The organism is Psychrobacter sp. APC 3426 (genome assembly GCF_030408035.1).
Taxonomy (GTDB): Bacteria; Pseudomonadota; Gammaproteobacteria; order Pseudomonadales; family Moraxellaceae; genus Psychrobacter.
In genome coordinates, this window is record NZ_JASDCF010000003.1 from 1 (window position 1) to 115,343 (window position 115,343).

The 115,343-nt window shown below is 43.4% G+C and carries 99 protein-coding genes and 1 tRNA gene (1 of these 100 running past the window's edge); 58 read left to right on the plus strand and 42 right to left on the minus strand.

All coding sequences use genetic code 11. From position 1 onward, the window contains the following. Nucleotides 1-222 precede the first annotated feature (222 nt). Both dapB and dnaJ read right to left on the minus strand, forming a co-directional pair. A complete protein-coding gene (gene dapB / locus QL919_RS03315) occupies nucleotides 223-1,065 on the minus strand; it encodes a 4-hydroxy-tetrahydrodipicolinate reductase (protein ID WP_290188175.1) in 843 nt (280 codons plus the stop codon). Between the two features lie 191 nt (nucleotides 1,066-1,256). Further along, nucleotides 1,257-2,393: a molecular chaperone DnaJ gene (gene dnaJ / locus QL919_RS03320; protein WP_290188176.1), complete on the minus strand. Its 1,137-nt coding sequence runs from the start codon at nucleotides 2,391-2,393 to the stop codon at nucleotides 1,257-1,259. Nucleotides 2,394-2,814: 421 nt separating this feature from the next. On the opposite strand from dnaJ, the gene QL919_RS03325 reads away from it, so the two are divergent. After that, nucleotides 2,815-3,468, plus strand: a complete 654-nt coding sequence (locus QL919_RS03325) for a DUF2939 domain-containing protein (RefSeq protein ID WP_290188177.1) — start codon at nucleotides 2,815-2,817, stop codon at nucleotides 3,466-3,468. A 119-nt stretch (nucleotides 3,469-3,587) separates the two neighbouring features. Here the strand turns inward: QL919_RS03325 and QL919_RS03330 are convergent, their stop codons facing one another. Further along, a complete protein-coding gene (locus tag QL919_RS03330; protein WP_290188178.1) occupies nucleotides 3,588-4,655 on the minus strand; it encodes a disulfide isomerase DsbC N-terminal domain-containing protein in 1,068 nt (355 codons plus the stop codon). A 408-nt stretch (nucleotides 4,656-5,063) separates the two neighbouring features. Continuing rightward, nucleotides 5,064-5,768 carry a 16S rRNA pseudouridine(516) synthase gene (locus QL919_RS03335; RefSeq protein ID WP_290188179.1) on the minus strand — a complete coding sequence of 235 codons (705 nt, stop codon included), beginning with the start codon at nucleotides 5,766-5,768 and terminating at the stop codon, nucleotides 5,064-5,066. A 197-nt stretch (nucleotides 5,769-5,965) separates the two neighbouring features. Between QL919_RS03335 and QL919_RS03340 the strand changes: the two genes are divergently transcribed. The 5 genes from QL919_RS03340 (at nucleotide 5,966) to QL919_RS03360 (ending at nucleotide 10,664) form a co-directional block, all read left to right on the plus strand. Then, the gene (locus QL919_RS03340) at nucleotides 5,966-6,562 is read left to right on the plus strand and encodes a YigZ family protein (protein ID WP_290188180.1); all 597 of its coding nucleotides are present in this window, start codon (nucleotides 5,966-5,968) and stop codon (nucleotides 6,560-6,562) included. A gap of 203 nt (nucleotides 6,563-6,765) precedes the next feature. Then, on the plus strand, nucleotides 6,766-7,881 hold the full coding sequence (locus tag QL919_RS03345) for an alpha/beta fold hydrolase (protein WP_290188181.1): 1,116 nt from the start codon (nucleotides 6,766-6,768) through the stop codon (nucleotides 7,879-7,881). 67 nt (nucleotides 7,882-7,948) lie between these two features. Then, entirely contained in the window at nucleotides 7,949-8,491 is a 543-nt protein-coding gene (locus tag QL919_RS03350) for an acyl-CoA thioesterase (protein WP_290188182.1), read from the plus strand. Nucleotides 8,492-8,716: 225 nt separating this feature from the next. Beyond that, nucleotides 8,717-9,094: a DsrE family protein gene (locus QL919_RS03355; RefSeq protein ID WP_290188183.1), complete on the plus strand. Its 378-nt coding sequence runs from the start codon at nucleotides 8,717-8,719 to the stop codon at nucleotides 9,092-9,094. Nucleotides 9,095-9,620: 526 nt separating this feature from the next. Continuing rightward, complete coding sequence (locus QL919_RS03360) at nucleotides 9,621-10,664, plus strand: nitronate monooxygenase (RefSeq protein ID WP_290188184.1); 1,044 nt, start codon at nucleotides 9,621-9,623, stop codon at nucleotides 10,662-10,664. Between the two features lie 100 nt (nucleotides 10,665-10,764). On the opposite strand, the gene QL919_RS03365 is transcribed toward QL919_RS03360, so the two are convergent. After that, nucleotides 10,765-11,712: an alpha/beta hydrolase gene (locus tag QL919_RS03365; protein ID WP_173239025.1), complete on the minus strand. Its 948-nt coding sequence runs from the start codon at nucleotides 11,710-11,712 to the stop codon at nucleotides 10,765-10,767. Between the two features lie 576 nt (nucleotides 11,713-12,288). Here QL919_RS03365 and QL919_RS03370 point away from each other — a divergent pair. Beyond that, nucleotides 12,289-13,821 carry an MATE family efflux transporter gene (locus QL919_RS03370; RefSeq protein WP_290188185.1) on the plus strand — a complete coding sequence of 511 codons (1,533 nt, stop codon included), beginning with the start codon at nucleotides 12,289-12,291 and terminating at the stop codon, nucleotides 13,819-13,821. A 43-nt stretch (nucleotides 13,822-13,864) separates the two neighbouring features. Here the strand turns inward: QL919_RS03370 and QL919_RS03375 are convergent, their stop codons facing one another. Further along, nucleotides 13,865-14,584 carry an aspartate/glutamate racemase family protein gene (locus QL919_RS03375; RefSeq protein ID WP_201578146.1) on the minus strand — a complete coding sequence of 240 codons (720 nt, stop codon included), beginning with the start codon at nucleotides 14,582-14,584 and terminating at the stop codon, nucleotides 13,865-13,867. A gap of 281 nt (nucleotides 14,585-14,865) precedes the next feature. Between QL919_RS03375 and QL919_RS03380 the strand changes: the two genes are divergently transcribed. The 9 genes from QL919_RS03380 (at nucleotide 14,866) to QL919_RS03420 (ending at nucleotide 23,751) form a co-directional block, all read left to right on the plus strand. Further along, the gene (locus tag QL919_RS03380; RefSeq protein WP_101211927.1) at nucleotides 14,866-15,120 is read left to right on the plus strand and encodes a DUF2798 domain-containing protein; all 255 of its coding nucleotides are present in this window, start codon (nucleotides 14,866-14,868) and stop codon (nucleotides 15,118-15,120) included. Between the two features lie 93 nt (nucleotides 15,121-15,213). After that, complete coding sequence (locus QL919_RS03385; RefSeq protein ID WP_290188186.1) at nucleotides 15,214-16,365, plus strand: DUF2157 domain-containing protein; 1,152 nt, start codon at nucleotides 15,214-15,216, stop codon at nucleotides 16,363-16,365. Beyond that, the gene (locus QL919_RS03390) at nucleotides 16,362-17,552 is read left to right on the plus strand and encodes a DUF4401 domain-containing protein (RefSeq protein WP_290188187.1); all 1,191 of its coding nucleotides are present in this window, start codon (nucleotides 16,362-16,364) and stop codon (nucleotides 17,550-17,552) included. The genes QL919_RS03385 and QL919_RS03390 overlap by 4 nt, the downstream gene beginning before the upstream one ends. Further along, nucleotides 17,549-18,226: a GDYXXLXY domain-containing protein gene (locus tag QL919_RS03395; RefSeq protein ID WP_290188188.1), complete on the plus strand. Its 678-nt coding sequence runs from the start codon at nucleotides 17,549-17,551 to the stop codon at nucleotides 18,224-18,226. The genes QL919_RS03390 and QL919_RS03395 overlap by 4 nt, the downstream gene beginning before the upstream one ends. Nucleotides 18,227-18,384: 158 nt before the next feature. After that, nucleotides 18,385-19,326, plus strand: coding sequence for an NADP-dependent oxidoreductase (locus QL919_RS03400; RefSeq protein ID WP_201608583.1), 942 nt, complete (start codon nucleotides 18,385-18,387; stop codon nucleotides 19,324-19,326). Nucleotides 19,327-19,383: 57 nt separating this feature from the next. Then, nucleotides 19,384-20,361 carry a zinc-binding dehydrogenase gene (locus QL919_RS03405; protein ID WP_290188189.1) on the plus strand — a complete coding sequence of 326 codons (978 nt, stop codon included), beginning with the start codon at nucleotides 19,384-19,386 and terminating at the stop codon, nucleotides 20,359-20,361. A 307-nt stretch (nucleotides 20,362-20,668) separates the two neighbouring features. Next, nucleotides 20,669-21,649 (plus strand): zinc-binding dehydrogenase, encoded by a 981-nt coding sequence (locus tag QL919_RS03410; protein WP_290188190.1) that lies wholly within the window; start codon nucleotides 20,669-20,671, stop codon nucleotides 21,647-21,649. Between the two features lie 55 nt (nucleotides 21,650-21,704). After that, nucleotides 21,705-22,709 (plus strand): YhdH/YhfP family quinone oxidoreductase, encoded by a 1,005-nt coding sequence (locus tag QL919_RS03415; RefSeq protein ID WP_290188191.1) that lies wholly within the window; start codon nucleotides 21,705-21,707, stop codon nucleotides 22,707-22,709. A 193-nt stretch (nucleotides 22,710-22,902) separates the two neighbouring features. Further along, complete coding sequence (locus tag QL919_RS03420; RefSeq protein WP_290188192.1) at nucleotides 22,903-23,751, plus strand: HNH endonuclease signature motif containing protein; 849 nt, start codon at nucleotides 22,903-22,905, stop codon at nucleotides 23,749-23,751. A gap of 75 nt (nucleotides 23,752-23,826) precedes the next feature. Here the strand turns inward: QL919_RS03420 and QL919_RS03425 are convergent, their stop codons facing one another. Then, entirely contained in the window at nucleotides 23,827-24,813 is a 987-nt protein-coding gene (locus QL919_RS03425; RefSeq protein ID WP_102076599.1) for a hypothetical protein, read from the minus strand. Nucleotides 24,814-24,861: 48 nt separating this feature from the next. Beyond that, entirely contained in the window at nucleotides 24,862-26,481 is a 1,620-nt protein-coding gene (gene guaA, locus QL919_RS03430; protein WP_290188193.1) for a glutamine-hydrolyzing GMP synthase, read from the minus strand. Nucleotides 26,482-27,069: 588 nt separating this feature from the next. Here guaA and QL919_RS03435 point away from each other — a divergent pair. From QL919_RS03435 to QL919_RS03445, 3 genes are all read left to right on the plus strand, one after another. Continuing rightward, a complete protein-coding gene (locus tag QL919_RS03435; protein WP_290188194.1) occupies nucleotides 27,070-28,833 on the plus strand; it encodes an FAD-binding oxidoreductase in 1,764 nt (587 codons plus the stop codon). Nucleotides 28,834-28,928: 95 nt separating this feature from the next. Next, the gene (locus tag QL919_RS03440; RefSeq protein WP_290188195.1) at nucleotides 28,929-30,608 is read left to right on the plus strand and encodes a glycerol-3-phosphate dehydrogenase/oxidase; all 1,680 of its coding nucleotides are present in this window, start codon (nucleotides 28,929-28,931) and stop codon (nucleotides 30,606-30,608) included. A gap of 165 nt (nucleotides 30,609-30,773) precedes the next feature. Then, nucleotides 30,774-32,342 (plus strand): FGGY-family carbohydrate kinase, encoded by a 1,569-nt coding sequence (locus QL919_RS03445; RefSeq protein WP_290188196.1) that lies wholly within the window; start codon nucleotides 30,774-30,776, stop codon nucleotides 32,340-32,342. Nucleotides 32,343-32,420: 78 nt separating this feature from the next. On the opposite strand, the gene QL919_RS03450 is transcribed toward QL919_RS03445, so the two are convergent. Together QL919_RS03450 and QL919_RS03455 are read right to left on the minus strand one after the other, a co-directional pair. Continuing rightward, on the minus strand, nucleotides 32,421-33,584 hold the full coding sequence (locus QL919_RS03450; RefSeq protein ID WP_290188197.1) for a MalY/PatB family protein: 1,164 nt from the start codon (nucleotides 33,582-33,584) through the stop codon (nucleotides 32,421-32,423). Between the two features lie 33 nt (nucleotides 33,585-33,617). Beyond that, nucleotides 33,618-34,424 carry a crotonase/enoyl-CoA hydratase family protein gene (locus tag QL919_RS03455; RefSeq protein WP_290188198.1) on the minus strand — a complete coding sequence of 269 codons (807 nt, stop codon included), beginning with the start codon at nucleotides 34,422-34,424 and terminating at the stop codon, nucleotides 33,618-33,620. 242 nt (nucleotides 34,425-34,666) lie between these two features. On the opposite strand from QL919_RS03455, the gene rlmF reads away from it, so the two are divergent. After that, nucleotides 34,667-35,719: a 23S rRNA (adenine(1618)-N(6))-methyltransferase RlmF gene (gene rlmF, locus QL919_RS03460; protein WP_290188199.1), complete on the plus strand. Its 1,053-nt coding sequence runs from the start codon at nucleotides 34,667-34,669 to the stop codon at nucleotides 35,717-35,719. A 107-nt stretch (nucleotides 35,720-35,826) separates the two neighbouring features. Here the strand turns inward: rlmF and QL919_RS03465 are convergent, their stop codons facing one another. The 6 genes from QL919_RS03465 to dnaA form a co-directional block, all read right to left on the minus strand. Continuing rightward, entirely contained in the window at nucleotides 35,827-36,456 is a 630-nt protein-coding gene (locus QL919_RS03465) for a manganese efflux pump (protein WP_290188200.1), read from the minus strand. 85 nt (nucleotides 36,457-36,541) lie between these two features. Then, nucleotides 36,542-38,023, minus strand: a complete 1,482-nt coding sequence (locus QL919_RS03470) for a DUF6880 family protein (RefSeq protein WP_290188201.1) — start codon at nucleotides 38,021-38,023, stop codon at nucleotides 36,542-36,544. Between the two features lie 118 nt (nucleotides 38,024-38,141). Next, complete coding sequence (gene gyrB, locus QL919_RS03475; protein WP_290188202.1) at nucleotides 38,142-40,757, minus strand: DNA topoisomerase (ATP-hydrolyzing) subunit B; 2,616 nt, start codon at nucleotides 40,755-40,757, stop codon at nucleotides 38,142-38,144. Nucleotides 40,758-41,274: 517 nt separating this feature from the next. After that, nucleotides 41,275-42,504, minus strand: a complete 1,230-nt coding sequence (gene recF, locus QL919_RS03480; RefSeq protein WP_290188203.1) for a DNA replication and repair protein RecF — start codon at nucleotides 42,502-42,504, stop codon at nucleotides 41,275-41,277. 125 nt (nucleotides 42,505-42,629) lie between these two features. Beyond that, a complete protein-coding gene (gene dnaN, locus QL919_RS03485; RefSeq protein ID WP_290188204.1) occupies nucleotides 42,630-43,805 on the minus strand; it encodes a DNA polymerase III subunit beta in 1,176 nt (391 codons plus the stop codon). Between the two features lie 264 nt (nucleotides 43,806-44,069). Further along, the gene (dnaA, locus tag QL919_RS03490) at nucleotides 44,070-45,515 is read right to left on the minus strand and encodes a chromosomal replication initiator protein DnaA (RefSeq protein ID WP_290188205.1); all 1,446 of its coding nucleotides are present in this window, start codon (nucleotides 45,513-45,515) and stop codon (nucleotides 44,070-44,072) included. A gap of 620 nt (nucleotides 45,516-46,135) precedes the next feature. Here dnaA and rpmH point away from each other — a divergent pair. From rpmH to QL919_RS03530, 8 genes are all read left to right on the plus strand, one after another. Next, nucleotides 46,136-46,270, plus strand: coding sequence for a 50S ribosomal protein L34 (gene rpmH, locus QL919_RS03495; protein ID WP_007394757.1), 135 nt, complete (start codon nucleotides 46,136-46,138; stop codon nucleotides 46,268-46,270). A 202-nt stretch (nucleotides 46,271-46,472) separates the two neighbouring features. After that, entirely contained in the window at nucleotides 46,473-46,844 is a 372-nt protein-coding gene (rnpA, locus tag QL919_RS03500) for a ribonuclease P protein component (protein ID WP_290188206.1), read from the plus strand. Between the two features lies 1 nt (nucleotide 46,845). Next, nucleotides 46,846-47,220, plus strand: a complete 375-nt coding sequence (gene yidD / locus QL919_RS03505; protein ID WP_290188207.1) for a membrane protein insertion efficiency factor YidD — start codon at nucleotides 46,846-46,848, stop codon at nucleotides 47,218-47,220. A gap of 216 nt (nucleotides 47,221-47,436) precedes the next feature. Further along, on the plus strand, nucleotides 47,437-49,119 hold the full coding sequence (gene yidC / locus QL919_RS03510; protein ID WP_290188208.1) for a membrane protein insertase YidC: 1,683 nt from the start codon (nucleotides 47,437-47,439) through the stop codon (nucleotides 49,117-49,119). A gap of 255 nt (nucleotides 49,120-49,374) precedes the next feature. Next, nucleotides 49,375-50,811 (plus strand): tRNA uridine-5-carboxymethylaminomethyl(34) synthesis GTPase MnmE, encoded by a 1,437-nt coding sequence (gene mnmE / locus QL919_RS03515; RefSeq protein WP_290188292.1) that lies wholly within the window; start codon nucleotides 49,375-49,377, stop codon nucleotides 50,809-50,811. A gap of 96 nt (nucleotides 50,812-50,907) precedes the next feature. Continuing rightward, nucleotides 50,908-51,366, plus strand: coding sequence for a transcriptional regulator NrdR (gene nrdR / locus QL919_RS03520; RefSeq protein WP_290188209.1), 459 nt, complete (start codon nucleotides 50,908-50,910; stop codon nucleotides 51,364-51,366). 187 nt (nucleotides 51,367-51,553) lie between these two features. Further along, on the plus strand, nucleotides 51,554-52,609 hold the full coding sequence (gene ribD / locus QL919_RS03525) for a bifunctional diaminohydroxyphosphoribosylaminopyrimidine deaminase/5-amino-6-(5-phosphoribosylamino)uracil reductase RibD (RefSeq protein WP_290188210.1): 1,056 nt from the start codon (nucleotides 51,554-51,556) through the stop codon (nucleotides 52,607-52,609). Between the two features lie 442 nt (nucleotides 52,610-53,051). After that, nucleotides 53,052-53,726 carry a riboflavin synthase gene (locus QL919_RS03530; RefSeq protein ID WP_290188211.1) on the plus strand — a complete coding sequence of 225 codons (675 nt, stop codon included), beginning with the start codon at nucleotides 53,052-53,054 and terminating at the stop codon, nucleotides 53,724-53,726. Nucleotides 53,727-53,905: 179 nt separating this feature from the next. On the opposite strand, the gene QL919_RS03535 is transcribed toward QL919_RS03530, so the two are convergent. After that, a complete protein-coding gene (locus QL919_RS03535; protein WP_290188212.1) occupies nucleotides 53,906-56,800 on the minus strand; it encodes a hybrid sensor histidine kinase/response regulator in 2,895 nt (964 codons plus the stop codon). 285 nt (nucleotides 56,801-57,085) lie between these two features. Between QL919_RS03535 and fmt the strand changes: the two genes are divergently transcribed. From fmt to QL919_RS03575, 8 genes are all read left to right on the plus strand, one after another. Continuing rightward, the gene (gene fmt / locus QL919_RS03540) at nucleotides 57,086-58,156 is read left to right on the plus strand and encodes a methionyl-tRNA formyltransferase (RefSeq protein WP_290188213.1); all 1,071 of its coding nucleotides are present in this window, start codon (nucleotides 57,086-57,088) and stop codon (nucleotides 58,154-58,156) included. 166 nt (nucleotides 58,157-58,322) lie between these two features. After that, nucleotides 58,323-59,912: a transcription antitermination factor NusB gene (locus tag QL919_RS03545; RefSeq protein WP_290188214.1), complete on the plus strand. Its 1,590-nt coding sequence runs from the start codon at nucleotides 58,323-58,325 to the stop codon at nucleotides 59,910-59,912. Nucleotides 59,913-59,970: 58 nt separating this feature from the next. Continuing rightward, entirely contained in the window at nucleotides 59,971-61,392 is a 1,422-nt protein-coding gene (gene thrC, locus QL919_RS03550; RefSeq protein ID WP_290188215.1) for a threonine synthase, read from the plus strand. A gap of 349 nt (nucleotides 61,393-61,741) precedes the next feature. Further along, nucleotides 61,742-62,839 carry a LysM peptidoglycan-binding domain-containing protein gene (locus tag QL919_RS03555; RefSeq protein ID WP_290188216.1) on the plus strand — a complete coding sequence of 366 codons (1,098 nt, stop codon included), beginning with the start codon at nucleotides 61,742-61,744 and terminating at the stop codon, nucleotides 62,837-62,839. A gap of 80 nt (nucleotides 62,840-62,919) precedes the next feature. Next, nucleotides 62,920-64,170 (plus strand): DNA-processing protein DprA, encoded by a 1,251-nt coding sequence (gene dprA / locus QL919_RS03560; RefSeq protein WP_290188217.1) that lies wholly within the window; start codon nucleotides 62,920-62,922, stop codon nucleotides 64,168-64,170. 157 nt (nucleotides 64,171-64,327) lie between these two features. Further along, entirely contained in the window at nucleotides 64,328-64,957 is a 630-nt protein-coding gene (locus QL919_RS03565) for a Sua5/YciO/YrdC/YwlC family protein (RefSeq protein ID WP_290188218.1), read from the plus strand. A gap of 323 nt (nucleotides 64,958-65,280) precedes the next feature. Next, nucleotides 65,281-66,246, plus strand: a complete 966-nt coding sequence (locus QL919_RS03570; protein WP_290188219.1) for a TIGR01777 family oxidoreductase — start codon at nucleotides 65,281-65,283, stop codon at nucleotides 66,244-66,246. Nucleotides 66,247-66,453: 207 nt separating this feature from the next. After that, nucleotides 66,454-67,527, plus strand: coding sequence for a metallophosphoesterase (locus QL919_RS03575; protein ID WP_290188220.1), 1,074 nt, complete (start codon nucleotides 66,454-66,456; stop codon nucleotides 67,525-67,527). Between the two features lie 173 nt (nucleotides 67,528-67,700). Here QL919_RS03575 and QL919_RS03580 read toward each other — a convergent pair whose 3' ends face one another. Further along, nucleotides 67,701-69,122, minus strand: coding sequence for an alpha/beta hydrolase (locus QL919_RS03580; RefSeq protein WP_290188221.1), 1,422 nt, complete (start codon nucleotides 69,120-69,122; stop codon nucleotides 67,701-67,703). 552 nt (nucleotides 69,123-69,674) lie between these two features. On the opposite strand from QL919_RS03580, the gene grpE reads away from it, so the two are divergent. From grpE to QL919_RS03615, 7 genes are all read left to right on the plus strand, one after another. Beyond that, nucleotides 69,675-70,274 (plus strand): nucleotide exchange factor GrpE, encoded by a 600-nt coding sequence (gene grpE, locus QL919_RS03585; protein ID WP_290188222.1) that lies wholly within the window; start codon nucleotides 69,675-69,677, stop codon nucleotides 70,272-70,274. 251 nt (nucleotides 70,275-70,525) lie between these two features. Further along, nucleotides 70,526-72,487, plus strand: coding sequence for a molecular chaperone DnaK (gene dnaK, locus QL919_RS03590; RefSeq protein WP_290188223.1), 1,962 nt, complete (start codon nucleotides 70,526-70,528; stop codon nucleotides 72,485-72,487). 336 nt (nucleotides 72,488-72,823) lie between these two features. Beyond that, nucleotides 72,824-73,369 (plus strand): porin family protein, encoded by a 546-nt coding sequence (locus QL919_RS03595; RefSeq protein ID WP_290188224.1) that lies wholly within the window; start codon nucleotides 72,824-72,826, stop codon nucleotides 73,367-73,369. A gap of 130 nt (nucleotides 73,370-73,499) precedes the next feature. After that, on the plus strand, nucleotides 73,500-74,054 hold the full coding sequence (locus tag QL919_RS03600) for a porin family protein (protein WP_290188225.1): 555 nt from the start codon (nucleotides 73,500-73,502) through the stop codon (nucleotides 74,052-74,054). Nucleotides 74,055-74,267: 213 nt separating this feature from the next. Beyond that, nucleotides 74,268-74,747, plus strand: coding sequence for an NfeD family protein (locus tag QL919_RS03605; RefSeq protein ID WP_290188226.1), 480 nt, complete (start codon nucleotides 74,268-74,270; stop codon nucleotides 74,745-74,747). 15 nt (nucleotides 74,748-74,762) lie between these two features. Continuing rightward, the gene (locus QL919_RS03610; RefSeq protein ID WP_290188227.1) at nucleotides 74,763-75,623 is read left to right on the plus strand and encodes an SPFH domain-containing protein; all 861 of its coding nucleotides are present in this window, start codon (nucleotides 74,763-74,765) and stop codon (nucleotides 75,621-75,623) included. Between the two features lie 162 nt (nucleotides 75,624-75,785). Further along, nucleotides 75,786-77,168 carry an esterase-like activity of phytase family protein gene (locus tag QL919_RS03615; protein WP_290188228.1) on the plus strand — a complete coding sequence of 461 codons (1,383 nt, stop codon included), beginning with the start codon at nucleotides 75,786-75,788 and terminating at the stop codon, nucleotides 77,166-77,168. A gap of 239 nt (nucleotides 77,169-77,407) precedes the next feature. Here QL919_RS03615 and hemN read toward each other — a convergent pair whose 3' ends face one another. After that, nucleotides 77,408-78,946, minus strand: coding sequence for an oxygen-independent coproporphyrinogen III oxidase (gene hemN / locus QL919_RS03620; RefSeq protein ID WP_290188229.1), 1,539 nt, complete (start codon nucleotides 78,944-78,946; stop codon nucleotides 77,408-77,410). 190 nt (nucleotides 78,947-79,136) lie between these two features. After that, the gene (locus QL919_RS03625) at nucleotides 79,137-80,087 is read right to left on the minus strand and encodes an arylamine N-acetyltransferase (RefSeq protein ID WP_290188230.1); all 951 of its coding nucleotides are present in this window, start codon (nucleotides 80,085-80,087) and stop codon (nucleotides 79,137-79,139) included. Nucleotides 80,088-80,298: 211 nt separating this feature from the next. On the opposite strand from QL919_RS03625, the gene QL919_RS03630 reads away from it, so the two are divergent. Next, on the plus strand, nucleotides 80,299-81,885 hold the full coding sequence (locus QL919_RS03630) for a YifB family Mg chelatase-like AAA ATPase (protein ID WP_290188231.1): 1,587 nt from the start codon (nucleotides 80,299-80,301) through the stop codon (nucleotides 81,883-81,885). A gap of 12 nt (nucleotides 81,886-81,897) precedes the next feature. Here QL919_RS03630 and QL919_RS03635 read toward each other — a convergent pair whose 3' ends face one another. From QL919_RS03635 to QL919_RS03645, 3 genes are all read right to left on the minus strand, one after another. Further along, nucleotides 81,898-83,607, minus strand: coding sequence for a formate--tetrahydrofolate ligase (locus QL919_RS03635; protein WP_290188232.1), 1,710 nt, complete (start codon nucleotides 83,605-83,607; stop codon nucleotides 81,898-81,900). 100 nt (nucleotides 83,608-83,707) lie between these two features. Next, nucleotides 83,708-84,385 (minus strand): phosphoglycolate phosphatase, encoded by a 678-nt coding sequence (locus tag QL919_RS03640; RefSeq protein WP_290188233.1) that lies wholly within the window; start codon nucleotides 84,383-84,385, stop codon nucleotides 83,708-83,710. A gap of 144 nt (nucleotides 84,386-84,529) precedes the next feature. Continuing rightward, nucleotides 84,530-85,030, minus strand: coding sequence for a DUF4385 domain-containing protein (locus QL919_RS03645; RefSeq protein WP_290188234.1), 501 nt, complete (start codon nucleotides 85,028-85,030; stop codon nucleotides 84,530-84,532). 205 nt (nucleotides 85,031-85,235) lie between these two features. Between QL919_RS03645 and QL919_RS03650 the strand changes: the two genes are divergently transcribed. Beyond that, nucleotides 85,236-85,604: a hypothetical protein gene (locus QL919_RS03650; RefSeq protein WP_290188235.1), complete on the plus strand. Its 369-nt coding sequence runs from the start codon at nucleotides 85,236-85,238 to the stop codon at nucleotides 85,602-85,604. A gap of 69 nt (nucleotides 85,605-85,673) precedes the next feature. Here QL919_RS03650 and QL919_RS03655 read toward each other — a convergent pair. Both QL919_RS03655 and QL919_RS03660 read right to left on the minus strand, forming a co-directional pair. Continuing rightward, nucleotides 85,674-85,749, minus strand: a tRNA-Phe gene (locus tag QL919_RS03655). Between the two features lie 122 nt (nucleotides 85,750-85,871). After that, on the minus strand, nucleotides 85,872-86,294 hold the full coding sequence (locus QL919_RS03660; protein WP_290188236.1) for a hypothetical protein: 423 nt from the start codon (nucleotides 86,292-86,294) through the stop codon (nucleotides 85,872-85,874). A gap of 328 nt (nucleotides 86,295-86,622) precedes the next feature. Between QL919_RS03660 and hisB the strand changes: the two genes are divergently transcribed. The 6 genes from hisB (at nucleotide 86,623) to QL919_RS03690 (ending at nucleotide 91,864) form a co-directional block, all read left to right on the plus strand. Continuing rightward, nucleotides 86,623-87,249 (plus strand): imidazoleglycerol-phosphate dehydratase HisB, encoded by a 627-nt coding sequence (gene hisB, locus QL919_RS03665; protein ID WP_290188237.1) that lies wholly within the window; start codon nucleotides 86,623-86,625, stop codon nucleotides 87,247-87,249. Further along, nucleotides 87,250-87,894, plus strand: a complete 645-nt coding sequence (hisH, locus tag QL919_RS03670; RefSeq protein WP_290188238.1) for an imidazole glycerol phosphate synthase subunit HisH — start codon at nucleotides 87,250-87,252, stop codon at nucleotides 87,892-87,894. A 356-nt stretch (nucleotides 87,895-88,250) separates the two neighbouring features. Then, the gene (locus QL919_RS03675; RefSeq protein WP_290188239.1) at nucleotides 88,251-88,625 is read left to right on the plus strand and encodes a hypothetical protein; all 375 of its coding nucleotides are present in this window, start codon (nucleotides 88,251-88,253) and stop codon (nucleotides 88,623-88,625) included. Nucleotides 88,626-88,742: 117 nt separating this feature from the next. After that, complete coding sequence (locus QL919_RS03680; RefSeq protein ID WP_290188240.1) at nucleotides 88,743-89,918, plus strand: hypothetical protein; 1,176 nt, start codon at nucleotides 88,743-88,745, stop codon at nucleotides 89,916-89,918. Between the two features lie 484 nt (nucleotides 89,919-90,402). Next, nucleotides 90,403-91,050, plus strand: coding sequence for a hypothetical protein (locus QL919_RS03685; RefSeq protein WP_290188241.1), 648 nt, complete (start codon nucleotides 90,403-90,405; stop codon nucleotides 91,048-91,050). Nucleotides 91,051-91,303: 253 nt separating this feature from the next. After that, the gene (locus QL919_RS03690; protein ID WP_290188242.1) at nucleotides 91,304-91,864 is read left to right on the plus strand and encodes a DUF4442 domain-containing protein; all 561 of its coding nucleotides are present in this window, start codon (nucleotides 91,304-91,306) and stop codon (nucleotides 91,862-91,864) included. A 258-nt stretch (nucleotides 91,865-92,122) separates the two neighbouring features. Here the strand turns inward: QL919_RS03690 and rplS are convergent, their stop codons facing one another. From rplS to rpsP, 4 genes are all read right to left on the minus strand, one after another. Next, on the minus strand, nucleotides 92,123-92,545 hold the full coding sequence (rplS, locus tag QL919_RS03695) for a 50S ribosomal protein L19 (protein ID WP_290188243.1): 423 nt from the start codon (nucleotides 92,543-92,545) through the stop codon (nucleotides 92,123-92,125). A gap of 216 nt (nucleotides 92,546-92,761) precedes the next feature. Continuing rightward, nucleotides 92,762-93,526 carry a tRNA (guanosine(37)-N1)-methyltransferase TrmD gene (gene trmD, locus QL919_RS03700; RefSeq protein WP_290188244.1) on the minus strand — a complete coding sequence of 255 codons (765 nt, stop codon included), beginning with the start codon at nucleotides 93,524-93,526 and terminating at the stop codon, nucleotides 92,762-92,764. 117 nt (nucleotides 93,527-93,643) lie between these two features. Further along, nucleotides 93,644-94,177, minus strand: a complete 534-nt coding sequence (gene rimM, locus QL919_RS03705; protein ID WP_290188245.1) for a ribosome maturation factor RimM — start codon at nucleotides 94,175-94,177, stop codon at nucleotides 93,644-93,646. Between the two features lie 198 nt (nucleotides 94,178-94,375). After that, nucleotides 94,376-94,645 (minus strand): 30S ribosomal protein S16, encoded by a 270-nt coding sequence (gene rpsP / locus QL919_RS03710; RefSeq protein ID WP_290188246.1) that lies wholly within the window; start codon nucleotides 94,643-94,645, stop codon nucleotides 94,376-94,378. 494 nt (nucleotides 94,646-95,139) lie between these two features. On the opposite strand from rpsP, the gene QL919_RS03715 reads away from it, so the two are divergent. Beyond that, nucleotides 95,140-96,615, plus strand: a complete 1,476-nt coding sequence (locus QL919_RS03715) for an ATP-binding protein (RefSeq protein ID WP_290188247.1) — start codon at nucleotides 95,140-95,142, stop codon at nucleotides 96,613-96,615. Nucleotides 96,616-96,701: 86 nt separating this feature from the next. Here the strand turns inward: QL919_RS03715 and QL919_RS03720 are convergent, their stop codons facing one another. The 13 genes from QL919_RS03720 to QL919_RS03780 form a co-directional block, all read right to left on the minus strand. Continuing rightward, nucleotides 96,702-96,881, minus strand: a complete 180-nt coding sequence (locus QL919_RS03720) for a hypothetical protein (protein ID WP_173240356.1) — start codon at nucleotides 96,879-96,881, stop codon at nucleotides 96,702-96,704. Between the two features lie 161 nt (nucleotides 96,882-97,042). Next, entirely contained in the window at nucleotides 97,043-98,731 is a 1,689-nt protein-coding gene (locus QL919_RS03725; RefSeq protein ID WP_290188293.1) for an ATP-binding protein, read from the minus strand. Between the two features lie 315 nt (nucleotides 98,732-99,046). Then, nucleotides 99,047-99,763, minus strand: a complete 717-nt coding sequence (locus tag QL919_RS03730; RefSeq protein ID WP_021812806.1) for a response regulator — start codon at nucleotides 99,761-99,763, stop codon at nucleotides 99,047-99,049. A 528-nt stretch (nucleotides 99,764-100,291) separates the two neighbouring features. Next, complete coding sequence (locus QL919_RS03735; protein WP_021812807.1) at nucleotides 100,292-100,708, minus strand: F0F1 ATP synthase subunit epsilon; 417 nt, start codon at nucleotides 100,706-100,708, stop codon at nucleotides 100,292-100,294. Nucleotides 100,709-100,801: 93 nt separating this feature from the next. Next, the gene (atpD, locus tag QL919_RS03740; RefSeq protein WP_201617077.1) at nucleotides 100,802-102,235 is read right to left on the minus strand and encodes a F0F1 ATP synthase subunit beta; all 1,434 of its coding nucleotides are present in this window, start codon (nucleotides 102,233-102,235) and stop codon (nucleotides 100,802-100,804) included. A gap of 38 nt (nucleotides 102,236-102,273) precedes the next feature. Continuing rightward, nucleotides 102,274-103,155, minus strand: a complete 882-nt coding sequence (gene atpG / locus QL919_RS03745) for a F0F1 ATP synthase subunit gamma (RefSeq protein WP_101211242.1) — start codon at nucleotides 103,153-103,155, stop codon at nucleotides 102,274-102,276. Between the two features lie 226 nt (nucleotides 103,156-103,381). Further along, on the minus strand, nucleotides 103,382-104,926 hold the full coding sequence (gene atpA / locus QL919_RS03750) for a F0F1 ATP synthase subunit alpha (protein WP_057762002.1): 1,545 nt from the start codon (nucleotides 104,924-104,926) through the stop codon (nucleotides 103,382-103,384). Between the two features lie 93 nt (nucleotides 104,927-105,019). After that, nucleotides 105,020-105,643 carry a F0F1 ATP synthase subunit delta gene (locus QL919_RS03755; RefSeq protein WP_290188248.1) on the minus strand — a complete coding sequence of 208 codons (624 nt, stop codon included), beginning with the start codon at nucleotides 105,641-105,643 and terminating at the stop codon, nucleotides 105,020-105,022. Nucleotides 105,644-105,656: 13 nt separating this feature from the next. After that, entirely contained in the window at nucleotides 105,657-106,127 is a 471-nt protein-coding gene (locus tag QL919_RS03760; protein WP_290188249.1) for a F0F1 ATP synthase subunit B, read from the minus strand. A gap of 117 nt (nucleotides 106,128-106,244) precedes the next feature. Beyond that, nucleotides 106,245-106,493: a F0F1 ATP synthase subunit C gene (gene atpE, locus QL919_RS03765; RefSeq protein WP_010197960.1), complete on the minus strand. Its 249-nt coding sequence runs from the start codon at nucleotides 106,491-106,493 to the stop codon at nucleotides 106,245-106,247. A gap of 33 nt (nucleotides 106,494-106,526) precedes the next feature. Further along, entirely contained in the window at nucleotides 106,527-107,393 is an 867-nt protein-coding gene (atpB, locus tag QL919_RS03770) for a F0F1 ATP synthase subunit A (protein WP_290188250.1), read from the minus strand. A gap of 727 nt (nucleotides 107,394-108,120) precedes the next feature. Beyond that, a complete protein-coding gene (locus QL919_RS03775) occupies nucleotides 108,121-108,519 on the minus strand; it encodes an ATP synthase subunit I (RefSeq protein WP_290188251.1) in 399 nt (132 codons plus the stop codon). A 387-nt stretch (nucleotides 108,520-108,906) separates the two neighbouring features. Next, nucleotides 108,907-109,803, minus strand: coding sequence for a zinc ABC transporter substrate-binding protein (locus tag QL919_RS03780; RefSeq protein WP_290188252.1), 897 nt, complete (start codon nucleotides 109,801-109,803; stop codon nucleotides 108,907-108,909). 222 nt (nucleotides 109,804-110,025) lie between these two features. On the opposite strand from QL919_RS03780, the gene QL919_RS03785 reads away from it, so the two are divergent. The 6 genes from QL919_RS03785 to gluQRS all read left to right on the plus strand — a co-directional run. Beyond that, nucleotides 110,026-110,562, plus strand: coding sequence for a transcriptional repressor (locus QL919_RS03785; RefSeq protein WP_290188253.1), 537 nt, complete (start codon nucleotides 110,026-110,028; stop codon nucleotides 110,560-110,562). Between the two features lie 103 nt (nucleotides 110,563-110,665). Then, a complete protein-coding gene (locus tag QL919_RS03790; protein ID WP_290188254.1) occupies nucleotides 110,666-111,463 on the plus strand; it encodes a metal ABC transporter ATP-binding protein in 798 nt (265 codons plus the stop codon). 79 nt (nucleotides 111,464-111,542) lie between these two features. Next, on the plus strand, nucleotides 111,543-112,361 hold the full coding sequence (locus tag QL919_RS03795; protein ID WP_290188255.1) for a metal ABC transporter permease: 819 nt from the start codon (nucleotides 111,543-111,545) through the stop codon (nucleotides 112,359-112,361). A gap of 241 nt (nucleotides 112,362-112,602) precedes the next feature. Beyond that, entirely contained in the window at nucleotides 112,603-113,442 is an 840-nt protein-coding gene (locus QL919_RS03800; RefSeq protein ID WP_290188256.1) for a metallophosphoesterase, read from the plus strand. Nucleotides 113,443-113,946: 504 nt separating this feature from the next. Further along, the gene (gene dksA / locus QL919_RS03805) at nucleotides 113,947-114,384 is read left to right on the plus strand and encodes an RNA polymerase-binding protein DksA (RefSeq protein ID WP_290188257.1); all 438 of its coding nucleotides are present in this window, start codon (nucleotides 113,947-113,949) and stop codon (nucleotides 114,382-114,384) included. Between the two features lie 363 nt (nucleotides 114,385-114,747). Then, nucleotides 114,748-115,343, plus strand: partial view of a tRNA glutamyl-Q(34) synthetase GluQRS gene (gluQRS, locus tag QL919_RS03810; protein ID WP_290188258.1) — the 5' portion only. It continues 355 nt past the right edge of the window; 596 of the gene's 951 nt are visible here — the first part of the coding sequence; it begins with the start codon at nucleotides 114,748-114,750; its stop codon lies off the right edge, out of view.

The following is a 115,343-nucleotide window of genomic DNA, read 5'->3' on the forward strand; positions in this document are numbered from 1 at the left end:
AAAAACTGGGACTGTGACAGTCGGGGCAATTGATCTGTATTTGTGTCTTCATAACCTCAAATATATCATCTTGCTTTGACTGTCACCCTCCCTTTATTACTCCAGCATACTTTTTGATACACCACCAACACTATAAAAAGCCATATCAAGCAGCCATCAGCTGACAAGCAAAAGCCCTTAATCATCTAACTCTCGCTTGTCTAAAACTTATGTACTCGAGCGTTAGTCATTCAAACCCAATACATCCTGCATGTTATATTGCCCATTCGACTGCTCAATCACCCAAGTAGCCGCACGTACTGCACCAGCGGCAAAGGTCATACGTGCACGCGCACGGTGAGTAATCTCAACCACCTCACCATCGGCGATAAACATCACAGTATGATCACCGATGATTTCACCGCCCCGTATCGCATGAATACCAATCGTACCAGCTGCACGCTCGCCTGTTTGCCCTTCGCGACCATAGACTGCAACGTCTTTTAAATTCTGTCCACGCGCTTCTGCGACGGCTTCTGCCATCATATAAGCGGTGCCCGATGGTGCGTCGATTTTATGCTTATGATGCGCTTCGATGACTTCTACATCGGCATCAGTGCCAAAGGCTTTTGCCGCCATGCCGAGTAATTTTAATGACAAATTGACGCCTGTTGAATAGTTACCAGCATAGACGATTGCGATTTGTTTACTGGCTTCTGTTAGCACCTGTTCTTGCTGCTCATTAAAGCCTGTGGTACCGATGACCATCGCAACACCATTCGCTGCGCAGACTTGCATGTTTTGTTCAGTGGCATCAGGCAGGCTAAAGTCAATCAGCACATCGATGTCATTAATAACCAATTTTAAATCATCGACAATCTGCACATCTAGATGACCAATCGCTGCGACTTCGCCGGCATCTGCGCCAACCAAGCTTGAGCCTTGACGCTCAATCGCGGCATTCAGTGTCGTTTGTGCATTGTCTTGTACTGCTTCGATGAGCATACGCCCCATGCGCCCACCAGCACCGATAACACCTATTTTGATAGCTTGGTCCTGCTCTTTCTTTTCTGCTTGTTGGCTCATATCTTTTTCCTAAATGTTTTATTTTTAATAAGGTAGTTTTGAATCCATTTATCGCAAGTTTAGCAAATATCAATGTATCAATGTATCAATTGTCTTTTACACACTCAATAAAAAAGCCCAAAGGTTTCACATGAAACCTTTGGGCTCGCTAATATGCTTGTATTGATAAAATCAGTCAATCATAAGTAATCTTAGTCAAATAAATCGCCAATCTTTTTAAAGAATGACTTCTTATGTGGTGACTGCTGATGCTTGCTGTCGCCATCAAGTGTATCTTGGAATTGACGCAACAGATCTTTTTGCTCGCGAGTCAAATTCACTGGCGTCTCAATGACCACACGGCAAATTAGATCGCCTTTCATGGTCGTGCGTACTGGCGTCACACCTTTGCCACGCACACGCAATAACTTACCACTTTGCGTGCCTTCTGCAACCTTGATTTTAACTTTGCCATCTAAGGTTGGGATTTCAACTTCTTTGCCCAATGCCGCATCAGTGATACTCACCGGCACATCCATATAAAGGTCTGCACCTTGACGGGTAAAGACATCATGTGGTTTCACACGTACTTCGACATATAAATCGCCGTTTTGCACGCCAGCACCACCTGCCTCGCCTTCGCCCGCAAGGCGAACACGATCACCATCATCGACGCCTGCTGGAATAGATACTTCAAGCGTACGCGATTTGTCTTTGACGCCATTACCATGACAGTCAGGGCAAGGATTCTTAATCTGTTTGCCAGAACCACCACACTGTGGACACGCTTGCTGCACGGCAAAGAAACCTTGCTGCATGCGTACTTGGCCTTGACCATGACACATCTGACAAGTCACAACGTCTGAAGCATCTTTTGCACCTTTACCATCACAGGTGCCACATGGTGCTGGAGCAGTAAAGCTGATTTCTTTTTTGCAGCCACGTACTGCCTCTTCTAACGTCAGCTCAATGACGTAACGCAAGTCCGAACCACGACGTGAACGCCCACCGCCGCCGCCACGTGACTGACCGAAAATATCACCAAAGTTGCCGAAAATATCACCAAAAATGTCTTGGAAGTTGCCACCGCCAGCGCCGCCGAAACCACCACCGCCCATGCCATTTTCAAAGGCAGAATGGCCCATACGGTCGTAAGCTGAGCGCTTATCTTCATCACTCAATACTTCATATGCCATTGATGCTTCTTTGAACTTGTCTTCGGCATCAGGGTCATCAGAGTTGCGATCTGGATGGTATTTCATGGCCAGCTTGCGGTAGGCTCGCTTAATTTCCTTGCTGTCAGCGGTCTTGCTGACACCTAATACTTCATAAAAATCGCGCTTACTCATGGGCTCTCCTATCGTCTTTACAGTGCCACCGGCCAATCGATTCATCAACCCTTATCATCGCTTGCGTTTTATACACAATGACACCAAAGGTTTCACATGAAACGTCTTAGGTTATGGATAGCAAGATGATGATATTTAAATCTTATGAGCGAATACGGTGGGATGCTGCTTAGCCAAATCAATTATTAAAAGTTTGCGCTATTTATGGAGATGCCATGGGCATTTATCAAGCGCTTGCATGCTGAAATTCTGACTTATGCGGTTTTAAGCCCTCTAAAAAAGACCTTATTAAGAATTGAGTAAAGGTTTTTATACCTTTCTAAAGGCTGCCCATGCTAATATTTAGCGCCATATCGATAGGGTTTTGCATCCTATTTTTGAGATTTACCGCCATTTCGTTTGCGCTAAGGTAGCAATTTTTATGAAAAAGCTGATTGTTTTATTGATTATCATTGCAGTCGTGGTCTATGGCGGCTCGCCTTATTACAGCGCCTATCAGCTGAAAAATGCCTATGATGCCAAAGATGGTGCGACTATCGCGGCGGCGATTGATTATGAACAGGTACGTCCAAGTATCCAAAATCAGCTAACCACCCAATTTGCCACGACCATGACTCAGTATCCACTGGTCGCAGAGCTCGGCGGTGCGCCACTCGCTGATGCAGCAAACGGCTTTATCACCCAAGCAGTTGATGGGGCTGTTACGCCACAAAACATCGAAAAAATCATCAATACTCAAGGGCAAGCCAACACTGCAACCAAAGAGCTTGCTGCTGCATGGGCCATCGCGAGCAATCAAGTCGATCTCAAAGACTTGATTCAGAGCTTAATCATCCACCGCGGCGACATCAATGTCGTGGTAAAAAATCAAATGCAGCAAATCATGGACAAGCAAGCGACTGAGCTAGAGCAGCAAGCGGCGCAAGGCTCTGACAGTGACAAACCCACATTGAGCTATTGCGGTATCAATTGCTTTACCATCAGTGGGCAGGTTAAAGGTTATCCACTTACTATCGAGATGCAGCGTGATGGTTTGATTGATTGGAAAATCGTTGATATCGTTTTGCCGCAATAGGTGTTGTCATAACAGACTTGCTAGTAGCGCCTGTTCAACGCAATAAAAAACCGCCGCATGAGCCAATCATGAGGCGGTTTTTTAATGGTTACCTATCATACTATATGGTTTTTAATGACCTACTCCACGCCCAAAAATTCTAAAAACTCAAGGCTCTCAAAGCTTGCTTGATACAGCACACCATCTTCACGATAAATAGCAGGCGTGGCCATGACTGCAAGCCCTGCTGCTTTTTCGCGGTTGGGGGTCACATGATCGACGTTACAACTTGCTGGTGCAGGTGTCATTTCTCCCTGCAACATTGCCTTATCAAAAGCGCTGCGGCGGCTGTCTTCACTGCCCTGACACCAGATACCGCGCATTTGCTCAGGAGACGCTTCGTATATCGGATAACCAATGGTTTTTACCGTCACACCCTTCGCATTCAGCATCGGCAACTGTTGATGCAAGCGGCGGCAGTAGGGGCAATTGACGTCATTGGCCACATAAATGACCGCTCTCTCAGGACTGGTCGTTGGATAATTAATCAGTTGGCTTTCATCTAGAGTCGCAAACACCGATTGATTTTTGCGCTTTTCAAACTCCTCATCGAGCCCGATAAACTGACCATTTTCAATCACTGATATCTCACCATCGGTAATATACTGCGCATCATCTGATGACAAGAAAGGCACACCTTCTAACGTTGCGCCCCAAATGACACCCGGTACTGCCGTATAAAAGAACGGTGTCTTGGCACTCATATTTTTCAGAGCGTCCATATTAGCGAGAATGGCAGACTTAACGCTGGCACTGACAGGCTTGCCTACTTGCGCACTAGTACTACGCGCTGGGGTTTTGGTCACAACACGCTTGCTTGGATTCTTTTGTAGCTCGCCTTGAATGACATATTTGCCATCTTCTGTCATATGCAGTGGTAGTTGCCCTGCTAGGTTAACCTGATACATATTAGGAAGCTTAGAGGGTTCAATAGAGATAATTTGCGTTTTAATACCAGCGGTAGTCAGCAGTTGACGCAATCGACTGTCAACAGACTGGCTAACGGTGCCATTGGCTTGCGTACTTTGGCTGGTTTGTTGGCTGGTGTTTTTCTTGACAGCATCAGTGGCGCTAGGCTGTGCGCAAGCCGTGGTTGCCAATAGCATGGCAGTAATTAGGCTGGCAGATTTCAATACAGGTAATTTCACAGAGACAGTCCTATCGGTTTTTCATAATGGTTGCGTAATAGTAGTTGTGTAATATTCTGAAAATAATAACGGCTATGTCCAATAGCCATTACATTTAATAAAGAGTTTTAGAATCTTCATTCCTAATTTCGTTATTAATAAAGACAACTATATTATGTAAAAACATAGATTAAAATAATACAGAGACTGTAGCACACGAGGTAACTTTGCAAAGCTTTAAACCGTTAATTTTGCAAAACTGCTACTTAGCTTTAAGAGATAGGCAACACAGATAGCTGGTAGAAATAAGCAAAGTGAATAAGATAAATGAGGCGAATAGCGGACGACGAAAAGCAGCACACTGTTGAGCGGCTGCTGATTGTATATATAGCTCTATTTGACTATTCTAACATTTGCTAAAGCGTGAACTTAGAATTTGGCGACTTCATCGGCTGTTAAGAAACGACTGTCACCTTTATCTAAACCGTCTAAAGTGATATGACCAATACTGGCGCGATGCAGCTCAGTGACTCTGTTGCCAAAGTAACCCATCATGCGTTTTACTTGATGGTATTTGCCCTGCTCTAGAGTCAGGCGTGCATGAGTCTCATCGATAAACTCAAGAATCGCAGGCTTTGTTTCTTCATGCTCGCCTTCTAGTAAGATACCTTCAGCCACTTTTTTAACCGCATTGGCTTGAGCGTCGCTGTCCATTGCTTCAGCCAATGTTAGCTCATAAATCTTGGCATGCGCATGTTTAGGGCTGGTAACACGGTGCAACCATTTGCCATCATCACTGATAAGCAACGCACCCGTGGTATCGACATCGAGGCGACCTGCAATACGCAAGCTGCCAAGCTCTGGTACCGCAATCAGCTCAGTAACGATAGGATGCTCTTTAGCCTTTAAGGTACATTCAAAGCCTTCAGGCTTATGCAAGAGGATATAACGATTGCCCGCCGCAACTGACAATGGCTCGCCTGCCCACAGCACTTCATCATTGACGATATCGACGTGCAACCCAGGGTCTTTGACCACAGTATCATTTACCGTCACTTCGCCGGCGTGCAGAATCTTTTTTGATTCTTTACGTGACAGCTCAGTGGCTTTACTAAGAAATTTATCTAGACGCATACTATTTACTACCATCCGTTTTATGTGACCCACCCTAAATCAGTCGCCAACGTCATTCGCATTCAGGCATGACCTGCTCGTTATCTTCACTGGTTAGAAATGGTACTATAATGAAAAAATTAATGAACACTGCGCCAAATACGGACGACAGTGAAAGTTAGACCAGTTTACCATATCCAACCTAAGCCTGATGAAATATGAGCTATCAAACGCTAAAACGTGCGGTCACCGCTCGTCTAGAAATTAAAAAATCCGACTTTATTGCTTACGCTTATCCTGTGACCTCGCGTGAGCAAGCTATGTTTCACGTGGAACAACTGCGCGAACAGTATGCAGATGCTCGACATCACTGCTGGGCATATATCATTGGTGACCCCAATAACACTACTAGCGCGGGGTTTGACGATGATGGCGAACCGAACGGTACTGCAGGACGACCGATATTGAATGTCTTGCAGCATAAATCTATCGGCAACGTCATTATCATCGTAGTGCGTTATTTTGGTGGTATCAAACTCGGCGCAGGTGGTCTCACCCGCGCTTATGCCGGCTCAGCGCAAGCGGCCGTTGATGAGATGGTCTTGCTGCCTTATGTGCCGATGACACAAGTACAAATATTGGCAGAATTTGCCACTGAAGCGCAGTGCCGTTATGTAGTAGAAAGTTTAAATGGCAGTATCGATGACGTAACGTATAGCAAGCAAGTGACATTGACCGTAACGCTCGCTGAGGCAGATATCGACAGCTTAAAAGAGCGGCTGGCGATGGATGGGCGCGTCTTAGAGTCGCCATAAATAACCAGTGTTTTTGAAAACTGTCTTAAATGACTGTTAAGTAGTGTTTTTAACTCCATACTTTCAGTCAATTTTTTGAGTGACGTTGTTTTGATTGATATTGTTTTGAGTAACCATGCGTTCACTGAAAATCATTGGTTTTAACCTTAGCAGTCGGTATGATAAGTCACTGTTTTTTATAACAACTCATATAAGACTTTCCTATGCCAACTTCAAAACCGAACAAACCTTTCTCACCCGCGCCGTTTAAACCACCCTTTTGGCTGACCAATCCACATTTGCAAAGCATTTTGCCCAAGTTTTTTGCGCCCAAGACACCAAGCTACCGCCGCGTGATTAAGCAAGATTCACTGTGTGAAACCGATATCGCTTATGATTTTTACGATGCTCATCCTATTCAAAATCCAGAATCTTCAGAAAATGGCAAACGTGAGCAAACGCCATTAATCGTGTTATTTCATGGCATGGAAGGCAGTAGCGACAGCCATTATGCGCGCGCCTTGGCGTATCAAATGCATGCACAAGGGTGGCATTTTGTTGTGGCGCACTTTCGTAGTTGTGGTGGTATTCCCGCTAACGGCAGCGTGTTTTATAACGCTGGTGACACGGGCGAGGTGCATCATATGTTAGAAAACTTGCGCGAAAATTATGCACATATTTACGCAGTGGGCGTGTCACTTGGTGGTAATGCCTTAGCAAAATATATGGGCGAATATGGCGATAACGCACTATGTGATGGCGCAGTCGTGATTTCTGCGCCAGTCGATATGTCGTCCGCTGCGATTACCATGCATAGCTTTTTGAGCCACCGGATTTATACGCCGTATTTGCTCAATCCTATCATCAAAAAAGCACTGGCTAATGATTTAAGCCAAGATGAGATTAACTCTATTAAGGCGGCTAATCGCATCAGTGATTTTGATGATATTTTCACCGCCCCGCGTCATGGCTATCGCTCAAAAAACGACTATTATCACTCATCTTCTGCCTTGCCATACTTAAGGAATGTCACGAGCCCGCTATTGCTCATTAGCGCCAAAGATGACCCCTTTATTGGCTTTACCGCCACGCCAAATGATGTCTCGGACAGTGTCACTATTTTAGATACCGAACACGGTGGTCATATTGGCTATTTGCGCTACCGCTCAAACAGTCATGGAGAAAATGAGCAGTCTGCTAATGGTAAAACCAAGCAACCTAGCGATAATGGTAAAAAAACAAAATCGTCGAAATTCGATATCAATTGGATACCCGAAACCGTCAGCGCTTACTTTAATCATATTGGTGTAGCGTCTAACGCTGATAACGATATTGATTAATCACTATAACAATCATTCGTCACCTGCTACCTCTATACTCTACTATCTAACCCTTTGAGATTGCGCTATGTATCCTTTTATCCGCTATACCAGCACTATCATAAAATCTGCCATAAGAGCTAAAAAAGGCAATACCCTCACCTTTAGAGATACTGGCGAAATTGAGTTTTACTGCCGCCTGACCGATATCGACAATTTCCTCGAGATGAATAACGGTCGTGTGCTCACGCTCTATGATATGGGACGCACAGACTTTGCAGTGCGTAGCGGACTGGGTCGCCAATTGCTGAAGCAGCGTTGGGGTATGGTCGTTGCTGGTAGTACTGTGCAGTATCGCAAACGCATTCGTGCCTTTGATAAGGTGACGATGAAGACGCATATCGCAGGCTTCGATGAGCGCTGGATATATATCGAACAGTCGATGTGGGTTAAAGGCAAGCCGTGTTCCTCTGCGCTATTGCGCACAGGCATCACCGAAAGTGGCAAAGTCATTGAAACTGCACGCGTGCTAGAAGCATTGGATCAAGCAGATTGGCAACTGCCACCAACAGGCTATGTGGCGGAGTGGATAGTCAGTGATGCTGACCGCCCGTGGCCACCACAAAGTTAGAACCGATTATGTAATGATATTTATAAGTCACAAGCAGCTCGTCACAACTAAGCAACCTTATAGCTACTATTTTCTAACAAGACATTATATGAATACATATAGTAAATGTTAGGATAGTAGTGAGTTCCCTACTCAACTGAATACCCTTTAATTAGAAAACAGTCTAATTAAAAAGAAGCTAATTAAAAAGAAGCTAATTAAAAACAGTCTAATAAGGAAAATAATATGATTAATAATACGGATTATGTCGGTACACTCTTTGATAATAGTGACTCAAACCCAAGTAAAATCACCTTAGCCTTTACCATGGCAGGTGTCGCGCTTAAAAAGGGTCACTCTGCCTCGGTGATATTGATGGTCGATGCCGTACATTTGGCCTTACCGAACGCTTTGGATAACGTCGATATCGGCGCACCGTTCGACCCTGCTAAGGATTTGCTAGAAAGCTTTATTGAAAAAGGTGGTCAAGTATTGGTCTGCGGCGCTTGTATGAAACACAACGGTGTAGAAGAATCAGCCATTGATAAGCGCTTCACCGTCATCAGTGGTGACGATGTGGTTGAGCTGCTGATGAATGCGAAAGGCTCTTTGCAGTTGAATTAAAGTGCAGTTAAATCAAACATTTAAGCTAAGAAAATAGCTTATAAAAATGGGTCATTATTCTTGACTGTCTTTTTGATGGTTTGGAGGCTAGCCTATTTTTTTGCGTTAAATTCTATAGCAAAAACATCCTAAAAACGCTACGGTATTGCTGATATCAATTTTTTGTAGCCTCTGTCTGCGCAGGCACATCAAGCAAGAAAAATTGATATCAGCAGCGTGTGATGTATCGATATTACTTTTCACTGACTATAGATTGCTGACCTTACTCCCACTTTTTATGATAGATATTGATAACAGCCTTTTAGTCATAACCCATCCTAATATTCAGCAACTAAATACACATTATCTAACACGCTCACGCCGCAGCTTTGCTAAAGTAAGTCATGCAAATCTTATAATAATACTATGCCAAAAAATCAGAGCAGCAAGCAAAGCGAGTGCAAGTACTACATTTAGTAGACTGAGGAAGTTTGACGCTGCTAATCGTATTTTTTGGGTTTGGTATAAAATAACAAGGACGCTCGTCATGACCTTACTTAATACCTTTGATTTAACCTATCCTATCGTACAAGCACCGATGGCAGGAGCAACCACACCTGAGCTGGCAGCAACGGTCAGTAACTTTGGTGGATTGGGGTCATTAGGGTCTGGCACGACGGCGCCAGATATTTTAAACGACCATATTAATACTCTTAAATCGCTCACCAACCGCCCTTTTATGATTAATCTGATGGTGTTATCCGAGCATGACTCTAATACCTTGGACAGTCCAATTCCTGCTTGGCTAACTAAGTACTATCAAGAACAAAATATCGAAATGGCGTTACCTAAACGTCCTGCGCTAAGCTTTGCAGAGCAACTACAAGTGCTCTATGACAATCCGGTTCCTGTCGCTAGCTTTACCTTTGGCATTATCAGCGCTGAGCAAGTGCAGCGTTTAAAGAATTTAGGCACGCGCGTCATCGGTACCGCTAATCATCCATTGGAAGCGAAAGCATGGGCAGAGATTGGCGTCGATGCGGTATGTGTGCAAGGGGTAGAAGCGGGTGGGCATCGTGGTGGGTGGTTAGCGCAAAGTGAAAATGATCCATTGGGATTATTGACGCTGATTAGTCAAACGCGTGCCTGTACCGATATTCCGTTAATCGCGGCTGGCGGGATTATGACAGGGCAAGCGATTAAAGCGATTCAAAGCGCTGGTGCTGAGCTGGCGCAAATCGGCACGGCGTTTTTGACCACTGATACCTGCGGTATTAATGACATTTATAAGCAAGCGCTACTGGATGCTAGTCAAGATAAACGCAGTAGCGAAACGCGCTTAACTCGGCTGTTTTCAGGGAAGCAAGCACGCGGTTTGTTAAACGATTATCTGCGCGATTTTGGTCAATTTGAAAGCGCGCATAAACTACCGCCCTACCCTCAATTAAATGCAATGACCAAAGTTTTACGTGCACATGCGAAACAAAACCTAGATGCAGAATATCAGTCTCTATGGGCAGGGCAAGGCGTGGCTTTGGTCAGACAAGAACGGACGATTGAATTATTAGAGCGGCTGGTAAAAGAGTGTTAGTTTTCTTGATGTAGAGACAATATTCTAACCAAAAAAAAGAAACACCAGTCTACCTGATGTTTCTTTTTTGGTTTAGAACAAGTATTTTCGACCTAAACAACTACTTCTTTAGTCCTTTTCGAAACGTTTTATAATCATCCGCTGTTTGGTCAAGCGCTTCGACCATCGGTACATGACCGACTTCTGGCATCATAATAATCTGTGATTGCGGGATGATTTCTTTTATCACCTTGACCGTTTCAGGCTTGATCACTTGATCTTTATCGCCCCAAACCACTAGCGTCGGAATATTATATTGCGCGATGACTTTGGCACGTTCCTCGACACTATCGGTGACGATTTGCTCAAGGATTTTGGCATGTAGCTCTTTATTAGCGATACGTTCTTGGGCAAATACTGCTTTGACAGACTTAGGCAAGTAAGGCGGCTTATACATCACAAAATCAAACATTTTGTAGAAGTCTTCTTTGTTATTGACCAGTAGCGGATTGTTCTCTAAAGTCGCGCCTTCTAGCGATTTAGAAATACCTGCTGACCAAAACCCTGCTGTGTCCACTAACCATAGACTTTTGACGTCTTTAGGGTACTTTGCCGCATAAGCGACACTGATCGCCCCGCCCATCGAATTGCCACCGACATGAATGTTTGACGCGACACCTTTGGCTTGCAGCAACTCATGCAAACGCGTGGCCTGCGCCTCCGAGCGATAATCTGCGGTCATAGGCTTGCTAGACTCACCAAAGCCCAGCAGATCAGGAATGATCAGATGATAGCCCTCTAGCTGACTGGCGATGCGCGTAAAGTTATCTTTATTACCGCCAAAGCCATGAATCAATAGTAACGGCTCGCCCGTCACATTCGCGTTTTCGGCATAAACCATTTTGTCGCCAGAAGCTAGGGTCAACGATTTGACTTCTAAATCTGACTTATTACGCTCATACTGGATAATTTTTTGCGTGGTATTGACCGCTAAAGAATTGGGGGCAGTCGTACAACCCACCACTGATAGACTGAATAGAGCGGCAAGGCCTAAGCGTTTTAATAGCATCGAAACATCCTTATTAAGAGGTAATATGAAAGTGTCTTGTAGACCATGATTCTAACGGCAAACTTATGCTTATATTTTTTAATTGATAACTTTGCAGTCAAAACATTATCCCTTTGCATTTGATAAACAAGAATACCGCTTCCCTGATTACCTTTCTAATCAAGATGCCACACACATTGTCATTTATAATGAGCGTTTTTATTACATTAACGTTTATTTCATTAGGGTCTGTTGAACATTCAAATATCAGGACTGCTGATTGCTAAAATAGTCCCAAACTAGGCGTAAACCGACGATAATATCGAGACCTTAGCTAGGTTTACAACAACGTTTGGGGTGATTTTAGTATCAGCCTTTCAGGGCAGGGCTATTTTTTGCCAATACATGGCGAAATTATCTAACCTAGAATGACTAGGCGTCAAAAATTTCACTGCGTATTGTCTAAAAAATAGCCACTGCAAGTGCCACATTTGAATGTTCAACAGACCCTACTATTAGATTAGCTACTTAATCTTCTGTTAGGACTCTTTTTTACCATCAACCGAAGCCCATTTGGATGGCGCAAAAGGATGCACATTGAGCGACACTATTACTTCCACTGACAAATCGCGTGACCTTACCGAGGGGTCGATTGCCAAAACCATGCTGCTGTTTGCCTTGCCAACCCTTGGCTCCTCGGCACTACAGTCATTAAACGGCTCGATCAATGCTGTTTGGGTCGGCCGGTTTTTGGGGGAAGAGGCGCTTGCCGCAACGGCGAACGGCAATATCTTAATGTTTATCATGATTTCATTCGTGTTTGGTTTCGGTATGGCGGCCACTATTTTTATTGGTCAAGCCATGGGTCAAAACGATGACGTTAAGGTTAAACGCACCATGGGAACAGCGCTAGGGAGCATTATTCCAATCAGTATATTGTTATCAGCAATAGGCTGGATATTTGCCCCAACGCTACTCGATCTGCTCGGTACGCCGCCAACTGCTTTTGAGCTTGCTTTGACTTATCTGCGGATGATCTTTATTGCGATGCCCGTCACCCTAACCTTTACGCTGATGATGATGGCACTGCGCGGTACGGGGGATTCCACCACGCCGCTTTGGTTTATCGCGATGTCGGTCGTGATTGATCTGATTTTGACGCCGACGCTTATTTTGGGTTTAGGCCCTTTTCCTGAATGGGGTATCTTTGGCTCAGCCGTTGCAACGGCAGTTGCTAATACGTTAGCGCTTATCGGTATGGTCGTCACTATGTACTGGCGTGGTTCGGTGCTGACACTTAGTATGCCAGAGCTGCGCTTTTTGGGGGCAGACCTTGGCATCTTAAAGTCGATGTTTTCCAAGGGCTTGCCGATGGGTTTGCAGATGATCGTCATCTCTACGGCAGCGCTAACCATGCTATCTCTCATCAACCGCGAAGGCGTACAGACGACCGCTGCTTATAGCACCACCCAGCAACTTTGGACTTACGTGCAGATGCCCGCCATGGCGCTAAGTGCCGCCGCTAGTGCGATGGTCGCTCAGAATATCGGTGCCAATCAATGGAGCCGAGTGGCAGGGATTACCCGCTGGGGGCTTATCTTTAACGTGATATTGACAGGTACTATGATTGGGATACTGACTATTTTTGATAAAACTATTTTAAGCTTGTTTTTGGGTAGTGACAGTGCAGCGGTGCCGGTCGGTCGGCATATCCAAACCATGGCGACGTGGGGCTTTCTCTTTTTTGGGATAGCGCAAGTGTTCTTTGGCACGATGCGTGCCAACGGCTATGTGATCTGGCCACTGCTAGTCATGGTAATTTCGATGTATCCTGTGCGACTTGGTTTTGCTTTTGGCATGTATCCACTACTGGGTGCCGATGCGCTTTGGTTATCATTCCCTGCAGGTATGGTAGCCACCGCGGTCATGGGGGCAGGATTATATCTATACGGTGGCTGGCGCAAAGGCGAAAACTTGTCAAAAGAAGAAGCCGCGCAAGGGTGCGAGGGCTATCGTGCTCAGATAGGCACTTCGGCGTCGTGCCGTGATCTGGCACCGACCACTTCATGGAAGCGCTTACCTTCACTCAGTGTTGCAAGCTTGCGCCAAAAATTTCAGGGTAGCGATTAAACGAATCATAATAAACCGTAGTAGTGATGATCTGGCTTTAATATTACCCAAGTAAAAACCTGACTGCCGCTGCCGCATGAATAGCAGTGGTATCAAATACAGGGATGGGGCTGTCGGCTTGTTTAATCAGCAAGCCAATCTCGGTACAGCCCAAAATCACACCTTCGCATCCTTCATCCGCTAACTGCTCAATGACCTTTATATAATAGGCTCTTGAGCTGTCTTTGAATGCCCCTACGCAAAGCTCGTTCTTAATAATGCGATGCACTTCTGTACGCGCATCACTCTCTGGTATCGCTACTTGTAAGCCTGCGTCAAGCAAACGTTGCTTATAAAAATCCTCAGTCATCGTAAACTGAGTGCCCAGTAAGGCAATTTTCGTCAGACCTTGCGCCTTAATTGCTTGAATAGTGGCATCAGCGATATGAATCAAAGGTAAGTCGGTCACGTCTTGCACCGCATTAAACAGCTTGTGCATAGTATTAGAGGCGATCATTAATCCTTGGGCATCTGCGGCTTGTAAACGTTTGGCACTATTAGCCATGAGTACGCCCAACTCTTCCCACGCTCCTTGCTCTTGCAGCTCATTAATGGGGCCAAAGTCTACGCTATGTATGAGCAAATCTGCTGAATGTAATCCGCCCAGCTTATCCTTTATCCCTTCATTAATCAGACGATAATAGCTCTCGGTACTTTCCCAACTCATACCGCCGATGATGCCTAATGTTTTTTGTTGAGAGTGTCGCTGTTTTTGAACGGCCATTTTACTGCCTTATTGGTTTGTGGTGATCGATTTTATCTTAGCAAAACTAGCGGGCTCTAGTATGCTAATTATCAAAAATATGCTTTCTCAAGAAAAAAACTAGAGTCGTTAAGATATGGCAAACTTTAAGATGAGTAATAACGATTTTACCAACGCATCATCCCACGATATGATAGTCGCCAATAATTAATAAAGTGGCACAAAACCCTTTACTCCATCAAAAAATCATGCTGATTCAGCTATTTAAGCATGATGCTAACTGTGTAGGACTACATAATATTATGGCAGAGACCTCTACCTTTAAGATACGTACCCGTCGTAAGTACTATCGACTAATTTTTACTGGACTCATGGCATTGATGATGTCGCTCATTATCTCGACGGCATTGATATTGGTCAAAGTAGGCTTTATAGATGGTTTCTTTACGGAGCTCTTGCACTCATGGGGGCTGGCCTTTATTTTTGCTTGGCCTAGTGCCTATGTTTGCGCCTACCTAGTGCAAGAGCATGTGTTGAGTAGAATTGAGTTTTATTGAATTAAACGAGCAAGATAAATTTTAAACTTAAGTCCACCCCTACCATATAAAAACAGCTAAGATAAGCCATACCATTTTTATATAGAGGACGCTATGACCCAATCAAGGCGTACAATCGAGCAGTTGCTCAGCCAAGGTACACTGCCCATAGAAAAGGCAGATACCGCCGCACTATTTTTAGACGTTTATCCCAGCAAGCGCACATGGCTGCAGTTTTTTGATAAAGCGCTATTGGTTATCGGCGCGGTAGCGTTGGTATTATCCCTTGTGCTCTTTATTGCCTATAACTGGCTATATATGGGCAAATTGGCCAAGTTCGCTTTGGTCGAAGGCGCTTTGGTCATCACTATCGCGCTGTATGTGGCGCTGTCCTTTCGGCGTCGTTTTGCCTTTGTTCGGCAGTTGTTATTGCTGATCGCTAGCATCATTACTGGTAGCTTATTAGCGCTGTTTGGGCAGGTGTATCAGACTGGCGCTGATACGTGGCAGCTGTTCTTTGGTTGGGCCGTATTGATTACGCCTTGGGTCATCATCGCCCGTTTCCCTGCGCTTTGGCTGCTGTGGCTTGGGCTTATTAATTCTGTAACTTTGTTTTATATCGACACCTCATTGTTTTTTGGCATAGGTTACTACTATCAAGATTTTTGGCAATTCACCGTAATCACAGTTATTAATGTTATCGCTTTTTATTTATGGCTGATCTGCTTTGAAGACAAACGTGGTTCAGGACTTTCTAATTTAAAGACATCTAATTTAAGCCTTTCTGACTTGAGCCTGTCTAGCGTTACTACTGATATCACTACCAATAGCAAATTAGACACCTTCAATCTTGCCAGCACTGCCGCCAAATCCAGCCTACATTGGAGTACCTATGTCGTCGGTCTACTCAGTACGTATACCATCACTTATCTGACGATAAGCACTTTTTTTGATAATAAAAATATTCTGCTGTTCTTAGTCGCGGTTTCCTTGTGGCTAGGTTGGTGTGTATTTATGCATTGGCGTTTCCGCAAGCGTACGACTGATTTGCTGATGTTGACTTACTTGTCAGGCTCAGTGATTGCGGTTGTTGTCTTTATTTTAGGCAAAGCACTGCTGAGTGATTTTGACGCTGGCGGTTTTTTATTATTAGGGCTGGTACTGATCGGTATGAGCTCCTACGCCGTCGTCTGGCTACGCAAAGTTGCTCGTTTTAAAAAAGAAAACAATGTGCCCCATACCATCGTTAAAGGGGAGCAATTATGACTAATGATATGAACGATGAGCAACGTCGTCGCCTTTTGCTATTACAACAGCACGGATTAATTAACAAGCAAAATGGGAACGATAGCTTGTTAAACCAAACTGAATCTGAAGAGCATACCCCTTGGTTTATCAACATCCTTTTTGGTTTTAGTGGGATATTTGCCAGTTTATTATTCATTGGGTTTTTGACGTTGATATTATTTGAGACTGAGATTTTTGACAGTATCATTGGAGTATTGCTTACTGGCAGCATATTGAGCGCTATTGGCTGGTCTTTATTTTATAATGCCCATTTACGTCATAGCCCATTCTGGAACAGCTTAGCCTTTGCGATTACTGTCGCTGGTCAAGCGTATATCGCCTTTGCCTTATTGACTAACGAGATTGAACAGCCCGTAAATGTAGTCATCTTGCTACTTATACAGCTATTTATGACCATCGTCACGCCCAATTTTATTTACCGTCTATTAAGCGCTATGGTAGCGCTGGGCTGTGTCATCTATCTACTCAACTTCTATCACCTGCCCGAGTTAAGCTTAGGGCTACTGGCGCTTATGACTGCCGTTGCCAACTTACAACGCTATTCAATATTACAGCGCATTTCTGTTAAATGGCGGTCGGTGGCCTTTGATATTAGCAAAGCGCTCTCCTATGCCAGCGCTTTGATGTTGCTCAGCGTTTCGGTATATTTTATCGCCGCTGAATATGGGGGTAGCCCTGATAGCTTTGGCAGCCTTGATAGTTATGGCGACACCTTTAGCTATAATTACTACCTCGCACAAGGGTTACTGACGCTCGCCAGCCTTTATGCGGCTTTGCTTATCCTTAAGCGCTATCAAGTCAAACTGCTATCAGCAGCAGGGTTCATCATTATTTTCGCCATTGCTATATTGGGCGTTATGTCGATCTATGTCTCAGGATTGCTGACGACCAGCCTTATCATCGTCATCGCGGTTGCCAACAGTCAGCGCGTGCTATTAGGGCTAGGTATTACAGCATTAGTCGGCTATATATTTTGGTATTACTATCAGCTCGATACCTCTTTATTGATCAAATCCGCCTCCCTGCTAAGCATCGGTATCGGTTTACTATTGATGCGCTGGTTACTCATAAAACGTTATTTTGCGATTAGTAAAAGGAGTAGCGAAGCACTGACAGTGGCTAACGAGAAGGAGCGCTTGTCATGAGTAAGATAAATAATCCATTACTGGGGCAAAAGTCTGTAGCCAAGCCGCTACCGTGGTGGCAAAAGCGTACATTTACCATCGGTGTTGCGCTACTGGGTTTGATCATAATATTAGTCATAATGACCGTTAATGTCGCAAAGTTTGAGACCCATTTAGCTACTGGCGACACCGTGCTATTAGAGCTTGCGCCCGTTGATCCGCGCAGCTTTATGCAAGGCGATTATATGACCCTGAGCTATGCGTTAGAAGGTGAGGTACTCAACGAATTAAACGAAAAATTTCCAGAAAATGAATACTACATTAACGCTAGTGAAGGCTACGTCATTGTCGCTTTGGATGAAAATAACGTCGGTACGTTTACCCGTCTAGTCAATGTCATACCGAGCGATTTAGCCGCTAATGAGATGGCGCTTTACTACCGCGTGCGCAATAACGAATTGAAGCTGGCGACCAATGCTTTCTTCTTTCAAGAAGGTCATGCTGAAGCGTTTGAGGTGGCAGAGTATGGCTTGTTTCGCGTGAATGATAGTGGTGAACCGCTACTCACAGATATGGTTGATGGAGTGTTTAAAGTGATTAAGCCTGAAGTTAACGACCTTGAGACCAATAATTTCGAGACTAATCGCTTTGACAATGAAAAAGTCTTTGATGATGACAAAACCTTTGATAATTAAGCCTGGTAAATGCTCAAAAATTTAACCTCTAAAACTAGTCTCTAAAAAACCAGTGACAACATCAGGTAACCAAAGTTGCCTTGTTAGTCCTCAGGACAACTTGCTAAGGTAATTGCTACTTATTTTTATTACTTATAATGATAATAAAGGAACATCTTATGCAAGCCTACCTTCTCCATAAAGCAGGCGGTATTGAAAACCTAATTTTGAGCGATGTTGATAAGCCGAAGCCAAAAGCCAATGAGCTATTGATTGAAGTCAAAGCTATTAGTATCAATCCCGTCGACGTAAAAATACGCGAGATGCCCAAGCTCCTCGATCAAGTCTATGGCACTGACAGACCGCTGATTTTAGGTTGGGATATCGCAGGCGTAGTCACTGCTATAGGAGACGACGTTACCAATTTTAAAGTGGGTGACAAGGTCTTCGGACTCGTCAATTTCCCTGGTCACGGCAATGCTTATGCCGAATATGTTGACGCGCCAGCTGAGCATTTAGTCAAGATACCTAATGGCACTTCCTTTGCAGAAGCGGCCGCTACCACACTCGCCGCTTTGACTGCACTACAAGTATTAAGCCCAAGGATAAAGGCGGGTGATAAAGTCCTCATTCATGCTGGTTCTGGCGGGGTTGGCCACTTTGCGATACAGATTGCCAAGGATATTGGCGCTTACGTTATCTCAACCTCTTCTGCTGATAATAAAGACTTTGTATTATCGTTAGGTGCGGATGAGCATATCGATTACGAAACTCAGGATTTTGAAGAGCTGGTCTCGGATCTAGATTTTGTATTAGATGCTATTGGCGGTGACGTGCTTGAGAAGTCATTACAAGTCACCAAGGATGGTAAATCGATCATCTCTTTACCGACGCCGCAGTTCTCCGATAAAGCAAAAAGCTATGCTAAGCAGCATGATATCGATATTGCGTTTTTTAACGTGACCTCAAACGGCGATGATATGCAGACGCTAAAAGAGATGCTGGAAAAAGGGACACTAAAACCACACGTATTCAAAACCTTTGCCTTTACCGATTTAGCACAAGCACACCGTCAAGTCGAGACCAATCGTACCGTAGGTAAGGTGGTGGTTGAGGTTTAAACCTTCAAACTGTTACTAATCTAAAAATACTTATAAACAATAAATAAAGGACCTGTTATGCGTAGTGCAACTTATAACGAATTTGGTAAACCAACTGAAGTGTTAAGCCTCGGTGACCGCCCTATCCCAGAGCCCAAGGCCAATGAAGTGCGTGTCAAAACCATTCTCGCCTCCATTCATAACCACGACCTACTTACCATTCGTGGTCAGTATGGCTTTAAACCTGAAATGCCAGCCATTGGCGGTAGTGAAGCGCTCGGTATTATTGACGCCGTTGGTAGTAACGTTAAAGACTTAAAAGTCGGTCAACGTGTGGCTGCTGCCAGTGTGCAAGCAACGTGGGCAGAGTACTTTGTCGCATCCGCCGATATGGTATTTGCTGTCCCTGATAGCTTAAAAAATGAAATGGCTGCGCAGCTGATTGCCATGCCGCTCAGTGCGTTAATGCTATTAGAATTCTTAGAAGTAGAAAGCGGTCAATGGATTATTCATAATGCCGCGAATGGTGCCGTTGGTAAATCGCTTGCGATGTTGGCTGCCGCGCGCGGCGTTAATACCATTAATCTGGTACGCAGTAGCGATGCGATTAAAGAGTTAGACACCCTTGGTATCAAAAATAACATCAATATCGAAGATGACGATTGGAAAGAGCAAGTCCGACAAATCATCGGTGATGATAGCATCAGCGCAGCGGTCGACTCTGTCGGCGGAGAAGCAAGCGGTGACTTATTATCGCTGCTCGGTCATGGTGGCACTTTGGCATCTTTTGGCATCATGTCAGGTCGGCCAATGGTGCTTAATCCGACGCATCTAATCTTTAAACAAGCTATCGTAAAAGGATTTTGGGGCAGTAAAATCAGCCAAGAGATGAGTGTCGAAAATAAACAGCGCTTAATCGATGAGCTTATCGAACGGGCAACCAGTGATAAATTGCATTTGCCTGTCGAAGCTGTGTTTGACTTAGCTGATATCACCAAAGCTGTCGATGGCAAATTGCAGTCAGGCAAAAAAGGCAAGGTATTGCTAAAACCTTAAATTATTATTCATTTATCATTTAGCTAGCTTTCGTTTTATTCTTCCTTTTATTGAGATAATGGCAGCGTTCTTTCTAATAAGAACGCTGCCATTTTTTATGGCTTATTTTGCGATTATAACTCTGCACCTTCTTCAGCTTACACCTTTTTATAACATTTTACCGTTCTAAACAGCGGGCAACGTTCATTTACCAAAGTCAGGTTGCGGGTATCAAGCCCTACTTGTTAAGGTTGATGAGTGATTAATCATCATCGTTTCAAAATGAACAATTAACGATATTTATCTAACAATAAAAAAGGATATCAATATGCGCAGCGTAACCTATAACGAATTTGGCAAACCTTCAGAGGTACTAACCATCACTGACAGCCCGATGCCAGAGCCAAAGGACAACGAAGTCCGTATCAAAACCATTCTATCTTCTATCCATAACCACGACCTCATCACTATCCAAGGCCAATATGGCACCAAGCCAAAACTGCCCGCACTCGCTGGCAGCGAAGCCGTGGGTACTATTGATGCTATCGGCGCTGGCGTCAAAGGTATGGAAGCGGGTCAGCGTGTGGTGGTCACCGGTGTCGAAGGCACGTGGGCCGAGTACTTCACCGCCCCTGCTAGCAGCGTCATCCCGATACCGGATGCCATCGATGATGAAATGGCCGCGCAGCTTATCGCCATGCCGATGAGCGCCTTGATGCTCATTGAGTTTTTAGAACTAGAAAAAGGTCAATGGGTCATCCAAAACGCCGCCAATGGCGCAGTCGGTGAATCGCTTGCGATGTTGGCTGCTGAGCGCGGCATCCATACCATCAATGTCGTGCGTAGTAAAGAGTCAGCAAACGAGCTGACCGAAATTGGTATCACCGAAAACAATGTCGTGAGCGATGATGACGACTGGAAAGATCAAGTCCGTCACATTATCGGTGATGCGAAAATCAGCGGCGCAGTCGACTCTGTCGGCGGTCAATCTGGTGGCGACTTACTAAGCTTACTCGGTCATGGCGGTATCATGGCAGCGGTGGGTGCGATGTCTGGTCAGCCACTCGCGCTCAATCCGACTCATCTCATCTTTAAGCAAGCGACACTCAAAGGATTTTGGGGCGGTGCGATGATGCAAAAGATGGATTCGGATAATAAAAGCCGTTTGATAAAAGAGCTTATCGAGCGCGCTGCCAGTGGTAAATTAAAGCTACCAACAGGCGGCATTTATACACTGGATAATATTAAAGAAGCAGTATCTGGTAAGGTGCAATCTGGCAAAAAAGGCAAAGTATTGTTAAAACCTTAATATCGTTCGTTATAAATCCACTCAAATAAAAGAGCAATACAAGAGGATTCAGACAATGTCTAATAACAAAACCTTTAAAGCCTTAGTCGTCGAAGAAACCAGCGACGGTACGTTCGATAAAAGCATCCAAACGCGTAACGTCAGTGACTTGCCTAAAAATGATTTATTAATCGAAGTGCATTACTCATCGTTAAATTTTAAAGATGCGATGTCAGCCTCGGGCAATAAAAGAATCACCAAAAACTACCCGCACACCCCTGGTATTGATGCCGCAGGCGTGGTGGTAAGCGACAAGTCTGGCACATTTTCCGAGGGCCAAGAAGTCGTGGTCTTTGGTTATGATTTGGGCATGGATACCGATGGCGGTCTCAGTCAGATGATATCTATCCCTGCTGATTGGGCGGTCGAATGTCCGTCTTCTTTAACGCTAAAAGAAGCCATGATTTATGGTACTGGCGGCCTAACCGCAGCCTTAAGCGTGCAAAAGCTTGAGAAAATGGGCGCAAAACCCAGTGATGGCCCAGTCGCGGTCACGGGCGCTACGGGCGGCGTCGGTAGTATCAGTATCGCGATATTAAGTCAATTGGGCTACGAGGTTATCGCTTTCTCAGGTAAGCCAGAACAAAGCGATTATCTAAAAGAGCTGGGCGCGAGTGAAGTCCGTCATCGCGATACGATCAATGAAATCGGTAGCAAACCTATCGGCCGTGAGCTGTGGGCCAATGCCATTGATACGCTCGGTGGCGATTATCTAGCTAATTTGCTCAAGCAAACCAAAGCGGGCGGCGCAGTGACCAGTTGCGGCCTAGCGGGCGGTGCGGAGTTTTCGATGACGGTTATGCCATTTATCACCAGAGCAGTGTCATTATTGGGTGTCGACTCGGTTTATATCCCGCTAGCTGATAAAGAAGCTATTTGGCAACGTGTCGCCACCGATATGAAGCTGCCTAATCTAGAGAACTATGGTGAAGAGATCACCCTTGAGCAAACGCCTGAATACTTAGATCGCTTTATTTCGAGTAAGGTGGTTGGGCGTTATGTAGTGAATGTGCGGGGGTAGGATTTAGGTTTTTAACAGCTAAACTTTGCAAGCCGTAACGGTGCTCTTTACTTTGGAGAGCACCGCTATCTTTTTAGATTCACATCATAGGCTTTTATAAACTCCAAAACTTACAATTAAAGGCAAGAAACAGAACAACTGTTATCAACTATAGTAAACTCTATTATCTTAATAAAAAAATAGGGAAGCCATAGTGTTTAAAATAGGAAAAATCTATAACCGTCGTTCTGATATACACGGTATATATAAAGGGCAACAATATGGTGGCATAGCAACGCCTGCCGAGCATCCCTATATATTTATTTTTACCGGCGATGCTGGCGGCGAATATGGCTATATTGATGATTTTGACCCTAACGGCACCTTTAAATATACGGGTGAAGGCCAAGAAGGTGACATGAAAATGACCAAAGGTAATTTGGCAATTCATGATCATCAAAAAAACAATAAAGAAATTCTACTTTTCGAATCAACATCACGAGGCTTTGTACGGTTTTTAGGGTATTGTAATTACGTTTTTCATCATATTGAAGAACGGCCAGATAGAAATGGCGAGCTTCGTGTCGCTATCATTTTTCATCTAGATATGGTTAATACTAAAAATATTGATACAACTCAAACCCTGCCATCTAAAGTAGTTAAAGCCCCTAAAGCCGTTTATATCATTAAGCCTAGTAAAGGTAAATCATTACAGCAATTACGAGAAATTGCCTTAAGTTCAACACCAACCCACGCAAGCACTCAAGAAAAAATTCAGTCTATTCAAAACCGTAGTACAGCAATTAAGCTGTATGCTAAAAAAAGAGCTAATGGTTTATGCGAGGGATGTAATGAGACAGTGCCATTTGAAACTAAATCTGGACCTTATCTGGAAGTTCATCATCTAACTAGATTGGCAGATGGTGGTGCGGACTTAACTCAAAACGTTATTGCGTTATGTCCTACCTGTCATCGAAAAGCTCACTACTCTTTAGACCATTCAGAATTTAATAATCAGTTAATAAACAAAGTTGCTGCTATCGAAGCAAAACTTATCGAGTAAAACTTTTATGTTTAAAACAAAAAACACCCAACTAAGTTGAGTGTTTTAACTAAAGAGAAGTGCCGCTAAATCAAATTATTTTTTCTTCTTTTTCTCAGCACGTTTTTTCTCAATCAGGGTTTGAGCGGTAGTATTTTCTTCCCACCAATCGCCCATATCTTGCCAGTAGAGATAAGCCTGCTCTTTACCACCAATTTCGATACCATAACTATTGATACCCATACCGCGTGGTCTAGGATGACGCTTTTTAAGAATTTCATGCGCCACTTCAGGCAAGTTATCTTTTGCGATATCCCACTCTTTTTCAGCCTTATCTAATTTATCTTGATAACAGTAAGCCAGCACCTTACCGAAAGCGATATTTGCAAGCATATCCTCTGGATAGTTGTCGCAAATTCGAATTATTTTCTGATACTCTTCGGTAAACATGTACCATTCTATCAGCGCTTCACGCATACCTAGGTTGTCATTAGGGCAAACTTGTAGCAGCCTTTCTCCCTGCTCGCAGGCTTCATCAAAGCTCATATTGTCAGCATAGACATTTGCCAGCTGAAACAGCGCTCGCAAAAAGGGACGGTTCTCCATGATGCCCCATGGCAGCTTACTTTTTTGCCAATTAAAGTTTTTGGGGAAATACTCTAAGTATAGGCGCATACATTCGCGGCTACTCAATAGTGCTAAAAAGCTGTCATCATGCTGCTCACACAAAAATGCTAAGTTAAAGTAAGCATCAGGGTCATTCATATTCTCTAATACTAAAAACTGAGCAATATCACGAGCCACTTCATAACCTTCTTTCTCCAGCGTCATCTGTATCACTTGGAATGAGGTTGGCGGCTGCTCATCAAAGTCTTGCACAATTTCATGCTGAAATTTGGTCATGACTTCATTCATAATATCGTTGATATCACGACCTCTTTTTACCTCGGCATCTACAAAGGCTTTTATTTTAAGATTAAGCGCTCTACCAGCGCCAAGCGCATTTGATCTATTGTCAGCCGACTTATCGCTAACGTCATCTTCAAACATCCACTCGTTTTGTCCCACATGAACCAGTTTCATAGTCCATCACTCCTTTGCGTTGATATTACAATCATAGCATATGAATAATTATTCCCACTCAATCGTCGCCGGCGGCTTACTCGACACATCATACGTCACGCGAGATACTTCCGCGATTTCATTCATGATGCGATTCGATACTGTCTCGATCAAATCATACGGTAGATGGGCAAAGCGCGCGGTCATAAAGTCTACAGTTTCAACGGCACGTAGCGCGATGACCCACGCATAGCGGCGGCCATCACCGACCACGCCGACCGATTTGATTGGTTGGAATACGGCAAAGGCTTGCGCGGTCTTGTCATACCAGCCTGAACGCTCAAGCTCCTGCATAAAGATAGCGTCAGCGAGGCGCAAGACATCGGCGTATTCTTTTTTCACTTCGCCAAGGATTCGCACGCCCAAACCTGGACCTGGGAATGGATGACGATAGATCATTTTGGCAGGTAAGCCAAGCGTGATACCAAGTTTACGCACTTCATCTTTAAATAGATCGCGTAATGGCTCAACCAATTCAAACGCCAAGTCATCTGGCAAACCGCCAACGTTATGATGGCTCTTAATGACGTGTGCTTTACCTTGATGTGACTTAGCAGATTCGATCACGTCTGGGTAAATCGTACCCTGTGCTAAGAACTCAACAACTTTACCATCGCTCTGCTCGCTCACTTGACGCGCACTATCAGCGAACACGTCGATGAAGGTTTTACCAATGATTTTGCGTTTTTTCTCTGGATCAGACTCGCCTGCTAGCGCATCTAAGAACAAATCTTCGGCATCAACACGGATGACTTTTACGCCCATGTTTTCTGCAAAAACTTGCATGACCTGATCGCCTTCATGCAGACGTAGCAGACCATTATCCACAAACACACAAGTCAGCTGATCGCCAATGGCTTTGTGCAATAGTGCTGCAACGACTGAGCTGTCCACGCCGCCCGATAGTCCGAGCAATACTTGCTTGTCACCGATTTGCTCTTTTAACTGTGCCACGCGCATATCGACGATATTGTCTGGCGTCCAATCACCCGCACAGTCGCAAATCTGATGTACGAAACGACCCAATAACGCTTGACCTTGTAGAGTGTGCGTCACTTCAGGATGGAACTGTAGACCATAGTACTGTTTGGCATCATCGGCCATAATCGCAATCGGACAGCTTGGCGTACTGGCGATAATATCGAAACCTTGTGGCGCTTCAATGACCTTATCGCCATGACTCATCCACACATCTAGCTTGGCGGTGTTGTTTTCCGTCACGCTATCTTCAATACCATCAGTGAGCTGCGACTGACCATTAACTTCAATCGTCGCTGCGCCAAACTCATGGATATCACTGGCATGAACCTGCCCGCCAAAACGATCCGCCATTGCCTGCATACCGTAGCAAATGCCCAGTACTGGTACACCAAGCTCAAATACCGCCTCGTTGATACGTGGGCTATTCTCTGCATGAACGCTCTCAGGACCACCCGATAGGATGACGCCTTTGGCACCAAAATCATGGATACGCTGAGTGTCGATGTCGTAAGGGAACATCTCACAGAAAACGCCAGAATCGCGCACACGGCGAGCGATTAACTGGCTGTACTGCGAGCCAAAATCGAGAATGAGTATACGGTCTTGCTTGATAGTAGGTAATGCAGGAGTGGCAGCGGCAGTGGTCATAAATCGATGTCCATCAAGAAAAATTAGTGCCCTATTTTAACAAGTTTGCGCCCATTAATGGCTATTAGATGGTTAATTATTCACGTTTTTTGCGAGTTATTGATGGTTATGAATATTTATTGATAGCGAATACTGATATTAAGGATTATTTGAATGTTATAAAGACAAGAGTCAAAAGAGAAAGGTAGCAATTTTAAGAGTTAATAAAGGACATAACGAGAGTTTGTTAATTCATCAGAATGCAACAATCATGCTTACCGTATGAATTTTTATTATACAAATGACGAGTTTGTATAAATTTTTCGTTTATATTGTGCTATGCTCAGAGAATAAGCAATTTGGCTTTAACACGATAGATTTAGCAGGGTTGGTTCAAGCTAATTATCAGTCGTTCAGCTATCGTTAAATTGCTCCTGATTATGAAAACCAGACCTAAATCTCACCCTAATAAAAGTGATAGTCGGTTCAAGATAGTTTGGATACAGGGAAGACGAGTGAAATGACTACAGGATAGTAGACTGCGCGCGCCTGACCCATGTCCGATTTATATAAAGTTTGACTATATAATAAATTGACAGGTATGTCCCTATGAGCAAAATAAAATCCCTTTTTAGTAAAAACTCCACCTCTACCGCAGTAGCCATCAATGATGCTGACAGCATCATTTTAGATACCCCTGCAAAAGATAACATCCTTACCGATGCATCCAATAGCATGTCCGGCAATACCCCTATTGAGCAGACACGCTGGAACGGCTGGGGCAATGTCAGTATCAATAAGAAAGTCTCGTCACATGGCGCAAAGCTGATCAAATCACATATCGGCAAAACCAAAAAACTCTCCTCTGTCAGCTTACAACAGGTACTAAAAACTGTGCCAAAATCGCGCCTGCCTGCTGCGATGACTAAGCTTGCAACCGTATCTATCGATAAAGAAGTGAGACTCAGACACGCACGCGGTCAAAGCTTCCCAGATTGGATAGCCATGCACAGCGGCGACTTTGAAGTGTTCCCTGACGGTGTTGCTTTTCCCGAATCGACCGCTGATGTCGAGACTTTATTGAAACTGGCTCACGATCACGACCTTATCGTCATTCCTTTTGGCGGCGGCACCTCAGTTGTTGGACATATCAATCCGCAAAAGGGCTCACGCCCGGTACTCACCATTGCCATGAGTAAGATGGATCAGCTTATCGATTTAGATACTGAGAGCCAAATTGCTACTTTTGGCGCGGGTACACAAGGGCCAGCGGTTGAAGCACAATTGGACGCACAGGGTTACCGCTTAGGACATTATCCGCAGTCTTGGGAGCTATCAACGCTTGGCGGTTGGATTGCCGCGCGCTCTAGTGGTCAGCAGTCATTGGGCTACGGGCGTATCGAGCAGATGTTTGCGGGCGGTACGTTGGTCACCCCGCAGGGTGTACTTAATATCGCTGATATTCCGGCGTCATCAGCAGGGCCTGATTTGCGCGAGATGTTGATGGGTACCGAAGGTCGTGCTGGTATTTTTACCGAAGTCAAAATGCGCGTACAGCCGCAGCCTGAGGAAGAACTATTTAAAGTGGCTTTCCTACCCAATTGGGAAGCTGGTAAAGAAGTACTTAGACAAGCCGTGCAAAAAAATGTTCGCTTGTCCATGCTACGTTTAAGTAATGCTGTCGAAACTGATGCGCATCTACATTTAGGCACGTCACCGAGCCAGTTTTTAGCCATTAGCACTTATCTAAAAGCGCGCGGGCTGAGCTCAGATAAGGTTATGCTCACTTACGGCGTATCAGGCGATAAGGCGCAGAATAAATTGGCGCTAACGCAGTTTAATAAGCTGTTGAAGCAGCATGGTAGTGTCACTGGTAAAATCACCGATATTATGGGTAGCGTGTGGGCGCATGGACGCTTTAAATTCCCTTACTTGCGTGGCACTTTATGGGACAAAGGCATCATGGTCGATACCTTTGAGACGGCAACAAACTGGAACAACATCGACGAGCAGATGCAGCAGATGCAAGAAGCGGTGAGAAACGCCTTGTCAGATGAAGGCGAAAACGTTATGGCCTTTACCCATATCTCACACGTCTATAAGCAAGGCGCTAGTCTTTATACCACCTACTTCTTTCGCGCAGCTAAAGACCACGCCACAACCTTAAAACGCTGGCAAAAAATCAAACAGGCAGCCAGTTTAAGTTTGGCCAATGGTACAGCCACGATATCGCATCAGCATGGCGTTGGCCGTGATCATGCGCCTTATCTAGCAGCTGAAAAAGGGAAGCTAGGCATTCAAGTGACTCATGACATGCTCAAAAGCCTAGACCCCGAACAGCGTATGAATCCGGGCGTTTTAATCGAAGATTAAAAGATTGAGGATTAAAAAGTGGCCTTAGCGCCATTAATTAACTTACGCATTTTATGTCATTGATTCTTTTAAATGTCATGTGAGATAGACCGTTTATGAACCCTACTAAGCAACATCAGCAACGTCAGCAAGCACTAGCGCCTTTATCTCATTGCTCGTCTCAAGTGAAACCTTGGGATATGCTGATTATTGGTGGCGGCATTACGGGTGCTGGGATTGCGCGCGAAGCGGCACGGCGCGGCTTGGCAGTATTATTAATTGAGCAAAAAGACTTTGCTTGGGGCACGTCCAGCCGCTCTAGTAAAATGGTACATGGCGGATTGCGCTATATTGCCTCGGGTGATTATAAGACCACCTTGCTTAGCGTTCGTGAGCGTGAACGTATGCTCAGTGAAGCAAGTGGCCTTGTGAATGAGATGCACTATGTTATGCCGCATTATAAAGGCAAGTTTCCACCGCCATGGATATTCAATACCTTGCTACGAGTTTACGATAGGCTTGCGGGTAAGCGTTATTTTACCTACTTTAAAAGAGAGGCTTTTTTAAGCCTAAATCCGCATATCAAGCAAGATAAGTTTTTGGGAGCCAGTCAATTTAGCGATGCGGTGACCGACGACTCGCGGCTGGTGATGCGCGTACTTGATGAGGCAATTAACGACGGCGCGCAGGCGATTAACTACCTAAAAGCAGAATCGTTGATTACCAATGAGCAAGGATTGGTGGTAGGCGCAACACTCAAAGATACCTCTTCTGAAGACAATGCTCATAGTAATGCTCAAAGTTACGATGTTTACGCCAAAGTGGTGGTCAGTGCCACAGGCGCTTGGGCGGATACCTTACGTATGCAGGCCAGTAAGCAAACTGAGCAAAGCTTTCATAAGCAAATCCGTCCGTCACGCGGTAGCCACTTGGTCGTAAGCAAAGAGCGTTTGCCAATTAAGCAAGCCTATACCTTTTTGCATCCTGTCGATAAAAGAGCGGTATTTGTCTTCCCGTGGGAAAATCGTACCGTCCTTGGTACTACCGACTTGGATCATCCGCCTTTGGACGATAGTGAAGTTGGTATTACTAACGAAGAGGTCGATTATTTATTAACTGCGACTAACGATCTTTTTAGTGATGCCGACCTTAATCGAGAAGATGTCATCAGTACGTGGGCAGGCGTGCGACCGCTGATTTCAGAAGGCGGCGATGGCAAGCGCGTAAGCCCAAGTAAAGAAAAACGCGACCATAGCGTGTGGCTCGATAATAATCTGGTGACCGTCAGCGGCGGCAAATTAACAACCTTTCGCCTTATTGCTTTAGATGTCCTTGAAAAGTGTCAAGAAGTGCTCGCGCTCGATAAATCTGTCATTCAAAATCAAACCATAGATGGCGATCACGTCTTTAGCGATACCACACCAACCCATCCTAAATTCACCGCTTTACCAAAAGCTCTACAACAACGCTTGCAAGGGTTTTACGGCTTACAGCTTGATACTCTCCTAGAGCTAGCGCATGACGAAGATTTGGCTTATATCACCGACAGCAATACCATTTGGGCAGAGATTCGTTTTGCCGCGCGGCATGAGCAGGTTATTCATTTAGATGATTTATTACTGCGACGTACACGCTTGGGTTTAATCCTACCGCATGGCGCAATGACGCCGCTTATCAGCACAAGACTAAAGCAAATATGTCAGCAAGAGCTCGGCTGGAATGAGCAAAAATGGCAACAAGAAGTTGCTCGCTATCAGGACTTGTGGCAGCGCTACTACCATTTGCCTGCGGCTTAGCGCTTTTCTATTATATTAATAGTAATTGCTACTGGTATAATTTTTCCTTGCTTGTTGTGCCTACGCAGACAAAGGCTGCGTAAAATTTACACCAGTAGCAAGCGATAATCATAGTGTGTTTTTATTTTGAGCTATCTATCTATTTTTACATAGTTAAGGACGACTATGACCACTAACTTTGATGCACCTATTTATTTCTTAGCCATTGATAATGGTACGCAAAGTGTCAGAGCACTTATCTTTGATCAGTTTGGCACTGAGATTGCCAAAGCACGCGTCCCTATTGAACCCTATTTTTCTACTCAGCCCAATTTTGCCGAGCAACATGCCGATTATTATTGGCAAAAGCTAAGCGAGGCTTGTCAGCAACTGTGGCACACCAGCGCTATAAGCCCTGAGCAAATCGCAGGCGTCAGTCTCGCCACCCAGCGCTATACCATGATATGCCTGGATAAAGACAAGCAGCCGCTGCGTCCTGCTATTGTTTGGATGGATTTGCGTCGCGGCGAAACCAACGATATTGGTTTTCTGAGCCCACTAACCAAAATTATTGGTATGGGCGAACTGACACAAGAGGCGCAGCAAAAAGCCCGCTGTAATTGGCTTGCACACCATGAGCCAGAGATGTGGGCAAAGACCGCCCATTACGTCAATCTATCTGCTTACCTGACCTATCAACTCACAGGCGAATTAGCCGATTCCACTGGTCATGCCCTAGGCTATCTGCCTTATGACTATAAAGCGCAAACATGGCTAAAACCTAAAGATCTTAAATGGCGTTTATTCAGCTGTCGACCTGAGCAAATGCCTAAGATAGTGCCGCCAGGTCAGCCACTTGGCCATATCAGCGCAAAGGCAGCTAAAGCCACAGGGATTTTAGAGGGCACGCTGATGATTGCTGCCGCTAGCGATAAAGCTTGCGAAGCGTTGGGTTCGGCAGGTCTGGCAGCAGATACTGCCTGTTTAAGCTTTGGTACTACTGCGACTATTAACACCACCTCGAGCAATTACGTCGAAATCCTTAAGCACATGCCCGCCTACACTGCTGCTGCGCCAAACTACTACAACCACGAGTATATGATTTATCGCGGCTTTTGGATGGTCAGCTGGTTTAAAGAGCAATTTGCTCACTATGAAGAGCAGCTGGCAAAGACGCAAGGCATCGATACCGAAAAGCTCCTCGATCAGGCAGTTAAAGATATTCCGGCCGGTTGTATGGGGCTGATGATGCAGCCGTATTGGTCACCCGGCGTCCGTCATCCGGGGCTTGAAGGTAAAGGCGCGCTCATTGGTTTTGGCGATGTGCACACACGGGCGCACGTTTACCGCGCTATCTTGGAAGGGCTGGCTTACGAGCTTAAGCTTGGCTTTGATACCATTGAAAAACGCACGGGCAAAACCATCAAACACCTGCGGGTCTCAGGCGGCGGCTCGCAAAGTGACTCAGCGATGCAGCTTACTGCCGATATCTTTGGTATGCCCGCTTATCGCCCGCACACTTACGAGGCTTCAGGCTTGGGCGCTGCCATCAACTGCGCAGTCGGAATCGGCGTCTATCCCGATCATGCGGTTGCAAGTGAGGCAATGACCCATTTGGGCGATGAGTTCATCCCTATTGAGGCCAACGTCCAACTCTACAAACGCCTTTATAATGAAGTTTATCTAAAAATGTATGAGCGCCTAAAACCTTTATATCAAAGCATCCAAGATATTACTGGGTATCCTGCCAGATAATATAAAACGTCTGCGCAGCATAGTTTTAGCATTGACTAGGCATTTTTACTTTCGTAACTGGTTAACCGTCCTTATTGTTTAAGGAGTGCTATTCAAAGCGCTATGAACACGATTTAATCCCTCTATCAATAGCGCCTCAGGACAAGCAACATTCAGGCGCATTTTTAGATGCCCCTCCGCGCCATATTTAATCCCTGCATTGAGCTCAACTTTCGCCGCGCGCAGTTTGTCATAAAGCACCTGATTATCTTGCGCATATGCCGAGCAATCGAGCCAAATTAAATACGAGGCTTCTGGGCGCATAATCTTAATGTCAGGCAGATACTGCTCTAAAAAGCTAATGGCTAAGTCAATATTGGCTTCGATATAATGAAGCGCCTGCTCCAGCCATTCTCCGCCCTCTTCATAAGCGCTACGCATTACTTCATAAGCAAATAAATTGAGCTCATATTCATCATTTAACTGCTGCTGCTGACTTATTTTTTTGATTAATGAATTATCTTTAGCAAATATCATCGAGCCTTTAATACCCGCTATATTAAAGGTCTTAGTCATTGAGGTTAGACTAACGACGTTATGCGCGTAACCTGCTGCTTCTGCCAATTTTAAAAAAGGCGTAAAGGTATGACCACTCAAGGTTAAATCTTGATGAATCTCATCACTAACAACCGCTACATCATGCTTTTTGCAAAGCGCAAGCAGCGCCTCCAGCTCATCGGTCGTCCACACGCGTCCGCCAGGATTGTGCGGATTGCATAATAAATACAGCTTAACCTTATGCTCGATTATCTTAGCTTCGATATCAGCCAAATCTAAATAATACTTACCATCGACTTCCTTCAATAGCGATGTCACAAGCGCGTGACCATTTTGCTCAACCTTAGTCATAAAAGGCGTATAAATGGGGTCATTAACCAGTACCGCATCGCCTACTTCAGTAAAGACGTTCATCATCAGTGCTAAGCTTGGCACAACGCCCGGCGAAAACAAGATATTCTGCTTATCGAGTAGCAAGCCATAACGACTGCTATGCCACTGAATAATCGAATCATACAAAGCCGCAGTCGGTTTGGTATAACCCAATATGCCATGCTGCGTAACTTGCTCAATCGTGTTTAAAATAGGCTGTGCGGCCTTAAAGTCCATATCCGCCACCCATAGCGGAATCGTGTCATCAAAGTAATGCCATTTAACTGAACCGGTATTACGTCTATCAATTATTTCATCGAAGTTGTATTGCACCACTATTCTCCTAAGGGGAAAATCTTTGAATAACTAACGTCCCTTAAACTCAGCTTCCCTTCTCTCAACCATCGCCATCGCTCCCTCTTTCGCATCTTCTGAATGAAATAAAGGCGGTAAATAGCCATGGATATTTGCTAGCGCCGCTTTTGCACCGTTACGACTGGCATCTTGTGCTGAGGACAGCAATCCTTGTACGCCAAGCGGAGCCGCTTTACATATCTCTTGAGCAATAGTCATTGCTCGATTATATTCTTCGCCACTTTCGACTACCTCACTGACCAGATTTAGACTATCCGCAGTTTGTGCACCAAAGGCTTTACCAGTGAGCAAATACGGCATGGCTTTTTGCCAACCTGCTGCTGCGACGAAACGTACCGTTGCGCCGCCAAACGGCATGATACCGCGCTGGACTTCCATTTGTGCAAAGTTGCAGTTATCACTTGCGATAACCACATCACTATTTAGCATTAATTCAATCCCCGCGGTAAAGCAGGTTCCTTGTACCGCGACGACCACAGGTTTGCTGCGTAATTTGCCACCGATTCCCCATGGATCAATCTCGTTATCATTAAACTCAAACGCGCCTTTATCCCACTTATCTTGAAGCTCCATCAAATCAAGTCCGGCGGTAAAGTGCTCACCATAAGCAAATATGAGCGCACAACGTAAGTTATTGTCATTTTCATAACGCGTCAGTGCTTCGGATAGCTGTTTAATCATATGGCTATCAAAGGCATTGCGTTTATCAGCGCGATTGAGCCCGATTAGGCAGATATAGCCGTCGGTTTCATAGGTGATGCGGTTATCGGTACTGGATTTATTACTTTCCGTTGTCATATTTTTATCCTTTTAAATGTATTATCATCATCTGCTGCGCTTATAAAATAGCCGCTTTATGCTCATTTGGCTTAGTTTCAATATAGACACCCCCATGCGATAACGCAAGGACAGATATACGCACACAGGCAGATTGCGATTCTTATTTGCTATAGGCAAATCAGTAGCCATGGATAAACCGATAGACGGGCGTGAAATCTGCTAAACTGGATGATTATATTCAAACATCGCAGTCCGAAACTATGACCAGTAAGCCCAGCACCAATACATCAAACGCCCGTAGAGTAAATGCTAACACTCATCGCAATCGCTCACCTGAGACCGCCAAAAAACTCGGCAAGCTACACCCACGCAATCCGCACCAAGGGCGCTATGACTTTGCGCTATTGACCCGTGCCCTGCCGGAATTGGCTAAGCACACCATCACTAACCCGAAAGGTGAGCCGACGATTAACTTCTCTGATAGTGAGGCGGTACGCGTCCTCAATCAAGCGTTGCTCGCGCATTACTATGGCGTGAAGTTTTGGGATATTCCAGAAGGCTATCTCTGCCCGCCGATACCAGGTCGCGCAGATTACATCCATTATATTGCTGATTTACTCGCGCAAACCAGCCATGTAAATGCCGATAATACCCCGCCGACTGGTAAAGAGATTCACGCCCTCGATATTGGTACCGGTGCCAGTGCTATTTATCCAATTATTGGCAGTCAAAGCTACGGTTGGCGTTTTACCGCCAGTGATATCGACCCTATTTCGGTCAATACCGCCGCGCTGATTTGTGACGCGAATCCAAAGCTAAAAGGCGCGGTTAAAGTCAAACTGCAATCCAATCCTAAGCAGTTTTTTGCTAGTATTATCGGTCGTCAAGATTACTTCGATGTGGTGGTTTGCAACCCTCCATTCCATGCTTCATTAGAAGAAGCGATGGAAGCCAACACCCGTAAGCAGCACAATCTACAAAGGCACCGCGGTAAAAATAAAAACGAGCAAGTCAGCCGACATTCAACCAAGACTGGTAATGCTGCACAAAACCTAAACTTCGGTGGTCAGCATAAAGAACTATGGAGTGAAGGCGGCGAGATTGCATTTTTGACCAACATGATAAAAGAGAGTCAAAACTTCGCTGAGCATGTTGGTTGGTTTACTACTCTCGTCTCCAAGTCTGAAAACGTTAAACCATTACAGTTATTGTTAAAGCAACTTGATGTCGCTCAAATGCGCATCATTGAGATGAGCCAAGGGCAAAAAAACACTCGCGTATTAGCCTGGCGTTTCAACACTGATGATGAGTAATCGTTGGTCATATAAATAAAAAGTTTCACGTGAAACCAAAAAAAGCACCGCTCTGGACTCTAGAGCGGTGCTTTTTATTGAGAAACAAGATGAGACAAAGTAGTTTTTTAGGCGAAAAACATAATTTTTAGTCCAATTGCGATAAGCACCAATCCGCCCAACGCTTCCGCCTTATCTTCTAACCACGTGCCTGAGCGCCAACCTAAATAAACACCGAACAACCCAAATCCAGCGGTTACTAGCGCAATAATTAAACAGGCCAACCACGCGTTAAGCGCCAATAAATTAAGGGTAAAGCCTGCCGCCATGGCATCAATACTGGTCGCAATTGCCAGCGTAAACATGGTGCGATGATTGATACCGCTGTTTCCACTATCTATAACGGCAACTGTATCACCAGTCGTATCAATATCATCGGCTTTTAGGTGAAGGGCGCTGTCTACCGCATCTTCTTCGTCGTCAGCGAAAACCTCATAGAGCATCTTACCACCAAGGCCGATAAGTATAATACCTCCTATCCAAGGCGCAGCAGCAGCCAACCAACCTAAGAGTGCCGCGCCTAACAAATAGCCAATGAGTGGCATCACACCCTGCGCAATACCAAAATATAAGGCAGCATAGACCGCTAAACGCCATAAATATTGCTTACTCTGTTTTTGCGACTTAGCACCCAGTCCAATCGAAACTGCGAACGCGTCCATGGCTAAAGCGATAGCGAGTAAAACTACTTCAATCATTGGTTCTCTACTTTATATTTGATATGGTGAGTATTTATGGTGGTTTGTTTCACGTGAAACCTTTATTCTGATTTATAATTAAATATTAATTTTCAACCCTCTCCCAAAAGCTGTATTTTTTACCATGCTTTTGTATCAGTGCTCTAGTATAGGCTTGAGGCGTAATAAGGTCATTGTAACCTCTATTCATTTTACTGACTAAAAAATCTAACTGAAATAGCTTTTTATAATATCGCGCAGCGTGACCATAGGCTTTGGTGCGAGCATTATCTAAAATATCGTCTAATAGACTGCGATAAATAATCACTTGGAGTAAATCTGTCTCGGCTGGCAACTCCTTTAACAGCTGGGTCAGTGTTATGTAATGCAAATCGGTAAATTCAGTATGACGTTTAACGGCTATTTTGTTAGCAAAATCAACCTCGCCAAGCGCTAACAAAAGCGATATTGCCGTCACTACCTCGTCTTGTTGAGCTGCTAACTCATAAGATTTTTTGCGCCAGTAAGCTTGCTGAGCAGGAGTAGCAATAGCCATAACAGCTTTTAGACGCCTCACAGAAGGTTGTAACTCAAACGCCTCTCCTAATACTTTTAATTGTGCTTCAATATCGTTTTGTTGTTCATATATTTGATTCAATAATTCCAAGCGCTTAAGCTTGTATTGTAAGTCGTCGCTTTGCCACTCATCCGTCAAGTGGCCTAAAGCTAAATTATAGGCTTCAGCGTCCATCAAAAACTCTATCAAATCAACTAAGTATCGTGGATGAAGCGGACGTTTAGGATGAATTTCACGATAAATAACCTCAAACAATCCCACATCGCCTAGTGCTTTTGCTACCTCTTCAAGCGCACTCTCGATCCTACTTTTTTCCTGACTGATGGTATAATCTACTTCATAATCCCGTTTCTTAAAGCCCTTAGTCGCTTCTTTATGATCTGCTTCCTTTATAAGTATTGTCTCATATTCTTGTTGATAGTCACTTATCAATCCACGTATTTCAGGCTCTGAAAACAACTGACCAATACCTGCTAGTAAGTTATCTTTGGTGCCATAGTCATTATCATCATCCATTGCTTTTACTTTCTCTAACCAAGCGTGGCTTAATATATCTTGTTCATCGACCGGCAATATCTGCTTTTCTTGCTGATAACAAGTAGCAGCAACCTTCAGCCAAGATGATGTAAGGCTTCGATATAGATCGCCAATCTCACCATATGAGTCATCAACGCGTTCTAAGCTAGAGTCGGTTGAGTCAATAAACAGCTCAAGCAAATCCAAGCATGCTTTTGGTCGCTCAGGGTAGAGACTCATCACATCATCAGCCAAATAATGTAGCTCAGTCACAAAATCGCTGTATTCCCAGTAATCCAGAAACTTACGCCGCCTTCTAAGCCCTTTTAAGTTCGAAGTGAGTTTTTTGATAAGTTTAGGTTTGTCTGACTGTAGTAGCAGGCGTTCAATCTTTTTGTCTAGCAACTTATCCACTCCATACACGTCAGACACAAAATCAACCAAAGTGGCCTTTGGCAGTTGCGACAGACTTCTTTTTTGTGTGGTGTCTAACATCGTTACTCTCCCTGTTATGTTTCACATGAAACAAAAAAAAGCCACCTTGCTGACAAGATGACTTTAAATATTCACTGATAACAGATTAAAACGCAACCTTTAAACTAAATATTAGAAGTTAAATATCTAAATTAGAAACCGTTAACGCGTTTTCTTCAATAAAGATACGGCGCGGCTCGACATGATCACCCATCAGACAGGTAAACATATGATCAGCAGCGATGGCATCTTCAATAGTGACACGTAGCATACGACGGTTTTCAGGATCCATCGTCGTATCCCAAAGCTGATCGGCGTTCATCTCCCCTAGCCCTTTATAGCGCTGGATTGCCAGACCACGACGCGCATCTAGCATCATCTGTTGCCAGAGATAGTCGAAATCACGTATCGGGATATCTTTCGTCGTGCCCGCACTTGCTTCACGACGAATAAACGCGTCATCTTCAAGCAAGGTATTCCATTCAGCAGATAAGCGTAGCAGCTTGCTATATTCGCCTGAATTGATAAAGCTAGAATCAAGCAAGTAATGATGTGCTAACTGGTGCACATAAACGGTTATGCGCGGTAGCCACTGTGCTTTAGTGGATAAAGTATCACTATCAAACCCTTCGCCTTCTTCAGCTTCTACTACTGGCTTCATACCCAATAAGTCAGCAGCAGCAGCATCCATGTTTTTTGGTTGCGGTGCATGAATGTTAACCAACTCAATCTCAGGACTCAAATCACTACCGAAGTGATCCAACTGAGTTTGCATGGCCTCTTTCCATGCCTCCATAGCAGACTTGTCATAAGTCATATCAGTGCTAAGCTTTGGAGTATGCGTTAAAGCATCCAAAATGACGGCTGGAAAACGAATCTGCAAACGGGCTTTGATCAGCTGCGTTTGGTTATAGTCATTCAGTAGCGTCTCAAGCGCCTGACCCGTAATAGCAGGGGCATCTGCACTGATATGTAGCTTAGTATTATCAATTGTCGACGATAATAGATAGGCTTTAAGTGCTTCATCATCTTTTAGATAGAGCTCTTGGCGACCTTTTTTGACTTTATAAAGCGGTGGCTGTGCGATATAAATATAGCCACGCTCGATCAGCTCTGGCGTTTGACGGAAGAAAAAGGTCAACAGTAGCGTACGAATATGTGACCCATCAACGTCCGCATCGGTCATGATGATAATTTTGTGATAGCGTACTTTATCAGGGTTATATTCATCAGGACCAATACCGCAACCAAGCGCGGTAATCAAGTTACCTACCTCAGCAGACGATAGCATCTTGTCAAAACGTGCACGTTCGACGTTTAAAATTTTACCTTTCAGTGGCAAAATCGCTTGAGTCTTACGGCTACGGCCTTGCTTCGCCGAACCACCCGCAGAGTCACCCTCCACTATGTAGAGTTCTGATAATGCTGGATCTTTTTCTTGGCAATCTGCCAACTTACCTGGCAGACCAGCGATATCCAAAGTCGTCTTACGACGCGTCATCTCACGTGCCTTACGAGCTGCATCACGCGCACGAGCTGCATCGATAATCTTATTAGCAATTGCCTTACCAGCAGTTGGGTTTTCTAACAGATAATCATTAAACTTATCATGCATTGCTGATTCAACAGCAGATTTCACTTCGCTTGATACCAACTTGTCTTTGGTTTGACTGGAGAACTTAGGGTCAGGTACTTTAACCGATACAATTGCGGTCAAGCCTTCACGTGCATCATCACCGGTCGCAACCACTTTTTCTTTTTTGAATAAGTTCTCACGATCCATATAGCTATTTAGACCACGCGTCAATGCTGAGCGAAAGCCAGATAAATGCGTACCACCATCACGTTGTGGGATATTATTGGTAAAGCACAATACTTTTTCGTTATACGTATCTGTCCACTGTAGTGCGACTTCAACAGCGATGCCATCATCTTGCTCACTGACAAAATGAAACACTTCATTGATGCCGTCTTTACCCGCATTGATATAGCTGACAAATTCTGACAGACCACCTTTGTGTTCAAACTCATGACGCTTATCAATACGCTCATCAGTTAAAACAATGCGCACACCTGAGTTTAAAAAAGACAGCTCACGTAAGCGCTTAGCTAAAATATCATACTCAAAGATAGTGCCTGTAAAAACATCATTGCTTGGGTAAAAACGAATTTGCGTGCCTGTTTTATCCGTTGCTTCCATTTGCTGAATATCAGCATCAGGAACACCATCAGTGTAAGTCTGATGATAATGATAGCCTTCACGCCAGATATTCATCTCAAGCTTTTTAGATAAAGCGTTAACAACAGAAACCCCGACCCCATGTAGACCGCCTGAGACCTTGTAACTGTTATCATCGAACTTACCACCAGCATGCAACACTGTCATAATAACCTGCGCCGCTGACACCCCTTCTTCTGGATGGATATCGACAGGCACACCGCGACCATTATCCATGACACTGACCGACTCATCTTCGTGGATGATAATATCAATCTGATCACAGTGCCCAGCCAGCGCTTCATCGATAGAGTTATCCACTACCTCAAAGACCATGTGATGCAAGCCTGTGCCATCGTCAGTATCACCGATATACATACCAGGACGCACGCGCACCGCTTCTAAACCACGCAATACACGGATATCTTTAGAGCTATAATCAGAAGGTAGGCCTTCAGGAGTCACATTTGGGGCAGACGCTTCAGCAACACTGCCTACTGTCAATTGCTCGTGGTCGTTAGATAATGAATCACTCATGTACATTCCTTAATCTAGCCATAATCAGCCGTTTGTCATTGGTTCACCACTACGATGAGACCTCATGACGTTATATTAAATCTAGTCTATAGAATTAACATCTGCAGCGCATGTCGTTAGCTAAAGCATGATTAATTTGTGCTTTGTGAAAGACTCATCACCTTAAGCAACCACGCCTCATTTTTTGATATTAGCTTTTGCTTTTTTATATAATATCGAAGCTAAAGAAAAAATAAAACGTTTTATTTATCAAATACTTAGACACGCATAGAATATTAAAACCTTCTGTACAACGCTACAAAACAACTTGCTGAGAATAGGACAAAAATAAAGCTCTATTTTAGCATTTTTTTGGCTCTAAGTCACTGTTTACTGGTCGTTTTATTGCTTTTGACAGCTATAATAAGTTGGTCGACACTTTAGAAGATAATTGGATAGGTGTAGAGGATTTATAAGGCGGTAAACTTGCTAATAAGAGAGAAAAGCTAGCATTGGTTGATGGATAGATAGCAAGGCTCTATTGGGTAGGAAAAATCTGACCTTGTTTCACATGAAACACACTGGGGTTTTTCCACAACTCTTTAACTAACGGTACGATATCATCCGTTAAACTGGTCATAAACACCTGACAAGGCAGTGTTGCTAAAGTGGATAATAGTATTTCTATCGCCGTGCTGTCTAGCTCGGCGGTAATATCATCAAGTAATACTACTGGAGTGGCTCTGGTACTACATTCACCAATAGATAAGTCAGCAGTCTGTTCAGCATTGAGCAGCAACGGCAGCTGCGATAAACGCAAGGCGGTTATTAATAGTTTTTTCTCACCGCGAGACAGTATGTTAGCCGCCTGCTCTTTTAATACTGTTTGTTTGGTATTAACTTCTACTTGTGACAGGTTATTTGAGTCCACAGTAGCACTTTTTGAATCGCTGCTGATAGCTGCTGCAAAATCACTGGAGCGCCAATGCACATGGATATCAGCACGGTGGTTACCAATCCGTGTATAACCCAGTTGCAAGTCTTGTTCTAATCGCTCGTTAAGCTGCACATCTAGCGCTACACTAGTATCATAACCAGCACTGTAGGTTAAGCTCAGTTGCTCAGCATAAGCAGGCAATAATTGCGCAATACTGTCAGCAAAATAAGGCTGCCACTCCATAAATATTCGTTCGCGATAATGGTGAATAAGAGCCGCATGACTGCTTAGCCCCTTGTCCCATGAATGTAGCTCAGCAAGCTGCACTTGTGTCAAATGCCGCGCCCTTTTTAACAAACTATTGCGCTGTTTTAATAGCCGTTGATAAGCAACCCATTGTGGGTGAAACCCCTGTTTCATGTGAAACACCAGCCAATCTAATAACTGGCGGCGACTGGCACTACCCTGCTCTAACATATCCATCGTAGAGGGGTCTATCAATAGCGTCGGCAGTTGCTCGGTTAAAACACTTTGATTGTAAACAGTGGCTTGATTAAGACGCAACAGTGTTGTCGCATCAGCTTGCTTTTGAATGGCCAATGTACTGCTACCATTGAGTTTAGCATGTACAGTGGCAGATGTTTGATGGTGCTGTATATAGCGTTTTGGTTGATGATGGCGGAAGCTTTTTCCTCTTGATAACAAAAATATTGCTTCAAGTAGTGATGTTTTGCCACTGCCATTGGCACCGATAACCACATTGCAAGCGGCAGACTGAAGATTAACTTGCGTCAGATTACGTAGATTAGATATTTGCAGACGTTCAATCATAATACCGATAGCCGCCTATAGAAACTGCCCGCAAAAAAGCAGGCAAAAGTCAATTTATATAAAAAACTTGTAAAAAAGCTGAAATAGCTAGGAAAATAAAGTCGATAAACTTATATTTATAGAACCTATATGCGCATTGGCATGATGACATATTGATGAAAGTCATCATTAAGCTGATTGACCAAGACAGAGGTATTTGATTGGCTCATATGCATTTGTAAATCACCCTGAATCACACCCAATACATCTTGTAAGTAAGCCGCGTTAAATGACAGCTCCATAGGCTCACCCTGATACTTCGCTTGAATCATCTCGACTGCTTCATCTTGTTCAGCGTTATTGGCACGGACTTCCACCATGCCGTCACTGGCAAAGTTGAACACGACGCCACGAGACTTTTCATTACTCAAAATCGCTACGCGGCGTAGTACATCAGTCATCTTTTCTTGATTAAACAAGGCAAGCTTATCCGTGTTACTTGGCATAACGCGGCGATAATCAGGGAACTTTCCATCAATCAGACGGGCAGTAAACGTCACCATCAAATCATCACTCACCTGCCCTGTACTGTCCACATCACCAAACGGTAGGCTAACTTGCAAAAACTCACGGCCAAAACTAAGTGTGACTGGATTGTCTTTGTCACCAAGCATCTTACCTAACTCAGTGGCCAGACGCTCAAGCTCAATAACTGCTTTACGCGGCAAAATAGCCTGCATATTTAAGTCGCTACTAACGTCGATAACACTACGCGCTAACGCCAATCTATGCCCATCGGTCGCTACGGTCGTCAACTGTTGCTGTGAAACATCAAACAGCATACCTGTTAGATAATATCGTACGTCTTGGATAGCCATCGCAAACTGAGTCTTATGAATCAAATCAGTAAGACGGCTTCTACTGATGACTAAAGGTGTAATGTTTTCAGGATTACCCAAGCTTGGATAGTCCTCACTAGGCAGCGTCCCTAAAGTAAAACGGCTCTTGCCACTAGTCAGCAAGCAACGCTCATTTTCTTGAGTTGTCAGATTGACTTGTGCTTGCGCTGGTAGTGATTTACAGATGTCTTTTAATTTGGTTGCTGGTAAAGTGGTTGTTCCTGCTTCAACACAAGCACCAACAGGCAATTTCAATGTCGACGTCAGCTCCACCTCTAGATCAGAGGCCGTTAGAATAAGCGCTGAATCGGAAAGCTGCAGCTTGATATTACCCAAAATAACCATGTTATGGCGCTTATCAGCTGCTTTAGCGATCAAATTAATAGCTTTTAGTAACGACTCTCGATTAATCGATAATTGCATGCTTAGTTACTCTTATTTGAATGATAATTTTTGTATAAATTTAAAATATAGTTGATTCGGTTTAACACAAGTACAAGATAACCGAGTGCAGCTGAATATGAATATTTCAAGCTGGGTCAACGCTGTAGCTCTATTTATAGTGAATTGCTATATTTGCTTAATAATACATTGTCTACTGACTATAATCCATTAGCCATCTGTGCTTATACTTTGCAATATTATAAACCATATCAATTGTCTAAAACATACAAAGATAAAGAGACTCTAACCCGCTTGTAGCATCAGCGCTAGCGTCTTGTAGTCTTTATCAAATGCTGGATCTGCAGCTCTTAGCTCATTAACCTTATCACAAGCATGCATTACAGTCGTGTGATCACGCCCACCAAATGACTGGCCAATTTCAGGAAAACTATCACCTGTCAGCTCACGTGATAATGCCATTGCTATCTGGCGCGGCCTAGCAATGCTCCGTGTACGCTTACGTCCCATAATATCTTTGACAGTGACATCATAGTATTCGGCGACTATCTTACGGATATTGTCCATATTGACCGCCTGTACACGCATCGCGACGATGTCTTTTAGCGCGTATTGCACCATCTCTAGAGTAATCTGCGCACCGGTTAAATTAGCATTCGCAAATACTTGGTTTAAAGCGCCTTCTAAACGTCTTACATTAGAAACGACATTTTGAGCAATGAATAATGCACACTCTTTAGGCAACGTCATGCCATACGATAATGCTTTTTTCTGTAAAATTTGCACACGAGTATCAATCTCAGGAGGATCAACCGCAACGGTTAGACCCCATGAGAAGCGCGATCTAAAGCGCTCATCAAACTCTGTCATTTGTGATGGATGACGATCTGACGCCAAGATCAATTGTTTATCACCACTGGTAAAATCTGCAAACAACGTCAAAAACTCATTACTACTTTTGGTCTTTCCTGCTAATACATGAATATCATCTACAATTAATAAATCTACTTTTTTAATTTTTTTCTTAAAATCTTCTATTTTATTATTTCTTAATGAATAAACTAATTGATTAATAAACTTTTCGGAAGTGAAATAATAAAAACTTTGATTATTTTTTAAATAGCGATGTGCTACAGAATGCATTAAATGCGTTTTTCCCAAACCAGAAGGTCCGTATATAAACAAAGGATTGTGCCGATTTTTTGATTGGCGTTTCCCAAGCTCATAACAGGCCTTATAAGCCAAATTATTAGACTTACCAGTAACGAAACTTTCAAAAGTAAAATCAGGGTTTAAGTAACTTAATGACTTAGCATCAGCAGAGTCAACCAATTCTTGATGACGCGTATTGGCATCAATATCTGCTCGAGCAATATTATTATGTGTGGTTTGAAAGTCATAATCTGCAGGGGGAGGGGAGGGCTTCTCTTCTACAAATAATGATCCAGATTGCGACTGATTATTATCTTCTGGCTCACGCCCAGCATTGTCAACGCGTACGATAACATCTTCGATACTGCCTTGGCTGTGCTTATTGACCAACTGTTGAATGTCTTGCAAATGATTTTTTTTGATGTAGGTTACAAAATAATCGTTAGGAGCAAGAATAATCAAGCTACTGGCTTCTTGATGAGCGGATAACGGTCTTAACCACATAGTGAATACGTTATCTTTAACGTGATAACGCAAGTCGTTTAGGCATTTATCCCAAATAGTTGCTGTGTCTATCATGAAAAACACTAACCTCATAATCCAAAATAATAAAAATTCTTATCGTTAGAATCAGTAAATCCTTACCATAGAGCCACTGCTTATTCATCAAAGGCCTTATGACAACATTACTTAAAAAAGCACTTAAAAAACCCATATCAGGTAGGGGTCTAATCTAACATAAACGCCTGTGGATAACACCCTGTTTTTTGTGGATAAGACTGTGGATAGTTTTGTGGATAAACACAGTAACCAAGTTATCCATATTTGACCCACAGGTTATCCACAGCCTTACCCATAGTGTAATATATTGATAAATAAAGAGTAATGATAGTTAACCACAGATAATATGGCTCCCAATAACAACAATACTTAAATAATATTAATAGTTAGTTATTATAGAGTTTGAAGAAAACTGTGGATAACTTTTTAAATCAGCTGTCAAATATGATATCTTCAGCAACTGGACTTAGGTTAAAACAAATCGTTTTATTGACGGGATACAACTAAAAAATATACTTTCTCTGTGATAAAATTTACCCATACAAATACAGGCTAAATTAGTTTATTGACCAAGATACTATGCAATGGTATAATCCTCCGTTATTACGAATTTAGTCCATTATTTTGATAGGTGAGTTATGAAACGTACATTCCAACCAAGCGTGATCAAGCGTAAACGTACTCACGGTTTCCGTGCTCGTATGGCAACTAAAAAAGGCCGTCAGGTCTTAGCTCGTCGCCGCGCTAAAGGACGTCATCGCCTTACTGTATAATCAGTAGATTGCGATAAGCATGGCTTATAGTGCTTGTTGTGTCTCTATTATTTATAGATTGCGATAGTCAATCATCACAACTGACACTTAGCCATATATTAAAAGCGCCCACATCGGCGCTTTTTTTGTCTCTATAGTTTGTTATTATCATCTTTTAATATCATTTCTACTATTATTACTTGCTCTTATACTAGGCCGTACTATGTCCAATACTGTTTCAGAGACCCCTAATGCTCGCTTCACAAAGGAGCAGCGCTTGCTTACGCCTGCAGCCTTCCGTGAGGTGTTTGATGCACCTGAGCGTAAGCTTCATCAAGGACATTTGATGGCATTCGTGCGCTCCAATGCTCACAACCAAGCGCGAGTGGGTATGGCTATTACTAAACGCAAAGTGCCTACCGCTGTTATGCGAAATTTAATCAAGCGTCAAATACGGGAGCAGTTCCGTGTTAAAGCCAATGTTTTAGAAAATAAAGATATTGTTTTTATTGTTAAAAAATCAATTAAAGATTTAAACAGTAAAGAGTTAAAAAATGAAATAATTAATATATTTAAAAAAATAGAAAAAAAATAAAATGAATTTATTATTAATTAATATAAATAAATTTTTTTATAATTTTTTTTATAAGGTTATTATTTTTTATCAAAGAATAATAAGTCCTATAATGCCTGCTCGTTGTCGGTATTATCCGACATGTTCAAATTATGGTAAACACGCTTTAGCATGGCATGGTGTTTGGTCTGGTAGTTGGCTTTTATTAAAACGTATTGGAAGTTGTCATCCTTTGGGCGGACATGGCATTGATTTTGTGCCTTTACCTTTAGCCTCTTATTCTTATCAGTACTTACCTCCTATAGCGCTAGTTACCTTTAAGTCTCAAGGATTGTATGTTTATAGAGATACTAAGAGTTATGTGTTTCGTCTCAATCATATGATGAAATTGATATAAAATTCATTGTCGACTGATATTATGTGGATATCTATATAGTTACCCACAAGTTATCCACACTCTCGGTATCATTTAGAGTGGTTTTTTAGTAAAATGATGCACATTTTATGTGATTGACTGCTGATATTGCTGCGAAAGAAGCAGGTCAATATTGTGTGGTGGTCATGATACATGCCTGATTTTTCATTCCCTAATTTTTTAATCTAGGAAAGGTTTATGCAAAAGATATTTCGGGTGATGATCATCATTGCGATGCTAATCACCGCTTATCTGCTGATTTTGGCATGGCGAGATGATTATGCCGATACGCCAGCTGTAGATACGGTGCCAGGAACTACCACTTCTGTAGGTGCTGACATTCCTTCTACGACTGGTGCCGCAGGTGATATTCCGGTACAGACACTACCTGTTGCTACAGGGGCTGTTACTGACACGCCTGTCAAAGATGCAGGCTTAATCACGGTCACCACCGATCGCTATGATATAAAAATCAATCCAGAAGGCGGCGATATCGTTTATGCTGCACTCAAGCAGTATGATGCGACACTTGATAGCGATAACCCTTTCGTATTGTTAGAAAACAATAGTAATCGTGTGTATGTGGCTCAGTCTGGCTTAATTGGTCAAGATGGTATCGATACCGCAGAAGGTCGTGCCACTTATAGTCATACTGCCAATAATTATGTAATGGAAGCAGGGCAGCAAACCTTGTCAGTACCGCTCACTTATAAAAAAGATGGCGTGACCATTACCAAAACCTTTACTTTCACTCAAGATAAATACCCGATTGATATCAGCTATCAAATCCAAAACGCTTCTGCTAATGCTTGGCAAGGTCAGATGTTTGCGCAGCTAAAGCGTGATGATAGCAAAGACCCTGGTATGTCTGATAAGGGTGCGCTAAGTATGGCCACTTATTTAGGTGGTGCTTGGGGTACACCTGATGATCCTTATAATAAGCTAAAGTTTGGTAAGTTTAGTGATGGTGAATTGACCACAACCAGTGATAAAGGCTGGGTTGGTATTGTGCAGCATTATTTTGTATCTGCATGGACACCTGAGAACTTCACAGGTAAGTTCTTTAGTCGTGAAACTGGTAGTGATTATTTCATCGGTTTTAACAGTCAGCCTGTCAATGTTGCACCAAACAAGCAAGTGACGTTGAATGCGACATTGTATGCTGGACCAAAAGTTCAGTCTGAGCTGAAAGAAGTCGCTGAGGGTTTGAATCAGACCGTCGACTATGGCTTGCTATGGCCAATATCTAAAATCTTATTTGCGATTCTAGATGGAATTCACAAAATTATCGGCAACTGGGGTTGGTCAATTATTGTCCTAACCATCTTGGTTAAGTTTGCTTTGATGTGGTTCTCCAATAAGAGCTACTACTCAATGGCGAAAATGCGTGCTATCGCACCAAGACTAGCGGCGCTGAAAGAAGAGCACGGCGACGATCGCATGAAGATGTCGCAAGAGATGATGGCGATTTATAAAGAAGAGAAAGTCAACCCAATGGCGGGTTGTCTGCCTATTTTGTTGCAGATGCCGATTTTCTTAGCGTTATATTGGGTATTGGTTGAAAGTGTTGAGCTACGTCATGCGCCATGGATATTATGGATTCAGGATTTATCAGCGATGGATCCTTGGTTTATTTTACCGCTGCTGATGGGTGCTTCTATGTTTGTACAACAGCAGCTAAACCCGCAGCCAGCTGATCCAATGCAAGCGAAAGTCATGAAGTTCTTACCGATTATCTTTACGGCTTTCATGTTGTTCTTCCCAGCAGGTCTGGTATTGTACTGGACAGTGAACAACTTATTCAGTATGACGCATCAATATATTGTGAATAAAAAGGTAGAAGAAGAGCAAAAAAAACGTACTGTTAAGGTACTTGATTGATAGCTAATCAATTCAACTACACAATAAGAACCATCGCGTAAGCGGTGGTTTTTTTATACCTAATATCCTTATATCGTCTGCAATGACTATCTGTACTTAACATGAATAAACAGGCTGAACAGAGGTCAAAATAAGGCTCAAAAGATACTTAGAACAGACTAAGATAATGCTATCTAAAGTTTGTTTTGTCAGTCTGCCTTCAGCCGTCTATAATGGAGCTTTTAGCTATTGAGAGTAACTGTGGATTCCTTAGAGATGGCGTTAGCCGTACCTGATTCATCTGAAAAGCCTAACTCATCTGGATTGGCCACGATTGCCGCCATTGCCACACCGCTTGGGCGTGGTGGCGTCGGTGTCATACGGCTGTCAGGTGCGCGTGCTTACGATATTGCCTGTACGCTAACGGGTAAGTCTACTTTTACACCGCGAATGGCCAGTTTTTGCCGTTTTTATCAGGCGGATGGCACGGTGATTGATGAAGGGTTAGTGTTATATTTTAAAGGTCCGTATTCATTCACAGGCGAAGATGTGATTGAGCTGCAAGGGCATGGTGGCATGATTTTGCAAAATCAGTTGCTAGCTCGAGTGTTTGAATTGGGTGCAAAACAAGCCAGTGCGGGGGAGTTCTCTTATCGTGCCTTTGATAATGATAAGTTAGATCTGGTGCAAGCAGAGGCTATTGCTGATGCTATCGATGCAACCAGTGCCGCTGCTGCTAGTAGTGCTATCCGCTCTCTCAGTGGTGAGTTTTCACAAAAGATTAACCAGCTATTAGAGCAACTTATTCATCTGCGTTTGCACGTTGAAGCTGCCATTGATTTCCCTGATGAAGAGGACGTTGATTTCTTATCTGACGGCGTCATACAAGACAAGCTTGAGCAAACGCAAGATAAGATACAGCAAGTACTGGCGACCGCAAAACAAGGTCAGCTCTTACGTGATGGTATCCATGTGGTGTTAGCGGGCAGACCAAATGCAGGCAAATCGAGCTTACTTAATCGTCTGGCAGGACAAGAGCGGGCTATCGTTACTGACGTAGCAGGTACCACTCGCGATACGCTACAAGAGACTGTGGTGCTTAATGGTCTAACACTTCATCTCACCGATACGGCAGGTCTGCGTGATACAGAGGATACCGTAGAGCGTATAGGAATTGAGCGTGCACGTACTGCTATTACTCAGGCTGACATGTTGCTGATGGTCTATGATGTGACCTGTGATCTTGAAGAAGAAAGCACCCCGCTACAGCTTGCAGAGCAGCTATTTGGTGAGCTGCCCGAAGCCAAACGCTTATTAATAATCGCTAATAAAAGCGACTTATTAAATGATGATGACGATGAGAAAATAACTTCTGCTTCGCAAGCCGAGATAAAAGACCGAGGCTACGAACAAGTCAATGTTTCATGTGAAACAGGTGCTGGTATCGATACGTTGGTTGAAGCATTGTGTGCTAAGGTAGGTTTTCATCCACCAGAAAACAGCCTTATTGCCCGTACACGGCACTTAGATGCGCTTAGGCGCACAGCTGACTATTTAGCAGAGGCGCATGAGCAGCTAACCGTCTTTCAAGCGGGAGAGTTAGTCGCTGAAAGCTTACGTCAAGCTCAGCATAGTTTGGGTGAAATCACTGGTGAGTTCAGTGCTGATGACCTATTGGGCAAGATATTTGGCAGTTTCTGTATTGGTAAATGATTAGCAAGCTGCTGTGTCTATTTTCGATTGCCTGATAAAAAGCTTAAACTTATCAACAAAGGCTCTTGCTCTTAATATTAAAACAAGGAAAATACTATGCACTGCCCGTACTGTAACGCGTCAGATACCAAAGTTATTGACTCGCGTCTTGCTGCGGAAGGTGCGCAAGTGCGTCGTCGCCGTTCCTGTAATAGTTGCCAAGAGCGGTTTACTACCTTTGAGATGGTAGAAGTGGTGATGCCAAGAATCATCAAGTCTAGCGGCAAAATTGAGCCTTACGATAATGAAAAACTGCGTCGCTCTATTTTGTTACCTTTACAAAAGCGCCCTATCACGATTGACGAGCAAGAGGCGATGATTAGTCGCATTGAGAAGCGTGTCAGACAGATGGGAGAGCGAGAGATTAGCAGTAAAGTCTTGGGCGAAATTATCATGAGTGAGCTCAAAGCCTTAGACGATGTCGCTTATGTACGCTTTGCCAGTGTCTATCGTGACTTTCAAGATATCGATGCTTTCCATCAAGAGATTGCCAATATCCGTCCTAATGAAAAATAAGCTATAGTCGATACCGAATAAAATCGATATGTTGTAACGTGATGCGCAACTGTTATAAATTTTTCTTGCTTGCTGTGTCTACGCTGACAGAGGCTGCAAAAAATTTATACCAGTCTCGCTGTATCGTTTTTATAGCGAATTTACTATAACTTGCTTCAATTTTCTCCTATAAATTAAGTCTACCTCTATGTCGATTCCAAACCACGCTCAAGATGCACAAGACCGCTACTTTATGATGCTCGCTATTGAGCAGGCTAAGCAAGGGTTATATACCACTAGGCCTAATCCAGCCGTAGGCTGTGTCATCGTTCAAACAGAGACGATAGTCGGTCAAGGGTTTCATCCCAAAGCTGGTGAGCCACATGCGGAAGTATTTGCGCTCAAAGATGCTGGTGCGCAGGCAATAGGAGCAACCGCTTATGTGACTTTAGAGCCTTGTAGTCATACAGGGCGTACGCCACCATGCGCTTTGGGTCTTATTAAGGCTGGTGTAAAACGTGTCGTGATTGCCGGTCTTGATCCTAATCCACAAGTTGCTGGACGCGGTGTGAGACTTTTAGAGCAGGCCGGCATTGCAGTCACGGTTGGTGTACTGACAGAACAAGCAGAGGCATTGAACCGTGGATTTTTAAAGGCGATGCGTACCCAAATGCCTTATGTACGTCTCAAAATCGCCACTAGCTTTGACGGTCGTACAGCGATGGCGTCTGGGGAGTCGAAATGGATTACTTCGACAGCGGCTCGTGAGGATGTACAAAAGCTACGTGCGCAAAGTGGTGCAATCATTACCGGTAGTGAGACCATTATTGCTGACAATCCACAGCTTAACGTGCGCTCCACTCAATTAGGTGTGCCAGCTGAGCAAGTTCCGGCTCCTCAGGTTGTAGTGCTCGATAGACGTCAGCGTTTGGAGCACAGTTTACAATCTGATTATCAGTTATGTCGTCGTCCAGATACGCTTTATTGGCGCGAAGATGACTTAACGGCATTACTCAAAAATTTAGTCAGTGAGCATCAATGCTATGACGTATTGGTAGAAGCGGGTGCTAGCGTCGCTGGAAGCTTCTTAAGCCAACAATTGGTAGATGAACTGATTGTGTATCAAGCACCTTGTTTATTAGGTGCACAAGCGCGACCGATGGTTGAGTTCAACCCCCTGTCTTTAGCTCAGCAGCTGCGTTTTGATATTCATAGCCATGAAACACTAAGTCCTGACCTTAAACTGACATTACACCCCCTCTAACTTGTTATTTATAAAGGGCTTATCCACATTTTGTGCTAATTATGAACTAAGTGTGTATAAGTAGCTGGTTATATACAAGGTTTCACATGAAACTGTGTATAACTTTGTTTCACATGAAACAGTAGGTATATGTTGTTTGTCAGGATTGGTAAATAAGTTTATATAAATCAACAGCTTATTTTTACTTCTTGTTTTAAGCACATCGTTCTTTAAAATTTGCTAACTTGTGGATAACTTGGTTAAGACCAAGGTTTTCGTAACCTAAGGGTTGATTTGCTACTACTTATCCACAATTTATCCCAGAGTAGGATTAAAAACAGCTCAAATTGCATAAGGTATCTGATGCAAAAACCACCAATAAATAAAGATATTTTAAAATAACAAACTCTAAAATAAAGAGACGTTGCTTATTAAGGCAATGTCATAGTCGAATGAGGTTCATATGTTTACAGGAATTATAGAGAGCGTTGGTTATGTGAAAGCCATGCAGCCGGTTGGTGGTGATATTCGCCTAGTTATTGAGTCTAATGAGTTGGATTTTAGTGATGTAAAGCTAGGCGATTCAATTGCTTCCAATGGTATCTGTTTGACTGTCGTAGAGTTTGGGTTTAACTACTATGCAGTTGATGTTTCACGTGAGACAATCGCTCGAACCGCCCTTGAAGAGTTAAAAATAGGTCATGTGGTTAATTTAGAAAAAGCGATGCTACCAACCACGCGCTTTGGTGGGCACATTGTCGCCGGTCACGTTGATGGAGTGGGGGTAGTCAGTAAGCTGCAACAAGATGCGCGCTCTATCTACATTGAGATTGAAGTACCGCAAGAGCTGGCGCATTATACAGCGACCAAAGGTTCTATCACGGTTGACGGTATTAGCCTGACGACCAATCTTGTGCGTGACAATATCGTATCTTTAAATATCATTCCGCATACCGCGCAAGTGACCAATATCGCTAAGCACTGGTTGGTTGGCAGCAAAGTTAATATCGAAGTCGATATCGTTGCACGCTACTTAGAGCGGCTATTGAATAAATCACAGACTGGTACTATGAATGCGCCCAATCCGAAAAGCCAGATTACCGAGGCTTTTTTAGCAGAGAATGGCTTTATGAAATAACTGTTAAGTCAGGCAGTTGTGATATAGAGCAGTTGAAACATTAAGCCGTTGTGAAACAAAAACAGCCACAGTCAGTGGCTGTTTCTATGAGTAGTGATATGTTTGGTAGCATTATCATATACAAACATATCAAGCAGGTTATACAGAACTTTTTACAGAACTCTTTTTGCAGAGCTTTGCTAACTTTCTATGAGGCTCTGTAAAACTGCTGCAAGCTCTTTTTTATCGATAGGTTTGGATAAAAAACTATCCATGCCGACTTGCATACAAGCAGCACGATCTTCGTCTGAGCTGTTTGCCGTCAGTGCCACGATAGGAATATCATCACCTTGCGCTCGGATAGCCTGAGTGGCTTGCAACCCATCCATGACTGGCATACGGCAGTCCATCAAAATAAGCGAGATGTCTTGACGTTGAGTGTTCAGTGTTTCAAGCGCTTGCTGTCCATCCTCTGCAACGATACTACGGTAACCGAGCCTGCTTAATATTTTGCAGGCTATTTTTTGATTGGTAGGACTGTCTTCTACTACTAAAATCAATGGTGAGAAATGCTCATCCTTATCCAGCTCTGCAACGACTTTGCTAGCATCTTCTTTAGAAGGACTACTTTGTAATTGAGGCTGCGATGGCAGGTGAGTTAATGCCTGCCTCACTGGCAAGGTTAAACGCATCAGCTCGGAAAGTAGCAGTGAGCTGTCTAGTGGTTTGACCAAAAAGCCATCGCACTGATCTAGCAGTGAAGAGGGAGTACGGCGTTCAGGCTTCATGCTAAATAGTATCTTGGGTAGAGAGTTGTTAGACAGCAAGCTGTTTAGCGCTTGTCGTCTATCAATACTTTTAACTATCTGATTGTTCTCACTCGCACTATCACTGGCAAGCGTTTGAACGGAGATCGCCGGTACTGGTTTGCGCTGTTCGTCACTCTTATCTGATGACCAGTTTTCACGCGCTATAATAGTGCTGGTATCGTAGTATTCATAATCTAACAATAGTACTGGTGCCAGTGTATGTATATCCTGTGCCAGTTGTTCAGTTAATTGCTGAATGGTGACCAAATCCACACACGTATAAATCGTTGCCGGTATAGACAGATGCTTGCACAAGTGTCTTAAATGCGCGGCAACCAATGTTTCGTTCACAACCGCAATAAGGTGAATGTGAGTTAAATACTGATTGGGATGGTATACCGGCTGGTAATTTGGCTGACGACAAGGCAGATAAAGATTAAACACACTGCCTTTATCAAGCGTGCTTTTCATTTCAATAAAACCACCCAATAACCGCGCAAAGCTATTAACGTTATTTAAACCCAACCCAGCTTCAACCGTATTTTGCTGCACATTATTATTGTTTTTATTTTTGGTTTGGTTGTTTTTATTAAAGTATGTCAGCAATTGGTGCTGCTTGGCGATATCGATACCCATACCTGAATCTTGTATGCTAAAACGTATCCAGTAGTGCGCCTGATCTGCTTTAATATCTTCATTGACAGGGAGTAAGCTACCTTTGGCTATTTGTATTAGTTGCTCAGGACGGATAGCATCAACAATCAACGCCACGTGACCAGATGTCGTGAATTTAACGGCATTGTGCAATAAGTTAAGTAGGATTTGACGAAGACGAGTTTTATCGGTATCGATACAGCGAGGACATTCTGGGTCAAAGAAGTAAACCAACTCAAGCCCTTGTTGGCGTACCTTGTCTATTATTAACTCATTAACTTCTTGACTGAGCTTATAGATGTCAACAGGCTCTATGCTGAGGCGAGTTTGTCTGACCTCGATGTCTCCTATATCCAGCACTTCATTGAGAGTCGTTAGCATAGAGTGGCTGGTTTCAATCAAGGATTCTAAAATATCATTTTGATCTTCAGTCAGCGTTTCAGGGTCGATCGGTTCGAGAATGTCAATCAAAGTCTCTAAGGGTAGGCGCAGCTTGTACCCCATCACTGCTCTAAGTTCGTTAAAGTCATCAAGTTTTTGTTGTAGTTGCTGATTATTTAACTGCAGTTGTTCGGTTTGAACAGCAAGCTCATTGATGTTGTTTAACAGCACGGTAAAACCATGAACTTGTCCATGTACACCGAACCACGGAGTGACATGCAGCTGATAAGTTTGCTTGTTTTCTAATCCATAGACTATCAAAGTGCGAGTAACACGAAAATTCGACAGTTTTTGTAGCAATGTCTGCGTGGCCTCATCTTTGCCAGCGACAAAGTCAGTCAGTTGGTCATCTGTGTCGCTTTGTGAGGCAGTGATGAACGTCTGCTCAAAGCGTGTATTAAAAAAGCTGATTTGACCGTGGCGCATAATCATCAGCATGGGCAGGGGCGACTCATCAATCAGACGCTCAAGTCGGTGTTTTAATGTTTTGATACGTCGATAGTCATTCGTCAGCTGATAGTGAACACGACCAAGTGCATGACCAAGGCGTAAAAACTCTGTAGTCGCTTTATCGTCCATAAAAGGCGGCGGTATATAAGCCTCATTTGCGCTGTCATTCAAACTTTCGGTATAGCGTAGTAATTGCTCCCAATTGGTTCGGCGCTTTAGCATATATAGTAGCGCTGAGATAAAAAATAGAATTGCTATCATTAATGGTAGCCAATACTGATAAGACACCCAATTAATACCGAGCGGCTTATGACGCAGTATGAGGTAAATATGGTGACCACTTTCTAGCCTGATAGTGCCCGTCAGGTTGCGAGTGTTTAAGGTATAGGCACTATCATTGTTAGATGAGGATCTAACAGTAGGGAAGGTGATGGTAGTAAATGGGTGTTCATTAGGCCTGGTATACCGATGAATATAAGTCTGCCCAGATGGCATCATAAAAATGAGCTGATAACTGACACCATCAAGCGCTGGCTGCGCTAAAATAGTTTTTATCTCACGGTTTATAGGTGCGGCGTGTTCTGTGAACTCATGTTTTAATGAATAAAAAGTCTCAATACTATGTTGTTCATTGTGCTTTTTCATGCCATTAAACAGTGTGAAATAATACAGCGCTAGCATGACTACTAAAGTCATCGCATAAAAGAACATTAAACGCTGTAAGGACTGGAACTGTTGCATGAAAGCGTGGTCCTATATCGGCACTCGGCTCGATAACATATAATTAGGTTAAGTAGAGTAGGTTACAGGGTTAAATCTAACAAGCTGGCGTTCATACTAATGTAAACTATAGTGGCACAATAAAACGCTCCTATCATGGCTAGAAAGAATAAATATCGCTATCAATGAGACTATTATAAAGATAAATGGCTGCATTGGTAACGTTGGATTGACACGGTTACAATCATGGCACAATGCCATAAACTCACCTATAATGAGCAATTTAACCTTATACAAAGCAAAGCTATGACTACAACTGCCTCCGACGCCGATTTATCTACGACCTCTATTGTTTCTGACCACCCACCCGCCAAGCCGTTACGGGTGGTGTTTGCTGGTACGCCTGAGTTTGCTGCTGTCAGCCTTGCATCACTTATAAAGCAGCAAGACATACTGAATATAGATATCGTTGCGGTCTATACACAGCCTGATCGTAAGGCAGGTCGTGGGCAAAAATTATCAGCATCTGCCGTCAAGCAAGTGGCATTGGCAAATGATATTGCGGTTGAGCAGCCTGTTACCTTTAAGAAATCTAGCACAGAAGGCATGGCAGCGCGCCAAAATTTACGTAGTTATCAGCCAGATGTCATGATTGTCGCCGCTTATGGCCTGATATTACCGATTGGTGTATTGACCACGCCTACTTATGGTTGTCTAAATATTCATGCTTCACTGTTGCCACGCTGGCGCGGTGCGGCACCTATTCATCGTGCATTACTGGCGGGTGATTCTGAGACCGGCATTACTATCATGCAAATGGATAAGGGGCTCGATACCGGCGACATGCTCTACAAGCTCAGCGCGCCTATTGAAGCCAGTGATACGGCTGCGAGCCTACATGACAAAATGGCTGAGCTAGGTGCTGCGGCAATCAATACGGTATTAAAAGACCTGGCGCATTATCAAGCGCAGGCAGTGGCCCAAGATGACAGCCAAGCCAATTATGCGGAAAAGCTCGTCAAAACCGAAGGCGAAATTGACTGGACACAGTCTGCTACAAGGATTGAGCGACAAATTCGTGGACTGACACCATGGCCAGGCGCTTATACTTTTTTAGCAGGGCAGCGCGTCAAAATTTTAGCCAGCTTACCTGTGAACTCATCACAGCAAACCAATGAGCCTGCAGGTACTGTCATCAGTGTCGGGCGCAAAGCGATATTGGTGGCTTGTGGCAAAGAAAATGAGTCGGAACAATCAGCCAGCACTTTGGCTATTACTGATTTGCAGTTCGCTGGTGGTAAGCCAATGACAGCAGAACAAATTTGCCACGGCAATCAATTAGATGATGGTGATCAGTTCACCACAGATTCAAAATAGCGTACGACAAGTTAAAATAATGTGTGCCAAGTTAAAGCAGCTACAGCCAAACTGGTACAGTATTTATAACAATTTCACCCTGTTTATTTTAATATTGGTAATTTAATACCAAATAATCCAACTTTTATCAGACGCTATCAATCATACGTCAAGGACATCCAATTTAATGAGACAAAATAGCACTGCGTCTAGAAATAACAAACTCAAACCATCAAGCAATTTGATTATGAATGGCAGCGTACGCGTACGGGTCATTCGCACTTTACTGGCCATTCAAAATGGTCAGTCGCTTGCCAGCGTCCTTGATCCGTTACTAAACAGTCTGCATGACGGCGATAAAGGGTTTGCTCATGCGCTACTACTAACCACCCTACGTCAGTGGCACGCGCTGGCGCGTTTGCTCGATACTTTAGCAGACAACCCTATCGATGAAGTTGAAGTTCGTACCACCATTCAAGTAGGTTTAGTACAGCTGCTCTATTTGGAAGTCGCTGACCATGCGGCCATTCACGAAACGGTCGAAGCGGCAAAAGAGATCGAGTTTTCGCATGCAACAGGGTTAATCAACGCTATCTTGCGTAAAGTCGCTAAAAATCCAAGCAAATTTCGTAAGAAGTGCGATAAAAAACACAGTCTACCGAATTGGCTCGCCTATCAGCTTAAGCAAGACTGGAGCGAGCAGTATGATGAGCTGACCCAAGGTTTGCGCCAAACTGCGCCGATGTTTTTACGAGTGAATTCGGCGGTTAGCTCCGTAGAGGATTATCAACAAGCACTCGATGGCGCAGAGATTGATGCGGATTTGGTTGAGCTTACCACTGGCTTTACTCTAGCTAACTCATCAGATAAAGCTGTTGCTACAACGTCATCAACCAAAGGTCTCCGGCTACATCAAAGCACAGCCGTGAACGCTTTGCCTGATTTTGCGCTAGGAGCTGCCAGCGTACAAGACATGCATGCCCAACTTGCTGCACCCATTATTAATAAAGCATTGATGGCTAAACTTAGCACTGAAGTGACCGACACTGACGGTGATATCACTGAAAATAATAACAACGAGATACACATTTTAGATGCTTGCGCGGCACCTGGTGGTAAGCTCGCTCACTGGTTGGAGCTTATAAGCGCTAATGACCAGTCGTCACTGTTTCACGTGAAACAAGACGATGCTAAATCGACGCCTGCGACCGCTGATATCAAGGTAACGGCTATTGATAATGAAGCGCCGCGTATTGAGCGTATCCGTGAGAACTTACAGCGCTTAAATTTAAGTCAGCACGATTTGCAGCAAGCAGAGAAAAGTGTCGCACTGAATATTGTCTGTGCTGATGCCACCAGATGGCAGCATGGAAAAAATAAAAAAGCGGCTACCAATGAGCCGGTATTTGATGCAATATTACTCGATTCTCCTTGTACTGCGACAGGCGTGATTCGTCGTCACCCCGATATCAGTATTTTGCGTACCGAAGAAGACGTTGAGCAAACCGCATTGTTGCAAGCCGATATTTTGCATAACTTGTGGCCACAATTGAAAGCGGGTGGTTATCTATTGTATGTAACCTGCTCTATCTTAAAGCAAGAAAACGTCCTTCAAATGCAGGATTTTATCAGTCATCATAATGATGCGGTAGCGATTGAATTTACCGAAGATTGCAATTGGGGCATCGAGCAAACAATCGGACGTCAGTGCTTGCCGATTGATAGCGAGAGTGGTGATGGTTTTTATTATGCATTGCTTCATAAGACAATCGCATAAAACTGCTGAATAAACCGTTTTAAATATTGAATAACCTCATTATAGACAGGACAATCTAATGAAATATATCAGTACCCGTGGTCAGACAGCGCCGATGGATTTTAGTGATGTACTATTGATGGGGCTTGCGCCAGATGGCGGTTTGATGCTGCCTGAGCACTATCCAAATATTGATAGCACGACCCTTGATGAATGGCGTACGCTCAGCTATCCACAGCTTGCCATGGCGATTATGCAGCGCTTTGCCACTGATATTCCTGTGGCTGATTTGCAAGATATCATCGAGCGTACTTATACTGCTGAGATATTTGGTTCTGATGAGATTGTCCCTGTCCGTAAGCTTGAGGATAACTTATATATTTTAGGATTATCGAACGGTCCGACATTGGCATTTAAAGATGTGGCGATGCAGTTCTTGGGCAATGCCTTTGAATACGTGCTGAAAAAAAAGGACGCTCGCATTACTATTATTGGTGCGACCAGTGGTGACACGGGCAGCGCAGCAGAGTATGCATTGCGCGGCAAAGAAAATATCGAAGTCTTTATGCTGTCACCGCACGGTAAAATGAGCGAATTTCAGCGTGCGCAAATGTATAGTTTGACCGATGATAACATCCATAATATTGCCATCGATGGCATGTTTGATGATTGCCAAGATATCGTCAAGGCATTGCAGCAAGATGCCGAATTTAAAGCGGCTTATAACCTCGGTACCGTTAACTCTATCAACTGGGGTCGTATCCTTGCGCAAATCGTTTATTACTTTAAAGCCTATTTTGCCATTACTACCAGCAACGATGAAAAAATCAGCTTTAGTGTACCATCTGGTAACTTTGGCAATATCTGTGCCGGTCATATCGCTCGAGAAATGGGACTGCCCGTTGACCGTCTAATCGTCGCGACCAATGAAAACGACGTACTAAACGACTTCTTTAACCAAGGTGCTTACCAGCCGCGTCCGACGGATAAAACTTACGTCACCTCTAGTCCGTCAATGGATATCTCTAAAGCCTCTAACTTTGAGCGCTTTGTTTATCTGCTACTCGACAAAGACAGCGCGCGCGTTCATGAGCTATTTGAAGGGGTGAAATCCGGCCAAGGATTTGATTTGTCTGATTTGATGGAAGCAGTTAACACACGTTATGGTTTTGCTGCGGGCAAATCGACGCATAGCGACCGCTTGCAAACTATTAAAGCGCTTTATGAGCAGCATGGTGAGTTGGTTGATCCGCACACTGCCGACGGTATTAAAGTCGCTAAAGAATTACAACGCGCAGGCGAAGTGATTGTTTGTGCAGAGACTGCCTTGCCAGTTAAGTTTGCCGATACCATTGTTGAGGCTGTTGGGCAAATAGAGATTGCTCGCCCAGCGCATACCGAAGGATTAGAGGAATTGCCGCAGCATGTGGTGGTACTAGACAATAAAGCTGAGCTGGTCGCTGAACAAATTCGTCAACATGTAACGCCAAATCCAGCGTAATTAATAGGGGTATTTAACGCTCATTGTAAAAAGTAAATCTAGGAAATTATCCACATAAAAGTTACGCCATTGTAATAAAGTGTTTATGATTGTGTTATGGTAGATATAATTGTAATATTAGCAACAGCGTCTGCGAGTCATCATTGTGCTAGACGCTTTTTTAGGAATAAACACTGGCCAATTACACTGAACAGCTGCCCTATAGGCGTCATAATAACCGCACTGTTAGGTCTATAAAGCGCTTCAGTCTGTATAGTTATCTATAGATTTAATTATACAGGCTCTGTAGCAATGGACTTTAGTAGGATTTATTAAGGCGGCATCAGCGGTACATATTGTGGATATAACAATGAAGATGAGCTTAAAAAAGATAGCAAAAGCACTGTTGATCACGACATTTAGCAGTGCAATGCTGATGACCACTGCCCACGCCAATAATCCACCGCCAACCATCAAAGCAGATGCTCCTAACCGCTATATGGTTAAAAAAGGCGATACGTTATGGGATATCTCAGGTCGTTATTTAGACAGCCCATGGCGCTGGAAAGAGATTTGGGCAACCAATAAACAAATCAAAAATCCACATCTTATCTATCCAAATGACATTCTTATTTTATGTGTGATTCAGGGTAAGACTTTAATTGGCGTCGATACAGGCGAGGGCTGTGCTGGTATCGAAAAGCAAATGACAGGTAATGTGGTTGCTAGTACGGTCTCAGTTACCTCAACTGCCAACAGTATCCCGCCTATTCCATGGTCTGCGATTCAGCATTGGCTCGATAAAACCCTCATCGTTAATCCACAAGATTTCAATACCACCCCATACATTTTGGCTTCTAAAAATCGTAACTTAATCACTGCCAGTGGTGATAAGGTTTATGCCAAAGGTGTCCCACTTATCGTGGGTCAGCGCTATGGTATCTACCGCGAAGGTGAGCTGTATGTCGAGCCAAAAACACAAGAAGTTATTGGTTTAGAAGTCACGCAAGTAGCGACTGGATTGGTGACCTCTACAGAGACCAATGGCGTCACTAGCCTGCAGCTGACAGACAGTTACGGTAAAGAGGTGCGCGAAGGTGATCGAGTGTTTGTCGAGTTAGATAACTCTATTCCACCCGTGTTTTATCCAACCCCTGCAAGCGTCAGCCGTGGCGGTATGATTGTACGCGTCATGGACTCAATCAGCTCCGCGGCAAAAGGCAGTGTGGTCGCCATCAACCTTGGTAGTACACATGGCGCTAAGCCTGGCGATGTACTGACAGTTTTCCAAAAAGGTCCAATGGTACGCGATATCAGAGACAATGATACGCCTGTGCGTTTGCCAAATGAGCCAAGTGGGATGGTCATGGTCTTTAATACTTTTGACCACATTAGCTATGCTTATGTGCTTGATTCTGAACTGCCACTGAATGTCGGTGATCAGTTATTACCACCGCCTTACTTATAGAAATAATAAATAAGATAAGAGGATAGAACACTTGTCTTTGAGTAAGTCATTATAAGTCCGCCCACACGAGACACCTGACTATGACGGCAGTCACCTCTACTTTATCAGACAATCAGCGCGCAGTATTGGCGCTGTGGTATGAGGTGAATGCGTCATTATCGGCTTACCATAAACTCATTGTCTCTTTTGATGATGCGCAGCTTGCGTGGCGAGCTGGGGTAGAGGCATGGCGGCAGTTAGGTATTCATCATACTCATCTCAAACGTCATGAGCAGCCAGAACAAACGGTTGCCAATATTGATAAGATTCAACAAGCAGTGACAGAAGGCCGTTATGGTTTACTATTTGCTGATGACTCTGATTATCCTGCGCCGTTACTAGAAATTTACGACCCACCACCATTACTGTTTTATCGTGGTAATAGCGCCCGCTTACATCAAGCGCAAATAGCTATCGTCGGTAGCCGAAAACCCACTGCACATGCCCAAAAAATCACCTTTGATATGGCGCAATATTTGGCGCAGGCAGGCTATATCATCACTAGTGGTCTTGCGATGGGCGTCGATAAGCGTGCACATCTGGGTGCTTTGGCGCAAGCTGATGCTGACTATCAAGGTCGTACCGTCGGCGTCATGGGTACGGGAATCGATGTCAATTATCCTAACCATCGTGATCAGTTATTTAGTCAGATTATCGACCAAGGTGGCTGTATCATCAGCGAGCTCCTGCCTCATACGCAGCCGCACAAACATACTTTTCCGCGGCGAAATCGCTTGGTTGCAGGACTCAGTCTAGCGACAATCGTTACTGAAGCGACCATTCAAAGTGGCTCACTCATTACCGCGCGTCTAACCTCTGAGCAAGGCAAGCAAGTCTTTGCGATTCCAAGTCATATCGACAATAGTAATGCTGAAGGCTGCCACCATTTGATACGTGAAGGCGCGACCTTGATTTATCATCCTCAGCAAGTACTCGATGATGTCAGTAGTCAGTTGGGCTATGAGCACTACACTCATACATCATCGAGCCACACTGAAATCAGTAGCAACCCATCAGACCTTAGCCAACGCTCTCATCCTCTAGAAGTAGCCAGTGGCTCTGCTGTAGAGACTGATGAATCGCCATCGTCTAATGTTAAAACGCCTCGCAGGGCGATAGCTGTACCTGAGCACTTAAAGAGTGTGTACAATCAACTTGATTGGCATGGACAAGATTTAGATGCGCTGTTGGTGGCGATTGAGCTTGCACCACCACAGTTGATTGGGCAGTTGATGGAGCTTGAATTAATGGGAGTCATTAGTGTACAAGGCGGACGGTATTTACGGGTCTAAAGTCATGTTTTATTTACGGTTGAGTTTAACTGCTTGCCAGTTTTTGAGTCTTTAGCCGAGAGTAGTTTTGACAGTTTTAAACGCTGCTTTTCTAGTCTTTGTGTGTCCTGTGTTATTATAAATGCTTAAATCTCTATCCTCTCGAAGCATGTAAATCATGAAACAATCCCAGTCATTTATTACCGATTCTGTCGTTCAAGCTGCTCAGTGGCTAAAAAAAGGCGAGTTACTTGCTTATCCAACTGAAAGCGTTTGGGGCATCGGCTGTGATGCTTATGATAAAGCAGCAGTTCAGCGGATTTTAGATATCAAGCAGCGCCCACAAGCAAAGGGCATGATTGTTATTGCTGACAGTGTAGAGCGTCTAGCGCCTTTATTAGACGCTTTAGAAGACAGTCAGCGCCAACAAGTCATCAAAAGTTGGCAGGCAGACAATGACAATATAGCGCTACAATGCAAACAAGCCCAGACATGGCTACTGCCCATTCCGAGCACACTTACGACAACCGTTCCTCCTTGGATAACGGGTCAACATCAAACTGTCGCGGTGAGGGTTATCGCTCATCCTACTATTCGTCAGTTGTGCCAGCAGATGGTAAGTCCCCATAACCCATTTGGGCTCTTGGTTTCCACAAGTTGCAACCCATCTGGTCAACAGCCTGCCAGCACCCTTGATGAAGCTTATGCTTATTTCGGCGAGCAAATCAGCTATTTAAATGCTGAAACCTTAGGTTATACCTTGCCAAGCCAAATCCGTGATGCGACCACAGGTCTAATAGTTCGCTAATGGTTCAATAGTCAGACTGCCAGTTAAGTCATCCAAACTCGCTATTTTTTATTCTCAGCTTCCATTCTTATTTGACGTATAGCATGAATGCTATATGGCGTGCTTGCCTGTCTATAAAGTATTAATATCCTTTTAATCCTTGCTATACCACTACTGGCTAGTGATAGAGGCTTGTTCGGCGCTGCGCCTGCTACTATCGCTAGCTGCATTGCTTTACCAAAAGCATGTAAAAGTCGTTTTGATATAACCTCCAAAAAAGAAGACGATGGTTATAAAGGATTAACCTTAAGCAGATAACAAGCGACACATAAAAGGAGCAAAGTATGAATATTCTAATCAGTGGTGGCTCAGGATTCTTAGGTAGTGCATTTAGTCGTGAGCTGATGACATGTTACCGCGCACAGAATAAAGAGCTGCATATTACTTGGTTGACTCGTGATAGCAGTCAAGCACACCCTGACGATATCGCTATGATGACTTACGATGAGCTTGCAAAGACTGATAAAAGATTTGATGTCATTCTAAATCTAGCAGGTGCTGGGATTGCAGACTCGCGTTGGAGCAATGCCCGTAAAGAGCAGCTCATGGCGAGCCGCGTGAAACCTACTGAGTCAATATTAGCATTTATTGCACGCAGCAGCGCCAAGCCTAAACTGCTGGTTAGCGGTTCAGCGATTGGCTGGTATGGAGTGCAAGGCGATAAACCATTGACTGAAAGCAGTGGTTTTAAGACGGATTTTGCTCATAAATTATGTGATGATTGGGAGCAGTTAGCGCTCAAAGCCACTGAATGTGGCGTACCCGTGGCTATTGTGCGCACTGGTGTGGTCATTCATCCTGATGGCGGTATGCTGGGCAAGCTTTTAACACCGTTTAAAATGGGTGTCGGTGGACAATTAGGTGGTGGCAAGCAAATAATGAGCTGGGTCAGTCGTGAAGATTGGGTGGGGGCTGCGATATTTATCATTGAAAAGCACCTTGCTGATTATACTAACACTCAAATGACAGGTAATAACTCGCTAAAAACGACAAATGATACGCCAGCGGTGGTGTATAACCTTACCGCACCTAACTCTGTAACCAATCATACTTTTACCAAAACACTTGGCGCGTGGCTACATCGTCCAACGTTTTTTACTTTACCAGAATTTTTACTTAAGCTGATGTTCGGTGAGATGTCGACGCTACTAATTGATGGGCAGATGGTATTACCGCAAGCCTTACAAGACGCAGGTTATGAGTTTAAACAGCCAACGTTTAAGCAGGCGTTAGAAGAGCAGAATTCTTAAGACATCAAAAGTGATAGAAGATAATATTGTTTCATGTGAAACGTGGCGATATGGCTTCCTGCTTATAAACAACTTGATTTCGTCGCTAGTGTATTAGGGTATGTCTGTGAAATATGAATTGTTGATGAAAAAAAGCTGACTTGTACCGATACCAATAAGTTTCGTATAAGATGATTATATTCTCAGACAGTCGTTTAGATATCTATTATGTGGCTATTCATTATTCTTACCCAAATATTGGTCATCATGACCAGTGTGATTTTTTGGTGGTTCATTCAGCCACGCCGAACTTTTAGCAAAGTCGCCCTCATTTCTGCTGTCTTTGTTATTAATAATGTGGCGTTGGTTTATGGGTTGACAGAGTTTTGGTATGAGCGCTTTCACGTCTATTTGGTCGTTAGTATTCTACAAGGATTTATGTTTTATACGGCTTTTATAGTCGCTATAGGCTGGCTGGTCCTTAGTCAGATATTTCAGCAATCTTTATCCCCCAAACTTGTACGTTCAACTGTTGTCACTGTATATATGGGTGTCGTTGGTTTAGCGGTATTTAATGCTTATTCACCAGTCGTGCATCACCTGACTGTCACCACAGACAAGCCGCTCGATAAACCAATGAACATCGCGCTTGTCTCTGATACACATTTAGGTAGGTGGTTCGGTAATCGACAGATACAGAAGATGGTCAGCCTTATCGATGCACAACATCCTGATGTGGTGGTTATCGCGGGTGATATTATGAATGATACAACCATTGCCTATGATAATAGCAATATGCATGAGCAGTTATCGCAGCTACGGGCACCGCTTGGTGTCTATGCTACCTTGGGCAATCATGATTACCGTGGTTATGATGAGCAGATAGCGTATGCTATTGAAAGAGCAGGTATCAAAGCGCTTGATAGTGAGAGTGTGTTGCTAGATGATTCGGTATGGTTGGTTGGTCGCTCAGATGATGTGGATCAAACCAGACTGTCAGCGCAGGAATTGCTTACCCAAGTCAATACCAATAAGCCCGTCATCTTTTTAGAACATCGTCCCTCTATGATGAAGGAGATTAGCAACTTACCAATAGATTTGCATTTGTCAGGGCATACACATGGTGGGCAGATATTTCCATTAACGATGCTAATGCGATGGTTCGAACCGCTGATACATGGCAGCAAAAATATTGAAAATACGCAGTTTTTGGTGACGTCAGGCTATGGTTTTGGTCCCGTGCCTTTTAGACTAGGAACGCGTTCTGAGATATGGATGATTAGGTTGCAGTCTGGTGTATGAGTTACTTTAGTAGACAGTGTTATAGATACAACAAAGCCTCTACTATGTCTCAATAGTAGAGGCTTTTAGCGGTACTAAGTATTAATAAGGACTAAGTATTAATAAGGAGCCAGCCAAGCGAAAACAATAAGTTGAAGTTGATGCCTAACTAGAAAACATACACAGATTCTCCCTTACGCTGCTAACTGAGACTGTGTGTGAATGAGGTCACGAACAAAGACGGCAAAACCATCGATGATATCGTTTGTCTCTTGACCAAGCCCTTGATGCACACTCATAAAATGGATAAAACCATGCGGTGCACCAAGTACCGTATAAGTCTCAACAGGGATACCATGGCTTTTTAATTGTTTGGCATAAGCAAAGGCTTCATCACGTAACACGTCTAGCTCTGATGCGACAATATAAGTTGGGCATACCTGACTATTATCACCGAGCATGGGAGAGTTCAGCACATGCTGGCGTGGCAACGGGCTGTTCTCTAAACAGGCTGCATCGAACACCGCCACATCGGCATGGTCTAGTAATAAGCCTTCACCATATAGCTCCCAACTTGGATAATCTGTCTCGATATCAGTCACTGGATATAACGGCATCTGCGCGAGCGGTTTTGGTAAGCGTTCTAACAGCTCAAACATCGTGCGACCCAGCACACCCAAATCTGACCAAGCCGATTCTGTCGGCGCAGTGAGTTGCTGGGCAATCAAAGTAGACAGTCCGCCACCAGCACTATCGCCGGCGAGAACAATCCGCGACGGTAAAGCACCAAAGGTATGACAATGCTCTGTGAGCCAAGCATAGGCTGTGATGCAGTCTGTCAGCGCAGCTGGCGCCGGATTTTCTGGTGCTAGGCGATAATCAACACTGACAATCGGCCAACCAGTCTGCTCACAAACGGCATGACAAAACTCATGATGCGTATCGACATCACCGATACAAAATCCACCACCGTGGAAGAACAGCATCACCGTTTCATCTGGATTATCAATACCACCTTTTTTTAACCCTAATCTATGAGTAGCATAGTCTGGTTGATAGCAACGAATGGTCATATCACCATCGTCAGCATTGGCAATCACTTTGTCTTCCCAGCGAACAGCCGTCTCACCTTTTTTGGTAAAGCGCTTTATATTGCCGATGATAGTATCGGCGGTCTGCTGCCATACTCTGGGTGCCTGCATCGCCACAGCATCAGCGGCAAATCTTTCGCGCAGCTCTGGCATTGGCGTCAGCTCAAGAGGGGTCTTAAGTTTGCTATTCACGGCCAGTATTAGGCGCAAATGCGCATTGACATGCAGATACTGTTTTGAAGTTGGTCCATTTAAGTAACCAACCAAGCTCTCTAATAATGGGGCTGGCAAATAACCCAATCCTTTCATCGCATAATGCAATGTATGCGGTTGACAATTGGTCATCGGATTGTAGCTAAACACCTTCTCTTTAACGGTCAGACGCTTTTCTTGAGCGCTTTCTTGCGTGGCACTCGCTTGTGTCGCACTGTCTGCTTGCTCTGTTGACTCTGTTGATGCAAGCTTCAATGTCATCAACGCTTTGTTTAGTAAGGTGTTGATAGATAATGCTGTTGAATGAGACATAACACCTCTTATAAATAATAGGGAGTAGACGCAGATTTTAATAAGCGCTGCATATCGTTTTTGCAGTTTATCGTCTGTCACAGTACAGCGACTAGCGTCATTATTAAGTGGTTGTATTTGCTGAAATAATAAAGTAATACACAATAAAGTTGAGTGTTTTTTAGTAATACCTTAGGTGGTAATAGTAAAGTAATTGGAATAAATGACAGCTTTTTGTACGTTTTGTTAGCTTAGGTTCACAGTTATTGACAACGAATAAAAATACTGTACGAGCATTTAGGAGAATATTCGATGATATTTGTGGTAAATGGTAAAAAATCCTTTGCTTTAGGCTTGAAATTTACCCTCATCACCTTTATCAATCAGCTATTGAAACGCATTAATAAAAACCATGAGTAATAATTGTTTGGTACTTAATTATTTAGTACTTAATGTTTGTATCCAACATCAGTTTTTAAAGCCATTATCCAATATGAGTACAGAATGACCTGCGACTGATAGGTCTGCTGTGCTCTATAGCAATCGTCATTATTAAAATTCTAAGGAGCTATCATGAGCGAGCAAAATAACAACCACGAATCCCTTGACCAAAATGTGGCGCATGACAACGTTGAACATGGCGACAGTATTTTAGAAGAGACCATGCAAGAATTTGATCCAAAAAACAACTCAGGTGATGAATCAATCATCGAAAACGACATCGATATCGACACTTTTAAAGCACGCATCGCTGAGCTAGAAGGCGAAGTGAAGCATGCCAAAGAAACCACTGCTCGTGCCAATGCCGAAGCTTACAATGCACAAAAACGCATGGAGCAAGAAGCCGATAAGAGCAAAAAATTTGCGCTACAAAAATTTGCCAAAGAATTGTTAGAGGTCGTCGATAACCTAGAGCGTGCTATTGAGAACGCTGATGCTAACGATCCAGTTGCTGAAGGTGTGCAACTAACACATAAAGCCCTGTTGTCTGTTTTAAACAAAAACGGTATCGAAGTAGTTGACCCACAAGGCGAAAAATTCAACGCTGATCTTCATGAAGCAGTTGGTATTGATGCAGACGCTGAAGCAGATATCGTCGGTACGGTATTACAAAAAGGCTATAGCTTGAACGGTCGTCTGTTGCGCCCAGCCATGGTACGTGTTGGACAATAGAAACTGAGGTAGTTTAGGTATTCTAAATTAGGCTCTGGACTAGAAGAGACTACTAGAGTCCAGGACTTGATATTCAAGTGCTAAACCCTACTTAAATTAAGGGTTTTGACAAAAAATCACACAAAAGACAGTTTTTGCTTGATTATCGACTTGAAAAAATCATCAGCTAAACCGATATATAGCAACAAGTGACCGACTATGGTCTGAATAGATAAGTAGTTATATTTAAAATAAATTAGGAGCATTTGATTATGGGTAAAGTAATTGGTATTGATTTAGGTACAACCAACTCATGTGTGGCAGTGATGGAAGGTGACAAAGTTAAGGTCATCGAAAACGCTGAAGGTACTCGTACAACGCCATCTATCGTCGCTTATAAAGATGACGAAATCCTCGTTGGCCAGTCAGCCAAGCGTCAGGCAGTCACCAACCCAAACAACACATTGTTTGCAATCAAGCGTTTGATTGGTCGTCGTTTTGATGACAAAGTCGTGCAAAAAGACATCGGTATGGTGCCTTATAAAATCGCCAAAGCAGATAACGGTGACGCATGGGTAGAAATCAACGGTAAAAAACTAGCGCCACCACAGGTTTCTGCTGAAATCTTGAAAAAAATGAAAAAAACAGCAGAAGATTATCTTGGCGAGAGCGTGACTGAAGCAGTTGTTACTGTTCCTGCTTATTTCAATGACTCACAGCGCCAAGCGACTAAAGATGCGGGTAAAATTGCTGGTCTTGATGTAAAACGTATCATCAACGAGCCAACCGCTGCAGCGCTTGCTTATGGTATGGATAAAAAGCAAGGCGATAGCACCGTTGCTGTATATGACTTAGGTGGTGGTACTTTTGACGTATCAATCATCGAAATCGCTGATGTTGACGGTGAGCAGCAGTTTGAAGTACTCGCAACCAACGGTGATACATTCCTTGGTGGTGAAGATTTTGACTCAGCATTGATTGACTTCTTAGTAGACGAATTCAAAAAAGACCAAGATGTTAACCTAAAAGGTGACTCTCTTGCGATGCAGCGTCTAAAAGAAGCCGCAGAAAAAGCAAAAATTGAGCTATCAAGTGCCCAAAGCACTGAAGTCAACTTGCCATACATTACTGCTGATAGCAGTGGTCCTAAGCATTTGGTTGTCACTATCAGTCGCTCAAAACTAGAGAGCCTAACGGAAGAGTTAGTACAACGCACCATGGGTCCTTGTAAGATTGCTCTTGAAGATGCTGGCATTAAGCTTGCAGATATCAACGACGTTATCCTAGTTGGTGGTCAGACTCGTATGCCTCTCGTACAACAAAAAGTACAAGAGTTCTTCGGTCAAGAGCCACGTAAAGACGTTAACCCTGACGAAGCAGTTGCCGCTGGTGCTGCGATTCAAGGTGCGGTATTGTCTGGTGACAAAACTGACGTCCTATTGCTTGATGTAACACCATTGACGCTAGGTATCGAAACGATGGGTGGTGTCATGACGCCAATCATTGAGAAAAACACCATGATTCCTACTAAGAAATCACAAGTGTTCTCAACGGCAGAAGACAACCAACCAGCAGTAACGATTCAGGTGTATCAAGGTGAGCGTAAAATCGCCAATCAAAACAAACAGCTTGGCCGTTTTGATTTGACGGATATTCCACCAGCACCACGTGGTCTGCCACAAATTGAAGTGACCTTTGACATCAACGCTGACGGTATCATGAACATTTCAGCAACTGATAAAGGTACTGGTAAAGCGCAAAGTATCCAGATTAAAGCAGACTCTGGTTTGTCGGATGAAGAAGTCGAACAAATGGTTCGTGATGCAGAAGCCAATGCTGCTGATGATGAGAAGTTCGCCAATCTAGCCCAAGTGCGCAATGAAGCTGATGGTCGTATCCATGCGGTACAAAAAGCACTGAAAGAAGCAGAAGATAAAGTCACTGATGAAGAGAAATCAACAGTTGAAACTGCTATTACAGAGCTTGAAACAGCGGCGAAAGAAGACGATCATGACGATATCAAAGCCAAGCTTGAAGCATTAGACAATGCATTCTTGCCAATCAGCCAAAAGATTTATGCTGATAGTGGTGCTGGTGCTGGTGCTGGTGCTGGTGCAGAAGGTATGGATCCAAGCCAATTCCAACAAGGTGCGGACGGCGCAGCAGACAGCAACCAGGCTGATGATGACGTGGTCGATGCTGAGTTTACTGAAGTAGACGAAGATAAAAAATAAGCATCACCTAAAAATTAATCATTAAAATTATGGTTAATAGCATTGAAAAGCGCACCTTTCGAGGTGCGCTTTTTTATTTATTATATGTGCATTTATGGAATAAGTAGGAAGTATTGCGCTACAAAGGTGGTTGTAACAAAAGGTTTCATATCTAGGCCTTTGTAACCCGACCACTGATAAATGCTTGCAAATCTTAACTCTCATACCATCAAACACTGACACAGTGTTCGAAATACTTTGTTACTATATATTCATCGTTAACAAACAAGGCGATAGGCGAAAAAAGCCAATATAAATAACAACTTGTTTGTGAAAATTTTATTTAAGGAGCTTATGATGAAAACTCTACAAAAAACAATTCTTGCCCTAGTAGCTGGTTCTTTATTGACTGTTGGTGCACAAGCAGCAACAACTTATAGCAACGGTTATACCGGTCAACCATATGTTGGTCTTAAAGTCGGTCAGTTCGATTTAGATATAGACAATGCTGATGATCCAACTGCTTATGGTGTTTATGGTGGTTACAACTTCGACCAAAACTTCGGTATCGAAGCAGAATATGTAGGTTCAGATGACGCTGACTACAGAAATGGTGACCTTGATGCTAAAACTTATGGTGCATACGGTACTGCTCGTTATCAGTTCCCAAATACTGGTCTATATGCCAAAGGTAAATTGGGTGTAGCGAAGACTGAAGTTGAGGGTGATTACACGGTTGGTCCAGTTAGAGTTTCGAACTCTACCAGTGACACAGGTATTGCAGGTGGCGTAGGTCTTGGTTATTCAGTCAATCCTGATTTTGGTATCGAAGCCGAATATGCAATGATGGACAGCGATGTTGATGCCAAACTCATCACCGTTGGTGCACATCTAAAATTCTAAGTCTGTCACTGATAGAACGAAAATGAGGAATAATGATCGATTTCACTAACTTGATAGTGGTTACTCTCATTGTTTTTCAAACCAACAAACAGTATAAAACAAATTAAAAGCATAAATTTAGGAGAATAATATGAAAACTCTACAAAAAACTCTATTAGCATTAGCAGTAGGTTCTTTAGTAAGTGTTGGCGCACAAGCTGCTGTCACTTATGGTAATGGCTACACGGGTCAACCATACGTCGGTGTTAAAGTTGGTCAGTTTGACCTAGACGTTGATGGTGCTGATGATCCAACTGCTTATGGTATCTACGGTGGTTATAACTTTGACCCTAACTTTGGTATCGAAGCGGAATATGTAGGTTCAGATGATGCTGACTACCGTGGTGGTGATATTGATGCTAAGTCTTATGGTGCATACGGTACATACCGCTATCAGTTCCCTAACACTGGTTTATATGCCAAAGGCAAGCTAGGTGTTGCGAAAACTAAAGTAGAAGGTGATTTCACTCGTACTGTCGGTGCTACTGAAATCAGAACTGAGACTTACTCAGATAGTGATACCAGTCTTGCTGGTGGTGTAGGCCTAGGTTATTCAGTCAACCCTAACTTCAGTGTTGAAGCTGAATATGACAAGTTAGGTAGTGATGCAGACTTGATGACCGTTGGTGCACAGCTGAAGTTCTAAGTTACTGACTATCAGTAATTGAGTATAAAAAACGATCGCCTCGGCGGTCGTTTTTTTATGCGTTAAATTCTAGTAATCCTTTTTTTGACCCAGTCTAATGTACATGTATTATATATTGATAATTTTTTAAGAAGTTATAAACGCTCAAAGTATGCTACATTGAAAGCTAGGATGATTAAGATAGGGTAGGTAGCACTGATGGAGATTCTCTGGATGATTGAGCCTTGGCATTGGCTGGTATTGGGTTTTATATTGCTCATTGTTGAGATGTTTGTGCCGACCTTTGCAAGCCTTTGGTTTGGTGCGGCTGCCATCATCGTTGCCGCGCTTTCATGGTTATTGCCTATTTCTGTTTCTGTTCAAATCATTACTTGGCTGGTGCTTTCTGCTATATTTTTACTGGCGTGGTTTAAATTTATCAAACCCTTATCAGTAGATCGTACCAAGGCAGGATTGGGCGGTAGTGTCATCGTTGGTGAGACTGGCATGATAATTGTGCAGCCACAGGCAGATAGGGCAGGTACGGTGAGATTTAGCGTACCTATCGTAGGGGCAGCGGAGTGGATGTGCCGTACGCGCGGCGAGCAAGTGGCGGTTGGTGATCGAGTGGTGGTAACGGATATCGTCGGCAATGAGCTGATTGTGAGTAGCATGAAATCGCAGGCTGTGATTAACGAGAGTAGGTCAGTATAATAATAGGGATGCATTATGGAAAGTTTTAGTATTGTGATGGTGGTTTTAATTGCACTGGTCGTGTTTACAGTGTTCAAAGGCGTGCGTATCGTGCCACAAGGCTATAAATGGGTGGTGCAGCGACTCGGCAAATATAGCCAGACATTGGAGCCTGGGCTAAACCTTATTATTCCTTATGTTGATGATGTGTCTTATAAGGTTACTACCAAAGACATCGTGCTTGATATTCCTTCACAAGAAGTGATTACCCGCGATAACGTGGTTATTATTGCCAACGCCGTGGCTTATATCAATATCGTACGTCCTGATAAGGCGGTTTATGGTATCGAAGATTACGAGTATGGTATTCGCAATTTGGTACAGACCTCACTACGTTCAATCATAGGTGAGATGGATCTCGATAGTGCTTTGTCTAGCCGTGATGAAATCAAAACTAAGCTAAAACATGCAATCTCAGAGGATATTGCTGACTGGGGTATCACCCTCAAGACAGTAGAGATTCAAGATATTAACCCTTCACAGACCATGCAGGCTTCAATGGAAGAGCAAGCAGCGGCAGAGCGATTACGCCGTGCGACAGTGACGCGTGCTGATGGTCAAAAGCAAGCTGCCATCTTAGAGGCGGATGGCCGTTTAGAAGCTTCACGCCGTGATGCTGAAGCGCAGGTTGTACTGGCAAGAGGTTCTGAAGAATCGATTCGCTTGATTACCAGCGCCATGGGTGAGGAAGAGATGCCGATTGTCTACTTACTTGGTGAACAATATATCAAAGCAATCCGTGAGTTAGCGGAATCTGATAACTCAAAAATGGTGGTGTTACCGGCTGACATTCTGAGTACGGTCAAAGGTATGGTTGGTGATAAACTTAAGGTTTAACCAGTCATGTTTTAACCATATCTAAGACAAAGAACGCCTAAAAATAGTCAGTTAGCTTATTATGCGCTGGCTATTTTTTTGAGTTGTAATTAGTCAAAATTTTCTTCAATCGGTAGCAGGTGTTGTTATTTTAATAATAAAAACTGTTTAAGGGATGCAAAAATGACCAAGCAAGATGTGAGTACAGAACTCATCAATATAGATAACTTTGTACAAGGCAGTCCACTACCTTATGTCGTGCTTGATGACTCGCACACCAATGCTGCTTATCCTGAGAGGAAGCTTGAGATTCGAGGCGGTGGCTTTGGCTCAGATGCAGCGGCACATCCAACCAATGCCAATCAGTTTTATGTGCTGGCTGATCGAGGCCCTAATGCGGACTTTGAAGGCATTGCAGGTAAGGGTAAGCAGTTTTTGGTACCCGATTATACGCCGCGTATTGGGCTGTTTGAGCTACAAGACGACGGAAGTATTACCAGGATTAAAGAGATACTGCTTAAAGACAGCAGCGGCAAGCCTATTACTGGATTACCAAATCCAAAAGCGTTGGGCGGAACCAATGAAGTCCCTTACGATGTCGACGGACAGCCGATGACTGTGAATCCAAACCTGCCTTTTGATGAAGTAAGTAATCCCATCAGAACGGATATCAATGGTTTGGATCCTGAAGGCCTTGCTGTACTCACAGATGGCAGTTTTTGGATCAGTGATGAGTATGGGCCGCACTTGGTTCATTATGATGCGGACGGGGTAGAGATTGCACGTATCAATCCGTTCGCAAGTGATGAGCGCAATAACGTGGTCATTGATGGTAAGCAGATTTTGTTACCGCCAGAGTTTACTAAGCGTCGTGCCAATCGCGGAATGGAAGCGTTAAGCATCACTCCTGACCAGACGACGCTGGTCGGTATTATGGAGTCCTCTATGGATAATCCTGATAAGTCAGGGCGTATCTCTAGTTTGGTGCGGATAGTCACTATCAATTTGGATTCGGGTCACATAGCGCAATATTTGTATCGGCTTGATAAAGCGCAGCACGTGACATCGGGCATTGTTGCGCTCAACAGTTATGAGTTTTATGTGATTGAGCATGACCGTAAGTTTCCGCTACAGGATAGCTCTGCGCAAAAACTTATCTATAAAATTAATATCGTTGATGCTACTAATATTGAAACGATTGCTAGCACAGATATTATCAAGCAAGACGATACAGTAGGCTTGACTATCGACGGACAAACGCTAGAGCAGCTCATTGCAGAGAGTGAAGACAATTGGCAAGTATTTGAAAGCATAAGTATTAAACCAGTTAAAAAATCTTTAGTAGTCGATGTTCTCGCGGCATTAGACTATCCACATGACAAGCTGGAAGGCCTATGGTTGCGTCAAGATGGCTCACTTGGGCTACTCAATGATGATGATTTTGCGCTGACAGACTCAACGATTATCAATTCGAAAAGTACCGTTGAGCAAAAATATCTGGATAGTGAAAAAACCATAGAGGATGCCAATAGGCTATATATCGTCATGCCTACTGAATATAATTAATCCTAAATAAAAAGTATCATTATTATAACGTGCTACTGGTATAAATTTTCCTTGCGTGCTGTGCTTATGCAGACAGAGGCTGCGGGAAATTTACTCCAGTAGCACTGTATGTCTTTATAGAGGAACGACGGTAGACTAGATTGACTTAATTTAAATAACCACCTTTATCGTAAACAATAAAGAAGACCTTAGTTCAAAACTGAGGTCTTTTTTATCATTAATAGCGGATTCAATATAACTTAAATAACCTTAGAAAAGCGGTTCTTATGCTTTTTATCAAGATATTCATCAAATACCATGGCTACGTTACGACCAAGCAGGCGACCTTTCGGTAATACACGAATACCAGCAGCGTCCATATCGATGAGCTTGTCCTCTTGCATGGCGCCAAGCTGTTGAATTTCCTCAATAAAGTAAGTGATGGCATCGATACCGAATTTTTGGTTGACGTCTTTAAAGTCGATATAGTCGTGACAGAGTAAATTCATAATCACATATTCACGCAAGCGATCTTTGATAGAGGTTTTGATAACTTTTACCGCAGGCATGACAGCAGGGTTGCTTTGTGCAGCGTCGATACTGGCTTGATAGGCTTGTAGGTCGGTATCGTTTTGTAGGATGTAGCGGGTATTGGCATTGGCAATTTGACTGATGGATGAAACGCCAAACCCTAGCAAGTCACAGTCGCCCATGATGGTGTACCCTTGGAAGTTACGATGCAGCTTGCCTTCGCGCTGTGCGACAGCTAGCTCGTCATCAGGCTTGGCAAAGTGGTCGATACCGATATATTGATAGCCCGCTTCGCTCAGCGTATTGATGGTGTTGCCAAGCATGGTAAGCTTAGCCGCTGGATCTGGTAAGTCTTCCTCTTTAATTTGACGCTGAGCTTTAAAGCGTTCAGGCAGATGTGCATAGTTAAATACCGACAGACGATCTGGCGACATCTCGATGATACGGCGTACCGTTTTGTCCAAGGTATCTGGCGTTTGATGCGGCAGGCCATAAATCAGGTCAATATTAATAGAATGAAAACCTAAGCCACGTGCTTCAGTGAGCACGTTTTCAATCAACTCTGCTGAATGTACACGATTGACCGCGATTTGTACGGTCTCGTCTAAGTCTTGTACGCCTAAGCTGACACGGTTAAAACCGAGGTTGCGCAATACCTTTAAGGTCTCGCCACTCAACTCACGTGGATCAATCTCGATAGAGTAGTCACCTTCGTCTTCAGGTAAAAACTCAAATTGAGTCTGCAAAAACGCCCACAGTTGTACCATCTCTTCATCACTTAGGAAGGTTGGCGTCCCGCCGCCTAAATGTAGCTGCTTAACGAGTGGTTTATCACTACCATCTGGCACCGCTAATAAGCGACGTTTGTGCTTAATCTCTTTGATGAGATATTGAAGATAATCGCCTGAGTCGCTGTTCTTTTTGGTGATAATTTTATTACAGGCGCAGTAGTAGCAAAGATGACGACAGAATGGGATGTGAAAATATAAAGATAATGGAGCACGAGCTTCACGATTCTGCAGAATTTTTGTCTCAAGGCCCTCAGGCATCGGTGAAAACTCTAAAGCGGTCGGGTAGGAAGTATAGCGTGGTCCTGAGCGGTTGTATTTATTGATCATAGCTTCATCGAATGCGGGTAGCTGCTTGGTCATTATGCTACCACGCGTACTGGCATACGGATTGTCAGGCTGCATGACAGGGCGTACTGTAGTTGGCTGCTCATTAGCATGGTTGTAAGGCTGCTGGGTGTTACTGTTCACATCACTCATAGGGCATTCCTTATACCAAATCCATCTAAAATAAAAATAGCCATACTTTAAAGGCTAAAACATGGTTTATCAAAGTTTTTGATAGGGCATTAGTGGCTAAATATATAGCCACTATTATAGCAAATCCTTACTACTATTGTGGTGGTTGATTGGTTTTTGTACCCCCATAATTGACTCGATAGCTATCGAATTAATTGTCCACAAAATTACTTTCCAAAAAAGACTGTAAGTGTTGGCGCTCACTGGCGGTAATGTCTTCTTCAATATTCATATAAAATACTTCCTTGAGCAATAACAAAAGCTCGTCAACACTTTCTAATTCTTTAGTTTGGCTAACCTGCCCCAACTGATGGCGGCGATACTTGTAGTTCAATAAAGTGTGTCTTACACCCTGCTCATCAAGCCTTGAAACCATAAGCCTGCTTTTAAAAGGCGACTTGGGATAAGTTGAGATATACCAGTTACCAACAATCATATCCATTTTGATTTGGGGTAGTAAATCAAAGACGTAGAGCATCTGCCACTCTGATTTGACCTCACAGCATAAGATATAACGCTCATAATTTACTTTGGCATGAGGGAGTATTGGGTTCTCAGATTGTTTGTCGAAGCTATCATCTCTAATGATCTTATAGCGGCCATGCGGCGTAGTTTGTATCTGTGCTGCGTTTTTTCCCTGAGCGCTTGGCTCTATAGTCGGTTGATTATAAGCAAATAGTAACGGCTCAGTTGGTACTAGGCCGCCAAAACCAACATCAACCAAATAGTTTTGCCTATCGATAGTCACTATGATGGCCATGTGCGTGCGAGCATTGCGGCGTTCAAGTTGATTGTCAAGAATCACAACTCCAGTAATAATTCGAGCCTCGTAACCCAAATGACGCAGTAGCGCTAAAAACAAGCCATTAAGCTCATAACAGTAGCCACCTAAACGGCGCTCTACTACCTTGTCATAAATACTGGCTTCCTCTAAATCATTGGGCCTATCTAAAATGGTGGTCACGCTTTGAAAAGGATACTGGGTTAAATGTGCCATCTGTAACCGCTTTAGCGTGTCTAAATTAGGCTTGATCGGTTTATCAATCTCCGACTCTGTAAACCCGAGTTGTTGCAGATAATGGGTGTAATTGATGTCGCTCATAAATAATCCTAGGTTGTCATTTTCGGACTGTTTGTCTTTTAGTTTAATATTTAATGGCTGCTGAATCTTACCTTTCAAGACTATTGCTATCTTAATGAATAAAATATTCTAGATGCTTTAAATCCGTTTTGTCTATAAATAATAAAACACGACATTTGCGCGTTGATAAATAATGCTCTATTATCAATATTCTCTCTATTAGGAAACGCTGATGTCGTTTGCCCAAGTCTATACCCGTTCAGTCGTCGGTTTGCATGCCCCAAAGGTCATCATTGAAGTTCATTTGTCACAAGGCCTGCCAGCGTTAACGATTGTGGGTCTACCAGAAGCCGCCGTACGCGAGAGCAAAGATAGAGTGCGCTCGGCAATTCTTAACTCAGGTTTTCAATTTCCCAATCGCCGTCTGACGATTAATTTAGCGCCAGCAGACCTGCCCAAAGATGGCGCAAGGCTAGATTTGCCTATTGCGATTGGTATTTTGGCAGCCAGTGATCAGTTGGATCCAGAAGTATTATCAGGGTTTGAGTTTATCGGTGAGCTTGCGTTAAATGGAAATCTGCGGCAAGTGACAGGTAGCTTGGCTGTCGCTCGAGCGATAAAAGCGGAAGCGTTAGCCTTAAAAACGTCAAAAGTATCGAAGGCGTCAAAGAGCAATGGACAACAACTGAATGAGCAACTGCAAGAACCAAATGAAGCGCAGTTAATCGTACCGATGGATAATGGTGCTGAGGCTAGCCGTGTGGAGGGGATAGAGATATTGGCGGCGGATAGTCTAAAAGCCGTTTGTGATCATTTGCAATCACTGACCAATCCAAATGCTAATTATGAGTGTTTAGAAGTCGTCCAGCCCAGTCCGGCACAGCAGCATACAGGATATAAAGTAGATTTGGCGGATGTAAAAGGTCAGCATCATGCTAGACGTGCTTTAGAGATTGCTGCTGCAGGTGGTCATTCATTGTTGTTTACAGGGCCACCCGGTTCCGGTAAGACTTTAATGGCATCGCGGCTACCGACTATCCTGCCTGATTTAAGTGACGAGGACGCGTTAGAAGTTGCTAGTACCTATTCAGTGGCAGACAGTGACTACGATTATGGCACACGGCCATTTAGACAAGTGCATCACACCATATCAGCGGTGGCGTTGGTCGGAGGAGGCTCACGTCCTAAACCTGGTGAGATTACGCTTGCGAATAAGGGCGTTTTATTTCTCGATGAATTGCCTGAATTTGATCGTACGGTGCTGGAAGTATTACGCCAGCCGTTAGAAGCAAAGCAAATCACCATTAGCCGTGCCAACTCGCAAATGACCTTTCCAGCAAACTTTCAGTTGGTGGCGGCGATGAATCCTTGCCCTTGCGGCTATGATGGCGATACATCAGGCCGTTGTCGTTGCCGACCTGAACAGATTAAGCGCTATCAAGACAAACTATCAGGTCCGCTACTTGATCGTATTGATTTGCATATTACTGTGCCAGCATTACCGATTGCAGACCTGCAAAATGCTCAGGCTGGCGAAACATCTGAGCAGGTACGCACTCGAGTAGCTGCCGCGCATAAGCACCAATTAAAGCGACAACAGAAGGTAAATAATGAGCTTAGCCCTAGCGAGATTGATAAATATATTCAGTTGGGCGAGGGCGAACAGCAATTACTACAGCTAGCTCAGCAACGCTTGAATCTATCTGCGCGTGGTTACCATCGCGTATTACGAGTGGCACGTACCATCGCCGATCTTGCCGATAGTATTGATATTACTAGCGCCCATGTATCTGAAGCGCTGAGTTATCGTAGTAAGTAGTTTATGGTTAAATTAAAATAACCCCGTAATATTACCAGCATCGTCTAAATCAATATGCTCCGCTGAAGGACGTTTAGGCAATCCAGGCATTTTCATAATAGGGCCGCAAATCACCACGATAAACCCTGCGCCAGACGAGATGCTGATATCGCGTACATGAATATCAAAACCCGTAGGTCGACCAAGTAGTTTGGCATTATCACTAAGCGAATACTGGGTTTTGGCGATACAAACTGGCATCTTATCGAGATTGAGTGCTTCTAGGCGGCGTATTTTAGCCTCGGCCAGACTGCTGATATCAATATCATCTGCCCCATAGATACGCTGTGCAATCGTGCGAATTTTATCTGCAATACTATTATCACTGTCATAAGCCAAACGAAATTGGCTGGGTTTATTACTGTTTTCATTGAGCAAACTCAGTAAAGTATTTGCTAATTCTTCACCGCCAGCGCCACCTTTCTCCCATACTTGCGTTAGGGCAACTTCCACGCCTTTTTCTAGGCAAGCTTGTCGTACCAACTCAATCTCAGAGTCAGTATCACTGACAAACTGGTTAATGGCGACGACTACGGGCAGTCCGTAGACTTCTTGCATATTTTCGATATGCTTCATTAGATTTGGCAGGCCTTGCTCAAGCGCTGCTAAGTTTTCAGTGGTTAGATTGTCTTTAGCGACACAACCATTGTATTTTAATGCTCGAATGGTGGCGACGATAACAGCCGCATCTGGCGCCAATCCTGACAAGCGACACTTGATATCACAGAACTTTTGCGCACCAAGGTCGGCACCAAAGCCTGCCTCAGTAAGGGTATAGTCTGCCAGATGCATGGCAACTCGGGTCGCAATGACTGAATTACAGCCGTGGGCGATATTGGCAAACGGACCGCCATGGACGATGGCAGGCGTGCCCTCAATCGTCTGTACAAGGTTAGGTTTAATAGCTTCTTTTAGGAGTACTGCCATTGCACCATGAGCATTGAGGTCTTTGGCGTATATTGGCTGCTTGTCTTTGTTATAAGCTATTAAGATATTGCCTAGGCGTTGTTTTAAATCGTTCAAGTCTGTCGCTAAGCAAAAGATAGCCATCACTTCAGAGGCAACCGTAATATCAAAACCATCCTCACGCATCACGCCATCGGTGGTCTTGCCAATGCCGCTGATAATATTGCGCAATTGACGATCATTCATATCTACCGCTCGACGCCAGAATACTTGTTTTGGATCGATATTCAGCTCGTTACCTTGATAAATATGGTTGTCTAGCAGTGCTGCCAGCAGGTTATTTGCCGCCCCAATCGCATGAAAGTCACCAGTAAAATGCAGGTTGATATCTTCCATAGGTAGTACTTGCGCGTAACCGCCGCCAGCTGCACCGCCTTTAATCCCAAATACCGGGCCGATGGATGGCTCACGTATGGCAACCACCGTTCTCTCACCGCTGTTTTGTTGCTTGTGGATACGGTTTAGTGCATCTGCTAAGCCGATGGTGACCGTGGTTTTGCCTTCGCCAGCAGGCGTTGGGTTAATGGCAGTGACCAATATTAATTTGCTCTGCTTTGCCTTAGCTGGCATGGCAAACACATCGGCTGGATTTATTTTTGCCTTAAAATGTCCGTAAGGTTCGATATGAGTGGCTGATAAACCAAGTTTTTGTGCAATGTCATTGATGGGCTGTAAGGTAACATTTTGGGCGATGGCAATATCGCTAGGTACGGTCATATCAAAGGTCTCGTCGCAGAATGCAATTGCGTAGGGTAAAGGGTTGTTTGCTTATCAATTCATTATTCTAGTTCTATTAAAAGGCCAATTTTTTAAAATATTAAGCCTTTAAAAGGTATTTAACCAACGCCGCAAAGTCATCAAATGCTTCGGTAGGATTCAGTTCACGAATGTCTTGCCCATAGTTATAACCATAAGACAGTCCAAGGGTGTCCATATTGGCATTTTGTCCGGCTAATATATCGTTTTTTGAATCACCAATCATGACCGCTTGGTCTGGAGTAACATTTAACGCCTCACAGACATGGAGTAGCGGCGCGGGGTCTGGTTTTTTAACGGGCAGACTATCACCGCCTAAGACTTCTACAAACAAATCTTGCCAGCCAAAGGATTGCAAGATTTTAGGGACGAAACGATTGGGTTTATTGGTCACTAATGCCAACGTATAGCCCGCTGCTTTGAGTTTTTTTAGTCCGCTGTCTACATCTGGGTAGGCAACGGTTTTGCTGCCACTAATGTTTTTATAGGCATCAAAAAACACTTGCTCAGCATGATCGGCTTCCTCGACCATTAGCTCACCTTCTAAGACCTCTACCTTACCCACCAATGCGCGCTCGACCAGCATCCTTGAGCCATTGCCGACCCAGTTGCGTATGGTGTCGAGAGAGTAGGTTTCTTTACCAAGGGTGGTTAGCATCGCGTTAGTAGCATCAGCCAAATCTGGCACACTATCGATTAAGGTGCCATCGAAATCAAAAATCAAAAGTTGCTTATCCATTATTCCTCGCTACCTAGAAGTATTGCATTCGTTTTTTAAGTTATTAGATTTAAAGTTTAGGTTTTCGTTCTGTATTACCATAGCACAGCAAACCGTTAAAACTAACTGTTACTAATGTTTTTAATATCTGACTTTCAATATATGCTATTCAACTTCTTTATAGCGCTCGCGGTGTTCCTTTTTCATCTTTAGATAGGTTTCATTTTCACGGCACATATCCCATTTTTGTTTAAAAATACGGGCAGATTCTGCTTTGATCGGATCTTCCACTTGCCGTGGTAATTCTTCACGACCATGGGCCCCGCTTTGGCCTTTTTTATCATCAGGTACTGGTCCTTTATATTTCTTGCCGCCTTTATGATTGGCGTAACGACGCGCGCGGGTATAACCCATTTGAATAAACTTGCGCGCCATATCCGCACCGACAAAGTCATCGGCAGCCAGATAATCTAAAAACATCTGATAAATAGTCTCGCTGCTTTCTGTCGCAATATCAGGCGTGGCAAAGCGCCAGTGCAGCAGGATTTCGGACTTATAAGGTTCTACCAATAATACGCCTTGTTCACCACGACCGACGCGGTACAGCTCAGGCTGCGCACGTAAGTCTAAGTTTTTATAATCCAAATCGTAATCAAACTCTCTCATAGCTTGTCCCTATTAGTAATCATCTAGTAGCAATCTTTCTAGAATTCAGCTGTCAAATTTAGCATTATCAATACTATCGAGTATACTGAGCGCAGCTGTCTAAAAAACAGCACAAAAATGTTATGCAACCGTGACAGTAAGCGTTTAGCATGAGAAGAGTCATTAGTAGAATCAATTATTGAGCAGGTCTGAGTAGGTAAAGGTCATGACAGTGAATAAAAAAACTATAAATAAAATCAGCCTAGCTGGCTCAACTTTGATGATGTCATTAAAAAACGCACTTATGATATCAGCGCTGCTGCTTATAAGTGTGCTAAGCACTAATGCTGCCCATAGCGCATGGTTTGAGCGTTTGATACCGCAAGGTGAGACCTATACGGTGCGTGAGATAGATCGTGATTTGGCATTTGTGATTGATGGTTTTATCTATGATGCGCGTACTTCTTGTTTTTTAGCAGTGGGCGATCGAGTGGTATTTTTTGAAGGGCGTCACGGTATTGACTACCGCGCAACGATTTATGATTTAGACTCGCGTGAGCGTTGTGAGTTATTACTAAGAAAACGTTTGTCATAATTAATAATTTTAAGCATAAAAAAAGCCCTGAACAGTAATGTTCGGGGCTTTTTAGAATTCTTAAACGAATGGTGGCTCGAGGCAGGTTCGAACTGCCGACACACGGATTTTCAATCCGTTGCTCTACCGACTGAGCTATCGAGCCGTCTTCGTTGAGGCGCTATTAAACTAAATATAGGCGTTACTGTCAAGTAGTTTTTGCATAATAGGTGATAAAAAGCCATAAATAATCAAATATAAGCCAAAACGAAGGTTTTATCCTTAAGATTAATCTTTAACACGCAGTAGCTCATACTCGCTCATGATACGGTGAATCTCTGCATCAGCAGGGACAAATTCACGAACGCCTTTTTTCACTTCGGCATCATAAACCAATTTAATAAACTTAGCATCGATGGCGCGTTTGCGATTTTCTGCATGCACGGTTAGATACTGCAAGCGCTTGGCATTGGTTTGCCCATCATCAAAGCAGGCAACGGCGGCGATAGGCTTATCATTAAACATACCGACATAAAGATACTGACCACGCTTAAAACCTTGCTCAACGATGTTTAATACCTCGAGACCATCAGGCTGCGCATCATCGCTATCATACAGGGCATGCAGGCGCTCAGATAACTCATTTTCACGTGCAGGTTTTTTGATGAGTGGGGCATCCAAGCTATTGATGGCAATCGCTTCTAAAGGCATGGTTGGTTCCTATAAATAATCGGTTTTTATAAACAGACGGCTTCTATAAGTTGATATAGCATGGCGCTGTAGAATCAGTACGAGTAATGATTGATAAAACTGAATTCACTATTTTAGCAGAATGACACGATTTTGTGCGTGGTTTACTGCTTGGTCGTGGCAGTAGTGGTTAGGGTTTGCTATGATGAGGATATTATTTTTTTATCGCTATTAATAATAGTGACTGGCTTTTTTGGTTATTTATATTTCATCGTTCTCATATTTGGAATACGTCGGGCTTTTTTTAGGCCTGTTTTTATTGTTTGCTTTTAATTGATAGAGAGTAGCCATGACAACTGATTCAAACTTAAACCTACACGGCCGCCCAGCACGTACTGCGACTGTTGAGCGCAATACTGCCGAGACCCAAGTGAAATGTACTGTCAATCTTGATGGTACTGGTCAAGGCACTATCGATACTGGTGTGCCGTTTTTAGATCATATGCTTGATCAAATCAAGCGTCACGGTTTGTTTGACTTAGACATCAAGTGCACCGGCGATACCTTTATCGATGATCACCACAGTGTTGAAGATACTGGCATTACGCTTGGACAAGCCTTTAATAAAGCGCTAGGCGATAAAAAAGGCATCCGTCGTTATGGGCATTTTTACGCGCCACTCGATGAGTCATTGACTCGTGCAGTCGTTGATCTCTCAGGTCGTCCTGGTTTGCATATGGACATTCCTTTTACGCGCTCGCATGTGGGTACTTTCGATGTCGATTTATTTAGCGAGTTTTTCTACGGCTTCGTCAACCATTCGTGGATGACCGTACATTTAGACAATCTCAAAGGCAAAAACAGCCATCACCAAATCGAATCTACGTTTAAAGCCTTTGCTCGTGCGCTGCGTATGGCGTGTGAATATGATGAGCGTGCGTTGAATACGCTACCGTCGACCAAAGAGGCGTTCTAGATGAGTAGAGCTACAAAGATTGCATTATTAGATTATGGCATGGGTAATTTGCACTCTGCCGGCAAAGCACTATCAGCGGTAGGCGCAGAAGTCTCTATCACCAATGACCCAAAAGTCGTCGCTGCTGCCGACAAAATCGTTTTCCCTGGTGTCGGTGCCATGCGCGATTGCATGATTGGTATGCACGATGCTGGCATTGATGAGGTTGTGCATCAGGCGATATTTAATAAGCCTGTTATGGCCATCTGTGTTGGAATGCAGGCGTTATTTGAACAAACTGCTGAGAATGGCGGTACGGATTGTTTGGGTATCTTGAATGGTACGGTAAAAGCCTTTGACCCGACGTGGACGGATGAGCAGGGCGCCACGATTAAAGTACCGCACATGGGCTGGAATACCATTAGCGGTATGGATTTTGACCATCCATTGTGGAATGGCATAGGCGACAACGCGCACTTTTACTTTGTGCACAGCTATTACTGCGCGCCTGCCGATAGCACGCAAGTGGCTGCTGTTTGTGACTATGGTCAGCCGTTTTGTGCCAGTATTATCCAAGATAACTTATTTGCCACCCAGTTCCATCCAGAAAAAAGCCACACCGCAGGCTTGCAATTATTAAAGAACTTCGTTGAGTGGAATGTGTAGCCAATCCCACCTGATGCTTGTATCTACCTAGACGCTGGCGTGCGGACTTATAGGTCTGGTAGCGTTCCCTCTAAAACCGAGCGACCACTCCCAGACTTAGTTCGCAACGCCATCGTCGTTAGCAAGATATTGCTACGGAATTTGCGAACATGCAAACCTCTTGCGTTCGGACGAAGCAGTGCTTGGTTATTCCCTCGCTCAGGGCTAAATCACACCCCAAGGCCGATTTAAAAAACTGCCTTTGATTCTTCATAAAAAGCACGCTTGCTAACCTTTGCCAACTATCGAATTGAAAAGTGCTATTCAGCATCAGCATTATCGGTTAGTCTAGAGCATCTCAAGTTTGGAACATCCCAGTGGACTTCACAATCTTTAAAATAAACATCATAGAGATAACCGGACTGGCCAAGGATGCTCTGCATATCTATGTTGGCGTCGGTATCTATCTACTATGTCTGCTCGTGCTGCTGCCTATTATCAAAAAGCAAAGTATCAGATCATTCATGGCTTTAATCGTGGTAACGGGCGTTGCTCTATTGGGTGAATATCTAGACAACCGCCATATCATTATACCTAGAGGGTTTTTTGCATTAGGAATGGTAGATATAAAGGCAAGCCTCCATGATTTGGTTAATACTTGTCTGCTGCCTTATGTGCTTTATGCATTGAATAAGTGGACGACACTTTTTCATCCAACGGTTTTAGTGAGTGGGTCTTTGAAAAAACGATGATAGATGATTAGCAAATAACACGAAACAGTGATAGAAAAACGGTTAACATAAACGAATCAAAAAGCAAAAGACTCATTTTAAAGATTCTCTGAATCGAATCAAAGAGAGGTCAATATTATGCTTGTATTGAAACCGTGCACACCTTTTCTCATCAAGCGTTTGAACAATAACTGCATATCAAACAAACACCCTTTAATATTAACAGCGCTACTACTAAGCCTCGGTAGCTACCATCCTGCGATAGCCAGTCAAAGCGTCACTATTGATATGCGTAAGCCTATGTCTGCAGCACAATTGGCAGAATACAATCGCGATGGTATTGTCATTGACTACGACAACACTCCTGTATTAAAGCAGGTCTACGTGACCGCCAAAGACGGTGCAATTGCGCGCCAGTTGCCGAGTGGTGCTGCAAAAAAGATTAAAGACTATCGTATTGGCACAAAGCTTGATGTCATCGAAGACAATCAACAGTGGTATGGGATTCGCGACAGTATTTTTAGACAGTACGATGAAGACTATGACGGCCAAGATAGGATGCAAATAGAGGTGGTCCGGTGGGAGAAGGTCTATATCAAAAAAGACCAGACTGGATCGCTTGATAGCATAGTACTGATGCCTAAAGACTTGAATATAGTGTCGCATTTATCAGTAGGCAAAAAAGATGAGTCCTTTGAAACTGGCAAAGCGCTTAATGATTACCTGAAAATTGAGCTGATAGATAAAGCATTGTTTGAAAAAAAACGACCGCTGGCTGTCGATTATCTATCACATAAAAACGCGATTAAAAAACAAGATGGCGTCATATCCATTCAACTGGTTAAAGACTCTGTGAATCTAGTAGATATCGATAGTGACGATGATGGTGAAACGTATCGCTATATCGGTCAAATCGATGCCTTAGATCAGCATCTGGTTGAAGTACTGCGTTGGGAGAGTCAAAACTATCAAATGTTTGATCAAGTTGAAGGGTTCTTAACTCAAGAGTTTTCAGCTTATCCTTATCTCTCACCAAATAAACGCTATATCATCTCAGCTTATGCCAACCCATATGAGGGTCATACCGATCTCGGACTCTATAAAGTTAAAGGCAGAGAGATCATCCCTGTTATGAGTGCAGGCTTTAAAAATTGGATGCCTACTATGGAGTCAGCAGATATATTTTGGGCGAGCGACGGCTATTTGTATTTGGCAGTGACTCATAGCGCCGCTTATTGGAAGGAAGATGGTAATCTTAATAATCGGTCACAGTATATTAGAATAAAAGTAGTTGATGGTGTTGCTACTCAATAATTACATGCTGCGACATGCTAACACTCTCTTTGTTATCGTATAATTGACGAATCACCTCAAGCGCTTAAATCAAGGACTCATAGATGTTGTTTACAGCGCAAAAAACGGACTAAATATTAGTCCGTTTTTTTGGTGTAATGGACATTATTCATGCTGGCGTAGGGTCTAACGCTATATACTGTCTATATTTGCAAGGAATCAACGCCATGAATCAAAAAACTGCCCTTTTTGTCGTGATAAACACACCAAGAAGAATGGACGCAAGCTTGGCAAACAGCAGTACCAATGTCTGGCTTGCAAACGGCAGTTTTTAGGTGGCAAAAGACTCAATAATCAAACCCTATGGAGGGAATACACTCAGGGTAAACAGACCTACCAACAACTGGCTGATAAATACCACTGTAGTCTTAAAACCATACAAAGGCGCTTAGATAAAGTTGATATTGAGTATCAAGTAAAACGTCCTAAGACTGCTAACATCATCATGGACACCACTTACTTTGGTCGCAAATTTGGTTTAATGGTTTTTATGGACAATACCACTAGAGCCGTTCTTTACTACGCGATAGTCAGTCATGAAACCAACAGTGCCTACGAGCAAGGAATTGATCACCTAGCGTCCTTAGGCGTTGATATACAAAGCATCACCTGCGATGGCAGACGAGGGCTTAGAGCCCTGTTTACCTGCACCCCTTGCCAGATGTGCCAGTTTCATCAGGTGCAAATAGTGACTCGTTACCTCACTCGTCGCCCTAAGAATATCGCAAGTATTGAGCTTAGACGGCTCACTTTAAACTTAACACAGCTTAATAAAGCTGACTTCATAGAGCACTTAGATTATTGGTATTTGACTCATGAAGATTATCTTAATGAGCGTAGTACCAATGACGATAACAGTAGAACGTGGTACACGCATAAGCGTCTTAGAAGCGCTTATCGTAGTTTACGAATCAATAATGATTGGCTATTCACTTATCAAGAATATAAGCACTTAGACATACCAAATACCACCAATTCTATTGAAGGGTTATTCAGTGAGTTAAAGCGACAATTACACAGTCATCACGGTCTAAATGAGCAGCGTAAGCTGCGGTTTATTAAAGACTTTTTAGGGTCAAAGACACTCAAATAACATGAATTATGTCCATTAGCGACTACCTTCTACTTTTTAGCATGAATTTTGTCCATTACACCTCTATTTACTCTCGTTACGCTTTAAACCTAGCAGTCGTTGCATTTATTACTTATGATAAATACCTTTTATAGTCATCCTATTCAATACAGAAACCCCATCAAAAAACTCTAGGCGTGTCCTACTTTTAACAATGAGGACACACCTTACATCAATATAATTAAAAATCTAGAAGCAGTAACAGGACATTCTTATGAGTTTACTACCCACCAATTTTGAAACCTTAAAACGTCGGGCCAAACAAAGTATCATGCCATTGTTGACACCGCATTTACTCAAACTACGTATCAACACCTACGCACCTTATGTCGGTGCCGGTATCAAAATTGAGCATATTAGCCTCGACCAAGGTCTATGTGTGGTCAGCATGGGTCTGAATGCGCTGAACAAAAACATCGTAGGCACTCAATTTGGTGGCAGCTTGTACTCAATGGTTGATCCATTTTATATGCTCATGCTTATGCATCAATTGGGCAGTAGCTATGTGGTTTGGGACAAAAGCTCACATATTAACTTTGTCGCGCCAGGCAGCACCAAAGTCACGGCAAGGATGAAGATTCCTAGTGGTGAAATCATCACTATTCAAGAGCTGGCAAAGGAAGGCGATGCCGTTTTCAGAGAGTACGAGGTAGATATTGTCGATGAGCAGCAAAAGGTCGTGGCCACTGTCACCAAAACTATTTATATACGCTTGCGCAAATACAGCAAATCAAAGAACCAAAGTATTCGTATCGACACGTCTGATATTTCTTGATATCTAATAGCTCGATACGTTGCAGCTTAGCTGCTTTAGTAAATGAGTTCGCCACATGATTTTGACGTTAATCCATCATTTTAAAAGTGCCACATACAAAAACCCCAATCCAGCATTCGCATAGATTGGGGTTTCGTCTTTTTTGGTATGGCCCGCTTATTTATAAATAAACCTATGAATAAGGGCTTGTATCTACTATCACCTTGTCTTTGGTTAACTGTAAATCATACAGTCAACCGAAAGTGGCAAAGTTGTTGCTTAAATACCTGGGGCAGTTTCAACTGCATCAGGAACGCCAGCGTCAGTTTTTTTCTTAGCAACTGGACGAGCACCAAGCTTTTCGCGGATACGTGCTGATTTACCAGAGCGCTCACGTAAGTAGTATAGTTTCGCACGGCGAACAGCACCGCGGCGTTTCACTTCAATGCTATCGATGATTGGTGAATGCAATTGGAATGCACGCTCAACACCAACGCCGCTTGAGATTTTACGTACGGTAAACGCTGAGTTTAGACCGCGGTTACGCTTAGCAATTACAACGCCTTCAAAAGCCTGTAAACGCTCACGCTCACCTTCACGTACTTTTACTTGTACCACAACGGTATCGCCGGGTGCAAAGTTTGGGCGCTCAAGCAATTGAGCGTTTTCGATGACCTGAACCAATGGATGCTTGTTGCTCATGAGAGTTATCTCCTCACATTAGATAATAGAGGCTTAACGCATATTACCTGTTTGTAATAATTAATCGTATCTCTTTATAGTGAGACACAACGTAAATGGGTTATAACCAACGGCCACTATGCGATGACTCGTTTTATTATTGCTCAAAATTCTATTTCTTAACTGCTTATCAAACTGAGCTTTTATCAATTATTAATTAAAATAAATCTATAAAAGCTATTTTTTATCTGCTTTTGCCAGTGCTTTTAACCACTTCGCTTGCTCTACCGTTGGGGTAAACGCTTGCCATAAGTCTGGACGACGCGACTGCGTGCGACTAACTTGTTGGCTAAAACGCCACTTAGCGATATTGGCATGGTGACCTGAGAGCAATACCTCAGGGACTGCCATACCAGCAAACTCATGCGGCTTAGTATAGTGTGGACAATCAAGCAAGCCATCCACAAAGGAATCTTGCTCAGCGGACTTGTCATCACCCATAATATCTGGCAAACGACGTATCACACTATCCATGAGCACCATCGCTGGTAGCTCACCACCAGTCAACACATAATCACCAAGTGATACTTCCATATCGACATACTGCGACAGTAAGCGCTCATCAATACCTTCATAACGACCACATAATAAAATCATGCCATCGTACTCAGTCATACTGACCACACTACTTTCGCTGAGCGTCTGCCCCTGTGGTGACATATAAATCACCGGACAGTGCTCACTATCGACACGGCAGCCATGTTGACTGGCTCGCAGGCGTGCATCCTCAATAGCCTTCGATAATGGCTCAGCCATCATCACCATTCCAGGTCCGCCACCATACGGGCGTTCATCAATACGGCGATAGTTATCAGTGGTATAATCACGTGGATTAATGCATTCAATCGTCACTTGCTCTTGAGTGACTGCCCGTCCCGTAATACCAAAATCACGAATCGTAGCAAACATCTCAGGGAAAATACTAATGACGGCAAAATACATCTGATGTCTACTTAGCGCAGTGGCTAATAAAGGTTAAATAAATCGGTGTGACTATTAACAAGGCTTAGCAATAAAGCCAAAACTTATATCACTAAAGCATGTCTTAATAATTTCTTATTAATAATCACTCGGCCAAGCCACAAGTACCGTTTTTTCAGTCATATCGACCTCAAGAACCGTTTGCTTGTGCCATGGAATCAGGCGCTCTTCATTATCCAAACTGTCTGAATTTGCCGTCACACGCATGATGTCATGGGCGCCGGTTTCAAACATTTCAGTGATAGTGCCTAGATACTCATCTTGCTCGTTCATCACGCGCAAGCTGACCAAATCCGACCAATAATATTCGTCCTCAGCTGTCTCAGGCAAGACGTTTTGTTCGACCCAAAGGGTTACCCCATTCATGGTCTCAGCAACATTGCGATCAGGTACCTGCTCAAATTGAGCCACGATACCTGTTCCTTGCTCACGCCACGCTTTAACAGTCAAAGGTTTCATGCCGGTGGCAGTTTTCATCCACCACGGCTGCATGTCGAATATCGCCGTACGATCATCCGTATCGCTAAACACCCAAAGCCAACCTTTGATACCATAAGGCTTCTTAAGCTGACCGATTTTCATTAGGGCACTAGCGTCTGGAACAGATGACATAACGGCTAACCTAGCAATAATTAACGAACAATGATTAAAACAGCAGTTTTAAAATACATTTACCAAAAATGATAAATACAGTCAAAAGCGATAAACAGTTAATGGCGTACCCTGGTTAAACCAGTTACGCTATGTGTTCTAAAGTCTGCTGATTCTGCCATAAACGAACTATGAGCATTTCAGTAGGACAACGAAAACTTAAGCAGTTGCGTCAGTTTGAGCTGCAGACTTGTTGTAAGCTTTTGCTAATGAAGCAACGCGATCTGAAGGTTGTGCACCTTTAGCGATCCACGCATTATACGCTTCCATGTTTAGGCGTACTGCTTCTTCAGACTCTTTAGCGAGTGGGTTAAAAAAGCCGATGTTTTCAATGTAGCGACCGTCACGCGCGCGGCGTTGATCAGCAACAACTACTTGATAAAATGGGCGTTTCTTGGCACCGCCCCGTGCTAAACGAATAACAACCATGTGAATTCTCTCTTTCGCAGGTATACCAAAAAGGGCATAATTATATCACAGTCTTGATTTATTGAAAACATAAACTGTGCTTATTTAATTATTTATTAACAATAGCTTAAATGCTTATCGAAGTAAAATATAATTGATATTAATCCTACCAACAACCTCTCAGCTTTTACCAAAATTATAAAATGCTCTATATTGAATTGTTGCTAAAATAAGAGGATATATATGCCAGTCTAAGCTCCATCTAATAACAGCCTTAAGTGTTCGATAAGCTTTATAAATATCCTGCTGCATAAATCATCTACTGATTTGAATAGCCAACGTTATTGATTATGCTACTCTATAGTATGGCGTGATAGCGGTATCCTTCACTATAATGATGGCTAGTAGGTGTGTAATCTGTAAACCTTATCTCGAGCATAAAGGGTTAAATATCTGGCTCAACAGCCTCTAATAGAATAGCCTTTATCAAGCATTACTTAACTTTTTGGACTTATATGACCCTACCAAATTCGCAACCACGTCGCAAAGGTTGGCTCGCCCGCTCCTACTCTAACACTTGGCTGACGACTTTGATGGTCGCCTTTATTGTCCTGATTAGTGTCAGCTTGTCGATTTTGTTTTTTTGGCGCAGCCTTTACTTGCCAGAACTAAAAAACCATGCACGGTATTTGACGAGTGAGCTAAAGCTGATGAATAGCGTCAATGAGGATTGGCAGGGTCGTCCTGAGGTGCGTCGATGGATTTATCAGCATTCTCATGTCGTAGTGGTAGACAATCCTAGTGATTTTCCCGAGGTGGCAGACAAAGCTTTTGTCGGAGTATTTACGGATGTGTTGCAGCGAGAAATCGGCGCCCAACTGGGTAGACCGGTTGAGGTTTATTTCAAATTCAAACCAACGCCGCAGCTTTGGGTGCAGGACAGTCGTGATGACAGCTTTTGGATTCGCGAACCAGTGGTCTATTATTCACAGTACAGTCCAGGACTGTTAGCACTTTTCCTTATCGGACTGCCTATTTTATCGCTATTGACGATTCTTTTGTTGGCACGGCAGTTAAACCGTCCGCTACGTTATTTACAACGCGCGGCGACCAATTACATTCGACTGGGTCACGCAACATCTTTACCAACGCAAAAAGGGCCTACAGAGATACGTCAGGTAAATATGGCATTCAACCGCTTATTTACCACGCTCAATCAAGCGCAAAAAGAACGCACCATCATGCTTGCTGGTATCTCACATGACCTGCGTACACCGCTGACACGTATGCGTTTAACAGCAGAGATGCTGCCAGACGATTTCTTCCGAGAAGGATTGATTTACGATATTGAAGATATGGATGCCATTTTGGAGCAGTTTATCTCTTTTATGAAGGATGGCTCTGATGAGCCAGTGAGTCTGACCAATTTAGATACTATATTTAATGAAATTATGGTGCAGTTTGCACCGATGAAATTTATTTACCAATCAGAGTGCCACAAAGTCGTACCGGTACGCCCCATGTCTATTAAACGCCTTGTCATCAATCTCGTTAATAATGCGAAGCGTTATGGTAAGCCGCCTATTTATCTGTCAGTGACCGTGGTGCCGACCTTTATAGATACCGTTGAGGATGAAGACAGCGAGGTAGTCAGCGAAAATGTCGTTAGTAAAGAAGCGCAAGAGCAATTGGTGATATGTGTACGTGATTGCGGTGATGGGGTCGCAGAAGACCAGTTAGAACGTATTATGCAACCGTTTGAACGTGGGGAGACAGCACGTACCACTCAGGGTAGCGGACTGGGACTTGCCATCGTCAGCCGCATTGCTGGACTACATCATGGTACCGTTGAAGCCATCAATCACCCTGACGGTGGTTTGCAAGTATGTGTGCGGATACCGCTACTTTCTAAGGTAGCTGGAGATACCAATATAGCCGCTGATATAGAAACGACCAATATGACTGGTGATGTTACCGATAACAACCGTTAAGGTTTGTTTTCATTGTAGATATTATAATCAAAGCGCTTAATACTAACTGCAGACATTCCCTAAAAGCGCTTTGATGAAAAACCAACCTATTCTCTAGTCCCAATAACAGGGGGAATGTACTTCGCACTATTGGTAAAGGTTAAAGGCTGGCTAATATCCTCTTTTGCTGCCTTTAATGTCTGAGTGGTCGAAGGTTGCTGTAAAAATAAATAATAACCCAACGTCACAGCATTCAATACTACCAAACCACCAAATAAATACGGCATCCTTTGCCCTCCTCTTTTAAAAATAATATTACATTCAGTACTGAGACACTAACTGGCAAGCAGTCACTCTAAAGGTTGATATTCAATTAACACTGATTTCTAAATCAATTTTTTGACTGCTTCAAACTTTAAAGGTACGATTCAAAAAGATATGGCCTAAATCATTCATCACCAAAATCTCGCTCACTTTTTTCTTGTGTCAACTCGTCAGCAGCAAGCACTTGTGTCAATGGTTTGATAGGCCATGTCATCACAAACCTAGCACCGCCAAGGTCGCGGCTCTCGTCTACTTTCATACTACCATTAAACCAAAAGGCAATACGTGACACAATAGATAGACCCAATCCATAACCACCTGATGCCCTAGTACGACTGTCGTCTAAGCGTGAAAAAGGGATAAAGACCTTTTCACGATCCTCCTCTGGAATACCATGGCCGTCGTCTTCAACACTGACAAAGGCATTGCCTTTTTTCACACCAGCACTGATGATAATGGTGGTTTCCGCATAGCGCAGTGCATTACCTGCCAAGTTTTGAATCACGCGATGCAGATAGCGTCTATCCGCGATGGCCGTCACTTTAGGATTGGGTAATTTCGCTACTATCTTGATAGGCTTGCCTAAGGCGTTGGTCTCACGCTCAATTTGCTCCAGTAGCTCTTTGAGATTGACTGGTTCTAAATCCAGCTTAGGCGACCCCTCTTCGAGCTTGGCATAAGTCAGAATTTCATCAATCAAACCGTTTAGCGCCTCAATATCTTCATCGATATAATCACGCTGCATAAAGCGTGAATCTTCATCATCTGTGTCGGCTAGCATATCCACAGCAAACCTTATCCGTGCAACAGGCGTACGAAGCTCATGCGATACCGCTCGCGTCAACTCACGCTGCGATTCAATCAAGCGCTTAATATGTGACGTCATCGCATTAAAGGTCGCTGACAGACGAGCAATTTCGTCTTGACCAATCACCTGAACCTTAATGTCCAAGTTGCCTTTACTCACTTCATTGACACCCACTTGTATCAACTGTAATTTACGCTCAAGCGGGAAAATCAGCGCATAAACACCCAAACTAATCAGGAACATACTGATTAGAATCATACTGATAATCAAATTAAGTGGAAACCAGTTAAATAAAGGTATAGGACCAATCAAGATTGCCATGTCATTGATTTCAGACGGCACCACTACCCTGATTGCTGAATTGCTTTTGCTGCTATTGGTATCTTGTAATGAGATGACTACCTCATCACGGCGCAAGCGTGCCATTTGGTCTGAATCCAAATCAAGCTTATTAAGCGCTTGGAATGCTAAAGGAAAAGAGAACTTTTCTTCTAGTTCCGCCAAACGCGCACGCTTATCAGACAGGGTCATATGATAAGATAAGTCATCTAACAAGAATACGGCGATTGCCCGCACTTGCTGCTCAGTCACCTGCGATACTCTCGCAGTCAGCACCCGTTGACTGTCTGGCAAGCGATAATAAACATCGGCGTATACTGGCTGGCTGACATAACGAACGACTGTATTACCGTTCTCAAAACGACGCAGCTCACTAGCAGTAAAGTCCACCTTATCAACAGGGACGATACTAAACGTTGAACCAAATAGACTACTGGCATCAGACAGCCAATACTCACGCTGCTCGGCATTGTTTTGATGAGCAATACCTTCACTCACCAAATGAAAGGCACCGGTTGCCATGTTTTCACGATAAGACTGTACACGTTCTTTGTTAATCGTATCCATCAATAGCTGAGCAAATAATGCCACACATAAACAGACTATGAGTAGCCCAGCATAGATACGAACAAAAATACTGTGTTTTAAAGAAGAGACTAAAGACATACGTGCCGTGACCAACTTAGTGAATAAAACGTGCTGATGGTAGTCAGCATACATATGCTGCATTATAAATGATATTTAGGACATTGAAATTAAGATAAACACAGACCATCATATTGTAGCTAATATACAACATTCACCTATCGCCATGCTTACATAAATTTTATTTAGTTATCGTCCATAATAATTGCTTAATTAAACCACATAACACCATCGTTAAGTTTAAAAACTGAATTTTAGCCACAAAAAAACCAGCATCTTTTGCTGGTTTTTTCTCAATAGCTATCAGTCATCAATGATGACTTTGAGAAAGTAGACTTAATTGCCTTCTTTCACAAAGAGATAACCCTTACTACGGACCGTTTTGATACGCTTTGGATTTTCTGGATCGTCACCGATTTTTGGACGAATACGCGAGATACGTACGTCAATTGAGCGATCCTGACCGTCATACTCAATACCACGTAGACGCTCAAAGATATCTTCACGTGACAAGATACGACCTGCATTAGAAGCCAATAGCCATAAAAGGTCATATTCAGCACTGGTGAAATCAACCAGCTCATCACCTAGATTGACTGAACGACCACCATTATCGATAACCAATTCGCCAAACTCTAGGCGCTGTGGTACATCTTCTGACGGGGCATTTTCTGAACGACGCAACAATGCACGAATACGAGCAAGCAGTACGCGTGGCTGAGCAGGCTTGGCCACATAGTCATCAGCACCCATCTCAAGGCCAAGTACTTGATCCATGTCTTCAGTACGAGCAGTCAACATCAAAATAGGGTTTTGATAATGCGGACGCACTTCACGGCAAACCGTCAAGCCATCGCTACCAGGAAGCATGACATCAAGCACAACCAAATCTGGTTGTTCATTAACGATACGGCGAATAGCACGGTTTCCATCAGTTTCAATGGCTACTTCTAAACCATTTTTGACCAAATAATCTTGGGTCAACATGGCCAGACGCTCATCATCCTCAACAATCAAAATTCGGGGGGTGTTGTCTTCTTCATTCGTTGTCATTGTTATATCCTCTAATACATCTAATTTAAAAGCAGTAAAAGTAAGAGCGGTAAAATTAATAGCACCATCAAGTGGCACAATTGATGTTTGAATAGCTGTTACAAACTTGGTAGCACAGTATACTATTAAATAGTCAGCTGCCTATACTATAGCTTATAGTCGTTAACAAAATCTATAAACTACGCCTATTAAAACATTAGTTTACGTCCAAAGTTTCTGCACTTCACACAGATAATAGCAGACAAATAAGTTTTATTGGCCTCTTGATACCTATATTTAAGAAAACTAACCATTTTAATCGTTAAAGCGCCGTTATCTGTCTAACATTCGGTCAAAATCCATACTCAAATCTTACACTCTATTACCTCTAATATAACCATATATTGACGTTGTCGCCAGTGACTTTTTAGGAATTGTTTAATATTGCTTTTTCAATAAATAATAGACATAAAAAAACAGCCCATGATGGACTGTTTTTTTATGAATAATGCTAGGCTAAAATGATGATTAAACATTCACCGTCATAAATTAAGCGCGGTTTTTGTATTTACGAATCGTCTGTAGCTGTGCTACTGATTCAGCCAATGAGGCCAACGCCGCATTAGTTTGTACCGTGTCAGATTGATTGACCAGCATTTGCTCAGCTTTTTTGCGTGCTTCAACGATTTTGCTTTCGTCAAGGTTATGTGCACGCATAGCAGTATCAGCCAACACGGTAACCATCTTCGGTTGTACTTCTAACACGCCGCCTGAGACATAAATCACTTCTTCTTCACCGTTCGGTGTTTGCACTCGCATCGCACCCGGTTTTAGCAAAGTAATAAGCGGTGTGTGACCTGGCAATACACCAATTTCGCCTTCGGTACCCGTAGCTATTAACATGCTAATTTCGCCTGAATACAACTCTTCACGAGCACTTACGACGCGACATTGTAACGTTGCCATACTTAACTCCTTACAATCAAAACTGCGATGCGTTACCTACTGGCAAATAGACTTATTATAGCCTACCTGCCCTTTAGCGATTGCTAACACAACTTACGCTGCAGTAGATTTCATTTTCTCTGCTTTGGCGACTACTTCTTCGATGCTACCAGCCATGTAGAATGCTTGCTCTGGTAGATCGTCGTATTCACCAGCAATGATTGCTTTAAAGCTAGCAATGGTATCGCGTAGTGGTACATATTTACCAGGTGCACCAGTAAAGACTTCAGCAACGTGGAATGGCTGTGACAAGAAGCGCTGAATCTTACGAGCACGATAAACAACCAGTTTATCTTCTTCTGATAACTCATCCATACCCAAGATCGCGATGATGTCTTTTAGTTCTTTATAGCGCTGTAGAACTTCCTGAACACCACGAGCAACATTGTAATGCTCTTCGCCGATTACTTGTGGATCTAGCTGACGTGATGTTGAATCCAATGGATCAACCGCAGGGTAGATACCTTGTGACGCGATATCACGGCTTAGTACAACAGTCGCATCCAAGTGAGCAAACGTTGTAGCAGGTGATGGATCGGTCAAATCATCCGCAGGTACGTATACCGCCTGAACTGAAGTAATAGAGCCTGACTGAGTTGACGTAATACGTTCTTGTAGTAAGCCCATCTCTTCAGCGAGTGTTGGCTGATAACCAACCGCTGATGGCATACGACCAAGTAGTGCTGATACTTCTGTACCCGCTAGTGTATAACGATAGATGTTATCAACAAACAATAGTACGTCACGACCTTTGCCAGTAACAGGATCTTTGGTATCACGGAAGTACTCAGCCATGGTCAAACCAGACAGTGCAACACGTAAACGGTTACCCGGTGGCTCATTCATCTGGCCATATACCATTGCTACTTTAGACTTACTAAAGTCTTCAGTGTTTACGACGCCAGCTTCCTGCATTTCGTGATAGAAATCGTTACCTTCACGAGTACGCTCACCAACACCAGCAAATACTGACAAACCTTCATGTTTTAGAGCGATGTTGTTGATCAGCTCCATCATGTTAACGGTTTTACCAACACCGGCACCACCGAACAGACCAACTTTACCACCTTTAGCAAACGGGCAAAGTAGATCGATAACTTTAATACCAGTCTCTAGTAGCTCAGTGCTGTTTGACTGATCCGCGTAGCTTGGCGCTTCACGGTGGATAGACCATTTTTCGTCAGCAACAACAGGACCTTCTTCATCGATAGGACGACCAAGAACATCCATGATGCGACCTAGCGTACCAGTACCTACAGGCACAGAAATAGGTGCACCAGTATTAGTAACAGGTAGGTTACGCTTTAAACCTTCGGTTGAACCCATTGCAATAGTACGTACAATACCGTCACCCAGCTGTTGCTGTACTTCTAGGGTAGTTTCGGTACCGTCTACTTGCAAGGCATCAAAAATTTGAGGAACTTCATTACGGTTGAACTCAACGTCAAGAACCGCGCCAATAATCTGTACAATACGACCGCTACTCATTGCGTTCTCCTTGAACTTCTATATATAGGTGTAGTCAATTATGAAACAGCAGCAGCACCGCCAACGATTTCCGAGATTTCTCGGGTAATCGCCGCTTGACGCAGCTTGTTATAAACCAACTGTAAATCGTTAATAAGGTCACCAGCATTATCTGTTGCCGCTTTCATCGCAACCATACGTGAAGACTGCTCAGAGGCAATGTTTTCCATTACCGCTTGATAAACAATCGACTCAATATAGCGACCAAGCAATTCATCAATTAACGTCTTGATGTCAGGCTCGTATATATAATCCCAGCTAAGTTCTGTCTGTATGCCGCTCTCTTCGTCACCAAATGAGCCCTCAGGTAGCGGTACTAACTGATTGACCGTTGGCTTTTGAGTCATGGCATTAACGAATTTGTTATATACCACATAGATACGGTCGATATTACCGTTACTATAATCCTCAAGCATCGCCTGCACAGGTGCATTCAACTGCTCAAACGTTGGTTTATCGCCATAATCGGTCACAGCTGAGGTCACTTTACCGCCGAAGTTTTTGAAAAAACTTACGCCTTTAGCGCCGATAGCTGCAAATTCAGTTTGCACAGACTGGTCTTGGTATTGCTGGATACTTTTAGATAAGGCTTTGAATAAGTTTACATTCAAACCACCCGCTAGGCCACGGTCAGAGGTAATGACAATATAGCCAACCTTATTGACTGGACGCGATACCATATACGGATGTTTGTAGTCTGATGAAGCATGCACCAAATGTGAAATAACCCGGCGCATACTATCAGCATACGGGCGACCCACTTCCATGCGCTCTTGCGCACGGCGCATTTTACTTGCCGCTACCATTTGCATAGCACGAGTAATTTTCTGGGTGCTTTTAATACTGGTGACTTTGGCACGTATCTCTTTTAAGCTTGCCATAATGATTCCAATATAAGAGGGTTAAAAAGCATTGGCGCATGCGACAATTATTTAACATATAACATCGATCTTAAAGAATAATCGTTATACCTTGTGCATGACGCGATCTAATACCATCAATGGTTAGCACAATGGCGCGCCTGTCTTAGCAAAATGCTTATCAGACAACGCGCCACCTTATACGATCTGAATCAGAGCGGTAACCAAATCGGCTTAACCCGTTAAATTAATAACTGTGATTTTGTTTAAAGGTCTCTAAAGATGACTTTAAACGACCTGCGATATCATCGTTGTAGTTCGCAGTGTCATCAATCTCACGCATCAATTCACTTTGCTCATCATGCATATAACGTAGGTACGCTTCTTCGAAAGAACCAATCTTTTCGACAGGTACGTCAGCTAAGAAGCCTTCGTTTGAAGCATAGATAACGGCTGCTTGCTCAGAGATTGACATCGGCTGATACTGCTTCTGCTTCATCAATTCAGTCACACGCTCACCATGATCAAGCTGCTCGCGAGTTGCGTCATCAAGATCTGATGCGAACTGAGCGAATGCTGCTAGTTCACGATACTGAGCTAGAGCGGTACGAATACCACCAGATAGCTTTTTGATAATCTTAGTCTGAGCGGCACCACCAACACGAGATACCGAGATACCAGCGTTTACTGCTGGACGGATACCTGAGGCGAATAAACTAGACTCTAGGAAGATCTGACCATCAGTGATCGAAATCACGTTAGTTGGTACGAATGCAGATACATCACCAGCTTGTGTTTCAATGATTGGTAGTGCAGTTAAAGAACCCGTTTTACCTTTCACTTCACCATTGGTGAACTTTTCTACGTAATCAGCGTTTACACGTGATGCACGCTCAAGTAGGCGTGAGTGTAAATAGAATACGTCACCAGGATACGCTTCACGACCTGGCGGACGACGTAGCAATAGTGAGATTTGACGATAAGCAACCGCTTGTTTTGATAAGTCATCAAATACAATCAGTGCATCTTCGCCGCGGTCACGGAAGTATTCGCCCATCGTACAACCTGAGTACGGTGCGATATACTGAAGTGCTGCAGGCTCTGACGCTGATGCAACCACAACCGTGGTATATTCTAATGCGCCAGTCTGCTCAAGCTTACGTACGACGTTCGCGATGGTAGAACGTTTCTGACCGATTGCGACGTATACACATTTAATGCCAGAAGCTTTCTGCGCGATGATCGCATCGATAGCCATTGCGGTTTTACCCGTCTGACGGTCACCAATGATAAGCTCACGCTGACCACGACCGATTGGAATCATGGTATCAACGGCTTTATAACCAGTCATTACTGGCTGATCTACTGATTGACGGTCGATAACGCCTGGAGCGATTTTTTCGACTTTGTCAGTCATTTTGGCATCGATAGGACCTTTGCCATCAATAGGATTACCCAAGGCGTCAACAACACGGCCTAGCAGCTCAGGACCTACTGGTACTTCAAGGATACGACCAGTACAATAGGCTTTTTGACCTTCTTGCAGCTTTAGGTAATCACCAAGTACTACCGCGCCGACAGAATCACGCTCTAAGTTAAGCGCCATTCCATAGATTTCGCCTTCAAACTCAATCATTTCGCCGTACATGGCATCTTCAAGACCATGAATCTGCACGATACCGTCAGATACTTTGACAATCGTGCCTTCATTCTTTGCAGTTGCACCCGCATCAAGGTCTTGAATACGCTGCTTAATCAGGTTACTGATTTCCGCTGGATTCAATTGTTGCATTGCCTTGTTTCCTTTAATTTATGATAACCCGCCCACTGACTTAAATGCTCTTACTATCACGCAGATATTATATGGCTGCGTTGATGAATGGCATTAGGCAGTTAGCTGTGTTTTTAACTGTTGTAACTTGCCGCGCATCGAATCATCAATGATTTTGTCACCGACTTTGATTGTAGCGCCTGCCAATAGACTTGGATCGACCGACTCATGAATCACCACACTCGCATTTAACGAGGCAGCAAGACGTGCTTGAATCGTTTCACGTTGAGCGTCAGTCAATGGATAGGCAGAGGTCACATATGCGTCAAGCTGCTTTAAGCTTATTGCCTTGTGACGGCGATAATGCTCATAAACTTCAGGAAGCAGCGCCAGACGCTCTTGTTCTGATAACTGTTTAACGAAGTTACTAAGTGCTACTGATACTTTTGGATAGCTGGCGTCGCTGTCAGGGCGAACCCCTCTAGTCTCACCTAATAACTGCTTAAAAGCAGAATCATTAGCGCTAGCTACTTGTGTATCATAAAGATCGACCAAAGCAGCTGACTTATGCTCAGCAGAAACAGCTGGATTGTCTAGCCAAGTACTGAACGACTTGTCATTGACAACGGTGCCGGCAATAAATAAGAAGTTTTCCCACTCATTTACTACCCCGTTTTCATTGGCATAGTCAAACGCGGCTTTAGCGTACGGTCGTGCTAAGGTTGATAAGTCAGCCATTATATCCTCACAATTACAGCTTCGCCGCCAGTTGGTCTAACATACTGGCATGTTTTTGCACATCGACTTTGTCTTGCAAAATCTTTTCTGCACCAAGTACAGCCAGTTCAGCAACTTGGGCACGTAATGACTCACGCGCTTGATTGATTTCTTGGTCGATAGACGCTTGCGCTTGTTGACGAATGCGCTCGCCTTCCGCTTGGGCTTGCGTTTTTGCATCTTCGACAAGCTGATTGGCACTCTTGTTCGCTTGCTCGATTAAAGCAGCAGCTTTAGCCTTTGCAGCATCGAGCTCCTGCTGGACATCTTGCTCCGCGGTTGCCAGGTCTGCTTTTGCTTTTTCTGCGGCATTCAAGCCTTCAGCAATTTTACGCTGACGCTCATTAATGGCACCGATAAGTGGTGGCCACACGAATTTCATGCAAAAAATCACAAATATTGCAAAAGCAATGGCTTGACCGACGAGGGTAAAATTGATATTCACGTGATCACCTCTTTGTTAATGAAAAATCAGTTTCATTGATCATGTTTGGCAGTCAAATCTTGACTATATTTGATAGTAAATCTCCGAATACCAAACATTTACAACTGAGCTTTCGGATTAACCTGCTAGAGGGTTAGCGAACAACAATAGCATAGCAATACCAACACCGATCATCGGAATAGCATCAAGAAGACCTGCTACGATGAACATACGAGTTTGCAACTGTGAACCAAGTTCTGGCTGACGTGCAACACCTTCTAGGAATTTACCACCTAGAATAGCAAAACCAATACCTGTACCTAGTGCACCTAAACCGATAAGTAGTGCTACTGCGATAACTGTGTAACCACCTAATACTGGATCCATGGATGTATCCTCATTTACCTATTGAATGTCTGATTAATGTTCAGTTGATGATGCAAGTGACATGTAAACTATCGTCAGCATCATAAATACGAACGCTTGAAGTGTAATAATTAAGATGTGGAAGATTGCCCACGGTACTGATAACGCCCATTGAATCCAAAACGGCATTAGAGCAATCAGTATGAAAATCAATTCCCCAGCATACATGTTACCGAATAGACGCAAGCCAAGTGATACAGGCTTAGCAATCAGAGTAACCGCTTCTAGAATGAAGTTGATGGGGATTAAAATAACTTGCAAGATAGGGTTTTTAGCACTGAATGGATGTAGCGTTAGCTCACCGATAAAGCCGCCTAGACCTTTTTCTTTAATACTATAAAAGATAATCAGCGCAAAGACAGAGAATGACATGCCAAGCGTGATGTTAGGATCAGTCGTTGGAACAATCTTGAAGAAGACGTGATGTGGATCATGGCCCATCATAGCGCCAACTTGCCCAGCCAGACTTGGAATAAAGTCGATAGGCAGTAGATCCATCAAGTTCATCAAGAAGATCCACACAAAAATAGTCAACGCCAGTGGCGCAATCAATTTTGAGGTACCACTATACGAATCGCGAACGTTGTTATCAACAAACTCAACGATCATCTCAACCGCTGCTTGGGTCTTACTTGGTACGCCTGAAGTGACTTTTTTGGCAACCATCCAAAAGATGGCACAAAATAAAATACCCAGACCAATTGACCATAGCATAGAATCAAGATGGATCGCGTTGAAGCCCATTTGCCCTGCTTCTTCAGCAGTATAGGCGACTTTCCATCCTTCGCCCGGCAGATAGCCGTACGTCCAGTTCGTTAAGTGGTGAGAGATATATTCTGATGATGTTTGCTCGGATGCCATAATGTAAGCTTCTTATTAATCAACGATTTAATCAACTACCAAAAATATGGTTGTCATCTGATGAAGTTTTAGCGTTTCTATTTGCCATGCTATTAAGCAAGTCAATGAACCGTGCTAAAAGCACTCATGTAACCAATAACATCCAACCCATAGTTCTATTACGATGCGATGTTTGATGGCTTAAGATAAATTTTAGCTATCAAAAAAGGGCTTATGATGATTCAGTAATAGCCCTTGCATGTGTACGCAAAATTGTTAAATATGTGCTCGCCTACTGCCGTACTTTTACGGCTGTCGCTTCATACAGCGCTCATAAGCAAAATATTTAGCTGCCTATATTAATGCAGCGTTGTATTCGTGTAAAGTCAATTATGACTTTTTTATCTGTTGTATAAATAGCTTATCAGCTGCTAACTATGCCTGATATAGGCTTAGCGCTTTTTTCACCTGTGAAGTTAAATACTAAATAGTTGGGTTTATTAGGACGCCGTTCTATTTACCACGATTTTATGACTTCAAAATGAACGTTAGCCGCTTTTATTACAATAGTTATAAGCAGTTATCTATACAACAAGGACAAAAATTTGTCATTTTTAGACTTTATGGAACCAGTCATAGAGAAGTTGGACGGCAGGGTGACTTGCTTAGTATCATTAATCGTAACTATTGAGATGACTTAAGGAACAGTCGCTAAAAAACCACTCAAAATAGTTATTCGCTATTAACACTAGCGTATATGCCACAACATCCAACTGTGACTAATTTGCATTACCATAAAACCGATAAACAGCGCAGGCGCCGATAGGGGTTGTACGGTAATAAAAATTAGTGCGAAACCAAATACTGTCAGTAGCCATTTGGCTGCCTGACCTCGATATAGCTGGCTGACAATATGTCGGCGCGCGCGATATCCCGTATACCAAAAGATAAAAAATGCAAAAACGGCCTGTGTGACGAAACTAAGCAATGCACCCAAAGCGGCACTTTTTGCGACAGTCAAATCACTATGTAACCAACTAACATCTATCGTCCAAGCGATAACAATAAGGATAAATAATATCCACGCTTGGCGTTTGATATAAATGCCGATTTTATCTTTCTGTGTGCGTTTGGCAGGCTTGGTCATCGGCAATGTATTCCTATAGCCTTACAGCATTGGGATAATGTAGCACAGTTGCGACACCTTTATCCGTGAATGGCTCACTCTACAGGTATTACCTTTTAACCAAAATAAAACGCCACTTATTATAAGGAGCACGGGACTGTTAAGCAAGTAAAATATGCCTTTTATCAGTCACCTAGCTCAATTATTAATGTTATCCCAAATTATGAGCAAATAATCGGTATTCAACCAAAACTGTATTGCCATATAATGCGACCCTTAATAAAAGGATTATTAACGGACTGCTTCAATAATCTACGTTACGACAATCTCGATACTCTTTTCATTAACACTCTAGAGCATGTCCTCAATTAAATCGATAATAACCAGCCCTTTTATCAACACCTTATTTTAGGATATGCATTGATAGATTTGCTCAGCCATCGCTTGCCAGCCGCTAACAAAATCTTTGCTATTGCTCATATCTTCCGCTTGCACTGTGGTATTGACTGGTTGCAGCTTTGCCAATAGCCCTTTGGCTGGCTGACTTGGGCTGACCAAACACATCTCTTTCGCCGGACGCTGCTCGTTTAGCCAACGCAATTGGCTCGCTCTTGGTGCCAAATGATGATCGGTACTTAGACTACCGACCAGCTTTAGGTGTAGGCTGCTCTCTATATATTGGTAAGCATCGTGATACGCCCAATACGGTCGCGGCGTTTGTAAGGTTTTTTTCTGAGCACTTTGACGGGTTGTGGCCACTGCCCTATCGAGTCGCTGGGCAAATTTTTGTGCATTGGCAAGATAAAGGCTTTTATATTGAGGATTGGCATGACTATGGATGACGGCAAGCGCACGAGTAATGGCTTTGGCATTCTCAGGGTCTAGCCAAATATGTGGATCTAAGCTACCAGCGATAGGGGCACCTTTTACATCACGTAGTGGGTGACGGTTGAAGGCGTCAAAGGGAAATAGCGCAATGGCATTTGGCGCTGTGTTGAGGCTCGCGGCTAAGTTATTTTCTAACGGCTCGCCAAACCACACCACAAACTTACTGTCCTGAATCGCTTTGATATCACCAGGACTGATACTACCATGATGACCCACCTCCCCTGCCTGCAACAATCTATTAGCAGATGGTGCGCCTTCAGTCACCGCCTCACTCAATAAAAACAACGGATAGTTACTGACGCTCACTGTTGCTGCTTGAGCCGTCATTATCGGACCTAGTACTAATGCTATTCCAATGATTAGCAGTCGCTGTAGATTGCCTAGTGAGCGTAAAGAGTGGTTGAAAATTGATTTCATAATCAGTTCTTTTAGGGTTGGTAAAATATAAGGTTGGTAGCAGCATACGAGTTCTGAGTTAGAAGTCATCTTCAAATGCCTAGCATATTAATAATTGATAAGAAGATAAGTAAAACAACTCAGCTGCTTTTTAATTTAGTATGTTATACTATAACAATATAAAAAACCATCATAAAATTTTCTGATATAAAAAGTGCCATGTTATTTTTAGGAGCTTGCACCATGCCCACTAATTCATCAACCTGCGACCATTTGCATGATGTGCAAGATTTCACACCGCATGATATTAACGATCGTCTAGCGGCAGCCAAAGAGCAATGTCGTTTAAGTGGCGCACGCTTTACCCCTCTGCGCCAACAAATCTACCAGCTGGTGTTAGAAGCCAATAAGCCCGTAGGTGCTTATGATTTAATCACCCAATTACAGCAGATGCGATTATTAGCGCCTCACTCTCACTATACTGCATCGAGTCAGCAGACACCGAAAAACGTGGCACCACCAACGGTCTATCGCAGCTTGGAGTTTCTGCTGAGTGAGGGTTTGATTCATCAACTGACCTCTATCAATGCTTATGTGCCTTGCTGTCATCCGCGTGCTCAGCATACGGCAGCGTTTCTAATCTGCGAGCAATGCCAACGAGTGCAAGAATGTAGTAGCGTGCCGGTACAAGAGATGATGAGCTTTGCTGAGCAGGATGTTGGTTTTATGGTTGAGCGCAGTGTTATTGAGCTTAGCGGTCGCTGCCAAGCATGCCAGTAAAGTATTACTATAAAATAAACAGCATTTTTTACTGGCAATTTGTCATGAGAGTTTTATCATTGTTTGCCATTTTATCCTTTATCAATATTTGCGTTGTCATACTATGAGCCTGCCTATCCTACCGTCTAATCAGTCAGCAAGTGCAAATCTAAGCACTCAAACGCTCAGCAACGCTGATAAGCTACTGAGCCTCAGTGATGTCAGCTTTCATATTGGCCAACAGCGTTTGCTCTCGCATATTGATATTGATATCGCCGTGAATGAAACGGTGAGTCTAATCGGCCCAAATGGTGCGGGCAAGTCTACCCTAGTCAAGCTTATCTTAGGCTTACTGGAGCCCACTAAAGGGCAAATGACTGCACATCAACCATTACAGCTTGGCTATGTACCGCAGCGCTTTACGGTACCGCCGATACTGCCATTACGCGTCTGTGACTTATTAGCGCAAGCAGACAAAAAGCGTTTAACCGCTGAGCAGAGACAGTTTATCTTTGATAAGTTGTCATTGACGCACCTGCTTTCGCGGCAGATGCTACATCTATCTGGCGGTGAGACTCAGCGCGTATTATTGGCCCGTGCGCTATTAGATAAGCCCAATTTATTAATTTTAGATGAGCCAATGCAAGGCCTTGACCCTGATACCGAGGTTTGGCTTTATCAGTTTATTGATGAGCTGCCAGATTTTTTGCGTTGTGCCATGTTGGTGGTCTCGCATGATTTGCATTGGGTAATGAAAGGCAGTCGGCGTGTGATTTGCCTTAACAAACATATTTGCTGTGAAGGACAACCAAGTGAACTTGCGATTAGTAGCGAGTTCCAGAAGCTTTTCGGTCATCATTATGAGCAGCCATATGTGCATCAGCATCATGATTGCGAACATCATGCACCAAGCGAATTATAATACATACACTCAAATACGTTGATGACTGCCTTAAAAACACAGCGTTAATGCAAACTAAAAAATTTTACGGATATCTGTTATGACCGCTTGGTTAGCCATCATCGCCCCTGCTTGGATTGCTGGCAGTATTTTAGCGCTACTATCAGCGCCTTTAGGTTGCCTAGTGTTGTGGCGCCGTATGGCGTTTTTTGCTGATGCGTTAGCACATGGCACCTTATTGGGCGTGGCGCTCGCTGTGTGGTGGCAATTGCCGATGGGTATTGGCGTTGGCATCGTTAGCATCATGGTAGTGCTAGGGCTGGTACTCATCGATGATGAGCGCTTGCCCGTTGATGCGGTATTGGCGGTTGTGGCGGTGTCGCTACTGTGTTTGGGGCTATTGGCTTTGACCCAGCTAACCGACCAACAAGCAAATGTACTTGGGTTTTTATTTGGCAATCTGCTAGAGCTTGATTGGGCAGACTTGCCCCTACTTGCAGCTAGTGTGCTGGTGGGACTAGGATTGCTTATTTATATATGGCCGGCGCAAATTAAGCTGGCGACTCATGAAGCGTTAGCGCGTATTCAGGGTATCAATCCGACACGCCAGCGATTGTTTTTTATGGGTGTGTTGGCAGGGTTTTGTGCCATTGCGTTGCAAGCGGTTGGCAGCCTCTTAATCAGTGGATTATTGGTATTGCCAGCACTGACAGCGCGCTTATGGTCAGCATCGCCAAAACAAATGGTCATTATATCGCTCATCATCGCACAATTAGGGGTAACGCTAGGTGTTTGGGGTAGTATTTGGCTAGACCTTCAGACGGGTCTGTCTATCGTCTTGATATTAGCGATTTTATTTTTTATTGCCCTGATTCTCTCAAAGCTAAAAGTGGCAAAGTTTTGGTCAGCAGGCCGTTAATTTCTAAACGCTACCTCGATGATAGACGAGTACTATCAATACTTTATCCAACTTTATTTCATCAATACTGCTAGAGCTTTTATTCACTTTATGTTATAAACTTGCCGTAATAGCATTAATAATGATAATACCTTAAGTACAAGACCTTAGGCTCTAATGAGAGCCTACTTTGCCAATATAACATTTATCCATATTCGTCTTAACAACTGCCATTGTTTTGATTCGATGAGGGACTGACCCAATGCCAAGCCATCCTGTTACTAAGATAACGACCCCTGATGCGCAGCTAAATATCTTGCAAATTACTGATTTGCATTTATCGACGCCCGTCAGTTCCATGACAGACAGTGATGTTGATGAGGCAATGCTGTGTCAGAGAAGCTTTGAAACAGTGGTTCAGCAAGCATTAAGTGCCGATATTCGCTGCGACTTAATCGTGGTAACAGGCGACTTGGTCAATACTGTTCAATCGACTATTTATGACCATATCTTTCAGGTATTGCAAGCCACTGGCATTCCCTTTGCTTGTATCGCTGGCAACCATGATGTGACCAATGAAATTGGTAGCGACTTACCATTTTTTCAACGTGAGCTCATTGCCAAGCCCGCCGATTCACGTTTGCTCAGTCGCCATGTCATTGAGACTGAATACTGGCAGCTGTTGTTATTAGACTCCTCCATTTCTGGTAAGGTCGCAGGCGAGATTACGCCTACTGATATCAATTGGTTATGTGAGAGACTCAGCACCTGTGATAAGCCCGCATTAATCGCCCTACACCATCATATTGTTCCAGTGGACTCTGACTGGATTGACACGCATATGGCTAGAAACAGCGAAGACTTTTGGCAACATATGCTAGGATTTGAGCACTTAAAAGTTATTATTAGTGGTCATACCCACCAAGAGCAAGTACGTCTCCGTCAAGGCGTTACGGTATACAGTACGCCCTCTACCTGTTATCAGTTTAAACCTTTTGAAGATGACTTTGCGTACGACCAAAACGCGCTACCAGGTTACCGATGGTTGCAATTAGCAAACAATGGAGAGGTTGCAAGCTGGGTTGAAAGACTGGATACTTGATGCCCAGATTTATTGCCAAAACTGGTAACATGTCCATGCCAGCCCTTATATGTTAGGCTTTTAGCCAATATTTCTTGATTCGATCTAGAATGGGTGGCAAAGTAAAGTGTGTGTCCGTACTAAAAATCACTTCATTATTATCAAAAACAGTGATACAACTTGTTCATTATAATAGTGACTGAAACATGAAGCTTGATATGAAGCAAAATAATAATAGCTAGGATGGCTACTTCGACCACAAGCTACGTTTTTATTGTCAGGGTTTTGTTGCATTATTAAGACAATGGCATTTAAATAAAATTATGCATAACCATATACCTGACCATGAATGTGTCGATATCGGTATATTGTGACAACGATATTATTAAATCAGCTGTGTTACTTGTGTTACCAAGTGGTAAAACGTTTTATAAAGGGACAACTTATAGCGTTTATAAAATTGATGACGTCTTGTCTGTTGATGAGCCGTTTTATTGAACTAATTTGAAAAAGTAGGATACCCATATGAGCACCCTGACCACGAATCCGAGTGAAGTGAAGTTTACTCCTTATGTGCCAGCCAAGGACGAAGAATACATGTCTGATGCGCAGTTAGAGCACTTTAAGGCTATTTTATTGGACTGGAAAAACCAATTGATTGGTGAAGCAGACCGTACCAAGACTTATATTCAAGACGAGTCAAGCGCCATGCCAGACATCAATGATCGCGCCACTCAAGAAGAAGAGTTTGCTCTAGCATTGCGCACACGTGACCGTGAGCGTAAGCTCATTCGCAAAATCGATAAGTCTATGGCCGAGATTGAAAATGATGACTATGGTTTTTGTGAGACTTGCGGTGTCGAGATTGGCCTGCGTCGTTTAGAAGCACGTCCAACTGCCACCCAATGTATTGACTGCAAAACATTGTCTGAAATTAAAGAGCGTCAAAACCAAGGTGCCTAAAGAATAAGATACTTAGACACCAAGGCTTTTATATAAAAGCGCCTAGGTAAGCTATGTAGACAAGATACAACTCGTCTATCTATAAGGCTGTAGCAACAAGCGACCATTATATGGTCGCTTGTTGCGTTTTAGATGGCTGCTTTTTAAGTGCTTAAAAATCTGCACGACACTTTAATCAGTCATAACGGTACCGGTAATTACTGTTTTTGTTCGCTAAAGCGTGTTTTTTGACGTTTAGGCACTCTACTCTCGATACAACTCACAAAACAGACGCATTTAATGAATATCTTTTTACCAATATATTTATTATTCTATCTTATTCTTTTATTGATAAGTCTAACTTTGACAACCATCCATACTCCTATGTTAACTCCAATCACACCCTCACAGCCTATCGGCCGCTTTGCGCCCTCACCGACTGGCGAGCTACATCTTGGCTCATTGACCACTGCCCTAGCCAGCTTTTGCCATATCAAGTCGCTCGGCGGCAAGTGGTTGCTGCGTATCGAAGATACCGATACTGAACGCTGCGATCGGCAATTTACTGAGCAGATTTTGATTGATTTAGAAGCACTTGGTTTACAGTGGGATGGCGACGTTATTTATCAGTCCGAGCGCATTGATATTTATAACGATTATTTATCTTCGGTCTTACGTCCGCTCACATATGGTTGCCAGTGCTCGCGTAAAGACCTGGAGCACTACTGGGCGCATCATGACCAAGACCAACTGGATGAAAATGAAGGTGCTAAAAAGCACTTACCAAACAGAAAACGCTATCCACGCCAATGTATCGCAGCTGAGCTTGACAAAGAGCAGCATAAGCTACGCATACAGCTACCAGATTATAGAATCGGCTTTAATGACGGTATACAAGGGCTGCAATGGGACAACCCTCAACAGACTTTAGGCGATATGGTGGTGCGTCGCCAAGATGGTATGATTAATTACATATTGGC

Bases quoted from the DNA above. Each gene is read 5' to 3' on its own strand.
- atpA (WP_057762002.1), bottom strand. From the start codon at position 104,926: ATGCAACAATTGAATCCAGCGGAAATCAGTAACCTGATTAAGCAGCGT.
- QL919_RS03635 (WP_290188232.1), bottom strand. From the start codon at position 83,607: ATGACCGTACCTAGCGATATTGCCATCGCCCAAAATGTTACCTTACAG.
- hisB (WP_290188237.1), top strand. From the start codon at position 86,623: ATGACAACTGATTCAAACTTAAACCTACACGGCCGCCCAGCACGTACT.
- QL919_RS03530 (WP_290188211.1), top strand. From the start codon at position 53,052: ATGTTTACAGGAATTATAGAGAGCGTTGGTTATGTGAAAGCCATGCAG.
- dprA (WP_290188217.1), top strand. From the start codon at position 62,920: ATGACGGCAGTCACCTCTACTTTATCAGACAATCAGCGCGCAGTATTG.
- atpD (WP_201617077.1), bottom strand. From the start codon at position 102,235: ATGAGTAGCGGTCGTATTGTACAGATTATTGGCGCGGTTCTTGACGTT.
- QL919_RS03440 (WP_290188195.1), top strand. From the start codon at position 28,929: ATGAACCCTACTAAGCAACATCAGCAACGTCAGCAAGCACTAGCGCCT.
- gyrB (WP_290188202.1), bottom strand. From the start codon at position 40,757: ATGAGTGATTCATTATCTAACGACCACGAGCAATTGACAGTAGGCAGT.
- atpE (WP_010197960.1), bottom strand. From the start codon at position 106,493: ATGGATCCAGTATTAGGTGGTTACACAGTTATCGCAGTAGCACTACTT.
- QL919_RS03555 (WP_290188216.1), top strand. From the start codon at position 61,742: ATGAAGATGAGCTTAAAAAAGATAGCAAAAGCACTGTTGATCACGACA.
- atpB (WP_290188250.1), bottom strand. From the start codon at position 107,393: ATGGCATCCGAGCAAACATCATCAGAATATATCTCTCACCACTTAACG.
- ribD (WP_290188210.1), top strand. From the start codon at position 51,554: ATGTCGATTCCAAACCACGCTCAAGATGCACAAGACCGCTACTTTATG.
- yidC (WP_290188208.1), top strand. From the start codon at position 47,437: ATGCAAAAGATATTTCGGGTGATGATCATCATTGCGATGCTAATCACC.
- QL919_RS03615 (WP_290188228.1), top strand. From the start codon at position 75,786: ATGACCAAGCAAGATGTGAGTACAGAACTCATCAATATAGATAACTTT.
- atpG (WP_101211242.1), bottom strand. From the start codon at position 103,155: ATGGCAAGCTTAAAAGAGATACGTGCCAAAGTCACCAGTATTAAAAGC.
- QL919_RS03365 (WP_173239025.1), bottom strand. From the start codon at position 11,712: ATGCTATTAAAACGCTTAGGCCTTGCCGCTCTATTCAGTCTATCAGTG.
- QL919_RS03325 (WP_290188177.1), top strand. From the start codon at position 2,815: ATGAAAAAGCTGATTGTTTTATTGATTATCATTGCAGTCGTGGTCTAT.
- QL919_RS03350 (WP_290188182.1), top strand. From the start codon at position 7,949: ATGTATCCTTTTATCCGCTATACCAGCACTATCATAAAATCTGCCATA.
- QL919_RS03425 (WP_102076599.1), bottom strand. From the start codon at position 24,813: ATGAAACTGGTTCATGTGGGACAAAACGAGTGGATGTTTGAAGATGAC.
- QL919_RS03375 (WP_201578146.1), bottom strand. From the start codon at position 14,584: ATGGCCGTTCAAAAACAGCGACACTCTCAACAAAAAACATTAGGCATC.
- QL919_RS03690 (WP_290188242.1), top strand. From the start codon at position 91,304: ATGAGTTTACTACCCACCAATTTTGAAACCTTAAAACGTCGGGCCAAA.
- rnpA (WP_290188206.1), top strand. From the start codon at position 46,473: ATGTCCAATACTGTTTCAGAGACCCCTAATGCTCGCTTCACAAAGGAG.
- dnaJ (WP_290188176.1), bottom strand. From the start codon at position 2,393: ATGAGTAAGCGCGATTTTTATGAAGTATTAGGTGTCAGCAAGACCGCT.
- QL919_RS03795 (WP_290188255.1), top strand. From the start codon at position 111,543: ATGACCGCTTGGTTAGCCATCATCGCCCCTGCTTGGATTGCTGGCAGT.
- QL919_RS03345 (WP_290188181.1), top strand. From the start codon at position 6,766: ATGCCAACTTCAAAACCGAACAAACCTTTCTCACCCGCGCCGTTTAAA.
- rimM (WP_290188245.1), bottom strand. From the start codon at position 94,177: ATGTCATCTGTTCCAGACGCTAGTGCCCTAATGAAAATCGGTCAGCTT.
- QL919_RS03645 (WP_290188234.1), bottom strand. From the start codon at position 85,030: ATGAGAGAGTTTGATTACGATTTGGATTATAAAAACTTAGACTTACGT.
- QL919_RS03580 (WP_290188221.1), bottom strand. From the start codon at position 69,122: ATGTCTCATTCAACAGCATTATCTATCAACACCTTACTAAACAAAGCG.
- QL919_RS03775 (WP_290188251.1), bottom strand. From the start codon at position 108,519: ATGACCAAGCCTGCCAAACGCACACAGAAAGATAAAATCGGCATTTAT.
- QL919_RS03785 (WP_290188253.1), top strand. From the start codon at position 110,026: ATGCCCACTAATTCATCAACCTGCGACCATTTGCATGATGTGCAAGAT.
- QL919_RS03790 (WP_290188254.1), top strand. From the start codon at position 110,666: ATGAGCCTGCCTATCCTACCGTCTAATCAGTCAGCAAGTGCAAATCTA.
- dnaA (WP_290188205.1), bottom strand. From the start codon at position 45,515: ATGATAGACACAGCAACTATTTGGGATAAATGCCTAAACGACTTGCGT.
- QL919_RS03715 (WP_290188247.1), top strand. From the start codon at position 95,140: ATGACCCTACCAAATTCGCAACCACGTCGCAAAGGTTGGCTCGCCCGC.
- QL919_RS03755 (WP_290188248.1), bottom strand. From the start codon at position 105,643: ATGGCTGACTTATCAACCTTAGCACGACCGTACGCTAAAGCCGCGTTT.
- QL919_RS03395 (WP_290188188.1), top strand. From the start codon at position 17,549: ATGAGTAAGATAAATAATCCATTACTGGGGCAAAAGTCTGTAGCCAAG.
- QL919_RS03600 (WP_290188225.1), top strand. From the start codon at position 73,500: ATGAAAACTCTACAAAAAACTCTATTAGCATTAGCAGTAGGTTCTTTA.
- dapB (WP_290188175.1), bottom strand. From the start codon at position 1,065: ATGAGCCAACAAGCAGAAAAGAAAGAGCAGGACCAAGCTATCAAAATA.
- QL919_RS03390 (WP_290188187.1), top strand. From the start codon at position 16,362: ATGACTAATGATATGAACGATGAGCAACGTCGTCGCCTTTTGCTATTA.
- grpE (WP_290188222.1), top strand. From the start codon at position 69,675: ATGAGCGAGCAAAATAACAACCACGAATCCCTTGACCAAAATGTGGCG.
- QL919_RS03575 (WP_290188220.1), top strand. From the start codon at position 66,454: ATGTGGCTATTCATTATTCTTACCCAAATATTGGTCATCATGACCAGT.
- QL919_RS03595 (WP_290188224.1), top strand. From the start codon at position 72,824: ATGAAAACTCTACAAAAAACAATTCTTGCCCTAGTAGCTGGTTCTTTA.
- QL919_RS03400 (WP_201608583.1), top strand. From the start codon at position 18,385: ATGCAAGCCTACCTTCTCCATAAAGCAGGCGGTATTGAAAACCTAATT.
- QL919_RS03720 (WP_173240356.1), bottom strand. From the start codon at position 96,881: ATGCCGTATTTATTTGGTGGTTTGGTAGTATTGAATGCTGTGACGTTG.
- nrdR (WP_290188209.1), top strand. From the start codon at position 50,908: ATGCACTGCCCGTACTGTAACGCGTCAGATACCAAAGTTATTGACTCG.
- QL919_RS03435 (WP_290188194.1), top strand. From the start codon at position 27,070: ATGAGCAAAATAAAATCCCTTTTTAGTAAAAACTCCACCTCTACCGCA.
- QL919_RS03355 (WP_290188183.1), top strand. From the start codon at position 8,717: ATGATTAATAATACGGATTATGTCGGTACACTCTTTGATAATAGTGAC.
- rplS (WP_290188243.1), bottom strand. From the start codon at position 92,545: ATGAGCAACAAGCATCCATTGGTTCAGGTCATCGAAAACGCTCAATTG.
- QL919_RS03660 (WP_290188236.1), bottom strand. From the start codon at position 86,294: ATGCCTTTAGAAGCGATTGCCATCAATAGCTTGGATGCCCCACTCATC.
- QL919_RS03730 (WP_021812806.1), bottom strand. From the start codon at position 99,763: ATGACAACGAATGAAGAAGACAACACCCCCCGAATTTTGATTGTTGAG.
- trmD (WP_290188244.1), bottom strand. From the start codon at position 93,526: ATGTATTTTGCCGTCATTAGTATTTTCCCTGAGATGTTTGCTACGATT.
- QL919_RS03680 (WP_290188240.1), top strand. From the start codon at position 88,743: ATGCTTGTATTGAAACCGTGCACACCTTTTCTCATCAAGCGTTTGAAC.
- QL919_RS03465 (WP_290188200.1), bottom strand. From the start codon at position 36,456: ATGATTGAAGTAGTTTTACTCGCTATCGCTTTAGCCATGGACGCGTTC.
- QL919_RS03545 (WP_290188214.1), top strand. From the start codon at position 58,323: ATGAGACAAAATAGCACTGCGTCTAGAAATAACAAACTCAAACCATCA.
- QL919_RS03610 (WP_290188227.1), top strand. From the start codon at position 74,763: ATGGAAAGTTTTAGTATTGTGATGGTGGTTTTAATTGCACTGGTCGTG.
- dnaK (WP_290188223.1), top strand. From the start codon at position 70,526: ATGGGTAAAGTAATTGGTATTGATTTAGGTACAACCAACTCATGTGTG.
- hemN (WP_290188229.1), bottom strand. From the start codon at position 78,946: ATGAGTGATGTGAACAGTAACACCCAGCAGCCTTACAACCATGCTAAT.
- guaA (WP_290188193.1), bottom strand. From the start codon at position 26,481: ATGACCACTGCCGCTGCCACTCCTGCATTACCTACTATCAAGCAAGAC.
- QL919_RS03385 (WP_290188186.1), top strand. From the start codon at position 15,214: ATGACCCAATCAAGGCGTACAATCGAGCAGTTGCTCAGCCAAGGTACA.
- rpmH (WP_007394757.1), top strand. From the start codon at position 46,136: ATGAAACGTACATTCCAACCAAGCGTGATCAAGCGTAAACGTACTCAC.
- QL919_RS03625 (WP_290188230.1), bottom strand. From the start codon at position 80,087: ATGAGCGACATCAATTACACCCATTATCTGCAACAACTCGGGTTTACA.
- QL919_RS03685 (WP_290188241.1), top strand. From the start codon at position 90,403: ATGGACACCACTTACTTTGGTCGCAAATTTGGTTTAATGGTTTTTATG.
- QL919_RS03650 (WP_290188235.1), top strand. From the start codon at position 85,236: ATGACAGTGAATAAAAAAACTATAAATAAAATCAGCCTAGCTGGCTCA.
- dksA (WP_290188257.1), top strand. From the start codon at position 113,947: ATGAGCACCCTGACCACGAATCCGAGTGAAGTGAAGTTTACTCCTTAT.
- QL919_RS03780 (WP_290188252.1), bottom strand. From the start codon at position 109,803: ATGAAATCAATTTTCAACCACTCTTTACGCTCACTAGGCAATCTACAG.
- QL919_RS03380 (WP_101211927.1), top strand. From the start codon at position 14,866: ATGGCAGAGACCTCTACCTTTAAGATACGTACCCGTCGTAAGTACTAT.
- recF (WP_290188203.1), bottom strand. From the start codon at position 42,504: ATGATTGAACGTCTGCAAATATCTAATCTACGTAATCTGACGCAAGTT.
- QL919_RS03535 (WP_290188212.1), bottom strand. From the start codon at position 56,800: ATGCAACAGTTCCAGTCCTTACAGCGTTTAATGTTCTTTTATGCGATG.
- QL919_RS03565 (WP_290188218.1), top strand. From the start codon at position 64,328: ATGAAACAATCCCAGTCATTTATTACCGATTCTGTCGTTCAAGCTGCT.
- thrC (WP_290188215.1), top strand. From the start codon at position 59,971: ATGAAATATATCAGTACCCGTGGTCAGACAGCGCCGATGGATTTTAGT.
- QL919_RS03570 (WP_290188219.1), top strand. From the start codon at position 65,281: ATGAATATTCTAATCAGTGGTGGCTCAGGATTCTTAGGTAGTGCATTT.
- QL919_RS03360 (WP_290188184.1), top strand. From the start codon at position 9,621: ATGACCTTACTTAATACCTTTGATTTAACCTATCCTATCGTACAAGCA.
- mnmE (WP_290188292.1), top strand. From the start codon at position 49,375: ATGGCGTTAGCCGTACCTGATTCATCTGAAAAGCCTAACTCATCTGGA.
- QL919_RS03735 (WP_021812807.1), bottom strand. From the start codon at position 100,708: ATGGCAACGTTACAATGTCGCGTCGTAAGTGCTCGTGAAGAGTTGTAT.
- hisH (WP_290188238.1), top strand. From the start codon at position 87,250: ATGAGTAGAGCTACAAAGATTGCATTATTAGATTATGGCATGGGTAAT.
- QL919_RS03405 (WP_290188189.1), top strand. From the start codon at position 19,384: ATGCGTAGTGCAACTTATAACGAATTTGGTAAACCAACTGAAGTGTTA.
- QL919_RS03605 (WP_290188226.1), top strand. From the start codon at position 74,268: ATGATTGAGCCTTGGCATTGGCTGGTATTGGGTTTTATATTGCTCATT.
- yidD (WP_290188207.1), top strand. From the start codon at position 46,846: ATGAATTTATTATTAATTAATATAAATAAATTTTTTTATAATTTTTTT.
- dnaN (WP_290188204.1), bottom strand. From the start codon at position 43,805: ATGCAATTATCGATTAATCGAGAGTCGTTACTAAAAGCTATTAATTTG.
- QL919_RS03335 (WP_290188179.1), bottom strand. From the start codon at position 5,768: ATGCGTCTAGATAAATTTCTTAGTAAAGCCACTGAGCTGTCACGTAAA.
- rpsP (WP_290188246.1), bottom strand. From the start codon at position 94,645: ATGGTTGTTATTCGTTTAGCACGGGGCGGTGCCAAGAAACGCCCATTT.
- QL919_RS03470 (WP_290188201.1), bottom strand. From the start codon at position 38,023: ATGTTAGACACCACACAAAAAAGAAGTCTGTCGCAACTGCCAAAGGCC.
- QL919_RS03800 (WP_290188256.1), top strand. From the start codon at position 112,603: ATGCCAAGCCATCCTGTTACTAAGATAACGACCCCTGATGCGCAGCTA.
- QL919_RS03415 (WP_290188191.1), top strand. From the start codon at position 21,705: ATGTCTAATAACAAAACCTTTAAAGCCTTAGTCGTCGAAGAAACCAGC.
- fmt (WP_290188213.1), top strand. From the start codon at position 57,086: ATGACTACAACTGCCTCCGACGCCGATTTATCTACGACCTCTATTGTT.
- QL919_RS03640 (WP_290188233.1), bottom strand. From the start codon at position 84,385: ATGGATAAGCAACTTTTGATTTTTGATTTCGATGGCACCTTAATCGAT.
- QL919_RS03630 (WP_290188231.1), top strand. From the start codon at position 80,299: ATGTCGTTTGCCCAAGTCTATACCCGTTCAGTCGTCGGTTTGCATGCC.
- QL919_RS03725 (WP_290188293.1), bottom strand. From the start codon at position 98,731: ATGTCTTTAGTCTCTTCTTTAAAACACAGTATTTTTGTTCGTATCTAT.
- QL919_RS03455 (WP_290188198.1), bottom strand. From the start codon at position 34,424: ATGACAACGGAAAGTAATAAATCCAGTACCGATAACCGCATCACCTAT.
- QL919_RS03445 (WP_290188196.1), top strand. From the start codon at position 30,774: ATGACCACTAACTTTGATGCACCTATTTATTTCTTAGCCATTGATAAT.
- QL919_RS03340 (WP_290188180.1), top strand. From the start codon at position 5,966: ATGAGCTATCAAACGCTAAAACGTGCGGTCACCGCTCGTCTAGAAATT.
- QL919_RS03410 (WP_290188190.1), top strand. From the start codon at position 20,669: ATGCGCAGCGTAACCTATAACGAATTTGGCAAACCTTCAGAGGTACTA.
- rlmF (WP_290188199.1), top strand. From the start codon at position 34,667: ATGACCAGTAAGCCCAGCACCAATACATCAAACGCCCGTAGAGTAAAT.